This window comes from Citrobacter sp. wls717 (genome assembly GCF_005280955.1).
GTDB classification, from domain to species: Bacteria; Pseudomonadota; Gammaproteobacteria; order Enterobacterales; family Enterobacteriaceae; genus Citrobacter; species Citrobacter werkmanii.
Genome location: NZ_SZWW01000007.1, coordinates 173,014 through 288,356, shown reverse-complemented (window position 1 = coordinate 288,356; position 115,343 = coordinate 173,014). Strand labels below are relative to the sequence as shown.

Genomic DNA, 115,343 nt, shown 5'->3' with positions numbered 1-115,343 from the left:
ATTCAGGGTGAAGAGGCCATAACTGGTATGACCTCTATAGTCTGGCAAAATTTCAGCGCTCTGCAAGTTATTAAAGTGTTAAAACTGCCTGGTTACGCTCTACCAAAGAACTTCCCATCCCCGCCACCTGCTTTAAATCATCGACCGTTTTAAATGGCCCGTACTCTTCTCGATAGTTGACAATGGCCTGAGCCTTTTTCAGTCCGACCCCATTCATCACTCGCGCTAAATCCTCCGCAGAAGCGCTGTTGATGCTTACCCTGGTGCCTTCATCATCGCTTGCTTTAGCGGGTTGCGTAGCCTTGCTTTGCGCCACTGTGGAAGCATCCGCTTTGGTTTGAGTCGCCTGGTTTTTGGTAACGGGCTCTGCAGCCAATGCGCTTTGGGCCATAGCGCCGCAGGTCAATGAAAGGGTGATAAGCAGGGCTTTGATTCCATGTTTCATACTGTTTTCTCCGTGTTTGTTAACAGTGGAATCACGATAGCGAGGTGCGGAACAGCAGACAAACGGCAAATAACAGAAATGGAAAAGGCCGCGAAAGCGGCCTTTGGTTAATACAACTTTTTGCAATTTTTTGCGAGCAGCCTCGGTTATTGCTGTTGCTCCAGCGCGTCACCGATTTTAATTTTTGCGGCTTTACGCAGGTTGCTCATCAGCGCTTCGAACACAATCTGCGCGTTGTTCTGGGTGATCCCCTGAACCATCGCTTTCTTCTGCGCTTCAGGCATCGAACCCGCTTTCACTTCGTCCAGCGCCAGCAGAACAACGTTCCCCTGCATATCGTTCGCCACGCCGTAGCTCGGTTTGTCTTTCGCTGGCAGGCTCAGACCAAAGGCTGCCTGGCTCAGAGGATCCTGACCAGTGCGGCTCAGCGTTTTCGCCTCACCAAAGCTCAGACCCGCGGCTTTCATCGCTTCATCGCCTTTACCGGCTTTCAGGTCCGCCAGCAGTTTATCAGCATCCAGCTTAGCCTGTTGCTCTGCTTTATTGTGCTTAACAAGCGCAGTAACCTGCTCTTTCACTTCAGCCAGTGGCTTAACGGCTTCGGCTTTGTGCTCTGCAATACGCAGCACAAACGCGCGATCGCCATCCACGGTAATGATGTCAGAGTTACTGCCAGGCGTACCGTTCTCGCCAACCAGACCCCCATTAAAAATGACGTCAGCGACGGGTTTGAAATTCAGCTCTTCCGGCAGACTGTCACGGCTAAACCAGCCCGTTTCAACCGCTTTCATACCGGCAGCTTGCTCCGCACCCGCCAGGGATTCGTTATCGTTGCTGGCTGCATCGCTCACTTTCTGCTGCAGCGCATAGTACGCATCCAGCGCTTTTTCCTGCTTCACTTTCGCCGCAATATCGTCACGGGCTTCGCTCAGCGGTTTAACCTGCGCAGGCTGTACGTCATCAAGACGCGCAACGAGGAAACCAACGGAAGATTTAATCACACCGGACAGTTGGCCTTTGTCTTTCAGGCCGGCATTTTTCAGCTCATCCGGAGTGGTGGAATCTTCCAGCCATCCCATATCGCCACCTTTACGGGCAGAGATGATGTCGGCTGATTTTTCTTTCGCCAGCGCAGCGAAATCTGCGCCTTTGCTCAACTCATCCAGTACCGCTTTAGCTTCATCTTCCGTTTTCGTCTGAATAATGCTGTAGCGGTTACGCTGCGGCTGAGTGAACTGGTCCTGATGCTGGTCATAGTAAGACTGAATATCAGCATCGCTGGCCGTCTCCTGCAGTGCAGCAGCGTCCAGCTTGATGTAGCTCACGCGGAACTGTTCCGGCGTCATGAAGTTGTTTTTATTCTGCTCGTAGTAGCTGGCAACTTCCTGCTCGGTAACGGATTGCTTCGCGGCAAGCGCGTTAACGTCAATCGTCGCCTCACGCACGATACGCTGCTGTGCGACCAGCGCCGCCAGCTCATCGGTTTCGCCTTTCAGCATGAAGTCCGTACCGGCAACGCCGTTGATCAACTGCTGGGTAGTAAGCTGATTACGTAATGCCTCAGCGTACTGATCGGCGGTCATTCCCATTTGATTAACAATCGCATTGTAGCGGTTGTTATCAAATTTGCCGTCCACCTGGAAAGCAGGCGTGGCGAAAATAGCCTGTTTAACCTGATCGTCGCTGATATTGAGCTTCAGCTCGCGGGAGTATTGATCCAGCAGCGCTTCGTCTACAAGACGATTCAGCACCTGCTGACGCAGCGTTTTCATATAGCCTTCATTCGCCGCCAGCTCAGAGTATTGATCGCCCAACTGTTGCTGCATGCGGTTACGTTCGCTATTGAACGCATTCTCGAATTGCCCGCGGCTGATCTCCTGGCCATTCACTTTGGCGGCGTAATTGTTGCCCCCGCCAATCAGGTAACCACTCACGCCGGTCAAAATGAACGACACGATAATGATACCGAAAATAATCTTGAGCACGAGACTGTTAGCAGCCGTGCGTAAGCTGTCCATCATGGTGTAACCACACTCCGCTGTAGATGACTATACGCGTTATCCTTCAAGCCGCCTGCACGTTGTTACAACAACGGCGGCAAGGATTTTGAGTATATATGCTTCACGCAGCATAGCGTTTCCTGAACGCTGCGCACAAAGGCCTATTGTGACAAGAAACGGGGGCAATTGTCAGCCCACAACACGTAGAAAGTACCGGAATCAGAAATAAAAAAGGCACATCAGTTGATGCGCCCTTGTACTTCGTCACATCCCCAAAGGGGAAATCACTTAGTTTACCGCGTCTTTCAGTGCCTTACCTGCACGGAAGCCCGGTACTTTAGCCGCGGCGATGGTGATCTCTTTACCTGTTTGCGGGTTGCGACCAGTACGGGCAGCACGCTCTTTAACGGCAAAAGTACCAAAACCTACCAGCGCTACGTCATCGCCTTCCTTCAGGGATTCGGTAACAGAAGCAATAATTGCATCTAACGCACGTCCAGCCGCAGCTTTAGAGATATCAGCCCCTGCAGCAATTTTGTCGATCAGTTGAGATTTATTCACTCTTCTCTTCCTCTTTTATAATTTATATCGCACCTGAATCCTTCAAAGTGCGACCGCGCAGCAGTTATATCAGGCCTGCCATGCCCTTACAACACCCGTTAATGATGGCAAGCCTAATCCGTCATCTAAATTAGCTATACAAAAAAAGGCTGGCAAGTCCGAAATGGCCTGCCAGCCCTGTTTTTATTAGTGCTCTTTGCGCGAGGTCACTATTTTGCGGTCACAACCTGCATTCCAGAGGGTTCATTTTGCAGCGCAAGCGTCAAAACTTCCTCGATGCGTTTCACCGGATGGATGTCCAGATCGGCAATCACGTTGTCCGGAATCTCTTCCAGGTCACGTTTGTTTTCATCTGGAATTAAGACCGTCTTAATGCCGCCACGGTGCGCCGCCAGCAGTTTTTCTTTCAAACCACCGATTGGCAGCACCTGACCACGCAGAGTGATCTCGCCGGTCATCGCCACATCGGCGCGTACCGGGTTACCGGTCAGACAAGAAACCAGCGCGGTACACATGGCAATACCGGCACTTGGACCATCTTTCGGCGTCGCCCCTTCCGGTACGTGAACGTGGATGTCGCGTTTTTCGTAAAAGTCCGGATTAATACCCAGTTTTTCCGCGCGCGCGCGCACCACGGTCAGTGCAGCCTGAATAGACTCCTGCATTACCTCACCCAAAGAACCGGTGTAGGTCAGCTTGCCTTTACCCGGAACGCAGGCGGTTTCGATGGTCAGCAGATCGCCGCCCACTTCCGTCCACGCCAGACCGGTCACCTGACCGACGCGGTTTTCGTTGTCCGCGCGACCATAGTCAAAGCGCTGTACGCCCAGGTAGTCGTGCAGGTTGTCGCCATTGATCACAATATGTTTCAGCGATTTGTCGAGCAGCAACTGCTTCACGGCTTTGCGGCACAGTTTAGAGATTTCACGCTCCAGACTACGCACGCCCGCTTCACGGGTGTAGTAACGAATAATGCCCACAATGGCGCTATCGTCGACCGTAAGCTCGCCTTTTTTCAGCGCGTTACGCTCAATCTGTTTCGGCAACAGGTGACGTTTAGCAATGTTCAGCTTCTCGTCTTCGGTGTAGCCGGACAGACGGATCACTTCCATACGATCCAGCAACGGCGCCGGAATATTCATGGAGTTCGAAGTCGCAACGAACATCACGTCGCTGAGATCGTAGTCCACTTCCAGGTAGTGATCGCTGAACGCCACGTTCTGCTCTGGATCCAGCACCTCAAGCAGCGCGGAAGCCGGATCGCCACGCATGTCGGAAGACATTTTATCGATCTCATCGAGCAGGAACAGCGGGTTTTTAACGCCCACTTTGGCCATTTTCTGGATCAGTTTACCCGGCATCGAACCGATATAGGTCCGGCGGTGACCGCGAATTTCAGCCTCATCACGTACGCCGCCCAGTGCCATACGGATGTATTTACGCCCGGTCGCTTTCGCGATGGACTGGCCCAGAGAAGTTTTACCTACCCCCGGCGGCCCAACCAGACACAGGATCGGCCCCTTGATTTTGTTCACACGGCTTTGAACCGCGAGATACTCAAGGATACGGTCTTTGACGCGTTCCAGACCGTAATGGTCGGTATCGAGGATTTCCTGCGCCTGACGCAGGTCTTTTTTGACCTTGCTACGCGCATTCCACGGTACCTGTACCATCCAGTCGATGTAGCCACGGACCACGGTCGCTTCCGCCGACATCGGAGACATCATTTTCAGCTTCTGCAGCTCTGCTTCGGCTTTCTCTTTTGCCTCTTTCGGCATTTTCGCCGCGTCGATTTTGCGTTTCAGCGCTTCGTTTTCGTCCGGCGCATCATCCATCTCGCCGAGTTCTTTCTGAATAGCTTTCATCTGCTCGTTCAGATAGTACTCGCGCTGGGATTTTTCCATCTGCTTCTTCACGCGGTTGCGAATGCGTTTCTCAACCTGCAGCAGATCAATTTCAGATTCCATCATCGCCATCAGATATTCCAGACGTTCGTTAACGTCGGACATCTCCAGCACGGACTGCTTATCTGCCAGCTTCAGCGGCATGTGCGCAGCGATGGTGTCCGCCAGACGCGCGGGATCGTCAATGCTGTTCAGCGACGTCAGCACTTCTGGTGGAATTTTCTTGTTCAGCTTGATATAGCCTTCGAACTGGCTGATAGCGGTACGCACCAGCACTTCCTGTTCGCGCTCATCAATGGCAGGCGAGTCAAGGTACTCCGCTTTTGCAGAGAAATGCTCGCCGTTGTCAGACAGCGCAGAAATACGCGCGCGCTGTAACCCCTCGACCAGCACTTTTACGGTGCCGTCAGGCAATTTCAGCATCTGCAAAATAGAGGCCACGGTCCCGACGGTGAAAAGATCGTTTACACCCGGCTCATCCGTTGACGCTTCTTTCTGTGCGACCAGCATGATTTTTTTATCATGGTCCATAGCCGCTTCCAGACAACGGATAGATTTTTCCCGCCCTACAAATAAGGGTATGACCATGTGCGGATAAACCACCACATCGCGCAACGGCAATACGGGGATTTCAATGCGTTCAGAACGCTCAGGATTCATAGAGCTCTCTCTTAGTTTAGTGTCCGCCAGGTAATCAGGTGGTACGACTGTGCTTCACACCACCTTTAACATGTATGTCAGTATATGGGGATGTTTCCCACACATTCAACGCCATGTTTACGGAAAAATAAAAGGGGAGATAAAATCCCCCCTTTTAAATTAAATGTCTGTATGAATTGATGAATTATTCGCCAGATGCCTGCTGTGCTTCCGGCTTACCGTAAATCAGCAATGGCTTGCTCTGACCGCCAATCACCGACTCATCAATCACCACTTTTTCGACGTCTTCCATCGAAGGCAGATCGTACATGGTGTCAAGCAGCGCGGCTTCGACGATAGAACGCAGACCACGGGCACCGGTTTTGCGCGCCATCGCTTTCTTGGCGATCGCATCCAGCGCTTCCTCACGGAACTCCAGATCGACACCTTCAAGGTTGAACAGCGCCTGGTACTGCTTGGTCAGGGCGTTTTTCGGTTCTTTCAGGATCTGGATCAGCGCTTCTTCACTCAGTTCGCTCAGCGTTGCCACCACCGGCAGACGACCAATGAACTCAGGGATCAGACCAAATTTGATCAGATCTTCCGGTTCCACCTGCGACAACAGTTCACCTTCGCTGGCTTTATCAGACTGCGCTTTTACCGTTGCGCCAAAACCAATGCCGGAGCCGGTTTCAACACGGTTAGCGATCACTTTGTCCAGACCAGCGAACGCGCCACCGCAGATAAACAGGATCTTGGAGGTATCAACCTGCAGGAACTCCTGCTGCGGATGTTTACGTCCCCCCTGCGGCGGAACAGCGGCAACCGTACCTTCGATCAGTTTCAACAGCGCTTGCTGTACGCCTTCGCCAGAAACGTCACGGGTAATGGACGGGTTGTCAGACTTACGAGAAATCTTGTCGATTTCATCGATATAGACGATCCCGCGCTGCGCTTTCTGTACGTCGTAGTCGCACTTCTGCAGCAGTTTCTGAATAATATTTTCAACATCTTCACCCACATAACCGGCTTCGGTCAGCGTGGTGGCGTCAGCCATAGTAAACGGAACGTCCAGCAGGCGCGCCAGCGTTTCAGCCAGCAGCGTTTTACCGGACCCCGTCGGGCCAATCAGCAGGATGTTACTTTTGCCCAACTCGACGCCATTGCTGGTGTCGCCGTTGCGCAGACGTTTGTAATGGTTGTATACCGCGACCGCCAACACTTTCTTCGCCTGTTCCTGACCGATAACGTAATCGTCCAGGTGATTGCGAATTTCATGTGGCGTCGGCAGCGCACTGCGTTCACGGTGCGGTGCTACTTCCTTAATCTCTTCGCGAATGATGTCGTTACACAAATCGACACATTCGTCGCAGATATACACGGATGGACCGGCAATCAGCTTCCGCACTTCATGCTGGCTTTTGCCGCAAAAAGAGCAGTACAACAATTTGCCCGAGCCATCTTTGCGTTTATCTGTCATGGGTCAAAACCTCTTCTTTGTTCTTTGTGCCGCACACGACGACGCAAATGCCATTCTCAGGCGCAAGACGCTAGTCAGCGTTGTGCCGCTCCAGGTAATTATAGCGGCACACCTGCGCACTGGGCATTAATTACGATGGGTCAAAATCGAGTCGACCAGACCGTATTCTACCGCTTCAGAAGCGGAGAGGAAGCGATCGCGCTCGGTATCACGTTCAATCTGCTCAAGAGATTGACCCGTATGATGCGCCATAAGTTCGTTCATGCGCCCTTTTACCTTCAGGATTTCGCGGGCATGAATTTCAATATCCGTTGCCTGGCCCTGGTAACCGCCCAGAGGCTGGTGGATCATGACGCGAGAGTTAGGCAGGCAAAAACGTTTACCTTTCGCCCCGGCAGTCAGCAGGAACGCGCCCATTGAGGCCGCCTGGCCCATACAAATGGTGCTGACGTCCGGCTTAATAAACTGCATGGTGTCATAGATAGACATCCCGGCAGTAATTACCCCACCAGGGGAGTTGATGTACAGGTAGATATCTTTTTCCGGGTTTTCTGCTTCCAGGAACAGCATCTGCGCCACAATCAGGTTAGCCATATGGTCTTCGACCTGGCCAGTCATAAAAATGACGCGTTCCTTAAGTAGACGAGAATAGATATCAAAAGAGCGCTCACCACGTGAGGTCTGTTCAATGACCATCGGCACCAGCGCCATATGGGGTGCAAAGTTATCTCGTTCGCCGCTGTATGACATTTCCGTCTCCTGGATAAAATTTGAAAAAACCTGCTGTGCTGATTGTAACCTTATGGACGGATTATCAGCTAGTCCCTCAGTAATGGGTACGACATCGCCATAATTCAAGCATAACAATCTTTTGTTGTAACGCTAACACTGAAACGCTGTTTTCGCACTCTTCCCATGCAAAATGCGTGACAAAAAAAAACCCGCCACCAAAAGGTGACGGGCTTGCGTACGAAATTCGTGCTACAAAAGCGACGAATTACGCCTGCTGGTTCATCAGCTCGTTGAAGGAAGTGGCTTTTTCAGTCACTTTCGCTTTCGCCAGAACGGCTTCAACAGCTTGTTCTTCCAGAGCGACGTTACGCATGTTGTCCATCAGCTCTTTGTTTTTGCTGTAGAACTCAACAACTTCTTTCGGATCTTCGTAAGCAGAAGCCATCTCTTCGATCAGGCCTTTAACGCGATCTTCGTCAGCTTTCAGCTCGTTGGTGCGAATAACTTCGCCCAGCAGCAGGCCTACAACTACGCGACGCTTAGCCTGTTCTTCGAACAGTTCACGCGGCAGTTCCAGAGCTTGTTTCTCGTTACCGCCAAAACGCTGCGCAGCCTGACGACGCAGAACGTCGATTTCGCTGTCGATCAGAGCAGCCGGTACGTCGATGTCGTTAGCTTTTACCAGACCTTCGATCGCCTGAGACTTAACACGGTTACGCACAGCGCCTTTCAGCTCGCGTTCCATGTTTTTACGTACTTCAGCACGCAGACCGGCTACGGAACCGTCTTCAACGCCGAAACGTTTGATGAATTCTTCAGTCAGTTCCGGCAGTTCGCGTTCTTCAACTTTCTTCAGGTTGATAACGAACTTAGCGGCTTTACCTTTCAGGTTTTCAGCGTGGTACTCTTCCGGGAAGGTCACGTCGATAGTGAACTCTTCGCCAGCTTTGTGGCCTTTAACGCCTTCTTCAAAGCCTGGGATCATACGACCCTGGCCCATCGCCAGTACGAAGTCAGACGCTTTGCCGCCTTCGAACTCTTCGCCGTCTACAGAACCGGTGAAGTCGATGGTTACACGGTCTTCTGCATCAGCAGCGCCGTCTTTATCTTTCCAGGTAGCCTGCTGCTTACGCAGAGTGTCCAGCATTACATCAACGTCAGCGTCGGTGACTTCAACAACCGGTTTTTCAACTTCGATTGCTTCCAGGCCAGTCAGCTCAACTTCCGGGTACACTTCGAACTCTACCGCGTAAGTAAAATCTTCACCCAGCTTGTATTCACCCGGAACGTAGTTCGGTGCGCCAGCCGGATTGATTTTTTCTTTGATGATCGCGTCAACGAAGTTGCGGCTCATCAGGTCGCCCAGCACGTCCTGACGCACGGAAGCGCCATAACGCTGAGCAACAACATTCATCGGTACTTTTCCTTTGCGGAAACCGTCAATACGCACTTTCTTCGCTACGTTGACCAGCTCGCTTTTCACAGCGGTCTCGATGCTGTCAGCAGCGATAGTAATCGTTACACGGCGGCCAAGGCCTTGAGTGGTTTCAACTGAAACTTGCATCTTGTTACCTCAAAAAATCACAGTGCTCGGTCAACTCTTCTCCGCAAGCACAGGTTGTTGGCTTCGCGGAACTGGGATGTTCTCATAAGCAATCACATTCCCTGTCGTCAGAATCATCCCGAAGACATTCCGAAAAATAAGACGCGCATTATAGCGGCATCACTTTTATGAGTCGAGAACGGTTATCGCGCGTTGCTGCGGCTTTTTTCACAATTCCCGGCTAATTTTTGTCTGAATACTGTACGACTCCCCCAGAATTCAGACAAAACAAAACGGCCCGCAGGCCGTTTTCACATATTCTGTAGCAACATACTGGAAAAACATCGGTTGTTGCAAATCCGTTTTTCTACGCGATGCTCCCGGCTCCACGACAAGGGGGCGACGCAAAGATCGTGTCCTGCAACGCTTCCCACTCCTTAATGGTATAGGTATGCAGGGCTAACGCATGTACGGTTGTGGAGAGTTCCGCCGTTAACGTGCCGTAAATCATCCGATGACGATTAAGAAAACGTTCACCTGTAAAACGATCGCTAACCAGCACAACCTTAAAGTGGCTTTCAGAACCTGCCGGGACATTGTGACGATAGCTTTCATCCACAACTTCGAGGAATACGGGTTGGAACGCTGCCCTTAATTTTTCTTCTATTTGCTCACGAATCATCATGAAATTTTTCCTCCGACAACGCTGAGATGTCACCCATCCCTTTAAATACTAGCCGCTTTTACCGTTTTCATTACACCTTAGCAACAAAAAATTAGCGCTTGTCTGATTTTCTCAGCCAAACGAATGAAGTTCACTCATTTCATTCTTTGGTTTATTGCAAAAAGTCCATTTCTGGTCTCCACAAAGTCATAAAAAGGACAACACAATGAATTTACATGCGTTACCCACTTCCCCTCATCGTTGGCGATGTTATGATGGCGGGAATTTTCTCTAACCACACAATTTAGATTCGCTGAGAGCCCTGGCATGTTTAAAAAAATCCTCTTCCCGTTAGTTGCGATGTTTATGTTGGCAGGATGCGCAACGCCGCCTACCACCATTGAAGTCTCACCTAAAATTACCCTGCCGCAGCAGGATCCGAGCCTGATGGGCGTGACCGTGAGTATCAACGGCGCCGACCAGCGTCAGGATCAGGCGCTGGCAAAAGTCACCCGCGACAACCAGCTGGTTACCCTGACCGCTTCCCGCGATCTGCGTTTCCTGCTGCAAGAAGTGCTGGAAAAACAGATGACCGCGCGTGGTTATATGATTGGTCCGAACGGCGCAGTAAACCTGCAAATCATTGTTAGCCAGCTGTATGCTGACGTGTCTCAGGGTAGCGTGCGTTACAACATCGCCACCAAAGCAGACATCGCTATTATTGCGACCGCGGCGAACGGTAACAAGATGACCAAAAACTACCGCGCAAGCTACTCTGTTGAAGGCGCGCTGCAGGCCTCCAACAAAAATATTGCTGATGCCGTTAACAGCGTCCTGACCGACACCATCGCTGATATGTCTCAGGACACCAGCGTTCACGATTTCATCAAGCAGAACGCTCGTTAATTTCTGCCCTTATGGCCCGGCGTTCGTCGGGCCTATAGAAGCCCATGTCCAGTCATTACTTACGTATTTTTCAGCAACCACGTTCAGCTATCCTGCTCATTCTGGGGTTCGCCTCCGGATTACCGCTCGCACTGACATCCGGTACGCTCCAGGCGTGGATGACGGTCGAAAATATCGATCTTAAAACCATCGGTTTCTTTTCTCTGGTCGGCCAGGCCTACGTATTTAAGTTCCTCTGGTCTCCATTGATGGACCGCTATACGCCGCCGTTTTTGGGCCGACGTCGCGGTTGGCTACTGGCGACCCAGCTACTGCTATTGATTTCTATCGCCGCGATGGGCTTTCTGGAGCCGGGTACGCAGCTACGCTGGATGGCCGCGCTGGCGGTGGTGATCGCGTTTTGTTCGGCATCGCAGGATATCGTCTTTGACGCCTGGAAAACCGACGTATTGCCCACCGAAGAGCGTGGCGCAGGTGCGGCAATCAGCGTACTGGGTTACCGTTTAGGGATGCTGGTTTCCGGCGGACTGGCCCTGTGGATGGCCGACCGCTGGCTCGGCTGGCAGGGAATGTATTGGCTGATGGCGGCGCTGCTGATCCCTTGCATCATCGCCACCCTGTTAGCGCCAGAACCAACAGATGCTATTCCGGTGCCTAAATCGCTGGAACAGGCGGTTGCGGCTCCGCTGCGAGACTTTTTTGGCCGCAACAATGCCTGGCTGATTCTGCTCCTCATCGTGCTGTATAAACTCGGTGACGCCTTCGCCATGAGTCTGACCACCACCTTTTTAATCCGCGGTGTCGGATTTGATGCGGGTGAAGTCGGCGTGGTGAATAAGACATTGGGGCTACTGGCCACCATTGTTGGCGCACTGTACGGCGGGATCCTGATGCAGCGCCTCTCGCTGTTCCGCGCATTGTTGATTTTCGGTATTCTGCAAGGAGCATCAAACGCAGGTTACTGGCTGCTGTCCATCACTGACAAACACATGTTCAGTATGGCCGCCGCCGTCTTCTTTGAAAACCTGTGTGGCGGGATGGGCACCGCGGCGTTTGTCGCCTTATTAATGACGCTGTGCAATAAGTCCTTCTCAGCGACCCAGTTCGCCCTGCTCTCCGCGCTTTCAGCGGTTGGCCGCGTGTACGTAGGTCCGGTAGCGGGTTGGTTTGTCGAAGCGCACGGGTGGCCCACGTTTTATCTGTTCTCCGTGTTTGCCGCGCTGCCTGGACTCCTCCTGCTGCTGGTTTGTCGCCAGACGCTGGAACATAGCTGGCAAAATGAGAGCTTTATTCCGCGCACGGAATTTCGGGGCGCGTACGGTCTGGCATTAATGACGCTGGTCGCGGGGTGCTGTTTGCTGGCAGTTTGGCTATTGTTGCTGACCCTTAACGCACTGGACTACACCAACTTCTCCTTCCTGCCGGAACTGCTTGAAATCTCGGTGGTGGTCGCTGTCTGCGGAGTGGTATTCGGCGGATTGCTGGATTATCTTGCGTTGCGTAAAACCCGTCTGGCGTGATTTTTCACATTAATTAAGCCGTTGTAATCACCCTGCGTAATTATAACGGCTAAATAAACAACAACTGATAAAAAATATTATTTGTTATTTTGTGCGCCATAGAATTTGGAAATTATTGACGCCTTTTATACATGCTATTTTCCTTACTCGATTCAGCCATGAAAAATTTATTTTTTGTTTTGTAATTGTCTTTTTATTGATAATTAATTGTTAATTAATTGTTTTATTTTGGTATTGGTTATACCAATTGCCCTCCGCACGTCCCTCACCTGCCTGCTTTCGTTATAACGTGATGTTGCAACAGGTTCTTAAAGCCAACCCGACATATATTGCAACATATGTGACACGCTCGGCAGAACCCGGTAACACAGATCCAATGATGTTTACAGTAATGTAACCTTCCCGTAAAATGACCTCACACTTTAAACGCCACCCGGTCCCGTGGAATTGAGGTCGTTAAATGAGACTCAGGAAATACAATAAAAGTTTGGGATGGTTGTCATTAATTGCAGGCACTGCGTTGCTCAGTGGCTGTAATTCTGCGCTGCTTGACCCTAAAGGACAGATTGGACTGGAACAACGGTCATTGATACTGACGGCATTTGGCCTGATGTTGATCGTCGTTATTCCTGCCATCTTGATGGCTGTTGGTTTTGCCTGGAAGTATCGTGCAAGCAATAAAGATGCGAAGTACAGCCCGAACTGGTCACACTCCAATAAAGTGGAAGCTGTGGTCTGGACGGTGCCGATCTTAATCATCATTTTCCTTGCCGTGCTGACCTGGAAAACCACTCACGCTCTTGAGCCAAGCAAACCGCTGGCGCATGACGAGAAGCCCATTACCATCGAAGTGGTTTCCATGGACTGGAAATGGTTCTTCATCTATCCGGAACAGGGTATCGCTACCGTGAATGAAATCGCCTTCCCGGCGAATACTCCGGTCGAATTCAAAGTGACGTCCAACTCCGTGATGAACTCCTTCTTTATCCCGCGTCTGGGTAGCCAGATTTATGCCATGGCCGGTATGCAGACTCGACTGCATCTGATCGCCAATGAAGTCGGTACTTATGATGGTATCTCCGCAAGCTATAGCGGACCAGGCTTCTCCGGTATGAAATTCAAGGCTATTGCTACAAAGGACCGCGCCGAATTCGACCAATGGGTTGCTAAAGCTAAGCAGTCTCCGAACACCATGAGCGACATGGCTGCGTTCGAAAAAGTGGCTGTGCCAAGCGAATACAACCAGGTGGAATACTTCTCCAACGTGAAACCTGATTTGTTTAAAGATGTTATTAACAAATTTATGGCTCACGGTAAGAGCATGGACATGACCCAACCAGAAGGTGAGCACAGCGCACATGAAGGTATGGAAGGCATGGACATGAGCCACGCGGAATCCGCCAACTCAAGGGGTTGAGAAGAATACGATGTTCGGAAAATTGACACTTGATGCAGTTCCGTTCCATGAACCAATCGTCATGGTTACGATCGCTGCCATTATCATCGGTGGTGCGGCCTTACTCGGCCTTATCACTTACTTCGGTAAGTGGACCTACCTGTGGAAAGAGTGGCTAACTTCGGTTGACCACAAACGCCTTGGCATCATGTATGTCATCGTCGCAATCGTGATGTTGATTCGTGGCTTTGCCGATGCCGTCATGATGCGTAGTCAGCAAGCGCTGGCTTCTGCAGGTGAAGCGGGTTTCCTGCCACCTCATCACTACGACCAGATCTTCACGGCTCACGGCGTGATTATGATCTTCTTCGTGGCAATGCCATTTGTTATCGGTCTGATGAACCTGGTGGTTCCACTACAGATTGGCGCACGTGACGTTGCATTCCCGTTCCTGAACAACCTGAGCTTCTGGTTCACCGTTGTTGGCGTAATCCTGGTTAACCTGTCTCTGGGCGTCGGTGAATTCGCGCAGACCGGTTGGCTGGCGTATCCGCCTCTTTCGGGGATAGAGTACAGTCCAAGCGTCGGGGTCGATTATTGGATATGGGCCGTCCAGTTGTCCGGTATTGGTACAACCCTGACCGGTATCAACTTCTTTGTGACCATCATTAAGATGCGTGCGCCAGGAATGACCATGTTCAAGATGCCGGTATTTAGCTGGGCATCTCTGTGCGCGAACATCCTGATTATCGCTTCGTTCCCAATTCTGACGGTTACCGTCGCGTTGCTGACCCTGGATCGCTATCTGGGCACCCATTTCTTTACCAACGATATGGGCGGCAACATGATGATGTACATCAACCTGATTTGGGCCTGGGGCCATCCGGAAGTGTACATTCTGATCCTGCCAGTATTCGGGGTATTCTCCGAAGTCGCAGCAACCTTCTCGCGTAAGCGTCTGTTTGGTTACACCTCGCTGGTGTGGGCAACCGTGTGTATCACCGTTCTGTCGTTCATTGTTTGGCTGCACCACTTCTTCACCATGGGTGCCGGCGCAAACGTAAACGCCTTCTTCGGTATTACCACCATGATTATCGCCATCCCGACCGGGGTGAAGATCTTCAACTGGCTGTTCACCATGTATCAGGGCCGTATTGTATTCCACTCAGCAATGCTGTGGACGATTGGCTTTATCGTCACCTTCTCAGTCGGCGGCATGACCGGCGTACTGCTGGCGGTTCCGGGTGCGGACTTCGTACTGCACAACAGCCTGTTCCTGATTGCGCACTTCCATAACGTTATTATCGGCGGCGTGGTATTTGGTTGCTTCGCGGGTATGACCTACTGGTGGCCAAAAGCGTTTGGCTTCACGCTGAACGAAACCTGGGGTAAACGCGCATTCTGGTTCTGGATCATCGGCTTCTTCGTGGCATTTATGCCGCTGTACGTGCTGGGCTTTATGGGTATGACCCGTCGCCTCAGCCAGCAGATTGACCCGCAGTTCCATCCGATGCTGGTTGTTGCCGCCTGTGGCGCCGCGCTGATTGCACTGGGTATCCTGTGCCAGTTCATTCAGATGTACGTGTCTATTCGCGACCGCGAGCAGAACCGTGACCTGACCGGTGACCCATGGGGTGGTCGTACGCTGGAGTGGGCAACCTCTTCCCCGCCTCCATTCTATAACTTTGCCGTTGTGCCGCACGTTCACGAGCGTGATGCGTTCTGGGAAATGAAAGAAAAAGGTGAAGCGTACAAGCAGCCTACGCACTATGAAGAGATTCATATGCCGAAGAACAGCGGTGCCGGTATCGTCATTACCGCCTTCGCAACACTGTTTGGTTTCGCCATGATCTGGCATATCTGGTGGCTGGCGATTGCAAGCTTCGCAGGCATGATCATTAGCTGGATTGTGAAAAGCTTTGATGAAGACGTGGATTACTACGTGCCGGTCCCGGAAGTCGAAAAACTGGAAAACCAGCATTTCGATGAGATTACTAAGGCAGGGCTGAAAAATGGCAACTGATACTTTAACGCACGCGACTGCCCACGCGCACGAACACGGGCACCACGATGCAGGCCAGACCAAGATCTTCGGATTCTGGGTCTACCTGATGAGCGACTGCATTCTGTTCTCAATTCTGTTTGCAACCTATGCCGTTCTGGTGAACGGCACCGCAGGTGGCCCGACAGGTAAGGACATTTTTGAACTGCCGTTCGTTCTGGTTGAAACATTCCTGCTGTTATTTAGCTCCATTACTTACGGCATGGCGGCGATCGCCATGTATAAGAACAACAAGAGCCAGGTCATCTCCTGGCTGGCGTTGACTTTCTTGTTCGGTGCCGGATTCATCGGGATGGAACTCTATGAATTCCATCACCTGATTGTTAACGGTATGGGCCCGGATCGCAGCGGCTTCCTGTCTGCGTTCTTCGCGCTGGTCGGCACGCACGGTCTGCACGTCACCTCCGGTCTTATCTGGATGGCGGTGCTGATGGTGCAAGTTGCCCGTCGCGGCCTGACCAGTACTAACCGTACCCGCATCATGTGCCTGAGCCTGTTCTGGCACTTCCTGGATGTGGTGTGGATCTGTGTGTTCACTGTTGTTTATCTGATGGGGGCGATGTAATGAGTCATTCTAACGAGAGCGGCGGCGCATCCCATGGCAGCGTAAAAACCTACATGACAGGTTTTATCCTGTCGATCATCCTGACGGTCATTCCGTTCTGGATGGTGATGACAGGTTCTGCCTCTCCGGCCGTCATTCTGGGAACTATTCTGGCAATGGCCGTGGTACAGATTCTGGTGCACCTGGTGTGCTTCCTGCACATGAATAGCAAATCTGATGAAGGTTGGAACATGACGGCCTTTGTCTTTACTGTGCTAATCATCGCCATTCTGGTTGTGGGCTCCATCTGGATTATGTGGAACCTTAACTACAACATGATGATGCACTAAGAGCGGCGATTATGATGTTTAAGCAATACCTGCAAGTTACGAAACCAGGCATCATCTTTGGCAACCTGATCTCGGTGATTGGGGGGTTCCTGCTGGCCTCGAAAGGCAGCATCGACTATCCCCTGTTTATCTACACGCTGGTTGGGGTGTCACTGGTTGTGGCGTCGGGTTGTGTATTTAACAACTATATCGACAGGGATATCGACAGGAAGATGGAGAGGACCAAAAACCGCGTGCTGGTTAAAGGTCTGATTTCTCCTGCCGTCTCGCTGGTATACGCCACCTTGCTGGGTATTGCTGGCTTTATGCTGCTGTGGTTTGGCGCCAACCCTCTGGCCTGCTGGCTGGGGGTGATGGGCTTCGTGGTATACGTGGGCGTCTATAGCCTGTATATGAAGCGCCATTCCGTTTACGGTACGCTGATTGGCTCACTCTCCGGCGCTGCGCCGCCGGTGATTGGCTACTGCGCCGTAACCGGTGAGTTCGATAGCGGTGCGCTGATTCTGCTGGCTATCTTCAGCCTGTGGCAAATGCCGCACTCTTACGCGATTGCGATTTTCCGCTTCAAGGATTATCAGGCTGCCAACATCCCTGTACTGCCAGTGGTAAAAGGCATTTCGGTCGCGAAGAACCATATCACGCTGTATATCGTGGCATTTGCTATCGCCACGCTGATGCTAACCCTGGGCGGCTATGCAGGTTATAAATACCTGATTGTTGCGGCGGCGGTGAGCGTCTGGTGGTTGGGCATGGCGCTGCGCGGTTATAAAGTGGAAGATGACAGAGTCTGGGCGCGCAAGCTGTTCGGTTTCTCCATCATAGCCATTACCGCGCTCAGCGTGATGATGTCCGTCGACTTTATGGTGCCAAACTCGCAGAACCTACTGACTTACGTCTGGTAAGTTAATCGTCACATCTTCTATGCCGGATGGCGGCTGACGCCTTATCCGGCCTACAAAAAAGCACATGGCTTGTAGGCCGGATAAACGTAACCCCATCAGGCATCTTCCTGTTTATTATCCGTCCATATTTCAAACAACCATTTTCCCGCTTCAGCCGACTCGGCAAACATCCTTACGGTTAACGGTATGCGTGTTGCTTCGATTTCTTCCCGGTTAGCTTTGAACCATCTCGTGAAGAGTGGCAAATTGTGCCACGGATAATACGGTTTCCAGTTCACACATGATAAATCGACTTTAAACTCTTTCTCATATCGAGTCAGAGCACTGTGGAGGTCATCACCGGGGACATCAAATAGTTCTGAGTCGAGTTCTAAAGGAACCTCTTTCCAGTTTTCATCCAAATACCCGGGTATTTCTTCCCTGAAAAGCTTTAACACATCGTCTTGAATACTCATTAGAATGATGTCCATTGCATATAGTCATCATCCTGAATCAATTGGTCATATTTATCACGAAATACCATTTCCTTTTCCCTCTTTCCATTGGAACCAACCACAAAAACACTACACCTGTAATTATCGCAAGTAAATTAGTTACATAGGTAATTATTTCAGTTATACCGCTACACAATTCCACATATCGTAGAGGTTTACCCCACCCCTTCCCCGCTTTACACTAGGCGCGAAATTAATACAGAGGTGGGAATGAACGATTACAAAATGACGCCCGGTGAGTTGCGCGCCACCTGGGGTTTAGGGACCGTATTTTCGTTGCGCATGCTTGGCATGTTTATGGTCCTGCCGGTTCTGACCACGTACGGTATGGCGCTACAGGGTGCCAGCGAAGCCTTGATCGGACTTGCTATCGGTATTTATGGCCTGGCGCAAGCCATCTTCCAGATCCCCTTTGGTCTGCTGTCAGACCGCATCGGTCGTAAGCCGCTTATTGTCGGCGGACTGGCGGTATTCGTTTTCGGCAGCGTGATTGCCGCCCTCTCAGATTCAATCTGGGGAATTATTCTTGGTCGAGCTCTGCAAGGCTCTGGCGCGATTGCCGCCGCCGTAATGGCGCTATTGTCCGACTTAACTCGCGAGCAAAACCGAACCAAAGCAATGGCGTTTATCGGCGTCAGCTTTGGTATCACCTTCGCCATTGCGATGGTATTGGGGCCGATCGTTACCCACGCGCTAGGGCTACACGCGCTGTTCTGGATGATCGCGGGCCTTGCTACCACAGGTATCGTGCTGACCATTTGGGTCGTTCCCAATAGCACGACCCACGTACTGAACCGCGAATCAGGCATGGTAAAAGGTAGCTTCAGCAAAGTACTGGCGGAGCCAAAACTGCTGAAGCTCAACTTCGGCATCATGTGTCTGCACATTTTACTGATGTCCACTTTCGTCGCCTTGCCAGGTCAGTTGGCGAAAGCGGGTTTCCCCGCAGCCGAACACTGGAAAATTTATCTGGTGACGATGCTGCTGTCCTTCGTTTCCGTGGTGCCGTTCATCATTTACGCCGAAGTGAAACGCCGGATGAAACGCGTGTTCCTCGCCTGCGTGTTACTGATTCTTGTTGCCGAAATTGTATTGTGGAGCGCAAACATTCGTTTCTGGGGGCTGATTGCGGGCGTGCAGATATTCTTCCTCGCCTTCAACCTGATGGAAGCCCTCCTCCCCTCGCTTATCAGTAAAGAGTCTCCGGCTGGCTATAAAGGTACGGCGATGGGCGTTTACTCCACCAGCCAGTTTCTTGGCGTGGCGATTGGCGGTTCGCTGGGCGGTTGGGTTGTCGACATGTTTGATGGGCAGGCGGTATTCCTGGCCGGCGCGCTTCTGGCGGCAGTGTGGTTGTTGGTGGCCAGCACAATGAAAGAACCGCCGTACGTTAGCAGCCTGCGCGTGGAAATCCCACCGGAGATTGCCGCGGATGACACCCTGAAGCAGCGTCTGCTGGCTAAAGAAGGGATAAGCGAAGTGTTAATTGTGGCGCAAGAACATTCGGCCTACGTAAAAATCGACAGCAAAGTGACCAATCGATTTGAGGTTGAGCAGGTCATCAGCCAGGCGTGAAGATTGCAGGATGGCGACGTCTTATCCGGCCGACAAATAGCGTGTGCTACCTGTAGGCCGGATAAGCGGGCATTACGACTTAATCGCGGAAGTTCTTAAACTGGAACGGCTGGCCGAGGTCGCCGCCGCGAACCAACGCCATAACAGATTGTAGGTCGTCACGCGCCTTGCCGGTTACACGGATTTCTTCGCCCTGAATCTGCGCCTGCACTTTCAGCTTGCTGTCTTTAATCAGCTTAACGATTTTCTTTTGCACCGCGCTTTCAATACCCTGCTTCAGCTTCGCTTCCACAAACCAGGTTTTACCGCTGTGCACGAAGGTTTCCGGTACGTCCAGCGACGTGCCTTCAATCCCGCGTTTCAGCAGCTTGGCACGTAAAATATCCAGCAGTTGATTGACCTGGAAATCTGACTCGCTCAGCACCTTAATCGTCTTATTTGACTCATTCAGCTCAAAAGTCGCTTCAACACCACGAAAATCAAAGCGTGACTCTACTTCGCGGCTGGCGTTTTCTACCGCGTTACGGGCTTCCTGAAGATCAACTTCAGAGACAATATCGAAAGATGGCATCTTTTCCTCTCCCTTCATTTTTGATGCGAAGCATAATACCTGCAAAGTTACTCAACAGACAGCGCTATACTAGGCTGTATCCTTTAATTGTACGCAGAACTGATACCTGCGAACAATAAAGGGGTACGGCCGATATGGATTAACACCTGGTGCTGTTGCAGGTGAGGAGGAAGAATGAAAATTACCGTACTGGGATGTGGAGCGTTAGGACAGCTGTGGCTTACCACGCTGTGCAAACATGGACATGAGGTGCAAGGGTGGCTACGCGTGCCACAGCCCTACTGCAGCGTGAACCTGATCGACACGGATGGATCGGTTTTTAATGAATCCCTGACGGCAAACGACCCCGACTTTTTGGCAAAAAGCGACCTGTTGCTGGTTACACTTAAAGCCTGGCAGGTTTCCGATGCGGTAAAAGGTCTGGCCGCAATTCTGCCTGAAACTACCCCAATTTTGCTGATTCACAACGGTATGGGGACGATTGAAGAGCTGCAAAACATTAAACAGCCTCTGCTGATGGGCACCACCACCCACGCAGCACGTCGCGACGGAAATGTCATCATTCATGTCGCTCAGGGCACAACGCGCATCGGTCCGGCGCGTGAGCAGGACGGTGATTTCAGCTATCTGGCTGAAACACTGCAAGAAGTACTACCGGATGTCGCCTGGCACAATAATATTCGTGCCGAACTGTGGCGCAAACTGGCGGTGAACTGCGTCATTAATCCTCTGACGGCGCTCTGGGACTGCCCAAACGGCGAACTGCGTCAGCATCCGGAAAAAATAGCGCTAATCTGTGAGGAAGTAGCAGCGGTTATTGAACGCGAAGGCCACCACACATCAGCGGATGATTTACGCTATTATGTCGATCAAGTCATTGATAGTACGGCGGAAAATATCTCATCAATGCTGCAGGATATTCGTGCCATGCGCCATACAGAGATCGACTATATTACCGGTTACCTGTTAAAACGCGCCCGCGCGCACGGCATCGCCGTCCCGGAAAATGCCCACCTGTTTGAAATGGTAAAGAGAAAGGAAAGTGAGTATGAGCGCTCAAGCACTGGTTTGTCTCGCCCCTGGTAGTGAAGAGACCGAAGCGGTCACGACTATCGATCTGCTGGTTCGCGGCGGAATTAAGGTCACTACAGCAAGCGTCGCCAGCGATGGCGACCTGACGATTGTGTGCTCACGCGGAGTGAAGCTGCTGGCTGACGCACCGTTGGTTGAAGTGGCTGACGGCGATTTCGACATCATCGTATTGCCTGGCGGTATTAAAGGCGCGGAGTGTTTTCGCGATAGCCCTCTGCTTGTCGAAACCGTGAAGCAGTTTCATCGCTCCGGGCGTATTGTCGCAGCAATTTGCGCCGCTGCCGCCGCCGTACTTGTCCCGCACGATATCTTCCCCATCGGAAATATGACGGGTTTCCCGGCGTTGAAGGACAAAATTCCCGCAGAACAATGGCAAGACAAGCGTGTCGTCTGGGATCCGCGCGTTAACCTGTTAACCAGCCAGGGTCCGGGAACATCCATTGATTTTGGTTTAAAAATCATTGATCTACTGGTAAGCCGCGAAAAGGCTCATGAAGTGGCGTCACAACTGGTAATTGCTGCGGGAATTTATAACTACTACGAATAAGAATGATTGCCGGATGGCGGCGTAAACACCTTATCCGGCCTACAAAACGGTACAGTCTGTAGACCGGATAAGCGGCAGCGCCATCCGGCAAAGGAACTACGGGCGATACACCTTCACGTTTTCAAAGCCCTGCTCGCGCAGATACAGCGCCTGCAGGCGGCTCATCACGCCGCGTTCACACCACAGCAGCCAGGTTTTACTCTGGTCTAAATCGCCGAATTTGGTGCTCAGCTTGTAGAACGGCAGTGAAACCACGTCCACACCTTCCACCTTCAGCGGCTTGTCATCCTGTTCATCCACAGAACGGATATCCAGAATCACGTCGTTTGAGCCGAAACCACTCACGGTTTCCACTTCCACCACGGTCTGCTGAGTCTGCTGGGCGATATCGCGAATATCGATATTGTTCGCTTCTTCGACCACTTTATCGAGGATAGAGAAATCGAAGTTTTCTTCTTCGGCCTCAATCTTCGCTTTAATCGCCTTCACCGTTGGGCTTTTTGAAATTACGCCGCAGTATTCCGGCATGGTACGCGCAAAGTCCTCGGTACCAATTTCACGCGCCAGGTTGATGATGTGTTCTTTATCATGGGAGATAAGCGGGCGCAGGATCAGGGTATCCGAAACGTTATCAATCAGGCGCAGGTTGGTCAGCGTCTGGCTGGACACCTGGCCCAGCGCTTCACCGGTTACCAGTGCCTGTACGCCGTAGCGCTCAGCGACTTTCGATGCCGCTCGTACCATCATACGTTTAAGGACCACGCCCATCTGACCGTCGTCGACTTTCTCCAGGATCTCGCCCACCACCGGCTCAAAGTTGATCGCGACAAAACGTACGCGATGCGAGCTACCGTAGCGGTTCCACAGATAATGCGCCACCTGACGAACGCCAATTTCATGCGCAGCGCCGCCGAGGTTAAAGAAGCAATAGTGTACGCGGCAGCCACGACGCATCAGCATGTAACTCGATACGCCGGAGTCGAAACCACCGGAGATCAGCGACAGGACGTCTTCCTGCGTACCAATCGGGAAACCGCCAATACCTTCATAGCGGCCTTTAACCAGCAGCAGACGGTCATTTTCGATTTCAAGATTCACCGTCACGTCCGGTTTCGTCAGCTTCACGCGCGCGGATTCAATATGCTGGTTCAACCCGCCGCCAACATAACGTTCCACCTCAATGGAGCTAAACTCATGCTTACCGCGACGCTTAACGCGTACACAGAAGGTTTTTCCTTCCAGTTGATCGCGATACTGCACCAGCGCTTTCTCGAAAATATCGTGCATGTCGGTAAACGGCACGTCTTCTACTTCGAGAATATGGTGGATACCCGGAATACGGGTCAGCGCGTCGCGAATATCCAGACGCTGGCTTTCATCTTTAGCGCGAACCTCAACGTGATCCCAGTGACGGACAACGGCAAGGTCTTCATCGTAGTGCTTTAAAACGTTACGAATGTTCCCTGTCAGAATTTTTATAAAGCGCAAACGCACAGATTGGCTTTTGATGGTGATTTCTGGGAACAATTTAATGATAAACTTCATGGCGGCAATGGTTCTTTGGCAAGTCTGAATGACTTGTAATGGAAAAAAATACAGCAGCCCATACCCTGCGGCTGCATCCAGGCGCGCAAGTATACCACTATCATGGTCATCCTGTGCACATCGCCTTACCATTGCGCGTTATTTGCTTATCAGTGCGAGTCCGTTACCATAGTCTTGTGCTGCCAATACAGAGAGTCAGACATTCATTATGCCGAAGAAAAATGAAGCGCCAGCCAGTTTTGAAACAGCGCTGAGCGAGCTGGAACAGATTGTTACCCGCCTGGAAAGCGGCGACCTGCCGCTGGAAGAAGCGCTGAACGAATTCGAACGTGGCGTACAACTGGCGCGTCAGGGACAGGTCAAATTGCAACAGGCTGAACAGCGCGTACAAATCCTGCTGTCAGACACCGAAGACGCCGCCCTTACGCCTTTTACACCGGATAATGAGTAAATGGATTTTACGCAGCAGCTACAGGCTTGCGTTGAGCAGGCCAATCAGGCACTGAGCCGTTTTATCACGCCACTGCCCTTTCAGAACACTCCCGTGGTCGAAACCATGCAATATGGCGCATTATTAGGCGGTAAACGTCTGCGCCCATTCCTGGTGTATGCGACCGGTCAGATGTTTGGCGTCAGCCTGAGTACGCTTGATGCTCCCGCTGCCGCCGTCGAGTGCATCCATGCCTATTCGCTGATGCATGATGATTTACCCGCGATGGACGACGACGACCTGCGCCGCGGTCTGCCAACCTGCCATGTAAAATTTGGCGAGGCAAACGCGATCCTGGCCGGAGATGCGCTGCAAACGCTGGCGTTTTCCATTATCAGCGACGCCCCGATGCCGGAAGTATCTGACCGTGACCGCATCGCGATGATCTCTGAACTGGCGCAGGCCAGCGGTATCGCCGGCATGTGCGGCGGCCAGGCGCTGGATCTGGAAGCGGAAGGCCATCAGGTTGCGCTGGATGCGCTGGAGCGTATTCACCGCCATAAAACCGGGGCATTGATTCGCGCCGCCGTGCGTCTGGGTGCATTAAGCGCAGGCGATAAAGGGCGGGAATGCCTGGCAATACTCGACAAATACGCAGAAAGCATCGGTCTGGCCTTCCAGGTTCAGGATGACATACTGGATGTGGTAGGCGATACTGCAACATTGGGTAAACGTCAGGGTGCTGACCAGCAGCTTGGCAAAAGTACCTATCCTGCACTTCTGGGTCTTGAGCAAGCCCGGAATAAAGCCCGGGATTTAATCGAGGATGCCCGCCAGTCGCTAAGTTTACTGGCCGCGCAGTCACTCGATACCTCGGCACTGGAAGCGCTAGCGGACTATATAATCCAGCGTGATAAATAAACCAACATATCCCATGAGCTTGCGATGAGTTTTGATATAGCCAAATACCCGACCCTGGCGCTGGTCGACTCCACCCAGGAGTTACGCCTGCTGCCAAAAGAGAGCCTGCCAAAGCTTTGCGACGAACTGCGCCGCTATTTGCTCGACAGCGTGAGCCGTTCCAGCGGGCACTTCGCCTCTGGTCTGGGCACGGTGGAACTTACCGTCGCGCTGCACTACGTCTATAACACCCCGTTTGACCAGTTAATCTGGGATGTGGGACATCAGGCTTATCCGCACAAAATTCTGACCGGCCGCCGCGATAAAATCGGCACCATTCGTCAGAAAGGCGGTTTGCATCCGTTCCCGTGGCGCGGTGAGAGTGAGTATGACGTACTGAGCGTTGGGCACTCCTCAACGTCCATTAGCGCTGGCATTGGTATTGCGGTTGCCGCCGAGAAAGAAGGCAAAGATCGCCGTACCGTTTGTGTGATTGGCGACGGCGCTATCACCGCCGGGATGGCGTTTGAAGCGATGAACCATGCGGGTGATATTAAGCCCGATATGCTGGTTATCCTCAACGACAACGAAATGTCGATTTCAGAGAACGTCGGCGCGCTGAACAATCACCTGGCGCAATTACTCTCAGGCAAACTCTACTCTTCGCTGCGCGAAGGCGGGAAGAAAGTGTTCTCCGGCGTACCGCCGATTAAAGAGCTGCTCAAACGTACCGAAGAACACATCAAAGGCATGGTCGTGCCGGGCACGCTGTTTGAAGAGCTGGGCTTTAACTATATCGGCCCGGTGGACGGGCACGACGTGCTGGGACTTATCACCACGCTGAAGAACATGCGCGATCTGAAAGGCCCGCAGTTCCTGCACATCATGACCAAAAAAGGTCGTGGCTATGAGCCAGCGGAAAAAGACCCGATCACGTTCCACGCCGTACCCAAATTCGATCCATCCAGCGGCTGTCTGCCGAAAAGCAGCGGCGGCCTGCCAAGCTATTCAAAAATCTTCGGGGACTGGTTATGTGAGACCGCAGCGAAAGACAATAAGCTGATGGCGATTACCCCGGCGATGCGCGAAGGCTCCGGTATGGTGGAATTCTCACGTAAGTTCCCGGACCGCTACTTCGATGTGGCGATTGCCGAGCAGCATGCAGTGACCTTTGCAGCAGGTCTGGCGATTGGCGGCTACAAGCCGGTCGTGGCTATTTACTCTACCTTCCTGCAACGCGCCTACGATCAGGTGCTGCATGATGTGGCCATCCAGAAACTGCCGGTCCTGTTCGCCGTTGACCGGGCTGGTATCGTTGGCGCAGATGGGCAAACCCACCAGGGGGCGTTCGATCTCTCCTTCCTGCGCTGCATCCCGGAAATGGTCATTATGACCCCGAGCGATGAGAATGAATGCCGCCAGATGCTGTTTACCGGCTATCACTACAACAACGGGCCATCGGTCGTGCGCTATCCACGCGGTAATGCGGTGGGCGTTGAGCTGACGCCGCTGGAACACCTGCCAATAGGTAAAGGCATCGTGAAGCGTCACGGGGAGAAAGTGGCGATTCTTAACTTTGGCACCCTGATGCCGGAAGCTGCTCAGGTCGCAGAGTCGTTGAACGCCACGCTGGTTGACATGCGCTTTGTGAAACCGCTGGATGAAACGTTGATCCTCGAAATGGCGGCCCGACACGACGTGCTGGTTACTATTGAAGAGAACGCCATTATGGGCGGCGCAGGCAGTGGCGTAAACGAAGTGTTGATGGCCCATCGCAAGCCCGTTCCGGTGCTGAACATCGGCCTGCCTGACTTCTTCATCCCACAGGGCACTCAGGATGAGGCTCGCGCCGATCTGGGTCTTAATGCCGCAGGCATTGAGGCCAAAATCAAGGCCTGGCTGGCATAATCCCCTCCCCGCTCCTGCTATGCTTAATGAATAACACGCTAAGCAGGAGCGAATGAATGCAATACAACACCTTAGGAAAAACCGACCTCCGGGTCTCCCGCCTTTGCCTGGGCTGCATGACGTTTGGCGAGCCCAATCGCGGTAATCACGCCTGGACGCTGCCTGAAGAGAGCAGCCGCCCGATAATCAAACACGCCCTTGAGGGCGGCATTAACTTTTTCGATACCGCCAACAGCTACTCCGCTGGCAGCAGCGAAGAGATTGTCGGCCGCGCGCTGCGTGATTTCGCCCGCCGCGAAGATGTCGTGGTCGCGACCAAAGTTTTTCACCAGGTGGATGATTTAGCAGAAGGATTATCCCGCGCACAAATCCTGCGCTCAATCGACGACAGCCTCAGACGCCTGGGCATGGACTATGTAGACATCCTGCAAATTCACCGCTGGGATTACAACACGCCAATCGAGGAAACGCTGGAAGCCCTTAACGATGTAGTCAAAGCCGGTAAAGCTCGCTATATCGGCGCCTCATCCATGCATGCTTCGCAGTTTGCTCAGGCGCTGGCCTTGCAGAAGCAACACGGCTGGGCGCAGTTCGTCAGCATGCAGGATCACTACAACTTGATCTACCGCGAAGAAGAACGCGAAATGTTGCCGCTCTGCTATCAGGAAGGTGTCGCGGTGATCCCGTGGAGTCCGCTGGCGCGTGGTCGCCTGACCCGCCCGTGGGGAGAAACGACCGCACGTCTGGTTTCCGATGAAGTCGGTAAAAATTTATATAACGAGAGCGATGAAAACGACGCGCAAATTGCCGCCCGGCTGGCTGGCATCAGTGAGGAGCTGGGCGTTACGCGGGCGCAGGTCGCGCTGGCATGGCTGCTGAGCAAACCAGGCGTGGCTGCGCCCATTATCGGTACATCGCGTGAAGAACAACTGGATGAATTGCTCAATGCGGTGGATTTAACGCTGAAGCCGGAGCAAATTGCCGAGCTGGAGACGCCGTATAAACAGCACCCGGTAGTGGGATTTAAATAAGCGCGATTGTAGATTGTAAGCCGGATAAGGCGTTTACGCCGCTATCCGGCAACCCCGTTAAATGATACCGATCGGCCAGTGATGGCCGATAAAATACAAAATACCTGCAGAGAGTATCCCGGCGACAATATCGTCGATCATGATCCCCGTCCCGCCATGCACATTGCGATCGAACCAACGAATCGGCCACGGCTTCCACATATCCAGAATACGGAAAATCACAAATCCGGCGGCAACCCATTGCCAGTCGAGGGTCGGTAGCGCCATCAGGGTTATCCACATACCGACAAATTCGTCCCAGACAATGCTGCCGTGATCGTGCACGCCCATGTCTTTCGCCGTTTGATGACACAGATAAACGCCGATACAGATAGACAGCATGACCACCAGCGAATACAGCTGCCATGGCAGAAATGTCATTAAATACCAAAAAGGGATCGCCGCCAGCGATCCCATGGTGCCAGGAATAATTGGACTCAGCCCGCTACCAAAACCGGTGGCTAACAGATGCCACGGATTACGCATATTCAGGCGGCTTTTGGCGACATCTTTTTTAAGGCGCGGCAAAATGGTCATATCCTTTCCAGTCGAACGTGACGGGTTTTCCATCGCGCGTAAAGTGAACGCCTTCAACATCCGCACTCATCTGACCGATGCAGGTAAACGAGGTCCCGAGATGTGCCAGCGCGACGTCCAGCGCGCCACGGTTGATTTCCGGTACGGTAAAGCATAACTCATAATCTTCCCCCCCCGAGAGCGCCCAGCGCAGCGCCTGTTCAGGCTCAACGTGTTGGGCGAATGCCGTGGAATATGGCAGCGCGTCAACGTTAACCCGCGCGCCGCAGCCGCTGGCATTGACGATATGCCCCAGATCGGAAATCAGGCCGTCGGAGAGATCGATAGCCGCACTGGCCAGATCGCGCAGGGCTTGTCCCTGTAAAATACGCGGAGTTGGGCGCAGGTGGCGTTGCAGCAGATACTCCGCATCTTTTGGTTCTGTCACCTGCAGTCGGTCCTGCAAAATCGCCAGTCCCGCCGCACTGTCGCCCGGCGTGCCGGTCACATAAATCCAGTCGCCCGGTTTTGCCCCGGAACGTTTTAAGGCTCGCCCAACGGGAACGTAGCCATGAATACCCAACGTCATCGACAGCGGCCCACGCGTGGTATCACCGCCAATCAGCTGCATATCGTAGTAATTAAGGAGTTCAAACAGGCCATCGCTGAAAGCTTCAAGCCAGGCTTCATCAACGTCGGGTAACGTCAGTGCCAGCGTCAACCACGCAGGATCGGCCCCCATCGCCGCCAGATCGCTTAAATTCACCGCCAGGGCTTTCCAGGCCAGATCGGTAGGATCAATGTCGGGGAGGAAGTGGTTGCCTGCCACCAGCGTATCGGTACTGATCGCCAATGTCTGTTTTTCAGGGATGTTCAGGAGTGCGCAATCGTCGCCAATACCGGTTTCGACATCAAGACGAGACGTTCTTACGCGATCAAAATAACGGGCAATCAGGGAAAATTCGCCGCATGCCATACGTTATGCCTCAGCAGAAAAAAAGAAAAAGCCGGGGATAGCGGAAACAAGTTCCACTCTCCGCCGGCCTCGGGATTACTTTTTGTTGGGGCGAATCACAGGTGCTGCTTTATCCAGTACGCCGTTAACGAATTTATGGCTGTCTTCGGCGCCGAAGGTTTTCGCCAGTTCAATCGCTTCGTTGATAGCCACTTTGTACGGCACATCACTACGTTTAGACAGTTCAAACAGCGCAATACGCAGTACGGCTTTTTCTACCTGACCCAGCTCTTCCAGCAGACGAGACAGGTAAGGCTTCATTAATCCATCCAGGTACGCGCTGTTAGTCGCCACCCCGGACAGCAGCTCACGGAAATACAGAACGTCGACATCTTTAACGTCCTGTTCCGCCAGGAACTGGTATTCAACATCAGCGATGTCGTTCTGGGACAACTGCCAGGAGTAGAGCGCCTGGACGGCACACTCACGGGCGCGGCGACGAGCAGCAGGTTTCACGGATTTCCCCTTACAAAAATCAGGCCTTGATGGCTTTCAATACATTAATCATTTCAAGCGCAGTCAGTGCAGCTTCTGCGCCTTTGTTGCCGGCTTTCGTGCCAGCACGTTCGATGGCTTGTTCAATACTTTCGGTGGTCAGTACACCGAAGGCTACCGGAATGCCACTGTCCTGCGCGACATGCGCCAGGCCATTGCTTGCACCGCCAGCCACATATTCGAAGTGCGCGGTACCGCCACGGATCACCGTACCTAACGCAATCACCGCATCGTATTTACCGGTTTTCGCCAGCGCGTCAGCCGCCAGCGGCAGCTCATACGCGCCTGGAACCCAAACGACGGTAATGTTTTCATCTTTAACCTGGCCAATACGTTTCAGGGCGTCGATCGCACCTTCCAGCAGGCTGTCATTGATAAAGTTGTTGAAACGCGCAATGGTGATGGCGACGCGAGCGTCCGGAGTAGCAACGTTAGCTTCAATAATGTTCATATTCTTCCTTCGGGTTCGATTTATGGCCCCGTAAGGGGGGCGGATTTTATCATAATATTCTGGGCGCTGCTTCCTCTAATTCAGAAAGCCTCACGCAGTGGTTAAATGCAGGCAAACGTCCGGGCCCACCTGGCGTATCTCGTTGAATTTGAAATGGGGGGCGTCGGCCAGTTTCTCAAGCCCAGGCAGCACACATAATCCTCGCGCATCGCTGCCTAACAGTTTAGGCGCAACATACACGATTAGCTCATCCACCAAACCGGCCTGTAATAACGCGCCCGCAAGCGTTGGGCCAGCTTCCACCCAAATACTGTTAATTTGCTGTTTACCCAGTTGCATCATCAGCACGACCAAATCCACATGCCCGTTATGTTCCGGCACCTTGATACTGCGAACCGACTCCGGCCAACTGCGGGTATCGTCTTTCGTTCGGACAATCCAGGTTTCTCCCGGCTGGTGCACAATTCGGTGCTCCGGCGTGACCTGATTCTGGCTATCAAGGACAATGCGGATCGGCTGGCGCAGATTTTCCTGCGGGTAACTCGCCTGAGTTGACTCCCCAAGCTCCGACCAGCGCACGGTAAGCTGAGGATCGTCGGCCAGTACCGTCGCGCTGCTGGTTAAAATGGCATGGCTTTGCGCGCGCAGCCGTTGCACATCGCGGCGCGCCTGCGGCGAGGTGATCCACTGGCTTTCCCCGCTGGCCATCGCCGTACGGCCATCGAGCGATGCGCCAAGCTTAAGCTGCAGATACGGGAATCCTGTACGCATGCGCTTGAGAAAGCCCTTATTAAGCAGCTCAACCTCGCTCATCATCAGCCCGTGGCTGACGTCAATGCCCGCCTGCTGCAAACGGTAGAGGCCACGACCTGCTACCTGTGGATTGGGATCCTGCATCGCGGCAACGACGCGTGCTACGCCCGCCGCAATCAATGCATCGCAGCACGGCGGCGTACGGCCATGATGACTACAGGGCTCAAGCGTCACATAGGCGGTTGCCCCTTGCGCTTTTTCTCCGGCCATGCGCAGGGCATGGACTTCGGCATGCGGCTCGCCCGCGCGGTGATGATATCCTTCACCGACGATCTCCCCGTCCTTAACAATCACGCAGCCGACGTTGGGATTTGGGTGAGTAGTGAAACGTCCGCGCGCAGCAAGCTTCAGCGCGCGCGCCATGTACAATTCATCCTGCATGGCTTAGTCCTGTAGGCGAGCAATCTCTTCGCCAAATTCTTTGATATCTTCGAAACTGCGGTAAACCGAAGCAAAGCGGATGTAAGCGACTTTATCGAGCTTTTTCAACTGCTCCATCACCAGGTTGCCGATCATCTTACTCGGCACCTCACGCTCGCCAGTCGCACGCAGTTGTGATTTGATATGGTTTAACGCCATTTCGACGTCATCTGAGCTGACCGGGCGTTTCTCCAGCGCTCTGAGCATGCCGCTGCGCAGCTTATCTTCATTAAAGGGTTCACGCACATCGTTGCTCTTCACAACGCGCGGCATGACAAGTTCAGCCACTTCAAAAGTGGTGAAACGTTCGTTACAGACCAGACACTGCCGACGGCGGCGTACTGAGGAGCCCTCGCCTACAAGACGAGAGTCAATTACCTTAGTGTCTACGGCGAAACAGAATGGGCAATGCATACGGCGTCCTGTACCTCAGTGGTTCACAGAAATCTATTTTACCCTGAACTGGCGTGACAACAAAGGCGCAGCGCTTTTGAGACAAAGGATCGATGCCTTCGTGCTCTGTGCACACTACCATTATGCTATCGCGACAATGAAGGAAGTAATCACAATGACAAGACGTTACCTAAGAATTCTCCTGGTGGGAAGCCTCTTTAGTCTTAGCGCCTGCGCGCAGCAAAGCGAAGTACGCCAAATGCATCAAAGCGTAAGCACGCTAAATAAAGAGATGACGCAGCTTAATCAGGAAACCGTAAAAATTACGCAACAAAATATGTTGAATGCCAAATCGACCAGTGGCGCCTATCTGTTGCCGGGCTCCAAAACGCCTGCCCGGCTGGAAAGCCAGATCGGCACGCTACGTATGTCGCTGGTGAATATTGCGCCAAACGCCGATGGCACACGGTTAACGCTACGCATTCAGGGCGAGTCCAATACGCCCTTGCCCGCCTTCAGCGCCACCGTAGAGTACGGGCAAATTCAGGGTACTACAGAGAATTACCAGGAAGTGAATGTTCAAAACCAACTGGTCAACGCCCCGGCAAGTATTCTTGCCCCCAGCGACGTAGACATTCCGTTGCAGATAAATGGTCTCTCCCCCGACCAGTTGGGATTTGTTCGCATTCACGACGTACAGCCTGTTAGCCAATAAACTTTTTTGCGGAACGTTTTGTGCGTTCCGCAACATCAATTCGCCCCCTTTTGTTACTCCCCTGACATAACCGATATTTCTGGCAAAACTTGGCAACATTCATCAGAGCCAGTACAATTCGCCGCCTAAAGTACGCAAACGTGAACGCAATCGATTACGTAAATGATAGAACTGTGAAACAAGACATATTTTTGTGAACAATGATTTTTATAATAGGCTCCGAAGAATTACGAAATATTTAGAAACGCAATTTGCGCATTTTTCACTCCCGAAAGGGATTTCAAACAGTGGCATACATATGAAAAAAACATTACTTGCAGCCGGTGCAGTGCTGGCGCTCTCCTCGTCTTTTACTGCCAACGCAGCAGAAAATGACAAACCGCAATATCTGTCCGACTGGTGGCACCAAAGCGTCAACGTGGTGGGCAGCTACCACACCCGTTTCTCTCCGAAACTGAACAACGACGTGTATCTGGAATACGAAGCGTTTGCCAAAAAAGACTGGTTTGATTTCTATGGCTACATCGATATCCCGAAAACCTTCGACTGGGGTAACGGTAACGACAAAGGCATCTGGTCTGACGGTTCTCCGCTGTTTATGGAAATCGAACCGCGTTTCTCCATCGACAAGCTGACCGGTGCTGACCTGAGCTTTGGACCATTCAAAGAATGGTACTTCGCCAACAACTACATCTACGATATGGGTGATAACAAAGCCAGCCGCCAGAGCACCTGGTATATGGGTCTGGGTACCGATATCGACACCGGTCTGCCGATGGGTCTGTCCCTGAACGTGTATGCTAAATACCAGTGGCAGAACTATGGCGCATCCAACGAAAACGAGTGGGATGGTTACCGTTTCAAAGTGAAATACTTTGTGCCGATCACCCAGGTTTGGGGCGGTCAGTTGACCTATATTGGCTTCACCAACTTCGACTGGGGTTCAGATTTGGGTGATGATCCTAACCGTACCAGCAACTCTATCGCTTCCAGCCACGTGCTGGCGCTGAACTACGATCACTGGCACTACTCCGTAGTCGCGCGTTATTTCCATAACGGCGGCCAGTGGAAAGGTGGGGATACCCTGAACTGGGGCGAAGGCGACTTCAGCGCGAAATCAACCGGTTGGGGTGGTTATCTGGTCGTAGGTTACAACTTCTAATCCAGACAATTTATGCAGACAAGCCAGCTTAACCGCTGGCTTTTTTACGGCTGGTCTTCACAACGTACTTTACGTAAAAAGTCACTTAGCGAGCGATCAGACGATTCACGAAAATGCCTGTCGAGCAGCGTGATCTTCAGACAGCGATCAACGCGAAAGCAGCGATAATCGTCACGCTTCTCGCACCAGGCAACCAGAAGCCAGTGCTCGCCCCAGAAAAATAATCCTAGCGGCTGAACGTCGCGCCAGGAGAGGTTCCCGGACTCATCTCGATAATGCAGCGCCAGCGTCTGCTGCGCCGAAACCGCGCGATGTATGAGATCGAAGGCACTGCGTGAATGCGGCTGATTACCAAAATCTGGCGCAAAAATCCGCGTTTGCTCGGCCCTGCGGCGACTTTCTGGCGGCAATATCGCCAGCACTTTTTCCTGCGCGGACTCCAGTGCCTGTGAAAGTGAATCCCCGCCCCATGTTTTCAGCAACCGAATCGCGACCATCAATGCTTCTGATTCGTGATGCGTTAACATCAACGGTGGCAGATCAAACCCGGCCATTAAGCGGTATCCGCTGCCCACTTCGCCTTCAATGGGCACGCCGGATAAAGAGAGATCGCGGATATCGCGATAAATCGTCCGTTCAGAAACGTCAAGACGTTCTGCCAGCAGCGCCGCCGTTGTCACTCGCCTGCCACGCAGGATTTGTACAATCTGAAACAAACGGTCGGCGCGTCTACTCATTTTAATCCTCTGGCCTGAAAATATTACGCGGGTTGATGTAAACCAACACGATTGCCTTCACTGTCAGTAAATAGCGCAATCGTACCAATGTCCTGCCCCAGTTCGAGCGGGCCAAACACGCATTGACCGCCAGCGGTGGCGACGCGTTCAAGCGTGGCAGCCAAATTGTCCGTATGCAGATAAATAATAGCGCCCTGCGCTGAAGGCGAAATACCGTCAAATTTAGCCAACGCCCCGCCAGGAGCGGGATCCTGATGCGGGAATACGGCCAGCTCGGCGCAGTCCATATTCTCCCGACGCAAAGAAACCTGCATCACTGGCTCATAAAAAGCGATGGCGCGCTCCATTTGTGCCACGGGGATTTCAAACCAGTTAATTACGTTGTTCATACTTCCTCCTGCCTGTGTGGGTAATCTCAGAAGGACTATAAGACAGGGCTACTGACAGCATACTGTCAGTAGTGTGGCGACAGAAAAAGATAATGCTCAGCCGCTAAAGCACAAGCAAAAAAAAATCCCGACCTTGCGATCGGGATTCCAGTTCTTACGCTTCACACGCTCTGCGTCGCTTAAGGCAGAATCGACGGTTGATCCGCCCCTTCTTTCTCGACCTTCTGCTGCAGCATATGCTCACGCTTCATACCCAGCTTCAGCGCCAGCGCCGATGCCACGTAGATAGAAGACGCGGTACCGATGGAAACACCGATAAGCATGGTCAGCGAGAAGCCTTCCAGTACCGGACCACCGAACAGGAAAAGCATCAGAATAACCATCAACGTCGTACCGGACGTAATCAACGTACGGTGCAGCGTCTGCGTCAATGACACGTTAAAGATTTCGTAAGGCGTACCGCGACGAATTTTGCGGAAGTTTTCACGAATACGGTCAGAGACGACGATACTGTCGTTCAGCGAGTAACCGATTACCGACATCAGCGATGCGACGATAGTCAGGTCAATCTCGATATGGAACAACGACAGGATCCCAAGTGTGATGATTACGTCGTGCGCCAGCGCGATAACTACCCCTGCAGCCAATCGCCACTCAAAGCGGAAACCGACGTACACCAGGATTGAGATCAGCGCCGCCATCAGCGCCATCGCACCCGTTTGCGCCAGGTCTGCACCCACGCTCGGCCCCACGAATTCAATTCGTTTCACCGCGGCGTTTTGGTTGGTGGATTCATTAATCACACTCAACACTTTGCTACCCAGCACCTGACCGCCGTCTGCGCCTTCAGTTGGCGGCATACGCACCATAATGTCGTGGCTGCTGCCGAAGTTTTGCAGAAGCGGATCAACAAAGCCCGCTTTCTCCAGCGCATCGCGCATCACGTCCATTTCAGCTGGTTTTTCCAGCGTGATTTCAATGACCGTACCACCGGTGAAATCGAGACCCCAGTTAAAGCCGCGCACGCCCATAATCACGATGGCCGCGATCAGCAGAAAACCTGAAATGCCGAAAGCCCAGTAGTCCCAGCGCATAAAGTCCCAGACTTTACGGCCGTGGTTCAATTGTTCAACAGTATATTCCTGTGCCACTTCGCACTCCTCAGATTGACAGCTTTTTGACGCGCTTGCCGCCATACAACAGGTTTACGATGGCACGTGTACCGACAATTGCGGTAAACATCGACGTCGCTACCCCAATACCGGTAGTAATCGCGAACCCTTTAATTGCCCCGGTGCCGACTGCGTACAGGATAATGACCTTAATCAGCGTCGTAATGTTCGCATCGAAGATGGAGCTAAATGCGCCCGCATAACCTTCATTGATGGCCTGCTGCACCGAACGACCGTTACTCAACTCTTCTTTGATACGTTCGTTGATCAGTACGTTAGCATCGACCGCGACGGCAAGGGTTAAGACGATCCCCGCAATCCCCGGCATACTCAGCGTAGCTCCCGGCAACAGCGACATAATGCCGACAATCAGCACCAGGTTAGCGATCAGCGCGCTGGTCGCAATCAGGCCGAACTTCTTATAGAAGAAGATCATGAACAGGATAGACACCACCAGACCGGCCAGACAGGCTTCCAGACCCTGTTTGATGTTCTGCATACCCAGGGTTGGGCCGATGGTACGTTCTTCAACAATCTGAATCGGCGCGATCAACGCACCGGCACGTAACAGCAGAGAAAGCTGACGCGCTTCGTTCGGGTTGTTGATACCGGTGATACGGAAGCTGTTACCCAGGCGAGACTGGATGTTGGCGATGTTAATCACCTCTTCCTGTTTCACCAGCACGGCGCGACCGTTGGCATCTTTCTTACCGCTGTCTTTGTACTCCACAAACAGGGTCGCCATCGGCTTACCGATGTTGTCCTTGGTGAAGTTGGACATGATGTTACCACCCGCGCTATCCAGCGAGATGTTAACCTGCGGCTGATTGTATTCGTCCTGGCTGGAAGTGGAATCGGTGATATGGTCACCAGTCAGGATCACGCGTTTGTACAGCACAACCGGCTGACCTTCACGAGACTGTTTCACTTCCGAATCACCCGGCACGCGCCCGGATGCCGCAGCAGACTGGTCAACGTTGGTGTTTACCAGACGGAATTCCAGCGTCGCGGTTGCGCCCAGAATTTCTTTCGCGCGCGCGGTATCCTGGATACCCGGCAGTTCGACGACAATACGGTCAGCACCCTGACGTTGTACAACCGGCTCAGCAACACCCAACTGGTTCACACGATTACGCAGAATATTGATGTTCTGCTGTACCGCGTATTCACGGGCTTCACTCAGTCGCGCATCGGTCATCACCGCACGCAGAGCATTGCTGCCCTGGCTGGAAATAACCAGATCCTGGTGACGCTTGCTCAGATAAGAGATAGCTTCATCACGGGCGCTGCTGTCACGGAAGGTGATGCTCAGGCCGTAGTTATCTTCTTTACGAACGGTAGTATAAGGAATGCCTTTTTCACGCAGATCGCTGCGCAGGCTATCGATATTTTGTTCCTGCAACTTACTCAGCGCGGTGTCCATATCCACTTCCATCAGGAAGTGAACGCCACCACGCAGGTCAAGACCGAGTTTCATCGGTTCTGCGTGAATGGCTGCCAGCCAGCGCGGGGTTGCCGGAGCAAGGTTAAGCGCCACGACGTATTGATCGCCCAGCACGCCCATCAGCACTTCACGTGCGCGCAGTTGGGTATCAGTGGAGTCGAAGCGCGCAAGAATAGCACCCTCTTCCAGAGCCACAGACTTAGGTGTGATTTTATCTTCTTGTAACGTTTTCTGGACCTGGATCAGCGTTTGCTCACTGGCGGCGGCACCGCGCACGCCAGTGATTTGAACAGCCGGATCCTCACCATACAGGTTGGGAAGTGCGTAAAGCAGGCCGACGACAATCACGACGACCAGCATAATGTACTTCCACAAAGGATAACGGTTTAACACGGCAGTTCCCTTTGGGAAAACAATAAATTACAGCGCCTTCATGGTGCCTTTCGGCAGAACGGCAGCTACGAAATCACGTTTAATAACCACTTCAGTGGTATCGTTCAGCGCAATAGCGATGTAGCCAGATTCTGCTACTTTGGTCACGCGACCCACCAGACCACCGTTAGTCAGCACTTCATCGCCTTTCGCAATGGAGTTCATCAGATTTTTGTGTTCTTTGGTACGCTTTTGTTGCGGACGCAGGATCATAAAGTAGAAAATCAGACCAAACACCACCAGCATCAGAATCAGAGACATCGGGCTGCCCTGCGCCGGAGCACCTGTTGCCGCTACCGCATCAGAAATAAAAAAGCTCATTCAAATTCCCTCATTATTAAAATTAATCAACGTTCACAGGTGGAACTGGTCGACCCTGACGTTGGTAAAAATCGGTCACGAAGCTCTCTAATTTACCCTCTTCAATAGCCTTGCGTAAACCCGCCATCAAACGCTGGTAGTAGCGAAGGTTATGAATCGTGTTGAGACGCGCGCCCAATATTTCGTTGCAACGGTCGAGATGATGCAAGTAAGCGCGCGAATAATTGCGACAGGTGTAGCAATCACACTCAGCATCGAGCGGACTGGTGTCGCTTTTATGTTTCGCGTTACGAATTTTTACCACGCCGTCAGTCACAAACAAATGACCATTACGGGCATTTCGCGTTGGCATCACGCAGTCAAACATATCGATACCGCGACGTACGCCTTCAACCAGATCTTCTGGTTTGCCGACGCCCATCAGGTAACGCGGTTTATCTGCCGGAATCTGTGGGCAAACATGCTCCAGAATGCGGTGCATATCTTCCTTCGGCTCACCGACAGCCAAACCGCCGACAGCGTAGCCATCAAAGCCGATATCTACCAGACCTTTGACAGAGATATCACGTAAATCTTCGTAAACGCTGCCCTGAATGATGCCAAAAAGCGCATTTTTGTTGCCGAGACTGTCAAAACGGTCGCGACTGCGCTTCGCCCAACGCAGAGACATCTCCATTGAGCGTTTAGCATAGTCCCAGTCGGCCGGGTACGGTGTACATTCGTCGAAGATCATCACGATATCGGAACCGAGATCGTATTGAATCTCCATTGACTTCTCAGGATCGAGGAAAATCGGATCGCCGTTGATCGGGTTGCGGAAATGCACGCCCTGCTCGGTGATCTTGCGGATATCGCCCAGACTGAAAACCTGGAAGCCGCCGGAATCGGTAAGGATTGGCCCTTTCCACTGCATGAAATCGTGCAGATCGCCGTGCAGTTTCATGATTTCCTGACCCGGGCGTAGCCACAGGTGGAAAGTGTTGCCGAGAATGATCTGCGCGCCGGTGGCTTCAACTTCTTCCGGCGTCATGCCTTTTACGGTGCCGTAAGTACCGACCGGCATAAATGCAGGCGTTTCCACTACGCCACGATCAAAAACCAGGCGGCCGCGACGCGCGCGACCGTCTGTGGTGTCCAGTTCAAATTTCATCTTAACTCCTGCGTCAGAAAAACAGTCCGACGTTAAATACTCATGCCGGAAATTTATTCCCCGACACGCTCAGAAATAGCCTGCGGATTGTACGTGATAAACATCGCATCTCCGTAACTAAAAAAGCGATATTCCGCTTTTACCGCTTCGTGGTAGGCGTGCATGGTGTTTTTATAACCAGCAAACGCAGAAACCAGCATGATCAGCGTCGATTCCGGCAGGTGGAAGTTGGTGACCAGGGCATCAATCACCTGGTATTTATAGCCTGGATAAATAAATATCTGCGTATCACCGAAGAACGGCGCAATGAGATCGTTTTTTGCAGCCTGCGCCGCGCTTTCCAGTGAGCGAACGGACGTTGTTCCCACGGCTATCACGCGGTTGCCACGCGCCTTCGCCGCCAGCACCGCGTCAACCACATCCTGCGGCACCTCCGCATATTCGGAGTGCATAATGTGGTCTTCGATAGTGTCTACGCGCACCGGCTGGAAGGTACCCGCGCCGACGTGCAACGTAACGAACGCCATTTCAATGCCTTTATCGCGCAGTTTCGCCAGCAGCGGCTCGTCAAAGTGCAGCCCCGCGGTCGGCGCAGCGACGGCACCCGGTTTTTCGCTATACACGGTCTGGTACAGCTCGCGGTCGGCGTCTTCGTCCGGGCGGTCAATATACGGCGGCAACGGCATATGGCCGATGGCATTGAGGATATCAAGCACGCTGCGTTCATCGTCAAACGCCACTTCAAACAGCGCGTCGTGACGGGCAACCATCGTCGCTTTAATACTTTCATCGTCGCCCAATAGCAGCTCGGCACCCGGCTTCGGCGCTTTCGAGGCGCGAATGTGTGCCAAAATACGCTTGTCATCCAGCATGCGTTCGACCAGCACTTCAATCTTACCGCCGCTGGCTTTACGGCCAAACAGACGCGCTGGAATGACGCGGGTGTTGTTAAAGACCAGCAAATCGCCAGGGTTGAGCTTATCGAGCAAATCGGTGAAAGTACCGTGCGTCAGCGCGCCCGTCGGCCCGTCCAAAGACAGCAAGCGGCAGCTACTGCGCTCAGCTTGCGGATAGTGGGCAATCAGGGATTCGGGTAGTTCAAAGGTGAAATCGGTAACGCGCATGACACTGACTCAGACTAAAATAAGAGGCGGGTAGTCTAGTGCCGGGGCGTTCTCCCTGCAACCTTTACCCCTCTGGATAAACGTTTAACTATGAATTTTCTTGCACATTTGCATCTCGCTCATCTTGCCGACAGCTCGCTTTCCGGCAATCTGCTGGCCGATTTTGTCCGGGGTAATCCGGAAACGCATTTTTCGCCTGAGGTGGTGGAAGGCATCTTCATGCACCGTCGTATCGACGTGATGACCGATAACCTGCCGCAGGTGCGTGAAGCCAAAGAGTGGTTTCGTAGCGAAACGCGCCGCGTCGCGCCAATTACGCTGGACGTGATGTGGGATCACTTTCTGTCGCGCCACTGGGCGGAAATCTCCCCTGACTTCCCGCTGGTAGACTTTGTGCGCTATGCCCGCACCCAGGTGACCACAATTTTGCCGGAATCGCCGCCGCGCTTTATTAACTTAAACAACTATATATGGTCAGAAAAATGGCTTGAGCGCTATCGTGACATGGATTTTATCCAGAACGTCCTGAACGGCATGGCCAGCCGCCGTCCGCGTCTCGATGCCCTGCGCGCCTCATGGTATGACCTGGATAGGCATTATGATGCGTTAGAAGAACGTTTCTGGCAGTTTTATCCGCAGATGATGGAACAGGCGCAGCGTAAAACCCTTTGATTGCAGCCCGCATAACGCGCCGGATAAGCCTTAGCCACCATCCGGTAAAAGATTGATAGACAAAACCTGTCTCATTGATTGCCAGCGCCTCTTTGTCTTATTCACGAACACTCTCTATACTGGCCCGCGTTGCGTTCCAAAAACCCCTTAACATTGCAGGAGAATTATATGGTACTGGTAACTCGTCAGGCTCCGGATTTCACAGCAGCTGCGGTACTGGGTAGCGGTGAGATCGTTGAAAACTTCAACTTCAAACAGCATACCAACGGTAAAACCACCGTTCTGTTCTTCTGGCCGATGGACTTCACTTTCGTTTGCCCGTCTGAACTGATCGCATTCGACAAACGTTACGAAGAATTCCAGAAGCGCGGCGTTGAAGTTGTTGGCGTTTCTTTCGACTCTGAATTTGTCCACAACGCATGGCGTAACACCCCTGTCGACAAAGGCGGCATCGGTGCGGTGAAATACGCAATGGTTGCTGACATCAAACGCGAAATCCAGAAAGCCTACGGCATCGAGCACCCGGAAGCGGGCGTTGCTCTGCGTGGTTCTTTCCTGATCGACGCTAACGGCGTTGTTCGTCACCAGGTGGTTAACGATCTGCCGCTGGGTCGTAACATCGATGAAATGCTGCGCATGGTTGACGCGCTGCAGTTCCACGAAGAGCACGGCGACGTTTGCCCGGCGCAGTGGGAAAAAGGTAAAGAAGGTATGAACGCGTCTCCGGACGGCGTGGCAAAATACCTGACCGAGAACGTTTCCAGCCTGTAATTGGCATGAATCGACAAAAGGCCCGCAATGCGGGCCTTTTTTATGGGTTTATGTCGGATTACCCTTTTTCACTTCACGCCAGATTCGCCACGCCATCAGCGCCAGTACGGCGACGCCAAGGATTAACGCCCCCCACACCAACAGCGTTTTCCACTGGCTTTGTTGCTCAGCGACTGACGTTGCCGTCAGCCGATCCTCACCGCCCAGAGTAACCCGTTCATCCTCCCATGCCTGCGGCATTTTGTCAGGATCGTTGTGCTTACGTAACGCCTCCGGGATCAGCATCGCCAGACTGATGCTCGCGGGTTCCGCCGCTTTGTTACCCCATGCCAGGATAAACGGGCTTTGGCCTTGCGCGTTAAAAATCACTTTATAGCTGTCGCGCTCCCCTCTCAGTACGGGTAAGGTGGCGGGTAAACGCGCCTGAAGCGTCGTCATCCGGACCGCCTCGACTAACTCACCGGAGAGTAGAATATCATCCGAATGCTGATTTTCCAGATTGTAGAGAACCGTTCGGGTTAAAGGCTGCCAGGCGTCTTTTTCTCCCTTGCGCCATTCAAGTTCAACCGGCAATACGCCTTCGTAATCCAGTGAAATCTTTAATGAGGTCAACGGTTGCGGCCTGGACCAGCGCCAAATCGCCTGGTTTTCGGCAATTCTCTCCGCTTCAGCATCCATCGAAACAGGCCGGGTAAGCGGAGGCTCCTCACGGGTTATCGCACTCACGCCGGTCAGATTTAACGCAGGGCTTTGCGAATCAAGAATCAGCAACAGCCAGGGGACGCCACCAGCGGACATGCGCAAATCATCGACACCTAAGGTGTCCATTTTCAACCGGTCGTCGCTATGCGTCAGATCCATCAGCGGCGCATTTCCTGTAATCAACCTCCAGTCACGTAAATCTCGGCTGTAATAAAGCGATGCCGTTCCCTGCCAGTTTTTCGCTGGCGCATCCCAGTTCAAACGCAACTGGGACAGCGATGGCGTCTCTTTGACATCGTCTGGCAAGGCGATTAAATAACTCTGCCCGATGGATTGCAGGTTTTCACTTTCGAAGCGAATTTCGATGCCATTTTTAGCACGAAGCAGGACCGCGGGGCTTTCATCATCTTGCTTTGGCGTCACCTGTTGCACCGTAGAATCAAACGGAAAAAGGCGCAGAGGAATCGTTCTCGGGGACGTTGCCTGCGTTTTTTCAGCCAGCAGAGTGAAAGGCACTACCTCGCCCTGACGGTTGAACACCCGGATATCACGTAAATCCGGCCAGACTGCCTCATGGTACACCGCTAAAGGCAGAGGCAGGCTATACCATTGCTCTGAACCCGGCGTTAAGAGCTTCACGCCCTTCGCGTAGTCTACTGGCGCATCCGTAACCGTATTACTGCCCCACGCCGCGCCGGTTGCTCCTAACAGAGCACTCCAGAGAACCGCTTTAATCCATTTCATTTTTCTTCTCCAGCTTTGGGCGGTAAGGGTGAAAAATACCCGATAATCAGCACCAGAATGGCGACGCCAATAAACGCGACCGCGCGCGCCAGACCGCCGCCTCCCGCGCTGTCCACCAGCATCAGTTTAATAATGACTATCCCCAGCAAAACGGCTCCACACAGCCATTCCTGCCGCGAGCGACGCCGTGTTGCCTGCAGCATCACCACCAATGCCGTTAGCATCCAGAACAGAGCAAAACAGGTTTGAATCAACCGCGAATCCCACAGGGCGTGTACATTCCACGCAACTTCACCATACCAGGACAACGCGCGCAGCAACAAACCATTAAGCCACCAAAAGCCGAGCGCCATCAGCGCCACAACCGGCCATGGGCGGCACACCGAAAGCTGCATCGGGAAATAGCGTTCAGACGCGCGATAAAACACGATCAACCCTAGCAGGGCAAAAGCTGCGCCCTCTTCCAGCGGGTTGAGCAACGGCAGATACGTCTGACGATAAACCACGCCATCCTGTAAATTCGTCAACACGAGCAGACCGACCAGCACCAGCGCAACGGGAACCATCGCCTGCACAGAATATAAGGCTGGCCAGATACGAAATGGCCAGAGCTTGCGCTGAACAGCTTGATAAACCAGGAAAATCAGCAACCCACCAGCCGCCATCATCAGGCCGCTTCCCCACGCGGCCCTCCCCCACGGTAGCGCCTGTGCGAACCAGAACAGCTCAACCGCCAGCGCCAGTACAATCATCCAGAAGAATGACAAATGCGCCAGCCGGGAAAGCGTTGGCGGTAATATCTGTGCGTCACGCCAGAGCAGCGCCACTGCAACAATTAGCGCCGCGCACCAGGCCAGATTCGGCCAGCCCGCAGCAAAAATCTGCTGCCAGGAGATCTGATACATCAGCATCACCAGCATCGTCGGCCATAACAGCCATTTACTGGCATCAAGCTCCCGCCATGCCAGGCGACCAGCAATCGTACGCCAGCCCCAGACCGATACCGCCATTAATGCCAACACGCCAGACAGCACCCACCGCTCCTGCTTCAGGACGAGCTGCGATACCGCAACGAGGGCAGTAATCCAGAAAAGCAAACCGCCAGCGAGTAGCCCCCAACTGCCCTGCATCCGAATGCTGCGCCATAGCCATGCGGCAGCCAGCCAACTGAGGCTAAGCACGGCAAATATCAGCATCACTGAGAGCGCAGTTGTGCCGTTCGCCAGCGCCCATAGCGCGCTGCCCACGGCCAGCACGAGCAGCGCCGTACCGCTATAACTCATGCGTCGCTGCTGCTGTTGGATACCCAGCCAGAGGATCCCAAGTCCCTCCAGCGACCAGGCCATCGCCGTCCAACGGGCTGAAAGCGCCAACGGGATAGCCAGGGTAGTAAATGCGCCGCCAAGCGCCAGGGCAGCCAATACCAGCGGTCTCCCCAGCGAAGACGAACGCCGCAACGCCAGCGTCGCCAACACCAGATAGAAACCACCGTAGCCTAGCGCGCTCAGCGCCGGACCATATGCCATATGCCGCGTAATGGCGTACTGCATGCCAAAACCTACCAGCGGAGGGGCAAACAGCAGCACGCCATCAATAATCTGCTTGCCTTTTTCCTGCGCACGAAGCGACAGCGCCACGCTCAGCACGCCAAAAATAATGGTGTTGGCGATCAGGAACAGTTGGCAGCTCAGGTAATACTCAGGTCGATAGTCCTCCAGCCCCCACAAACCGCCAACGCCAAAGGTAAACAGCAGGCCGAGCAAATTCAGCTCCCGCCAGTGCTGCCAGATGCTAATGGCGAGAATGCCGACCGAGAGCAGAAGATAGAAAGAGAAAAGCGCGACATGACTGCCGCCGCCGGAGGAAAGCAGCAGCGGCGCGAGATAGCCGCCAAGGCTTGCCAGCATCGCCAGGCTGAGTGCCTTTTGCAAAATAGCCAGACCCACGCTCGCCGCGCAAATCGCCACCAGCAGCGCAAATGCCAGCGTCATTGGCAGCATTTGCCACAGCCGGAACGCGCCAAAGACGGTGAGATAGAGTGCTCCCGTGGCCCCGCCCTGTAAGATCAGCGCATAGACCGGTTGCTTATGCCGCAACCGCCAGCCCAGCGCCAACAGGACAATAGCAAACAGCGCGGCCGCCACCAGGCGCAGCTCAAGCGGAAACAGAGAATGTTCGACGGTGTAACGCAGCAGGAAAGAAAGTCCCAGGAACAGGAGCAATATACCGAGCTTTGCCAACGGGTTGCCCTGCATAAACCAGCGCACCAGCGATGATATCACCCCGCCAAAAGCAGAAGGCCGCTGGGCGTTGGGCGTGGAGACCGCCGCTTTATCCGGTTTTTGCTGTGAAGACCACGGGTTAACGGGTTCAGGCGTCGGCTCAGCGTCAGGTTCCGGCGCCACGCTGCTCATCGCAGGCGTTGGCGCATCGGCGGCAGCCTGTGCCACAGACTCTGACGCTACACCGCGCAGCTCAAGTTCCTCTACCCGACGGCGCAAGGCCGCCAGCTCAGAACGTACCGCCGCACTGCGTCTGTATGCCACGATCGCGAGACCAGGAACCACGACCAACGCGAAGAATAAAACAATGCAGCCAAGGGTTAGCAGCTCATCCATGTTTCCACCTTCACTGTGTAAAGACAGACCAGAATGACACAAATTGTTGCAGCTGTGCCATATCTGTTAACACTATGACCCGCTTTTCAGAAAATCCAATCAGCCCCTGCGTTTGGCCAGGGGCTGTGATGAGAGATTAAAACGCGAAGCAGGAACAACCCAGCGCGCCCCAGAAAGCCCTGTCATCTGACACCGGAATCCCCGACTTACGCGCGATGTCATGCTGATGACCGTGTACGCCGCAGCTACCACAGCACTGGTGCATCTGTACCATTGCGCCAATTTTCGCCGCAGCAGGCGGCGCTGAGCGATAGTGCCCCGGCACCTTCACCACCGGCGACCAGTCCGGCACAACCGGAATGGCTGGCGGTGCCAGCGGAGTGAAATGCCCGGCTGCGTACACGACTTTACCATCGACAATAGTCATCACCGACTCGATGCCTTTGATCTCTTCTTCCGGCACGCTGAAATAATCTTTAGACAGCACCACCAGGTCGGCCAGTTGATCTTTCTCGATACGCCCTTTCTTACCCTGTTCGCTGGAGAACCAGGCGCTACCGGCCGTCCACAGTTCCAGCGCCACATCGCGCGGCAGGCGATTGTTATCATCATACATCGCCATACCACCAACGGTACGGCCCGAAACCAGCCAGTACAGCGCGGTCCACGGGTTATAGCTGGCCACGCGGGTGGCGTCAGTCCCCAGCCCTACCGGAACATCAGCCGCCAGCATTTTCGCCACCGGCGGCGTATGCTTGACCGCGTCTTTGCCATAGCGATCGACAAAATACTCCCCCTGGAACGCCATTCGGTGCTGAACCGCTATCCCGCCGCCCAACGCTTTGACGCGCTCGATATTGCGTTCGGTAATCGTTTCGGCGTGATCGAAGAACCAGTGCAGGCCATTGAACGGGATATCGCGATTCACCTTCTCGAACACATCCAGCATGCGGCTGATGGATTCATCATAGGTGGCATGCAGACGGAACGGCCAGCGATGCTCCACCAGGTGGCGAACCACGCGTTCCAGTTCTTCTTCCATACCTTCCGGCAGATCCGGACGTGGTTGCAGGAAATCTTCAAAATCAGCGGCCGAGAAGACCAACATTTCCCCTGCGCCATTAGCACGGTAGAAATCGGTGCCCTGTCCGGGCTTGAGCATATCGGTCCAGCGTTCAAAGTCCTCCAGTTCCTGCTTAGGACGCTGAGTAAACAAGTTGTAGGCGATGCGCACCGTCATCTGCTTGTTGGCGTGCAACTGCTCAATGATCTCGTAATCTTCCGGGTAGTTCTGAAAGCCGCCGCCCGCATCGATGGCGCTGGTCAGTCCCAGACGGTTCAGCTCGCGCATAAACTGGCGGGTCGAATTGACCTGCATTTCCAGCGGCAGCTTTGGCCCTTTTGCCAGCGTCGAATAAAGGATCATGGCGTTGGGTTTGGCGATCAGCATTCCGGTCGGGTTGCCGTTGCTATCACGCACAATCTCACCGCCTGCCGGATCCGGCGTCGCTTTGGTGTAGCCCACGGCTTTCAGCGCCGCGCGATTCAGCAACGCTCTGTCGTACAGATGCAGAACAAATACCGGGGTATCTGGCGCGGCTTCATTCAGTTCTTCCAGAGTCGGCATGCGCCGTTCGGCAAACTGGAATTCGCTCCAGCCGCCTACCACGCGCACCCATTGCGGCGACGGTGTTCTGTCAGCCTGCTCTTTGAGCATGCGTAGTGCATCCGCCAGCGACGGTACGCCTTCCCAACGCAGTTCCAGGTTGTAATTCAGACCACCGCGAATCAGGTGCAGGTGTGAATCATTTAAGCCGGGGATCACCGTATGTCCTTGCAGATCGACAATCTGCGTCCCTTCGGCGGCAAAGCTCATGATCCGGTCGTGGTTACCGGTCGCCAGGATCTTCCCGTTGGCGATCGCGACCGCCTCGACCTGTGGGCTTTGTCTGTCGAGAGTATGAATTTTTCCGTGAGTCAGAATCAGTGTGGCAGTTTGCGACATAACAATCTCCTGAGAAACCGGTCAGGCTTTTTTCAGCCATCCGGCAAACAGACGGGTTACGATGGGCATCCAGAACCAGACCACCAGCGCAACCACACACGCATCATTGATAAGATGCAGGAGTAACGAGCCCTTCATTGCAGGCAGCACAATGCCGGTCAACCACGGCACCAGGTTAGTGCTGGGAAAAATCACCAGCAGAGTTATCAGGAACTGTTTCCAGCGCCTGGGCTGGCGTACATGGGGCGCGGGCGGCGTAAACCAGAACGCCGCTTCGGTACGAATTTCGGTTTTGTCACCTTCTGCCAGCAGCGGAGCTATCTCTTCCACCAGCACACGGCGCGTATCGGACTGGGTCCAGTTGTACAGATGCTCCAGCGTGTCGAAGCGGATAATAATGTTCCACAGATTCTCGCCCTCCGCAGGGCGAATCACATTCGCCCCGAGATGACCGGGAAACTCGGCCGCCACCGGCATGATTTTCCCCAGCCACTGCTCATACCGCCGCGCCTGCTCAGGCTGCAGGGTATGGGTAATCACCAACGTCACATGTTTGTTCTGCGCCATGAAGGGTTCCTTGTTGAGAGGAAACAGACCGCTTAGGCCAGGAAAGCAATACACAAAATCATTCATGGTGCATCGAGGCGGCAAGGTTGTGGATCCCCGGGAGCTTACATCAGTAAGTGACCGGGGTACGCAAGCGAAGCCAACAAAGAGGCAGCATGAAGGATGAAGTGTATTTAGGCTTTACGTTCCGGCGCGCCATGCACCATGGTATAGGCGTAATCCACGCCCATACCGTAGGCGCCGCTATGCTCGCGCACCAAATCCATTACGGCGTCGTAGGTTTCTTTGCGGGACCAGTCACGCTGGTACTCAAGAAGAACTTGTTGCCAGGTTACGGGGACTGCGCCCGCCTGCACCATCCGGTCAATAGAACGCTCGTGGGCATCCACAGACGTGCCGCCGGACGTGTCGGTCACCACATACACTTCATAACCCGCTTCCAGCGCCATCAGCGCCGGGAAGGTCAGGCAGACTTCGGTCCACAGCGCGGAGATAATCAATTTTTTGCGCCCGGTCGCTTCCACGGCTTTCACAAACGCCGCATCTTCCCAGGAGTTCATAGACGTGCGTTCAATAGGCTTCACATCGGGGTGAACCGCTAACAATTCCGGCCAGATATAGCCGCTAAAACTTTTTGTTTCCACAGAGGTATAAATCACTGGAACATTAAATATCTTGCCGGCTTTCGCTAATGCCACGGTATTATTTTTCAAAGTCTGGCGATCAATATTTGCCACACCAAATGACATTTGCGGCTGATGATCAATAAAAATCAGCGTAGAGTTTTGAGGGTCAATCAGTTCCCGAATAGACATAACACACCTTCTTAATCAATAAGTTAAAAGGCAACGGTCTGTATCTGCCGTCAGCAGCAGGATCCTGAATCAGAAAGCTTGTTGAGTATAGCGGGAAATTTCTAACGAGTTATTAAAAAAAACTAACCATCCTGTGAAACTATTAATTCTGTGTTGCGATATATCCTAAACAACATCAAAAAAATGCGCATGACTCATCTAATTTATTCACTGGCATTGTTTTTCTTCATTCGGTACAACAGAGGAGTTTATTTTTCAGGATATTTTCTGCTTATGCGCATCAATCTGGATGTTTTGCTAATCCTCGACGCACTCGACAAACAGGGTTCATTTGCCGCAGCAGCCGAATCGCTGTTTAAAACCCCTGCGGCACTCAGCTATATGATTCAGAAGCTGGAAAGCGATTTGAATATTGAGCTGCTTGACCGCTCCGGGCACCGGGCGAAATTTACCGACACCGGGCTGATGATGCTGGAAAAGGGACGTTTGCTGCTGAGTGCGGCCAAAGATCTCGAAAAGCAGGCGGTACAGCTGAGTTCAGGCTGGGAAAAAGAGCTGGCAATCGCGCTGGATGACTCTTTCCCTTTCGCCACGCTGCTGCCCATTATTGATGAATTTCACGCGCTGAATAAGCAAACCCGGCTGAGTTTTACCCACCATACGCTGGCAGGCTCCTGGGAGGAACTGACCCATAATGGCGCAGACATCATTCTGGGGGCGATTAATGAACCGCCAACGTCAGCCGCCTGGTCCTACAAAATGCTCGGCACGCTGGATAATGTATTTGTCGTGGCACCCGAACATCCGCTGGCCGCCGCGCCGGATGGCCTGACAAACGAACAGCTGTGCCTGCATCGGGCCATTGTTATCAGCGACAGCGCCCGCTTTTGCCATCCGCTGCAAACCAATCTGATGGACGAGCAGGCGCAGATTCGCGTCGATGACTTCCACAGTAAGGTGATGTTACTGCGAGCCGGCATGGGCTGCGGATTTCTTCCCCGCCACATTGCCAGCCCGTGGCTTGCCACAGGCGAACTGGTGGAAAAAACGGTCATCTCATTTCGCCAAAAAGATGTGGCCTATATGGCATGGCGTAACAGCCGCGACGGGCTGGCGCAGCGCTGGTGGCGAGAAACGCTGCTGGCGAGCCCGGAGATTGCGCGCTTGTATCAATGACCGATCCACACCGTGGCGGAGATCGCCGGCAGCGTCAGGATATCGTCAGCGAGCAGGCCGTTACCCTCTTTGTGCTGCCATTGAGCGACACGCAGTAGTGGCGAGGCTGGCAGGACTACTTCACAGGCCTGACCACGGTTAATCGCCACCAGCACGCGCTGGCGGTTGAGCACCCGCACAAACACGACCACGTTATCTTCGGCGTAAATCACCTGACAACCGCCATGGCGTAACGCCTGGCTTTGATGGCGTAATTTTGCCAGCCGCTGATACAGCTCAAGCAAATGAGTGTCCTGTTTTTCAGGTTGCCACGGGAACGGCTTACGACAGAACGGGTCGTTATTACCGTCCTGCCCCACCTCGTCACCGTAATAAATACAAGGCACGCCAGGCCAGGTAAACAGCCATACCACCGCCAACGGTAAACGCGCCACGTCTTTGCCAAGCAAGGATTTAAAACGGGCGGTATCGTGGCTGTCGAGCTGATTGAACATCCGCAGTTGCTGCTGATGCGACAGACCCGCGCGGTAGTTATCCATCCACGCCATACAGGTTTGGGCATCAATAGATTGCGGGTCGTAGGAGATATCCGTATTAGCCAGAAATCCCCAGATGGGGAAAGTAAAACCGCGATAGTTCATGGCGGCATCTTCTGCATCCGCCTGCAACCACTGGCGCGCATCACCAAAATGTTCACCCACAACATACGCTTCAGGCTGGGTTTCTTTTGCCGCCTGCGTAATCCCCGCCACATGGTGCAGGTTGTTGCGCGCCCCGCCGCCCTCTCCCAGCATATGCACGACATCAAGACGCCAGCCGTCCATACTCCACGGCGCTTTCAGCCAGTGACGAACGATACTGTCTTCCCCACGATAAATCTCATTGACCAGGCTTTGCGAACAAAAATCCAGCTTGGGTAGGCTGGCATAGCCCAGCCAGTCAAGCGCCACACCGTCGGCAGAGAAATGATACCAGTCACGCCAGGGGGAGTGCGGGTTGTAACACGCCCCATCCGTCCCACGGTTATGCCGATCAAACCAGGGGTGTGAATCGCCGCTGTGGTTAAAGACACCGTCCAGAATCAGACGCATGCCCTGCTGTTGCGTGTTGTGACGCAAGCGCAGCAGCGCGTTGTCGCCGCCAAACTGTGGATCAACATGACGGTAATCTTCAGTATCGTATTTATGCACGCTCGGCGCGGTAAATACCGGGTTCAGATACAGCGCCGTAACCCCTAACGTTTTCAGATATGGCAGCTTTTCGCTGATGCCGTCTAAATCACCGCCATAAAATGTCGATCCTCCGGCCTGAGCGGTCAGCGGTTCATCCCACTCGCGACGCACGATGTCATGCCCGGCTGCGTGGTGGTAATAGACGTTTGGAGCCGGCTCACGCGACTGGCTGCGGGCAAAGCGATCCGGGAAAATCTGATAGAAAATCTGGTCAGCTACCCACTGCGGACCGTTATCCGGCACATCAACAGCAAACTGCTCCAGACGCGCAGGCGGAAAACGGCTGAATCCCTGCGGTGTAAACCACAGCTGACGATCGGGCCACAATAATTTAAAGCTATAGCGCCGACGAGGTTGGCCGCTGGCAAGATCGATCGCCGCTCGCCACGCGGTTACGCCCGGCTGCGGCTGGCTGCGCAGCTTGTGCATGGAGAGCGAAATCTCTTCGTTATCGTTTTCTGCGCGTAGCGTCACCCGCTGAGGTGGATTTTCCCCGGCCAGCCACAGCGTAATTGTCAGTTGATCTTTGTTTTGCTTAACAAATGGGGCAACCGGAAGGTGCCAGGCGTTCAACATCACGTATCCCCTTTGATGAAAATGAAGCCACCTTGCCATAGCAAAGAGCAGGATCACTCATCATCTTAACGTTTATTAGGGGAGGAGTTCGGGGGAGGAGAAAATTGCCGGGCGACGCGACGCGTTACCCGGCAAAAAATTACTGTGCTTCAGCCAGTTGACGCTCGCGGCGGCGTTTAAATACCCACCCCACCAGCAGCAAGGCAATCCACGCGAAACCAACATACAGTGAAATGCGGGTATCCGGATGGTAGCCGATAAGCGCGATGATAAAGACGAGGAAAATCAGGCCAACAACGGTGGTTGTTACCCCACCAGGTACTTTAAATTTCAGCGCCTTGACCTCTTCCGGCGGCAGACGGCGGCGGAAGGCAATCTGCGACAGCAGGATCATAATCCACACCCACACCGTGGCGAAGGTCGCCAGTGAGGCGATCACCAGGAAGACGTTTTCCGGCATGATGTAGTTAAGATAAACCGCAAACAGCAGCGCGATAGTCATCACCATCACCGTGACCCATGGCACACCGCGACGCGACGTCTTGGCGAACATTTTTGGCGCGCTGCCCTGCTCCGCCATACCGTGCAGCATACGCCCCACGCCGAAGACGTCAGAGTTGATAGCCGACAGCGATGCAGTGAGAACCACAAAGTTGAGGATCCCGGCGGCAAAGGTAATGCCCATATGCTGGAACGTCAGGACGAACGGACTCCCGTCGGTGCCAACCTGGTTCCACGGGTAAATAGACATAATGACGAACAGCGTCCCCACGTAAAATACCAGGATACGCATCGGTACGGAATTGATAGCACGCGGAATAGATTTTTCCGGGTCTTTCGCTTCACCTGCGGTAATACCGATAATCTCTATCCCGCCGTAAGCGAACATCACCATTTGTAGCGACATCACCATGCCGAGCCAGCCGTTGCTAAAGAAGCCGCCGTTACTCCACAGGTTATGGATACCGGTAGGTTGACCGCCGTTGCCAATGCCCCAAATGATGATGCCGAACCCGGCGACAATCATGATGATAATAGTGGCGACTTTAAAGAACGAGAACCAGAACTCCAGCTCGCCAAACACCTTCACGCTCATCAGGTTGATGGCGCAAATAATCAGCACCACGCTGAGTACCCATATCCAGTGCGGTACCGCCGGGAACCAGACCCCCATGTAAATGCCGAAGGCAGTAACGTCGGCAATAGCGACAATCAGGATTTCAAAACAGTAGGTCCAGCCGGTAATGTAACCCGCCAACGGCCCGAGGTTTTCCTGCGCATAGCGCGAGAAAGAGCTGGCTGCAGGATTATGCACAGACATTTCGCCCAGCGCGCGCATGATGATATATGCCGCAGCGCCACCGATAATATAGGCAAGCAACACGCTCGGCCCCGCCATTTTGATCGCGTCGGCAGAGCCGTAAAACAGCCCGGTGCCAATTGCCGAACCTAATGCCATAAAGCGAATGTGCCGGGTGCTCAGCCCACGCTTTAGCTTGTTATTACTTTCCATCGATTCCTAACCTGTTAACACAATAAAAAAACCACGGGGCCATATTAATAGCCCCGTGGTTAAAACTTATTGTCAGTGATTAGTGCGCGCTGGAGGTCACTTGTCGACCCGCGGCGCGATCCCAGATAATTGCCAGGATCACCATCACGACTGTTGGCATCAACCACGCCAGCCCTTGTTCCGCCAGCGGTAAACGCTGGGTCCAGGCTGGTAACACGTCGCCAATTGCAGAAGCTTTAATGCCATCAAGGATACCAAAAATCAGGCTGATAAACATCGCAGGTGCAATGACGCGGGAAGAATTATGCCACCATGAGCGGGTAAAACTTAATACAACCAGTGCGATACATGGCGGATAGATAGCCGTCAGCACCGGAATAGAGATCTGAATCAGATGGCTCAGCCCCAGGTTAGAGACCACCATTGAGAAGCCGCCGAGGATAAATACCAGCGTACGATAAGACAGTGGAACGTACTGGGCAAAGAACTCTGCGCACGCGCAGGTCAGGCCAACCGCAGTCACCAGACAGGCGATGAAAATCAGCGCCGCCAGCAGGAAGCTTCCTGCGCCGCCAAAGGTGTGCTGAACATACGCATGCAGAATCGCCGCGCCGTTAGCTGACTGATCGACCAGAATTGCGCTATCGGAGCCCAGACGGAACAACGCAAGGTACAGCAGCGTTAAGCCCACACCCGCCATCAAACCAGCCCAAACGGTGTAACGGGTCAGCAGACGCGACTCGGTAACGCCACGCGAGCGGGCGGCGTTAACAATAACAATACCAAATACCATCGCGCCCAGCGTATCCATGGTCAGATAACCATTTACGAAACCATTCGAAAATGCTGCGGTTTGATAGGCTTCCATCGCATTGCTGATCGGGCCTGCCGGCCAGACAATCGCGGCGACAGACAGTACCACCAGCGCAAGGATTTTCAGCGGAGCAAGGAAGTTGCCGACGGTATCCAGCAGTTTGCCTGGATACAGCGACACCAAAATAACAATCGCAAAATAGACCACGCTGTAGATGAACAGCGGCAGCGCAGAGTCACCGGTCAGCGGCGCAATCCCGACTTCGAAAGAGACCGTTGCGGTACGCGGCGTCGCGAACAATGGACCAACCGCCAGATAGCAGACGGTAGCCAGCAGTAATCCAGCAACCTTACCGATAGGCGTACTCAGGCTGTCCACACCGCCACCGACTTTCGCCAGCGCGACAACGGTAAGTACCGGCAAACCAACGGCGGTAATCAAAAAGCCAAAAGCCGCAGTCCAGACGTGTTCGCCTGCCTGCAAACCAACCATTGGGGGGAAGATGATGTTACCTGCACCAACGAACAGTGCAAATGTCATAAATCCCAAAGCGATAATATCGCGCGATTTTAACTGATGGGTCATAAAGTCTTACTGCCTGTGGATGTGGTGTTGAAAATAATAAATTTTTGCCTTTCCCTGGGGGACAATACAGCGGCATTTTTGCTCAATTCCAGCGGGAAACACTCCCGACCTGGCGCGGCGAAGAATAGTTTTTCGATTTACCGCGTAAATGCAGTCGGTATGACAGCATCTGGAGCGCAATTTAAACGCTTATAACGTTTTAAAGCAAGGTGGGATCCAAAAACCAGAACAATATAGCGATATGAAAAATGCAGTTAGCACAAAAAACCATTCCATGGAAAAAGGTATGGGTAATAGTTCGAACAAAAAACAATCAAACGTCGCAAAATTCAGGATGTAACTATTGACCACATAAAAAAACCAGCTCGCGCTGGCTTTTGGAAAGATTATCTTACGAATACGGGTTAATCGTTACTTTTGGCCATTAAACGTTCCGGGATGACGAAACTAAATCGCGTCCCTTTGCCTGGCGTACTTTCGATATTCAGGCGGCTATCGTGATGTTGCAGAGCATGTTTCACGATGGCCAGACCCAGTCCACTCCCGCCCGTTTGTCGGGATCGCGCTTTGTCCACGCGATAGAAGCGTTCGGTCAAACGAGGAATATGCTCCGCAGCAATACCAGGCCCATTGTCCTCGACGCTAAATTCCGCCCCGGAGGCAACATGCTGCCAGCGCACGGTGATGTGCGTACCCGCGGGGGTATGGTTCACCGCGTTATACACAAGATTCGAAATCGCGCTACGCAGTTGCTCCTCATTTCCCCGCACGCTCAGGTGGCTATCAATATCAAAAGTAAACGTATGATTATTCTGACTCAGCGTGTGCGCCTCGTGTTCAACCACGCGCAGCATCATCGGCACGTCCACCTTCTCATTAAGCAGTAGCGCTGGCGCGGCCTCTATTTTCGACAACGTCAGCAACTGCTTCACCAGCCCTTCCATGCGGTACGTTTGCTCACGCATGGTATGCAGCGCTTTTTCACGCGTCGTTCCTTCCAGCGGATGCTCCTGCATCATTTCCAGGTAACCTTGTAGCACCGTCAGCGGCGTACGCAACTCATGGCTGGCGTTGGCGAAAAAGTTACGCCGCGAACCTTCCAGTTGGTGCATCTGGGTGACATCGCGCGCAACCATCAGCAATTGCTTATCGGTATAGGGCATCACGCGAATCTCCAGATGCCGTCCGGTATTGAGCACCAGATTGATTGGCCGACTAAAATCACGCGTTTTCAGATATTGCGTGAATTCCGGGTAGCGCAGCAGGTTAAGTATATTTTGCCCGCTATCGTCCGGCCAGCGCAGTCCCAGAACCTGCTGGGCCAGGCCGTTACACCAGAAAATGCCGCCCTCTTCAGTCGTCAACACCACCGCGTCGGGTAGCGATTCCGCCCCACTGCGAAAACGTTTAATCAGATTACCCAGTTCCCGACGGCGCTTTTTGTTGCGCAGCTGCATTTGATGCAGCCCATACAGCAACGGCTCCCAACTTCCGCGCCCCGGCGGCGGGGTCATGCTTCTGTCGACCCATAACCACCAGGACAAGCGTAATAAATTCCAGAAATGCCAGACAAGCAGGCCGGTTACCGACGCCAGCAAAAACCAGGGCAGGTAACCAAAAAAAGCGCTAAGGATAAACGCCGGTATGCAGCAGAGGATCAGCTCCAGTACCAGCCTTTTCCATGACAATCGTTCTAGCAAACGTCTTACTCCATTAACAGCCTAATCCGTCAGGCCCCTATTCATGTCAGTCAGAAGCGGGTCGAAAAACGATATCCCGTCCCACGAACCGTCTGCACCATACGATCGTGTCCACTGTGCTCCAGCGCTTTACGCAAGCGGCGGATATGCACATCCACTGTCCTGTCTTCCACGTACACATTGGTACCCCAGACATGATTGAGTAATTGCTCACGGCTATAGACGCGTTCAGGGTGGGTCATAAAGAAGTGCAACAGTTTGAATTCTGTCGGCCCCATATCCAATGGATCCTCGCCGGTCATCACGCGATGCGAGGTTGGGTCAAGGCTCAGCCCCTGCATCTCAATAACCTCTTCCACCGCCATGGGGGAAATACGACGCAGAACAGCTTTAATACGCGCCACCAGCTCCTTGGGAGAAAACGGCTTGGTAATATAATCATCCGCGCCAGTTTCCAGACCCCGGACGCGATCTTCCTCTTCTCCCCTCGCCGTCAGCATCATCACGGGAATATCCCGCGTCATCGCTTCGCGCTTGAGATGTTTAATAAACTGTAGGCCCGAGCCGCCAGGTAGCATCCAGTCAAGCAAGACGAGATCCGGCCAGGGTTCATTGAGTTGGTTCACAGCACTGTCATAGTCTTCGGCTTCTACGGGTTGAAAACCGTTTTGCTCGAGCACGAAGCAGACCATTTCACGAATTGGAGCTTCATCTTCTACGACCAGAATACGTCTCGCCATGATTTGCCCTGTTTATAATTAAATCGTTTGCCATCAATACGGTGCCATTATGCGTCAGTTTTATGACAGATTTATGAAAAGATAGTCCAGGTTTAACGCAGCCCCGCGAATTATGACAGCCCTTAAACAAGATATTACCGTCCTTGCAGGGTTATAATCCCCGCCACTGTTTTATCGTCATGGAACTCTTATGCGCATCCTTCACACGTCTGACTGGCATCTGGGCCAAAATTTCTACAGCAAGAGCCGCGCCGCTGAACATCAGGCCTTTCTCGACTGGCTGCTGGAAACGGCACAATCCCAGCAGGTGGATGCCATTATTGTGGCGGGCGATATTTTCGATACCGGCTCACCGCCAAGCTATGCCCGTGAGCTGTATAACCGTTTTGTCGTAAATCTGCAGCAAACCGGCTGTCATCTGGTGGTGTTGGCAGGTAACCACGACTCCGTCGCCACGCTCAACGAATCCCGCGATATTCTGGCGTTTCTCAATACCACAGTGATCGCCAGCGCTGGCCATGCGCCGCAGGTGCTGTCTCAACGCGACGGCACGCCGGGTGCGATCCTGTGCCCGGTTCCTTTTTTACGCCCGCGTGACATCATTACCAGCCAGGCCGGGCTAACGGGACAAGAGAAACAGCAGCATTTGCTATCGGCTATCACCGACTATTACCAACAGCAATATCATGACGCCTGTACGCTGCGCGGCGACCAGAATCTACCCATCATTGCGACCGGGCATCTGACCACCGTTGGCGCCAGTAAAAGTGACGCTGTACGTGACATTTATATTGGTACGCTGGACGCCTTTCCGGCGCAAAACTTTCCACCCGCCGATTACATCGCGCTGGGACATATTCACCGGGCGCAGGTTATCGGCGGAACAGAGCATATTCGCTACTGCGGCTCGCCAATTGCGCTCAGTTTTGACGAGTGCGGCAAAAGCAAGTGCGTCCATCTGGTGAGCTTCGAAAACGGCAAGCTGAGCGCTGTTGAACACCTCACCGTACCGGTCACCCAGCCGTTGGCGGTGCTGAAAGGTGATTTAGCCGCGATTACCGCCCAACTAGAGCAGTGGCGCGGTGTGCAGCAGGAACCGCCAGTCTGGTTAGATATCGAAATCACCACCGATGACTATCTGCACGACATGCAGCGTAAGATTCAGGCATTAACCGAAGATTTACCGGTAGAGGTGTTATTGGTGCGCCGTAGCCGGGAACAGCGCGAACGTATTATGGCGAATGAACGACGTGAAACGCTAAGCGAGCTGAGCGTGACGGACGTTTTTGCCCGTCGCCTGGCGCTGGAAGAACTCGAAGAATCGCAACGCGAGCGCCTGAATCAACTGTTTAGCACCACCTTACACACGCTTGCCGGGGAGACCGAAGCATGAAAATTCTCAGCCTGCGTTTGAAAAACCTCAATTCTCTGAAAGGAGAATGGAAAGTCGATTTCACGGCAGAGCCCTTTGCCAGCAATGGGCTGTTCGCCATCACGGGTCCAACGGGCGCGGGAAAAACCACCCTGCTGGACGCCATTTGTCTCGCGCTGTATCACGAAACGCCGCGGCTCAATACCGTGTCTCAGTCGCAAAACGATCTGATGACCCGCGACACCGCCGAGTGTCTGGCCGAGGTCGAGTTCGAAGTCCGGGGCGAAGCCTATCGCGCATTCTGGAGCCAGAACCGCGCGCGCAATCAGCCTGAAGGCAACCTACAGGCTCCGCGCGTAGAACTTGCCCGCTGCGCCGACGGTAAAATCCTCGCCGATAAAGTCAAAGACAAGTTGGAAATGACCGCCGAACTTACCGGCCTGGATTATGGTCGTTTCACCCGTTCGATGCTGCTGTCTCAGGGGCAATTTGCCGCATTTCTCAATGCCAAACCGAAAGAGCGTGCCGAACTGCTGGAAGAGCTGACGGGGACTGAGATCTACGGCCAAATTTCCGCCATGGTGTTTGAAAAGCATAAAGCAGCGCGTACAGAGCTGGAAAAACTGCAGGCGCAGGCCAACGGCGTGGCTCTGCTCGCTGCGGAGCAGGTGCAGTCCTTGACAGAGAGTTTGCAGGTACTTACTGACGAGGAAAAACAATACCTTGCAAGCCAGCAGACTCAGCAACAGCATCTCAACTGGCTCATTCGGCAAAATGAGCTACAGGCAGAAATCAACCGTCACCAACAGGCGTTACGGGCCGCTAAACAGGTGCAAGAAGACGCGCAGCCACAGCTGGCGGCGCTGAGTCTGGCACAACCGGCCAGAGCGTTACGCCCGCACTGGGAGCGAATCCAGGAACAAACGGCTACGATAGCGCGTACGCGGCAGAATATTCAGGAAGTGAATACTCGCTTACGAAGCAGCTTAGCGCTGCGCGAGCGCATCCGTCAGCAGGCGCACACGCAGTCGACCGCCTTGCTCGCTGGACAGCAGACGTTAATCGACTGGCTGAACGAACACGATCGCTTCCGCTTGTGGGGCAGCGAACTGGCTGGGTGGAAGGCCCTGCTGGCGCAACACTCCGACGCCAGCGCCCAGCTACACCAGTGGCAGCAGTTACGGGAAAACGACACGCGTAAACTGGATGCGCTGGCGCTTCCCACGCTGACTCTTTCACCGCAGGAGGTCACGGCGGCGCTGGCGCAACATGTGCAGCTCCGTCCGTTACGCCAGCGTCTGAGCAATCTGCATGGGCAAATCGCCCCGAAGCAAAAGCAGCTGGCGCAGTTACGCGCGACGCTGGTGCAACGTCAGCAAGAGCTAACGCAGCGCAACGCGGTGCTTGCCGAAAAACGTCAGCGCTATAAAGATAAAAATCAGCAGCTTGCCGATGTGAGGATCATTTGCGAGCAGGAAGCCCGCATCAAAGATTTGGAAAGCCAGCGGGCATTATTGCAATCCGGCATGCCTTGTCCGCTGTGCGGCTCCACCACACATCCGGCGATTGAGCGCTATCAAACGCTCGAACTGAGTGTTAATCAGGCACGACGTGAAGCACTGGAAAAAGAGGTTAAAACCCTGGCTGATGAGGGCTCAACGTTACGCGGTCAGCTTGAGGCCATAACCCAGCAACTCCAACGGGATGAACGTGAAGCACAGACGCTTTCTCAAGAGGAGCAAGCGCTTACTCAAGAGTGGCAGACAGTCACTACCAGCCTTAACGTGACGCTGCAACCGCAGGATGATATCGCACCGTGGCTTGCCGCCCAGGAAGAATACGAACAACAACTTCACCAGTTGAGCCTGCGTCATACCCTGCAGGCGCAAATCACGGCGCATACCGAGCAGATTACCCAGCTCCAGCAGCAAATTGACCAGCGCCAGGCGACGTTAACCGCCGAGCTGGCCCGCCATGGACTGTCCCTTCCTGCTGCAGATGACGCTAATTCGTGGCTGAGTGAGCGGGCGAGAGAAGCGCAAATGTGGCAGCAGCGCCAGAACGAACTCACCGAGTTACAGGCGCGAATAGCTCAGCTCACGCCGTTGCTGGAAACGCTGCCTGAGAGCGATACGCTGTCTGCAAGTACTGAGAATCTGTCGCTGGAAAACTGGCGACAGGTGCATGACGATTGCCTGTCTTTACAAGGCCAGTGGCAAACCTTGCAACAGCAGGAGGCGCAGGACCTACAGCGCGCCGCAGAAATTCAGGCACAGTTTGATGCCGCACTGCAGGCCAGCATCTTTGCCGATCGTGACGCCTTTGTTACCGCCCTGCTGGATGAAGAAACCTTTAGCCGTCTGGAGCAGTTAAAGCAATCGCTGGAAAAGCAGCAGCAGCAGGCACAAACGCTGCTTAATCAGGCTCAGCAGGCGCTGGCGAGCCATCACCAGCAGTTGCCAACCGGGGCGGATCTCACGCTCTCGGCACAACAGCTTCGCGACGCGCTGGCGCAGCTCACCCAGCAGCTACGGGAAAATACCACGCGTCAGGGCGAAATTCGCCAGCAGCTCAGGCAGGATGCAGAAAACCGCCAGCAGCAGCAGGCGCTAATGCAGGAGATTGAACAAGTCACGCAGCAGGTCGAAGACTGGGGCTATCTGAATGCGCTGATCGGCTCGAAAGAGGGGGATAAATTCCGCAAGTTTGCCCAGGGGCTGACGCTGGATAACCTGGTGTGGCTTGCCAACAACCAGTTGACCCGTCTGCACGGCCGCTATCTGTTGCAGCGCAAGGCCAGCGAAGCGCTGGAACTGGAAGTGGTAGATACCTGGCAGGCCGATGCCGTGCGTGACACGCGTACGCTTTCCGGCGGCGAGAGCTTCCTCGTGAGTCTGGCGCTGGCGCTGGCGTTGTCCGATCTGGTCAGCCACAAAACGCGAATTGACTCCCTGTTCCTCGACGAAGGCTTCGGCACGCTGGACAGCGAAACGCTGGATACCGCGCTGGACGCGCTGGATGCGCTGAACGCCACCGGCAAAACCATTGGAGTTATAAGCCACGTTGAAGCGATGAAAGAACGCATTCCGGTGCAGATCAAGGTTAAAAAAATCAACGGGCTGGGCTACAGCAAACTCGACAAGCTGTTTGCGGTGGGATCAGCATAAATCTCCAGGCCGGAGCCATCCGGCACAATATGTAGCACAATATTGCATACTCAAAGACGGATATGAAATGGCATTCCACTTCGCTTATCCGCAAGCTATCTCTGTTGGCGGCGAACGTTCGCCGCTATGACGCACATCCGGCGTCTTTCTTGTTGGCAGGTGGTATGAAAAAAGTCGTTTTCTCTTTAGCGCTGGGGACATTTGGGCTGGGCATGGCCGAGTTCGGCATCATGGGGGTACTCACCGAGCTGGCGCGGGACGTGGGCATTTCTATCCCGGCCGCTGGCCATATGATTTCGTTTTACGCCTTTGGCGTAGTGCTGGGCGCGCCGATTATTGCGCTCTTTTCCAGCCGCTTTTCGCTTAAGCATATTCTGCTGTTTCTGGTCACGCTGTGCGTGATTGGCAACGCCATCTTCACCCTTTCCTCCTCGTATTTTATGCTGGCGGTGGGCAGGCTGGTTTCCGGCTTCCCGCACGGCGCATTTTTTGGCGTTGGAGCTATTATTCTGTCGAAGCTGGCGCGCCCAGGAAAAGTCACCGCCGCCGTCGCGGGCATGGTTTCAGGGATGACCGTTGCCAATCTGATTGGCATTCCCGTCGGTACCTGGCTGAGCCAGGAATTTAGCTGGCGCTATACGTTCCTGCTGATTGCCGTCTTTAATATCGCCGTTATTGTCTCGATAGCTTTTTGGGTGCCCAACATCAGCGATGAAGCGAAAGGGAATCTGCGCGAGCAATTTCACTTTTTGAAAAACCCCGCCCCGTGGCTGATCTTTTCCGCCACCATGTTTGGCAACGCCGGGGTTTTCGCCTGGTTCAGCTACGTCAAACCGTACATGATGTACATCTCCGGCTTTTCCGAAGCGCTGATGACCTTCATCATGATGCTGGTGGGATTGGGGATGGTATTAGGGAATCTGTTGAGCGGTCGGCTTTCTGGCCGCTATACGCCGCTGCGCATTGCGGTAATAACCGACTTCATCATTGTGCTGGTTCTGCTGCTGCTTTTTGTTTTTGGCGGTATCAAAGCCGCATCGCTGACCTTCGCCTTTATTTGCTGCGCGGGCCTGTTCGCCCTGTCGGCGCCGCTGCAAATTTTGCTGCTGCAAAATGCCAAAGGAGGTGAACTACTGGGCGCGGCAGGCGGGCAAATTGCCTTTAACCTCGGTAGCGCAATTGGCGCCTGGTGCGGCGGTATGATGCTGACGCTGGGCTTTGCCTACAACTATGTAACGCTACCGGCTGCGTTGCTGTCGTTCTCCGCCATGTCATCGCTGCTGATTTACGGCTACCTGAAGCGCGGCGTGCAACAAGTTGCAGCCGCGACGTAAAACAGGTTACGCCTGCGGCCACAGCCAGGCCGCACCGCGTACGCCGCTGGAGTCACCATGCAGCGCCTTGCGTAGGGGCGTTTCACACTCGCCGCCAAAGACAAATTGCTTCATCAACGTGGGAACGTTTTGATATAGCCTGTCGACATTACTCATTCCCCCACCCAGTACAATGACGTCCGGATCGAGAATATTCACCACATGCGCCAGCGATTTTGCCAGACGCAACTCATAGCGGCTCAATGCCTGCTCCGCCACAGCATCCCGCACGTTAACCAGATCGATAATGTCGCTGCCCTTGAGCGACTTACCGCTCAGACGCTGGTAGTCGGTGGCAAAACCGGTCCCGGAAATAAAGGTTTCAATGCAGCCTTGCTTGCCGCAATAGCAGGGTACTTCCTGGCGATAACGCAGCTCATCTTCGTCCATCCACGGCAGCGGATTATGCCCCCACTCACCCGCGGTACCGTTGCCACCCGTGTGCGCCCGACCATTCAACGCCACACCCGCGCCGCATCCGGTGCCAATAATTACCGCAAATACGGTTTGCGCCCCTGCCGCCGCGCCATCCACCGCTTCAGAAACCGCCAGGCAATTGGCATCATTCGCCAGGCGCACTTCACGGTTCAAACGCATACTTAAGTCTTTATCAAAGGGTTGCCCGTTAAGCCAGGTTGAGTTGGCATTCTTGACTACCCCAGTGTAAGGCGAAATTGAACCAGGGATCCCCATCCCCACGGTTCCCGTTTGCCCGGTAGCCTGCTCCGCCATCACCACCAGCGCAGCAATGGTTTCTATCGTTTGCTGATAATCCTCACGCGGTGTAGGCAGGCGATGGCGAAAAAGCTGCTCGCCTGCATCGCCAAGCGCAATAACTTCCGTTTTTGTACCGCCCAAATCGATACCTATACGCACTGTTTGCTCCTCTTCCCGATTAACAATGCAAGCATAGCGACAATTCGCTATCATGCCCGCTGGATTTAACGACAAGGCCGTGGAAATTATCATGCTGTGGTTCAAAAATTTAATGGTTTACCGTCTTAGCCGCGATGTTTCTTTGCGTGCCGAAGAGATGGAAAAACAGCTGGCATCAATGACGTTCACCCCTTGCGGTAGCCAGGATATGGCAAAAATGGGCTGGGTTCCGCCGATGGGATCGCACAGCGATGCATTAACGCATACCGCCAATGGCCAAATTATTATCTGCGCCCGCAAAGAAGAAAAAATTCTGCCGTCGCCGGTTATCAAACAGGCGCTGGAAGCCAAAATATTCAAACTGGAAGCTGAGCAAGGTCGCAAGCTTAAGAAGACCGAAAAAGACTCGCTGAAAGATGAAGTTCTGCACTCATTGCTGCCGCGCGCCTTTAGCCGCTTCAGCCAAACGATGATGTGGATTGACACCGTTAACGATCTGATCATGGTTGATTGTGCGAGCGCGAAGAAAGCGGAAGATACGCTGGCGCTGCTGCGTAAGAGCCTCGGCTCGCTGCCGGTCGTTCCGCTGACGATGGAAAACCCTATTGAGCTGACGCTAACCGAATGGGTTCGCTCCGGCACAACGGCGCAGGGATTCCAGTTGCTGGATGAAGCAGAACTGAAAGCGATCCTTGAAGACGGCGGCGTGATCCGCGCGAAAAAACAGGATCTGGTCTGCGACGAAATCGCCGTACATATCGAAGCGGGCAAACTGGTCACCAAGCTGGCGCTCGACTGGCAGCAGCGCATTCAGTTCGTTATGTGTGACGACGGCTCGATTAAGCGTCTGAAGTTTAGCGACGAATTGCGCGATCAGAACGAAGATATTGACCGCGAGGACTACGCTCAGCGTTTTGATGCCGATTTCATCCTGATGACGGGCGAACTGGCGGCGCTGATTAAAAGTCTGGTAGAAGGATTAGGCGGCGAAGCGCAACGTTAAGACGTGTTTATCGAATGGCGGCTCAATGTCGCCATTCGTCATTTTTACGCTTACAGGTAGCGGCAAAGATAGGATGTTGGCTCTGCCACCTGCAGATGAAACTCGCTGCTGCCTGGTACGTTAAACACGTCCCCTGCGGCATAGACTTTCCACTCAGTTTCCCCCGGCAGCAGCACGTTCAGTGCGCCGCTGACGACCGTCATCTCTTCAGGCGCCGCAGTACCAAAGGTGTATTCGCCTTCAGCCATCACGCCAACACTGGCACGGCCAGTACTGCTGCTGGTAAAACCGATGGATTTTACTTTGCCGGAAAAGTATTCATTACTTTGAAGCATACAACTGGCCCTATCTTGTGATTAAGTTAATAACCAATATAGGGGGCTGGCGTTCCACCTGTCACGCAAAATTACGCAAGCAATTCCGAAGCCAGCCGGGCGATCAGCACATTGGACAGCAGAACCGGGACATCCAGCGATTTTTGCAGTAAATCGCGATGACGTTGATTAAAACCCAGACAATCCAGCATGATCACATCCGCGCCTTGCTCAAGCAATTCTTTACCGGCATCAATCAGTTGTTGTTCGGAACCGTGAATCGGATTCGCCACGGCATACACTGGCGGCGTTTGCAACACCTGCCATTTTTGCGTCTGGGCTTTAAGCAATTCCGTGACGGGGACAAGAACCCCGACCTGATGCCCTTCCACAATCGAGGCGACCAGTGGAGGAATTATACGTAAAGGTTCCAGTAACATACTCTTGCGGGCGGTCAGGCGGGCAATTGAGGCCGTACTCATCAGCAGGATCACGTCAAAGCCCTGATTATCGAGTACTTCTACGATACCTTGGAGTGATCGTTCCACTTTCTGGCGCGAAACATGGGCAAGCTGATGGTCGCTGAGCAGCGTTAAAAGCGGCTCGTCACCGGGAGAGACGCCGTACTCGGCCATCACATCCTCTCGCCGCATCTGCCCCAGCAGACTGTGGTGAGTGATGTGCTGCTCATCAATATATTCCGTCAGGAGCGGTAACACCTCACGCATCGGCACCACGCCAATCGTGAGGATAGCCAACGACGTACCCATTTTTTGCTCCACCGTCTTCTTACTTTGCTGTGAATTCCCGAATAATTGCCGGGCGCTGACCTGTGCTACAAACGCTCAAAAGCGTAGCAGCAGATCGGCGGTCTATTTTGTAAAGATTCCAAATCATTCCAGTACTGTATTGTTATTGTTTAATTTTCAATTTTTACTGTATACGGCGATATTTAAAAAAATGTGATGTACGCCCGTCCTGGCACTTTTCAGACTCGTGCCAGGACGGTGCTTAATATCAGTCTTTATCGGGATCTTCGTAGCGTTTTTTAGCATCCATGGCTTCCTGAGCGGAAGGATGCTCACTGATCAGCGAATTCGGTTCCGGGTGATCGGCGCGAAGTTGATACCAGGTTACCGTCTGGCCTGGCGTCCCCTTTTCAACGGTAACAATGGTTGCTTGACGCGGATAAGGTGGTTTTGTCGGCATAGCTCTTCCTTTTGTCTGAATGAGCTTTAAGTATAGACACCACCCTGTAAGCGTGGCGCTGCCTGCGACAGTATCCCAAGAATGTCGTCCACCACCTGCGAAGGCGGATTGGTCGCATCAACAATATAATGCGCCGCTGCACGGTACAGAACATCACGCTGGGCAAGCACTTCCTCTACTTCTTCAGTCAGCGGCTTGCCGGTTAAGGTTGGGCGCAACCCCTCTTCAGGCGTAGCCTCCAGACGATCAACCAGTACCGATACCGGCGCGCTTAAATAGATAACCACACCGTGGCTACGCATATAATGACGATTAAATTCGGTCAGAATGATGCCGCCACCGGTCGCAACAACCGTTGTCGGAGCCGTGACGGCCTGCAGAGCGGTCGTTTCCTGGGCACGAAACCCTTCCCATCCTTCTCTTTCGACGATTTCCGCTACGGTCATCTGCACGTGCGACTGCAACCAGCGATCGGTATCAACGAACTGGTAATCGACAGCCTTCGCCAGCGCCATACCGATTGTCGTTTTACCACACCCCCGGGGGCCCACAAGAAAAAGAGGTTGCGTCATCACAGAATTTCCCCAGAGAACCGCCGACGAGCGGGATCTGATGCAATTAAAGATATAATCATATCATCAAACTAGTACACCACCAAATCGTAAAGAAAAAATTACACAAACAGTGATGGTGTCAATTAAACCCTACTATAACAAGAATTCACATGGATTAAAGTGTAAAAAATAAATTACAGGTACTATTTTCTGCGCTGAACTTCCAGCCACCACTTATCCAGCTCAGCCGCAAAATGCTGTCGGTCACGGGGAGAAAGGCTATCCGGTCCCCCGGTCTGGATGCCGCTGGCGCGTAGCGTATCCATAAAATCACGCATCATCAGACGTTCGCGGATCGTCGCTTCGGTATAACGTTCGCCGCGTGGATTAAGCGCAGCCGCCCCTTTTTCAATGGCTTCAGCAGCCAGCGGAATATCCGCCGTGATCACTAAATCACCGGCGCTACATTGTCGTACAATCTCGTTATCAGCAACGTCAAACCCGGCGGGAACGCGTAATGTACGGATAAAACGCGAAGACGGGACGCGCAAATTCTGGTTCGCCACCAGAATAAGCGGCATCTGCATGCGCTCAGAGGCGCGGTATAAAATTTCTTTAATCACGTTCGGACACGCGTCGGCATCCACCCATATTGTCATAATCTCTCCCCAATCGTGTGTAATCGCGCATTGTCTCGTGCTTTTACTTGCAGGCAAAGTGCTGTTTCTCCTTCTGCACATATTCATTCCGCGCTAAGCTTAGCTTTCCCAGATTTACCCTAAATAATTCGGGTTGCAGGCAGGCGGCAAGAGAGTGAGTCCCGATGAGCTTACTCTGGTAAGTGATTCGGGTGAGCGAACGCAGCCAACGCACATGCAACTTGAAGTATGACGGGTATAAAACAATGAATATCATCCATAGGGAGTGACAAGATGGACAAAAAAATTGGTTTTATCGGCTGCGGTAATATGGGCAAAGCAATTCTTGGCGGCATGATCGCCAGCGGCCAGGTTCTCCCGGGACAAATCTGGGTCTATACCCCTTCCCCCGATAAAGTCGCTGCGTTGCACGACCAGTATGGCATTAATGCAGCGCAGTCTGCGCAAGAAGTCGCGCAAATCGCCGACATTGTTTTTGGGGCCGTAAAACCAGGCATCATGATTAAGGTACTGAGTGAAATCACCTCCAGCCTGAACAAAGACTCTCTGGTTGTCTCGATTGCCGCTGGTGTTACCCTCGATCAGCTCGCCCGTGCGCTGGGTCATGATCGCAAAATCATTCGCGCAATGCCTAATACCCCGTCACTGGTTAATGCCGGAATGACCTCCGTCACGCCGAACGCCTTAGTAACGCCGGAAGATACGGCCGACGTACTGAATATCTTCCGCTGCTTTGGCGAAGCCGAAGTGATTGCAGAATCGATGATTCACCCGGTTGTCGGCGTCAGCGGTTCTGCGCCGGCCTATGTCTTTATGTTTATCGAAGCGATGGCGGACGCCGCCGTGCAAGGCGGTATGCCCCGTGCGCAGGCTTATAAATTCGCAGCGCAAGCGGTAATGGGCTCGGCAAAAATGGTGTTGGAAACGGGTAAACATCCTGGGGAACTGAAGGATATGGTGTGCTCGCCAGGCGGCACCACTATCGAAGCGGTACGCGTCCTGGAAGAACGCGGTTTTCGTTCATCAGTGATTGAAGCGATGGTTAAATGCATGGAACAGTCAGAAAAACTCAGCCGATCCTGAGTTAATATTACCGGACGTCAGGCCGCCGCTTCGGTGCGGTTACGTCCGGAATTCTTTGCTTTATAAAGCGCCATATCCGCCGATTTTAACCATTCCCGATAATGCTCAGTTTCAGAAGTCAGCGGCGCTACGCCAACGCTAATACGTAAGGCGACCTGCGGAGCGCAGGATAAACGCAACTGACTAAGTCGTTCATGCACGCGCGACATGGCCGCAATTGCGCTGGTTGCGGGCGTACCGCACATAATCACCGCAAATTCATCACCACCAAAACGGCCAATCACATCGCTACCGCGTAAAGTCATCTGCAACTGGCGGGTCAGCGCGACAATGGCCTGATCCCCGACGTCATGACCCCAGGTATCATTGATGCTCTTGAAATGGTCGATATCAATAATAAGCAACGTGGCATCACGCTGATAGCGGCGGCAATTATCAAATTCATTACGTAGCAATAACTCCCAATGACGTCGGTTATAAACGCCGGTCATCCCATCTCGCGTACTCATCACCTGTAAGCGGCGTTTATGTTCCGCCAGCTTGATGATCGTCTGATAGCTGACCCAGGCAAACAGCAGCGGGTACATCACCAGTACCGGCAGTGATAACATCACGCTCAGTTGACTGCTGCTAACAGCGACGGGAATATCGGTTAACTGTAACGTCACCAGGCATGACACCGCCATCAACACGACGCCCGCGAGGAATACTCGCATTCCCCCTGCGCCCATCAGGTTGATGCAAGTAATCATGAGCAGCGCCGTGGACGGCAACAGGTTTGCCCCCATAATGCCCAGCCACATACCGGCGAGGATGGCATCGGCTTTTAAATTGGTAAATTCACTATGCAGAGGATCGTCTGCTTTACTTGCCAACTGCCAGGCCAGATGTGGCCAGACAAATGCCCATCCCACCAGTAACAGCCACCAGCCGCCAGTAATAGGCTGGGAAACTAATACCGACGCGATAGGGAAAAACATCCCCCCCAATCCCACCGCTCGCGGCAGCCTGATCCGTCGGGCAAATCGCAGACCGGAACGTTGGTGGTCGTTTTGATGAAGTGATATAAACGCTTCATCCGCGACGACCTTCTTTTGGAAAAAGTTTTCATCATTCATCGTATTTGGGAACATTCTGAAACAAATTTCCCAAATTATAGGTAGGGGTCTGCTGGCGGGAGTATGAAATTTCGGGTGAGCGTTTTTACCTGCTCACCCGTAAGTGCTACGCCGCTTTTTTCAGGCAAGCGCTCATAAACTTGTTACGATCGTCGCCTTTCAGTGACTGCTCCGTCGCCTTGACGTTGCATTCACGCATCTTCTGCTGCTGTGGGGTTAAACTCTTTTCCTCAGGCGCAGATTTGCTGTTTTTCAGGCAATCACTCATATACGTCTTGCGCGCATCCCCTTTTAAGGCCTGCGCCGTTGCCTGCTGATTGCAGGTGGTCATACGCTGTTGTTGCGGGGTTAACGTCTTCTCGGCAGCACCGACGGTAGTTAAAAAAACCAGTCCAAAGAGCAGCGTCATTAATAATGTAATTTTCATAGCACCATCCTTTTCTGAACGACGACACACAGCTAAGTTTGGCTGCTAACGATAAAAATACCACCCGGCGGCAAAACTATTGTCACCGGGGGGTAGAGTTACTTCAGCCCTAACGCCGCTTTCATGGTGTAAAACAGATCAGTTTGATCGGTCAGACCGACCACATTCGCCGCATGTGGGCCATAAGCGGCGATGCGCAACTGGCTACCGGTGTGCTCCTGAGATTCCTCTTCAGAATTGCCGTAGCTGATGACCATCACCGCGCCATCTTTGGTGTTCAGTGCCTGAGTCAGACCAGGCGCTTTAGTATCAGGCGCGACAATCTGGCTGGCATGCGCGTGGTCAGCGGTTACCACCACCAGGGTGTTGCCGTCTTGCTTCGCAAAGGCAAGCGCGCGCTGTACCGCTTCGTCCAGATCAACCGTTTCACCAATCTGTCCGCACGGGTTGGCGGCGTGATCCTGTTTATCGATGGATGCCCCTTCAACTTGCAGGAAGAAACCTTTCTCATTTTTGCTTAACAGTTCAATCGCTTTATCCGTCATCTGCGCCAGCGTCGGTACGGTGTCATCACGCTTTGGATTTGGCGTACAGGTCACCGCTGGTTTATCCAGATTCCCATGATAGGACGCTTTCGGACCTTCCCAGCGTACCGGCATGTTGCCGTCGGAGAACAAGCCCAGCAACGGCTTATCCTGGTTAGCTTCGGTAATCGCAGCCAGCGTCGCGGCATCACTTACCATCTGATAACCGCGCGCCATGGCTTGTTCACGCAACGTTTTGCCCTGCCACTCCCCTGCCGCAGCGGTTTCGGCAAACGTTTTTGCCCCACCGCCCAACGTGACGTCAGCCCGGGCATTCAGCAATTGTTCTGTAATTGACCCTTTGCCGCCTTTTTCCAGCGCATTGGTTGGGCATTTTTCACGGGTCACGTCAGGGCCATAGCACTTACGTGAAGTCACATGAGCAACCAGTGCCGCTGGGGTTGCATCCTGCAATTCAGCGGTAGAAACGTTGCCCGTCGCCAGACCTGCCGCTTTTGCCATTTCCAAAATTGTTGCGTGATCTTTTTCATGTATATCAACGCCCAGCGCGCCATTGTAAGTTTTAACCCCGGTGGTCCACGCCGTCGCTGAGGCCGCTGAGTCCGTCACATAATCCGGCTTGCCCGTTTTCTTATCTAACGCATAGTGCGTGTATTGTCCGGTCAACGGTAAAGCATCAATACCTTTAAAAAAACCGCCCGCGCCTTCGGCATAATTTCGCGCTGCCGTTATTTCAGAATCGCCCATCCCATCGCCAATAAGTAAAATGATATTTTTGGCAGGTTTATCGTTCAGAGATTCGCGTAAAGCCGCCGTTTGATCGGCTGACAATCGGCGGGCGCCGCCTGGCGTGGTGATATCACCCTGAGCGGCACGATTATCCATAACCGCTACGGTAGATGTTTCTGCATTAATAATCGGGGTAAACAGCAAAGGTAACAGGGCAATAGCGAGTGCGCTTTGTTTCACTTTATTTTCTCCATGTATAAATACGGTAAAATTAAAACAAAGCGACTATAAGTATTTGATGTGACACTTTTATGATAATTTGTGGGGACGTCCCACAGATTAATCAAAACGTTTTGACACGCTTTCGCCAGCGTTATGCAGGGTCGTCATAAACGCTGGCACGGGGTTGACACCTGCCAGAGCCCCTTCAATTTGACGCAGCAATATTTGCCGATCGCTCCACGCCATATTGCGCAGCATTTCGGTGATTACCTGCTCTAACATTTCAACCTGCGCGGCCAGGTTTTGTGACTCTTCTTCTTTTTGGGCGAGCTTAAGCAACAACTCAGTGACGAGATTTTTCATTTGCGTATTCCCTTAACAAAATATAAGCCACGTTAACATTAAGGCTCATAACTGCCTAGGTGATAAAAGTTTTATTTTTAGAAGAAATTAAACTATTTGCGAAAACAATCACATCACAAAATAAGGGAGAGACGAGACGTACAGCAGAATCATTCAATATCAAAAGGTAAGATTATGAATAATCACATAGAGATATAATGCAGAATTATCGATAAACAACGCCGACTGGCAGCGTTGTTTATCAGGAAGTCAGCGCGCGTGACGCCGACGTCGCAACGCGATGGTCAACTGCCAGATGTTAATCAGTACAATACTCGCCGTAGCAATAAACACCCAGCGGAATCCCGCCATGGCTGATACTGTTGCTCCCATCAATGGCCCGGCGACATTGCCCAGGTACATAAATGACTGGTTATAACCAAAGATACGCCCGGTTATCTGGTCGCTGGAGTATTTCACCAGTAGCGTCTGTACCGCTGGCAACATCGCGCCGTCGGCAAAGCCGAGCAGAAAACGTAATACCCCCAACTGTAATGGCGTGGTGACCCACGACATGGCAAAAAACAGCACGACAGCGAACATCAACGTCGCCATTAAAATCCGCTCAGTACCAATACGGTCGCCTAATTTGCCAAGCCGGGGCGCGGAAATCAGGGCCGAGATGCCAGGTACTGAGGCGATCAGCCCGCTGAGAAAGGCAATATTCGAACTGTCTGGCACCATTGATTTGATAAACAGCGCCAGAATTGGCCCGATAGAGCCGTTACACAGCTGAATCACCATCGTCGTAAAAAACAGGCTGATCACCAGCGCCGGATAAGGCAGCGAGGCAAAGACGGCCTTCCCGCTCAGGCGTTCGCTTTTTTTGGTCGTCGGGCGCACACCCTCTTTGATCAAAAACAGCGTGACAAGGAAACTGACCACCAACAAAGCAGCAGTAATACAGAACACCGCCCGTAAGCCAATATGGTCGGCAATAAAACCGCCCATTAACGGACCGCCAATAACGCCGCTGATTTGCGCTGTAGAAAGCGTGCTCAATGCCCATCCGCTGCGTTCACGCGGAACCTGTGATGCTACCAGCGCCATTGCGTTCGGAATATAGCCTGAGGTTAACCCCATCACCCCGCGCAGCAGAAAAAGCTGCCAGACGTTAGTGGCAAATGCCTGCAGTAAAATCGCAATCGCCATCCCCAGCGAAGCTCGTAACAACATCAGCTTGCGCCCTTTACGGTCGGCTAAACTGCCCCACATTGGTGAAACAATGGCTGAAATAAGGAAGGTGACGCTGAACGTTAATCCGGACCACATAGAGAGCGCTTCGTGAGAGGTGACGCCCAATTGGGAGATATAGAGCGGTAAAAAAGGCAGGATTTGGCTAATCGCCAGTCCGGTAAAAAAGCATCCGAACCAGACGGAAATAAGGTTTACTCTCCAGGATTCCATAAGGGCTCATAACGATAAGTAGCTGAAAACTGCGAGCAGCTTAACAAATTACTTAGCCAAATAAGGATCCACAGGTGCGATATATCACAGTTTAGAATTTTATCTTCCCGCTCATCATATTTGTGATACGCCTCACATCAAACCCACAATACAAGCAGGGAATTATGCTTGATGCGAGATCAACGCGTTTGCGCGTATCTATTCCCCTGTTGCCCAGACAAACAATCTGCCAGAAGCCGAGGAAACCTGCGTTTTGTCGTGGTAATGTATGTGCTTTGCATTCATGGAATGGGTTTTTAAGATGGCAAAGTTGCGGGTAGGAATCGTATTTGGTGGTAAATCAGCGGAACATGAAGTGTCATTGCAATCGGCAAAAAATATTGTCGATGCCATCGACAAGACTCGCTTTGACGTTGTGCTGTTAGGTATTGATAAACAAGGGCAATGGCACGTTAGCGATGCCAGTAACTATCTGCTCAATTCAGACGATCCGGCGCACATTGCGCTGCGTCCTTCCGCGACCAGCCTGGCTCAGGTTCCGGGTAAACAAGAGCACCAGTTGATCGATGCGCAAAACGGTCAGCCGCTGCCGACGGTCGATGTTATTTTCCCGATCGTCCACGGTACGCTGGGTGAAGATGGCTCTTTGCAGGGTATGCTGCGCGTAGCGAATCTGCCGTTCGTCGGTTCTGATGTCCTGGGTTCCGCAGCCTGTATGGATAAAGACGTAACCAAACGTCTGCTGCGCGATGCCGGATTAAATATCGCGCCATTTATTACACTCACTCGCGCGAACCGCAACAATATTAGCTTTGCTGAGGTGCAATCCCGCCTGGGTCTGCCGTTGTTCGTGAAACCCGCCAACCAGGGATCGTCCGTTGGCGTTAGCAAAGTGACCAGTGAAGCGCAATACAACCAGGCTGTCGCGCTGGCATTTGAGTTCGATCATAAAGTCGTGGTAGAGCAAGGGATCAAAGGCCGTGAGATCGAATGCGCGGTACTGGGCAACGATCATCCGCAGGCCAGCACCTGTGGTGAGATCGTGCTGAACAGTGATTTTTACGCTTACGACACCAAATACATTGACGATAATGGCGCCAAAGTAGTTGTTCCGGCAGCGATCGCGCCAGAGATTAACGACAAGATCCGCCAGATCGCCATTCAGGCGTACCAAACACTGGGATGTGCCGGCATGGCGCGTGTAGATGTATTCTTAACCGCAGACAACGACGTTGTGATCAATGAGATCAACACCCTGCCGGGCTTCACCAACATCAGTATGTATCCAAAACTGTGGCAGGCGAGCGGCTTAGGCTATACCGATTTAATCACGCGTCTGATCGAACTGGCGCTGGAGCGCCACGCTGCGGATAGCGCGCTGAAAACCAGTATGTAAACCCGCCAGGATGCCTGATAACTATTGGGCATCCTTCGCTTCATCATCTTCATTTTCCACGCGGCGACGGATAATTAATCCGGCCAGCCAAAAGCTGATTATCCAGGTAACCAGCCCCACCGCATAGGTTTGCCATCCCTGCGCTTCAAAACCTAATAACCCGACCACGCCATTCAGAATAAAGATAAGCCCAATAGCGAAGGCATAGTAGTGCCAGTCTCGGCGGATTTTTACAGGCAGGTTCATAACGGCTCCGGTGGATATACAACATGGGAAAACATCCTCGCACATTTCCCCATGGGCGTCTGTGGCATAGGCGTAATTTCTGAAATGTAACTAAATTTAACTTAAGGTTAAATAATTGTGACACACCACATAAAACCGAAATCCAGGAATAATCTCCACCTGAAATTACCAACATTCTGATATTGACATTCCTGATCACCTGTCAGACTCACACTCAGTTACAGGCATTACGCCAAAAAAAGCAGGTTATTTCCGGAGGTCTTTATGGCTGATTTTACGCTCTCAAAATCCCTGTTTAAGGGCAAGCATCGGGATACCTCCTCCCTGCCCGGCAACATTGCGTATGCCGTATTTGTGCTGTTTTGCTTTTGGGCAGGCGCGCAGATTTTAAATCTGCTGGCCCACGCCCCCGGCATCTATGAGCAGCTGATGCAGTTGCAAATGCAAGAGACAGGACGCCCGCGCGTTGAAATTGGTTTAGGCGTCGGTACCCTGTTTGGGCTGATCCCTTTCCTGGTCGGTAGCCTGATTCTTGGCGCCGTCGCGACAATTATCCGCTGGCGCCGCCGTCATCATAACGATGACTGAGCCATACACTTCGCCCGACGATCGTCCACGCGTTTAGCAAACCACGCGGTCGTCAGATTACGCGTGATCTTCGGGCTTTCCAACTGAATGCCAGGCAGCATTTCACGAGGTAGCGATTTACCGCTCTTCGCTTCCGCCAGCTTATAGACCTTCTCGTACAGCGCAGTCTCTTCAAAGGCCAGGCTATCGCCCTTTTGCAGTTGCCGGTGGATCTCACTCTCGCTCATCCCCAGCTTCCCGGCCAGCTTGCGTACCGCCAGCTCCGTTTTCCCCGGTTCGCTGCTGCCGTAGAGAATCAAATCCCCGTCCAGCGCCAGCTTCACTCCGCTGGCTTTACTGACTGCATTCTGGAAAGCCGCATTGCGGCTGGCGTACCAGCCGGCATTAAAATCTGCAAAGCGGAAGATGGGCGCACTGTAATTCGCCGGATAATTGAGCAGATGATAAGTGCCAAACCACAGTCCGCCGCGTCGGCTGAACACTTCCTGACGGACCGTCCCTGCCATTTTCCATGGATAGCCGCTGGCGTGCTGCTCGGCAAACGCAATGCTGACCTGCATCGGTCCGCCGGTATGCACCGGATTCAGTGAACCAAACAGCGTCTGCCCCATCGGTACCATATTGATGAAATCATCAAAGATGGCGCTAAGCTGTTTTTCCGTCTTCACCGTATCCAGACGCTCACTGTAGCTTTTCCCCGTTGGCGAGTTAATCTTCAGCGCAGTGTGCACCACAAACAGCGGAATATGCATGCGCTCGGCGCGACGGTCGATCTCTTTCCAGGCGATTTTACTTAAGCCAGGAACCGCCGGGTCAGCCTGGTAGTTTGACTCCTGTTGCGCGACCGCCAGCACCGAACAGATGTTTTCAACCGTTGGCGCCAGCTTCTGACTTTCAAACGTCTTCGCCAGATCCTGCGCCCAGGCATCCCGGTCTTTCACGCTGGCGGGCATTTTCTGGCGCACCACGCTCGCCACATCGACGGCTTTCTCCCCTTTTTTTAACGGCTGCGCGGGTTGGCTACTACATCCCACCAGCACCAATGCTGCCAGTCCGGACCAGGGGTAAAGACGGGAAACCGTCGACATAACATCTCCTTTTGTTAGCTAAGCGTATGGGTAACTTCCTGAATATTCTGGCCATCAAGCTCACGTTCAAAGCTGCGCAGACGCTTATAGATAGACATCAGTTCAACTAAGGTTGTCCAGGAGTTAATCAGATACTGGAACGAGCCGCGCACCTGGCCAAACACGTTGGTAATTTGCGTCATCAAACCGAGCGTAATCGTACCGGCAACAATTGACGGAAACAGCAGGAACAAACCGAAAACGTTATCAACCTGCAGGTACAGAATACGGGCGATATTAAAATACATGTAGTGAAAATAGAGACGGAAATAGTTTTGCCGCACCGCATGGAACAGTTCACGCACCGTCGGCGGCGTTGCACGACTGGCATCATCTTCACCGTATACCAGTTCTTTACGGTAAGCCGCTTCCACACGCTGGTTTTTAAACTCCAGACCCGGAAGTTTGATCCCGACTACCGCCAGCAAGCCGGTTCCCATCAGCGACCAGACAATCGCAGCAATCACCAGCCCATAAGGAACATGTCCAATAATCGGCAGATCAGGAACATGCGCCGACAGCGTAACCAGTACCGGCAAGAAGGCAATCAGCGTCATAATGGCGTTGATAAAGCTGACGCCCATATTTTCCAGCGTGGAGGCAAAACGCATGGTGTCTTCCTGCACACGCTGTGCTGCGCCTTCGATATGACGCAGATGCTGCCAGTGCGCCATATAGTGTTCGTTCATCGCGGTACGCCAGCGGAACACATAGTGACTGACGAAGAAATTGTTCATCACGCCAATGACCACGGCAATCAGCGCAATGCCGAGAAAGATCCCCACTTCATTATAGAACTGCTCAATTTTCACCTTATGCGGTGCGCTGAGCGCGGTTTGAATGAGATCGTAGAATGGCGCATACCAGGCGTTGACGGCGACGCCGACCTCAACCAGAAACCAGGTCACAAAAATTATCAGCGAGGTACCGAGAATGGACCAATACTGCCAGCGGTGCGGGCTGTAGAGAAACCAGAACAGCGCGAACACCCCAACGCAAAGAATGTAGTAAGCATAAAAAATCAGGTAATCCAGCGACCAGAAACGCGCCGCGCTAATCGGTACATCCCCCGACGCGCCGGTAATGCGCGCCACCCAGGCTCCCCCACCTGCTTGCCAGAATACAACAGCGACCAGTGCCCAAATAAATGCCGAAATAAAGAACGGTCCCGGCTTTGGGAAAAAAGACTTAAACATAGTGCTCTCCTGCTAACTTCTTATCGTTATGACGACTGCTGTGCGTTTGCCACCGGGAAATGCGGCGGCGAGACGGCTTACGCCAAAAAACACAAGCTGAAACCGACAATTGTGACCAAAACCGTGGCACATAGTTCGCCCCACGGCGATGAAGAATTGTTTCTGTGGTTTTCACACTCGACAACGTTCCAGCATGTGCAGATTATCACAGCGTGAGATCACAAAAGCGAACATCCACAATCCGGGAAACACTCACGTTTACTCATCGTTACGTTTTTCACACTATTATTGGCTGATAAGCGCTTTGCAATACGCCGTTGAGTAGTATAAATACGCATACGCACGACATCCTTTTTCACTTTTTCTAACTCATGGACACCACCGTTGAAACGTAGTCTGCTTTTTTCTGCCGCGCTGTGTGCGGCGTCATTGACATCTGTCCAGGCGGCACAGCCTATAACCGAACCGGTCTTCGCCTCAGATATCGTCGATCGTTATGCCGACCATATATTTTACGGCAGTGGTGCTACGGGGATGGCGCTCGTGGTGATTGATGGTAATCAACGCGTATTTCGTAGCTTCGGCGAAACGCGCCCCGGCAATAATGTTCATCCACAACTGGATTCCGTGATTCGCATTGCCTCTATCACTAAATTAATGACCAGCGAAGTGCTGGTGAAATTACTCGATCAGGGCACGGTTAAACTCAACGATCCCTTGAGTAAATATGCACCACCTGGCGCACGCGTGCCGACTTATCAGGGAACGCCAATCACGTTGGTGAATCTGGCGACGCATACCAGCGCGCTGCCGCGCGAACAGCCTGGCGGCGCAGCACATCGCCCGGTGTTTGTCTGGCCAACCCGCGAACAACGCTGGAGCTATCTCTTAACCGCCACGCTTAAAGCCGCGCCAGGATCGCAGGCTTCTTATTCAAATCTGGCATTCGACCTGTTGGCCGACGCGCTGGGAACTGCTGCCGGTAAGCCTTATCCTCAGGTGTTTGAAGAAAAAATCACCCGACCGCTGGGAATGAAAGACACCACCTTTACCCCATCCCCGGATCAATGCAGACGTCTGATGGTCGCGGAAAAAGGCGCCAGCCCTTGTAACAATACCCTGGCGGCAATGGGTAGCGGCGGTGTCTATTCAACGCCCGGCGATATGATGCGCTGGATGCAACAGTATCTCTCTTCTGATTTTTATCATCGCAGCCAGCAAGCCGACCGTATGCAGACGCTGATTTATCAGCGTACGCAGTTAACCAAAGTGATAGGGATGGACGTTCCGGGCAAAGCCGATGCGCTTGGTTTGGGCTGGGTGTATATGGCACCGAAGAATGGCCGCCCGGGAATTATTCAAAAAACCGGTGGTGGCGGTGGTTTTATTACCTATATGGCAATGATCCCGCAGAAAAACGTTGGGGCATTTGTCGTGGTGACCCGTTCTCCGCTGACGCGCTTTACCAATATGAGTGACGGTATTAACGATCTGGTCACAGAGTTGAGCGGAAACAAACCGCAGGTTATTCCCGCATCCTGATTCAATACTCAAAAGGCAAACGTTTAACGCTCACCAGTTTGCCTTTATTCATTTCAATGTAACCACCCTTACGCAATGCCGCGAGGACCTCAGCGACAACTGAGCGTGAAATTCGTGTGCGTTGGTGAATATAGTTCATAACGCCAATACGCGAACGCAGACCTTCGTCCCATTTCGTCATGGATATCAACGTCGCGCGGATCTGATCGTAGGAGTTATTACCAATCAGCTGCAGATCACGCATTTCAAGCATGCGGTTCTGCCAGGCCAACCAGCAGAATGCTTCGCGCCAAAGCTGGCATTGTTCAATTATATTAATCGTTTGTAAGGCAGGAAGATGATATCCCGTACAATAACTTTCGGTCATTAATCTGTATTGTACATCGGTTTTCATCACACCATCTGAAAGCCCCATAATAAATGGTGCCTGCGCAATGCCGACGAGTACATTCTCCCCGCGTCTCAGGGAAACGACACCGCTTAAAATAATAACGGTATCATCGTTATTTACCTCACTGGAATATATAGTTTCTTTATCGTTATCACATTCAAAGTGCTTGCCATATTTCGATAAACATTTATCAAGCTTACTAAATTCAGGAAGAGGTTTATTCGTAGATAACATTGCTCGTTCCTTGCAATAAATGCCCGTCAAATCCGTGACGGGCATTTTCCAGATTAAATTATTTTTTCGCTGCGATAGATTTCTTACCAGGTATATTTAACACCAACATTGGCAGACCAGTCTTGATCGACATCGCCACCACCGAGATAATTAGCATCGGTATACGCGCTAAAGTTTTTGGTAAAGCTGAACTGCGTACCCAGTCCGACACGTACCGCAGAACCTTCTACCCCATTGTCGATGGAGTCGCCGTTTATGTCAGAATCGTTGTTCGAGTCATCGTAAACATAGGCCAGTTTGAAGAACGGGGTCAGCGCCTGGTCATCGCTGTACGCGAAGGTATAACCTGTATCAACCCCCAGTTCATAGCGCATGCTGTCATACGACTGACCGTCAACTTTCATGTCATTGCTCAGCTTATAGTCATCACCAGACTGGAACAGGCCGGATACACTACCATAAGGCGTTACGTAGCCAGCGTCACCCAGCGTCAGGTCATAACCCAGTTTCAAGCCAAAGCCCCAGGCATCAGAAGAAGTGCTACCATCAACGTACTGACCGTTGCTCATGCTGGCAGACAAATCGTTGTTGAAGTGAGAGTAGCTTAAGTTACCGTCAACAAAGAGGTTGTTGGCAAAACGAGCAGAAGAGTAGATATAGGCAGTCTGGCTGTCCTGATCCACTTGACCGGTACGGTCGCTCATATCTCCTTTGGCAAAGCCTGCCGCGGCACCGACAATCCACTTCGCGTTGTTACCATCAATTTTGGAATCAACACCGACCATGATGCCGTTAACATCCTGATCGTAGTTAATGGTGCCGTTATCCGCGTCGAAGCTACCACCGAAGTAACTGACCCATGCGCCACCGTTATCGACCAGACCATGACGTGCGTTGGTCAGACGAGTACCCACGGTATCTTGTTCCAGGTTCCAGATATTGGTGTTGGCAGAGGGGATGCTCAGCGCCATGTTAGCGTAGTCCGTCAGCTCCATCTGCTGCAGAACAACGGTGTTCCCCTGCTGCTGTGCCTGATAGGTGTAAGCGCCCAGGTCAGCTTTATTGGCTGCAGAGAAGGTGGCGTTGGTGTTTACGTCATCAACGTAAATCAGCCCTTTGCCTTTATAATCAGCAACAGAACCTGCACCCGTTGCGTTATCAATGCGAACTTTGTAGTTACCGGTTGCAGCAACAACGTTATCGCTGGTGCTGCTGGCATCAGCTTCGTCGCCGCTATTGATATCACCATTCCCGTTGACGGTCAGGTGACCATCAGAATTCATCGCGATGATACCGTAACCATAATTAGCCTGAGTGGTGTCCCAGGTACGATCGTTGACGAGATCTGAATTCAGTACGTAGTTGTTGCTGTTAATATTGAATACACCGGCGTACACGTTGCCGTTGTTATCAGCCACATTTCCGCTGGTCAGTTCCAGCGTACCGGCGGTAAACAGACTGGAAGCGCCATTATTGCTGGTTTCGACATTCAGCATACCGCCGTTGGTTGCGGTAATGGTGTTGGCATACAAAGCAGCCCCTGACCATGCAGAGCTAACGTCATCAGACAACGTCACGGTACTGTTAGTGTCAATCGTCAGGTGATCGGTATCAACCGCGCCGTCTTCGCCGATATTCATCGTAGAAGCACCGTTCAGGGTAATGGAATCAGACGTTACGCTGGAACCGTCGGCAACATTAACCTGAGAACCGCTGTTGATAGCCAGGGTATCAATCAGAGACGTTTTCGTGGTATTCCATACAGATCCATTATTCAGTGCGATATCAAATATACCGCTCTGGAAGGAGTTTGCACTGTTAACACGGTTCCAGTTATCAGAACTTGTCGCATTTGGATCTAAGCTGTTAGCTGCAATATCATAGAACTGTGAAGGGGTCACGGTGTCATAGTCAATATTGGCTGCCCCCGTCCAACTGGTATTATTCAGCGTCAGAGTCAGGTGATCGACGTTTTGATCGTCATCATCCCAGCCGCCGTGGGTATAATCTGAAGTAGAACCATCAACCAGATGGCCAGCGGAATCAAAATTGCTGTTCCAGGTACTCGTAAACATAACATCGCCTAACAACTGAGAATTATTCAGCGTGACGGTGTTTACCATACGATTAGCAGAAGCGCTGTTATCTGTGAACGATAGTGCAACATCATCCTGAGTTGAAGAATTACTGTAATCACTCGGCTCTGCAGAGTTACCAAAGTGCCCCGTTGATTCATCAGCAGTATAAGAACCCGACGTGACGGTTGAGTCATTTACCGTAATGGTGTTATCCCACTGAGTTGCGCCAGTGGTATACGCCGCATTGGTGGTATCACCCTGCTCCAGGCTAATACCTGCAACATGTGAATTATTACTAATATTGATAGCGCTTTCGACATCCAGCGTTACCGCCGTTCCCAGTCCAGCTACAGAATATGTTTCGTAGACTGACTTCGATGTTGTGCCATCCAGATAGGTATCGGTGTAATAAAATGCTTCATAGTCATCATCAATCGTCGAGTTATTGATATTTAATGTGAAGATATCACCGTCAACCCAGTCATGCGCAATCGCATCATTAAAGCCAGATACCTGCTTAGAGGTAATCATACCGTGAATCGTGGAATTGGTTACATTCACGGTATTTGCCGTATCGTCTGCATAATCGCGGTTCAGATAATACGTCGAAACAACGCCATTCACCGTATCGCCAGAGAATGAGGTGTCGAAATAGCTGCTATCGGTTGCTGCGTTGTTATAAACATAACCACTGTAGGTCATGTAGTCAGCATCTGACGTGTTATATGTGGTCGCATCGTCGTGAAAACCAAAGGTATCGTAAGTGGTAGCATTTGCCTGAGAAGTGATTGCCAAAGTGCAGGCTAATGCTAATTGTGAGACTACGAGTTTCTTTTTCCAGGTGTGCATTTGTCATCCCTCCTCAGGGACGTAATATTGTTGATCCATCAATTATCAATGCAAAGAAAACATTTTATGTTTCGCAGGAAGGATTATGCGGCGTCATGGATGAAAGGTTCAATTATTCTTTGCCTTAAGTCCGAAAGCAGACCATAAATAAGACAATTAAGAAAATTCTATAAGAAGAATTAAAACACTTTTAAATTCAGAGCATTAAAATAATAAAAACCTCCAACACATACACTTACCCTATCATTTAAAAAGAAATAAAAAACACAAGCAATAAATACTACCCAACCCCTCGCAACTTAATTAAACATTAAACAAAGCTGAACCAGGATTAAAACCAATCGATATCTAAAATAATTAACATCGCAAAAATATAAATAGTATATATGTAAAAGAGGTTATTAAGAGTGGAACCTCACTCGCATAACGCCAACTTTCGTAAACCACCCGCCCTCAGGTTCAGGTATACTGCGACCTTCGATTCCACAAACATCAGGCATACCATGACAGACCTAATCCATCGCCCTCGCCGCCTGCGCAAATCTCCTGCGCTACGCGCTATGTTTGAAGAGACAACACTCAGCTTAAATGACCTGGTGTTGCCGATCTTTGTTGAAGAAGAACTCGACGATTACAAAGCCATCGACGCCATGCCGGGCGTGATGCGCATTCCAGAGAAACACCTGGCGCGCGAAATTGAACGCATTGCCACTGCAGGTATCCGTTCGGTCATGACCTTCGGCATTTCCCACCACACCGACGACACCGGCAGCGATGCCTGGAAAGAAGATGGTCTGGTGGCGCGCATGTCGCGTATCTGTAAGCAGACCGTACCGGAAATGATCGTCATGTCCGACACCTGCTTCTGTGAGTACACCTCGCATGGTCACTGCGGCGTGTTGTGCGATCACGGCGTCGATAATGATTTAACCCTTGCCAACCTCGGCAAACAGGCAGTCGTTGCTGCCGCTGCGGGTGCAGATTTCATCGCCCCTTCCGCCGCAATGGACGGTCAGGTGCAGGCGATTCGCCAGGCGCTGGATGCTGCGGGCTTCACCGATACCGCGATCATGTCCTACTCCACTAAGTTTGCCTCTTCTTTCTATGGCCCGTTCCGTGAAGCGGCAGGTACAGCGCTGAAGGGAGATCGTAAAACCTATCAGATGAACCCGATGAACCGCCGCGAGGCGATTCGCGAATCACTGCTGGATGAAGCCCAGGGTGCAGACTGCCTGATGGTGAAACCGGCCGGCGCGTACCTCGATATTCTGCGCGATATCCGCGAACGCACCGAATTGCCAATTGGCGCTTATCAGGTCAGCGGTGAATACGCGATGATCAAGTTCGCGGCGATGGCGGGTGCTATCGATGAAGAGAAAGTGGTGCTGGAAAGCTTAGGTTCGATCAAACGCGCGGGCGCGGATCTAATCTTCAGCTACTTTGCGCTGGATCTGGCTGAGAAAAAAATCCTGCGTTAATTGACCTTGTGCCGGATGGCGGCTTCGCCTTATCCGGCCTGTTATCGCCAGGTCCGGTCAGCGAAGCGCCAGCGGTTATTCACCCGGCCCGATAAAACGGCTTGTCTCCAAGAATTGTCGCCCGGTGCATAATGCGCCGCTGCGGCAGATAATCCGCGTTGGCATAGTGCTGCGTCACGCGATTATCCCAAATCGCCACATCGTTAGGCTGCCAGCGCCAGCGCACCTGGAACTCCGGTTTGGTGATATGCGCGAACAAAAAGCCCAGCAGCGCCTCGCTCTCTTTTTCCGTCACATCGACAATTCGCGTAGTAAACCCTTCATTCACAAACAGCGCTTGCTTGCCACTCACAGGATGGGTACGCACCACCGGATGCAATAACGGTGGATGTTTGGCGACCGCCTCCAGCCAGCGCTGATGCTCCTCTGGCGTCTGGCGATATTTATATTCCTGAAATGATTTACGAAAATCATGCTCTGCCCGCAGGCCGCTCAGCAACTGGCGAAACGGCTGTGAAAGAGCATCATAAGCGGCAATCCCGCTGGTCCACAGGGTGTCTCCGCCTGTCGATGGCAGCTCTTTCGCCGCCAGAATCGCTCCGGCGGGCGGCGTGTCGATAAACGTCACATCAGTGTGCCAGTTGTCGTTATCGGGCGGATTATCGTTGTGGGTATCCAGCACGATTATTTCGTCCACCCCTTCGGCATGTGGATAGACCGGGTGAATATGCAGGTCGCCAAAACGTAGCGCCAGCGCGCGCTGCTGCTGTGGTGTAATCACCTGCTCGCGCAGGAACACCACCTGATGGCGCAATACAGCATGATAAAGCTGTTCAAACTGGTTATCGCTTAATGGGCGCGTTAAATCCGCGCCGGTAATTTGTGCGCCAATATATGGCCCCAGCGGGGTAATGCTCAGACGTTCACTCATTGTACTTCTCCATGCCAGGGCGTCAGACGGCGCTGAAGCGCGCGCAGACCCAGCTCTAAAATAAACGCGATAACGGCAATTACCGCGATCCCCGCCAGCACAACATCCGTTGCCAGAAACTCACCGGCTGATTGCACCATAAATCCTAAACCTCGCGTCGCGGCAATCAGCTCCGCCGCCACCAGGGTCGACCACCCCACGCCCAGTCCAATGCGCAGTCCGGTCAAAATCTCCGGCAAGGCACCTGGTAAAATCACAAACCACAGCACCTGCGCACGGCTGGCCCCCAGCGACTGCGCGGCCCGGATTCTCACCTGCTGCGCACTTTTTACACCCGCCAGCGCCGACATCGCCACAGGGGCGAAAATCGCCAGGTAAATCAGCAGGATCTTGGAGGTTTCACCAATACCAAACCAGATAACCATCAGCGGCAAATAGGCCAATGGCGGAACCGGACGATACAATTCAATGATTGGATCGAGAATGCCGCGAATCGTCGGACTCAGCCCCATGGCGATACCGACCGGAATCCCCAACAGCACCGCCGCCAGCAGCGCGATAACAATACGCGTCAAACTGGCCGCCAGATGCTGCCACAGCGTGGCATCCATAAACCCCTGCGGCCCGGCAATACTGATGAGTTTTTGCAAAACCTGGCCCGGCGGCGGCAGAAACAACGGGCTGATTAACTGCAGCGCCGCCACCGTCCACCACAGCGCCAAAATGACGGCCAGCGTACCGAGGCTTAAAGTCATCTGGCGCGAGAACGGCCAGCGCCAGTTCAGCGCCCGCGGGCGGCGGGGTTTGTCATTAATCACCACGCTCATGAGAAGGCCTCCCGTTGTTCAAAGACACGACTTAACACATACTCGCGCATGGCGATAAACTGCGGATCGGACTTAATGCTGCGACTCGCCTCTCCGGCCACAAAACGCCGGGCGAAATTAAGCGGCAGTCGTTCCAGCACCCGGCCAGGGCCTGGCGACAGCAATACCAGTTCCGTGGCCATAAACACCGCTTCTTCGATATCATGGGTAATCAACAGCACCTGTTTCCCCGTTTCATGCCAAAGTTTCAGCAGCAGGGTTTGCATCTGCTCGCGGGTAAAGGCGTCGAGCGCGCCAAACGGCTCATCCAGCAGCAACAGCTGCGGGTTGGCCGCCAGCGCCCGCGCAATGCCGACACGCTGACGTTGCCCACCGGAAAGCTGCCAGATAAAGCGTTTTTCCGCGCCCTCCAGCCCCACTTTTTGCAACATTTCCTGAGCAATACGCTGACGCTGCGGCTTCTCCAAGCCCATCAGTTGCAGACCGAAGGTGACGTTGTCCTGCACGTTGCGCCAGGGCAACAGACCTTCATTCTGAAACACCACTCCACGTTCTGCGCCAGGTCCTTCGACCTTAGTGCCCGCCAGCATAATGCTGCCGTGTTGATACGGTACAAATCCGGCAATCAGATTTAACAATGTGGTTTTCCCACAACCGGAAGGTCCCAGCACCACCAGCAGTTCACCGCTATCGAGCGTCAGGTTGATATCCTCAAGCACCGGCTTGCCACCGTAACTGGCATTAAGATGAGAGATTTGCAGCATCAGCGTCCCCTTTATTGCACGAAACGATCGGTCACGTACTGGCTATAATCCGTCGCTACGGCGGGCACTTTGCCCTGCTCTTTAAGGAACTGCGCGGTGTCGATAATCGCTTTATTTACCGGTCCGGTAAGCTCGGCGGTTTGCTGCTGCGGAGTCAGATAGGTGTTACCTTTCACCAGCCCCGGCACATCCGCCTCTGGCACACCGCTTAAGCGCGCCAACTTGCTGATATTCTCCGATTGTTTGAGCCAGGCATCCGGGTTGGCGATATAGGGCTGCTGCGCATCGATGGCGCTTTTCGCAAATGCTTTCACTACCTCAGGGTATTTCTCGGCAAAATCTTTGCGTACCACCCATACGTCCAGCGTTGGCGCCCCCCATTCACCGACTTTTTCCGAGTCAGTCAGTACCTTGCCGTCTTTTTCCAGCGCATTGACTGCAGGCGCCCAGACGTACGCGCCGTCAATATCTCCGCGCTGCCAGGCGGCAATAATCGCCGGTGGCTGAAGGTTCACAATCTCTACCTGGCCTGGTTTAATCCCCCAATGTTTCAGCGCTGCCAGCAGGCTGTAATGGGTGGTGGAAATAAACGGCACGGCAATGCGCTTACCAATCAAATCTTCCGGTTTACTGATGTTTTTCTTCACCACCAGCGCTTCAGAATTGCCGAGCTTTGATGCCAGCAGGAAAACCTCAATCGGCACCTGCTGACTGGCCGCTACCGCCAGCGGGCTGGAGCCGAGGTTACCGATCTGTACGTCGCCGGATGCCAACGCGCGGACAATACTCGCGCCGCTGTCAAACTTGCGCCAGTCAACGGTGGCTCCGCTCTCTTTAGCAAAAGTGTTATCCGCCTGCGCCACTTTGGCGGGTTCGGCGGAAGTTTGATACGCGACGGTGACGTTCACCGCCTGCGCCTGAAATGCGATGAATGCCAGTGCGGCAAGAAGTGCGTTACGCGATGAATTAGCCATGATTGTCTGCTCCCCTGTCTTGTTATAGGAGGCAGTATTTCGTTGCGGCCCACTTTGATAAAGGAATTAAAAATTCTGGCTAAGAACAAAGCGTTTTTAGAAAAAAACCGGCAATAGTTAGCTCAAAAATGCATGTAATCGTAGGCCGGATAAGGTGCTTGCGCCGCCATCCGGCAATGAATGCCTGATGCGCTACGCTTATCAGGCCTACTCTCGCTGCACAGCCTGTAAATTATTGCGATTTTGTTACATTCGTTACATAACTGCGCCTGGATGATTGCCAGCGCTGCGCTGGCAGGCATCATAGACGCTATTGTCAGGCAAGAGAGCAATATCATGATTCATGTTGTGCTGGTGGATGACCATGTGGTGGTGCGTTCCGGCTTTGCGCAATTACTCAGTCTCGAAGACGATCTCAACGTCACCGGTCAGTTCAGTAGCGCGGCGGAGGCCTGGCCTGCATTACTGCATGATGACGTCAACGTCGCGGTGATGGACATCGCCATGCCGGATGAAAATGGCCTGAGCCTGTTAAAACGACTGCGGGCGCAGAAGCCCGGTTTTCGCGCCATTATTCTCAGCATTTATGACTCGCCGACGTTTGTACAAAGTGCACTGGATGCTGGCGCCAGCGGCTATCTGACCAAACGCTGTGGACCCGAAGAACTGGTGCAGGCGGTACGATCGGTGGGTATGGGCGGGCATTATCTGTGCGCCGATGCGCTGCGGGCGTTACGCGGCGGCGAGCAGCCCGCGCAGGTCCTGGAGGTACTGACCCCGCGCGAGCGCGAAGTGTTTGATCTATTGGTCAAAGGCGACAGCGTGAAAGAAATTGCCTTTAAGCTCGACCTTAGCCACAAAACGGTTCATGTCCACCGCGCGAACGTGCTGGGCAAACTGCAATGCCACAGCACTATTGAGCTGGTGCATTTTGCCCTCGACCACCAGCTACTGACGGGGCATTAATGTCGCGTAACCTTCGTCATTGGGTAATCTCCCTGTTTATTCTGCTGGCCTGGGGATCGGGCTGGTTGATGCTGTGGACGCTGGGGTTTTACCTGACCCACAACGGTCAGCAGGCGGCATTATTCCTGCCACACGGGGTCTATCTTGCACTGTTGATTCTGCTTTCTCGCCGCTACTGGCCCGCGCTGGTGCTGCCGCCGGTACTGATGCTGTTCTGGCTGCACAGCGAGCAATTATTGAATGGCTATATTTTGCTGGTAGCCCCATTAATTAGCCTTCTTCCGGCAAGCATCGGTCAGTCATACTGGCACCGCTTCCCCCTGTACTGGCAGCGCTTAACGCTGCTGCTGGCCGCGGTAACAATTACCTCATTGCTTAATACCGGACTGCTGTCACCGTTTATCGAAAGCCCGGCAACGTTAATTGGCCTGGCGTCGTTTACCGGCGGCGTGCTGCTGACGCCGTTTGTCTATCTGATCTATGAATTTCTGCGCCAGCAGCACCGTTATCATTTGCTCGGGTTGGATACCACCAATCCCCCGCTGCGCACCTCGCTTATCATCTGGTGCAGCCTGTTTTTTATTATTGGCATTGGCACGCAGATGGTACTGTCGCCGGATATCGAGCGCCTGCTGCTGATCGTGGTGTTTTTACCAAACGTGGTGATGGCATGGAAATTTGGCTGGCAGGGCGGCGTGTTGTCCGGATTGCTCGGCAGCATGATGATCACCATCGCCCGGCAGATAGGCGTGGGGTTCAGTAATCTTCTTGAACTGGAGATTTTTCTCGCGACGCAGGCGTTGCTGGGTATTGGTCTTGGCATCGCCATCAGCCGCCAGCAGCATCTGGCGCAAAACTTGCACCATTATCGCCAGCGTCTGGAAGCCGAACTGGCGGCACGCCGTGCGCTGACCGAACAACTGATTCGTACCGAGGAAGACACGCGAAAAAGTTTAGCGCGTGAACTGCATGACGAAATAGGCCAGAACATCACCGCCATCCAGATTCAGACGCAACTGGTCAAACGCGCGCCGGGTCGCGAGCAAACGCTTGAGGCGGCGAATCAGATCAACGATCTTGCCCGGCGCATTCACCACTCCACCCGCCAGCTTCTGCGCCAGTTGCGCCCGCCCGCGCTTGATGAACTGTCTTTCAAAGATGCGCTGTATCATCTGGTGAATGAATTTGCCTTTGCCGAGCGGGGCATCCGCTGCCGATTTAATTACCATCTGGAAAATACGCCAGAAAATGAAACGGTGCGCTTCACGCTGTATCGCCTGATGCAGGAACTGCTCAATAACATCTGTAAGCATGCCGATGCCAGTGAGGTATCGATTACGCTACGCCAGCGGGAACACCGCCTGTCACTGGAAGTCGATGACAACGGCGTGGGTATCCTCCCGGAAAAAATCCCCGGTTTCGGTATCCAGGGGATGCGTGAGCGGGTAAGCGCCCTCGGTGGCGAACTCACGCTGGAATCGAACCACGGCACGCGGGTAATTGTTAACCTGCCCACAAATTTGCAACAAACCAGCCGCTAACCAGGAAAAAGTCTTAGTCACTGCGGACTTTCTCTCATCCCCTTTTGCTTTCACTTTCCTATAGTCAGCACAAACGGAGACCGCCATGCACGCACGCGAAACAGACCAACAATACCGGACGCTACGTCCACAATTGCTGATGTGCATGGTGATTGGCTACGCCGCGTTTTATCTGACGCGCAAAAGCGTCAACTATGTACTCCCGGCGCTGCAAACGGATCTGGGGCTGGATAAAGGCGATATCGGTCTGCTGGGATCGCTGTTTTATCTGACCTACGGCCTGTCGAAATTCGCCGCCGGATTGTGGCACGACAGCCATGGGCAGCGCGCATTCATGGGAATCGGCCTGTTCGCCACTGGTGTTTTGAACGTGGTGTTCGCCTTTGGTGAATCGCTGACGCTGCTGCTGGCGGTCTGGACGTTGAACGGATTTTTCCAGGGCTGGGGCTGGCCGCCCTGCGCCCGCCTGCTGACCCACTGGTACTCGCGCAACGAACGCGGCTTCTGGTGGGGGTGCTGGAATATGTCGATCAACATCGGCGGGGCCATCATCCCGCTGATTAGCGCCTTTGCCGCCCTCTGGTGGGGCTGGCAGGCAGCGATGCTGGCACCAGGGATAATCAGCATGGCGTTAGGTATCTGGCTCACCCTGCAACTGAAAGGCACGCCCCAGGAAGAGGGATTACCGACGGTTGGAGAGTGGCGGCACGATCCGCTGGAGCTACGTCAGGAGCAGCAGAGCCCGCCGATGGGGCTGTGGCAAATGTTACGCACCACCATGCTGAAAAATCCGATGATCTGGCTGCTTGGCGTGTCGTATGTACTGGTCTATTTGATCCGCATTGCACTCAACGACTGGGGCAACATCTGGCTGACGGAAAGCCACGGCGTGAATCTACTCAGCGCCAATGCCACGGTGATGTTGTTTGAAGTCGGCGGCTTGCTCGGCGCGCTATTTGCCGGATGGGGATCGGATCTGCTGTTCAGCGGTCAGCGCGCGCCGATGATCTTGCTGTTCACGCTGGGGCTGATGGTCTCCGTCGCCGCCCTGTGGCTGGCCCCGGTGCACCACTATGCGCTGCTGGCAGTGTGTTTCTTTACCGTGGGCTTTTTTGTGTTTGGCCCGCAGATGTTGATTGGTCTGGCTGCTGTCGAATGCGGACACAAAGCGGCGGCAGGTTCAATCACCGGTTTTCTCGGGCTGTTCGCCTATCTGGGGGCCGCGCTGGCGGGTTGGCCGCTGTCGCTGGTCATAGAACACTACGGCTGGTCGGGAATGTTCAGTTTGCTCTCGGTTGCCGCTGTTTTTATGGGTTTATTGCTGATGCCATTGCTCATTGCGGGCATTACCCCTTCTCTCAGTCAAAGGATAAAACAATGAAACTGACGCTTACCTCTACCCTGATTGCCTCCGCTCTGACGCTGGCGGCCTTCAGCAGTGCGGCACAAGCTCAAGGACGTCTGGTGGTGTATTGCAGCGCCACCAACGAGATGTGCGAAACCGAAACCAAAGCCTTCGGCGACAAATATGATGTGAAAACCTCATTTATTCGTAACGGCTCCGGCAGCACGCTGGCGAAGGTCGATGCCGAGAAGAAAAACCCGCAGGCGGATGTGTGGTACGGCGGTACGCTGGATCCACAATCCCAGGCCGGTGAAATGGGCCTGCTGCAGCCGTACAAATCGCCTAACCTCGCGCAGATCATGGAGAAGTTCCGCGATCCGGCGAAAGTAAAGGGTAACCTCTCCTCGGCGGTGTATGTCGGTATTCTGGGCTTTGGCGTTAATACTCAACGCCTGAAAGAGAAAAACCTGCCGGTACCGAAATGCTGGAAGGATCTGACCAAACCAGAATACAAAGGGGAAATCCAGATTGCTGACCCACAGAGTTCAGGCACCGCCTACACCGCGCTGGCGACCTTCGCTCAGCTTTGGGGTGAGGATCAGGCTTTTGATTACCTGAAACAGCTCAACGCCAACGTCTCCCAGTACACCAAATCCGGCATTGCTCCGGCGCGTAATGCCGCCCGTGGCGAAACGGCGATCGGCATTGGCTTCCTGCACGACTACTCGCTGGAAAAAGAACAGGGCGCCCCGCTGGAGCTGATCTCCCCGTGCGAAGGCACCGGCTATGAAATTGGCGGCGTCAGCATCCTGAAAGGCGCGCGTAACCTCGACAACGCCAAACTGTTCGTTGACTGGGTGCTGTCGAAAGACGCTCAGGAGTTGGCATGGAAGAAAGGTAAATCCTATCAGATCCTGACCAACACCACCGCCGAGACCTCGCCGAACTCGCTGAAGCTCGACGACCTGAAGCTTATCAACTACGACATGGATAAGTACGGCTCGACCGACGTACGTAAAGCCCTGATCAATAAGTGGGTTAGCGAAGTGAAGATGGGTAAATAAGCCCACGTTGCGTTCATTTGCCGGGTGCGGCGTAAGCGCCCGCCCGGCCTGAAATACCGGAACCGCTATGTCACACACACTTGCACTCCATCCCGTGAAAAAACGGGATGCGATATTTCTTTGGGTTTTGCTCGGCTGGCTGGCGTTTGCCCTGCTGCCAAGCTGGAGCCTGGACTACGGTCTGCTGGAGTCGACGAGCGAAGAAATACTCGCCGCCTACGGCTGGTCACAATTCAATATCAGTTGGTTATGGTATCTGCTACCGAGCCTGCTGCTGGTACGCCCGTTCCATGAAGCCAGACGCGAACAGCGCGGCCGCCATTATCTTGACGCAGGCTGGGCATTCTTCTGCATGGCCTTTATCGTCGCCAGCGCCACGCTTGAAGGTCGTGGCTTAGGCTATGCCACCATCGTGCTGTTTGTGGCGCTGGGCGCAATTATGACCCTGGCGCTTACCCGTCTTGAATGGCTGGGCGGCGACCGTTTCGTCATCGGCTCGCTGACCGCCATTGTCGCGCTGATCGGTATTTTTATCGTCTGGCCAAGCATCGCTATTTTCATTCCGATGTTCACCAACGACGCCGGGGAATTTGCGCCACTGGCGTTTATGAATGTGCTGTCGCAGGCGCATATCATTCAGGTGATCCTCAACTCGATTATGCTGTCGATTGCCGTCGGCGTCGGTTGTACCTTCTTTGGCCTGGTGCTGGCTATCTACACGACCCGTATCGCCAGACGTAGCGCCATCATCGGACGTATCTTCTCGATTCTGCCGATCGTTACCCCGCCGTTTGTCGTCGGTTTAGGTGTTACGCTGATGATGGGTCGCTCTGGTTACATCACCGAATTTATGGTCGACTGGTTCGGCTTAACCAACACCAACTGGCTGTACGGTTTTACCGGCATCTGGCTGGCGCAGGTGCTGGCCTTTACGCCGATGGCGTTTATGATCCTCGACGGGGCCATCAAGACCATTCATCCGTCGCTGGAAGAAGCGTCATACACCCTGCGTGCCAGCCGCTGGCAGACCTTTAACGGCGTGTTTGTCCCGCTACTGAAACCGGCGCTGGCGAACGCCTTTTTAATTGTGGTGGTACAGTCGCTGGCCGACTTCAGTAACCCGCTGGTGCTCGGCGGTAACTTCGACGTGCTGGCAACGCAAATTTACTTCTACATCACCGGCTCGCAGCTCGATTATCAGGCCGCCAGTACGCTGGGCGCGTTCCTGCTGCTGTTCTCGCTGCTGGTATTCTGTGTGCAGTACATGTGGATCGGCAAGCGCTCCTACGTGACGGTCTCCGGTAAATCCTACCGGGGCGACGTCCAGCCGCTGCCAGTGACGCTGGTGTGGAGCGTGGTTGCGCTGCTGGCGGTGTGGATTGCCTTTAACGCCCTGCTCTATGGCAGCATTTTCTACGGCAGTTTCACCGTTAACTGGGGCGTGGACTACACCCTGACGCTGGCGAACTTTACCAAACTGTTCGGTCAGGGGATGAGCGACGGCGCGTGGCCTTCACTGCTCGACACTCTGCTCTACGCCGGGATTGCCGCGCCGATCACCGCAATCTTTGGTCTGCTGATCGCGTGGATTGTGGTGCGCCAGCAGTTTAAAGGTAAAAAAACCATCGAGTTCACCACCATGCTGTGCTTTGCCGTTCCTGGCACCGTAGCGGGCGTGTCGTACATTCTGGCCTTTAACAGCGCCCCGGTGTACCTCACCGGCACCGCCGCCATCGTGATTATCTCAATGGTGATGCGTAACGTGCCGGTCGGAATTCGGGCGGGCATCGCGGGCTTAGGCCAAATCGATAAATCGCTGGATGAAGCCTCGCTTAGCCTGCGTGCCGGTTCCCTGCGGACTATTACGCATATCCTGCTGCCGCTGCTGCGCCCGGCGATCCTCTCGGCGCTGATCTACAGCTTTGTGCGCGCCATTACCACCGTCAGCGCCATTGTGTTCCTTGTGACGCCGGATACCCGCGTGGCGACGGCCTACATCCTCAACCGCGTGGAAGACGGCGAGTACGGGGTGGCGATTGCCTACGGTTCGATTCTGATCGTGGTGATGCTGGCGATTATTTTCATCTTTGACTGGCTGATCGGCGAATCACGTACCTCCCGTTCAAAAGCTAAAAACCAGGCGTAATGGAGCGCACTATGACTCAGAAAAATTTCGTTGAACTGCGCAACGTCACTAAACGATTTGGCAGCAACACGGTTATCGACAACATCAACCTCACCATTCCTCAGGGGCAAATGGTGACGCTGCTCGGCCCCTCCGGCTGTGGCAAAACCACCATTTTGCGCCTTGTCGCCGGGCTGGAAAAACCGAGTGAAGGCCAGATTTTTATTGATGGCGAAGACGTCACCCATCGTTCCATTCAGCAACGCGATATCTGCATGGTGTTTCAGTCGTATGCTCTGTTTCCGCACATGTCGCTGGGAGAGAACGTCGGCTATGGCCTGAAGATGCTTGGCGTGTCGCGCAGCGAAGTGAAGACGCGGGTGAAAGAAGCGCTGGCGATGGTCGATCTGGAGGGGTTCGAAGAGCGCTATGTCGATCAGATCTCCGGCGGTCAGCAGCAGCGCGTGGCACTGGCCCGCGCGTTGATCCTCAAACCGAAGGTGCTGCTGTTTGATGAGCCGCTGAGCAACCTGGATGCCAACCTGCGTCGCAGCATGCGCGACAAGATCCGCGAGCTACAAAAGCAGTTTGATATCACCTCGCTGTACGTTACTCACGATCAGAGCGAAGCCTTTGCGGTTTCCGATACCGTACTGGTGATGAATAAAGGACACATCATGCAGATCGGTACGCCGCAGGATCTTTATCGTCAGCCGGCCTCACGTTTTATGGCGAGCTTTATGGGCGATGCCAACCTGTTTCCGGCCACCTTTAGCGCAGGATACGTTGATATCTACGGCTATCGTTTGCCGCGACCGCCGCACTTTAACGATCACGGAGAAGGGATGGTCGGCGTGCGCCCGGAAGCGATCACGCTCAGCGATCGCGGCGAGGAGAGCCAGCGCTGCGCGATCCGCCATGTCGCCTATATGGGCCCTCAATATGAAGTCACGGTGGAGTGGCATGGACAGGAGATCTTGTTACAGGTCAACGCCACGCGCCTGCAGCCGGACGTCGGCGAGCAGTACTACCTTGAAATCCACCCGTACGGCATGTTTGTGCTGGCAGATGCGGCATAAGATTTTGTTGCTTTGTAGGTCGGATAAGGCGCTTATGCCGCCATCCGGCAATGCCTGATGCGCTGCGCTTATCAGGCCTACAGTGAACGATGTAGGCCTGATAAATTCTCAGCTTCACGCTTTAAGCGCGGCAATATCCTTCGGCGTGGTGCGACAACACCCGCCGATCAACCGTGCGCCAGCGGCCTGCCACTGCGGCAAATAATCCGCCAACTGCGCACAATGCTCACTGTGATGATGCCAGGTTTTGCTTGCCGCATCATAATGCTCGCCTGAGTTTGGATACACCACCAGCGGCAGCGCCGTTAAGCCGTGCAGATGCTGCAATGCGGCGGTGGTCTTTTCCAGCGCAATACAGTTGATGCCTAACGCCACCACCTGCGGATAACCCGCCAGCAACGACACCACGTCACGCAGCGGCGTACCGTCGCTCAGGTGCTCGCTGTCGCGCAGAGTAAACGAGAACCACGCCCTGGCACGCGGATACGCGGTCAACAGCTCAGCCAGCGCGCCAATCTCGGTAAAATTCGGCAGGGTTTCACAGGCCAGCAGGTCGGCCCCGGCATCCAGCAACGCTTCCACGCGCGGACGGTGAAACGCCTGAAATTCCTCAGCGCTACGTTGGTAATCGCCACGATACTCTGATCCATCCGCCAGATACGCGCCATAAGGCCCAACGGAGCCTGCCACCAGCAGCGTACCCGCCTGCGGGTTCTCAGCCAGCCAGGCTTCACGCGCTTTACGCGCCAGCTCCACGCTTTTGCCAATCAGCGCTTTCGACTGCGCTTCATTCAGGCCGCGCGCGGCAAAACCTGCCGGCGTGGCCTGATAGCTGGCGGTGATCGCGCATTGCGCCCCCGCCCGGAAATAATCAAGATGCACTTCGCGGATAAGCTGCGGATTTTCGACCAGCACTTTGGCTGACCACAGGCTGTCTGCTAAATCACAACCGCGCGCTTCCAGCTCCGTCGCCATCGCACCATCCAGTAACAGGAAATCCTGTTTGTCGAGGATGGCGCTTAACGGATTATTCTGCGACATGTTCTGGCTCCTGTTTTGATGGAAATAAGCCCTCACACTATCACAGCCATACCCGCAAGGCTCCGCGCTCACCCGCAATTATGGCGATGCGTCAACCCTGCACCAGACGATCGCTTAAGCACCGTTAGCCGGGATCGACATCTGCGATTTACGGCTCATCAGAATAAATACCGCCAGGCCCGCCAGCAAAATCCCCGGCGCAGACGCCGCCATCACACCCACCGTTCCAGTGCCCAGCGCTAACATTTTCCCGGCCAGCAGCGGGCCGCTCATCGCGCCCAAACGTCCGACAGCGACGGCGGTGCCCACGCCTGTGGCGCGAATCTGCGTGTGGTAAAATAACGGCGCCAGCGCATACAACACGCTTTGCCCACCAGTGGCAAACATCCCCGCCACAAATCCCGCCATCAACATGCCGCTGAATGTCGACACCGTCCCCAGCGCCAGCAGCGAAGCCAACATCCCGGTGTAGATCAGCAGCGACATCACCACCGGACGCAGTTTGTCCATCAACGCCCCGAGAATTAACGTCCCGCTGGCTGCACCGATTTGCAGAGCAAACATCACGCCTGCCGCCTGCGAGGGTTGAAATCCCTGCTCCACCAGCAGCATCGGCAGCCAGTTGATCAGCATATACACCACCAGCAGGGTGAAGAAATAGCACAGCCACAGCAGCAGCGTAGCGCTCGCTGCTGCTGGCGCAAACAGGGCGCGCAACGGCGCGGCAGCTACCTGCGTTTGTTGGGTATAAACCTGCGATTCCGGCAACCAGCGCATCAACAGCGGAACCAGCAGCAGCGGGATCACCCCGCCAACCCAGAACACCGTTTGCCAGGCGGAGGCGAGACCGCTAAACCCAAGCGCCGCCGCTAACGCCGCGCCAATCGGCACGCCGCAGTACATCAGGCTCACCGCCGTGCCGCGAAAACGTGGCCCCGCCGCTTCGGAGGTCAGCGCGATCAGATTCGGCAATGCCGCGCCCAGCCCGACGCCGGTCATCAGACGGGCAAATACCAGCGACGAGAAATCCCAGGAAATCGCCGTCGCCAGCGAGAACAGGCCGAACAGCGCCACGGAGGCAATGAGAATGCGCTTGCGGCCATAGCGATCGGCCAGCATACCGCCCGCCAACGCGCCGGGCAGCAGCCCGAGAATACCGGCGCTGAAGATCCAGCCCATCTGCATTTTATCCAGCGCAAACGCCTGAGCGATACCGACGGCAGCAATCCCGGCGGCCTGGAGATCCAGCCCTTCCATCAGGGCGACTAAAAAACACAGCCCGACGGTCAACGTCAGGCGCCAGGATGCGGGGGTACGGGTAGTCATAAGATGTACCTCTGAGGTCACGATGCAGGTGAATCGCGGCTGATACGTTGCCAGCCGCGTAATCATTTTTATTTGCTGTGGCGCAGATCCAGCGCCACGTCGACGATCATATCTTCCTGGCCACCCACCATTCGGCGCTTGCCCAGTTCAACCAGAATATCAACCGCGCTCAGGCCATAACGCGCCGCCGCCACTTCACAATGACGCAGGAAGCTGGAGTACACCCCGGCATAGCCCAGCGCCAGCGTTTCGCGATCCACCCGCACCGGGCGGTCCTGCAGCGGACGCACCAGATCGTCGGCAGCATCCATCAGCGCATACAGATCGGTGCCATGCTGCCAGCCGAGCTTATCCGCTGCAGCGATAAACACTTCCAGCGGCGCATTGCCCGCGCCTGCGCCCATCCCCGCCAGGCTGGCGTCGATACGATCGCAGCCCTCTTCCACCGCAGCAATCGAGTTCGCCACACCGAGACTGAGGTTGTGATGCGCATGCATTCCGGTTTCCGTCTCCGGCTTCAGTACCGCTTTCAGGGCGCGGAAGCGGGCGCGAATATCACTCATGTTCATCGCCCCGCCGGAATCGACCACGTAGATACAAGTCGCGCCGTAGGTTTCCATCAGCTTCGCCTGCTGCGCCAGATTTTCCGGCGTGGTCATGTGGCTCATCATCAGAAAGCCGACGGTATCCATACCCAGCTCGCGCGCATACTGAATATGCTGGGCCGACACGTCCGCTTCGGTGCAGTGGGTCGCCACGCGAACCACCCGCGCCCCGGCCTGATACGCATTTTTCAGGTCGTGAATAGTACCGATCCCCGGCAGTAACAGCGTGGCGATCTTAGCGTGCTGCACCACGTCTGCAGCCGCTTCAATCCACTCGAGATCGCTGTGCGCGCCAAAGCCGTAGTTAAAGCTGGAACCTTGTAAACCGTCGCCATGCGCCACTTCAATAGAATCGACCCGCGCATCGTCCAGCGCTTTCGCAATCTGGCGCACGTTTTCCAGCGAATACTGGTGACGAATGGCGTGCATACCGTCACGCAGGGTCACGTCAGAGATATAGAGTTTTTTACCGTTCATGCTGCTTCTCCTGACTGACGGGTGAGTGACTGCGCCATCTTCTCAGCGGTCGCCAGCGCGCTGGAGGTCATTATGTCGAGGTTGCCCGCATAGGCAGGTAAATAGTGCGCCGCGCCTTCCACTTCCAGATATACCGCGGTTTTGAGCCCGGAAAACTGGCCGATACCCGGCAGATTCACCGGTTTATCCTGCGGGATAACTTCAAACTGTACGCGCTGTTTCAGGCGATAACCCGGCACATAGGCCTGTACCGCCGCCGCCATCTCGTTGATAGACGCTTCAACTTCAATCTCGGAGGCCGCTTCACTCAGTACATACACCGTGTCGCGCATCATCAGCGGCGGTTCGGCCGGGTTAAGTACAATGATGGCTTTACCTTTTTCGGCGCCGCCGACCACTTCAATCGCCTTTGAGGTGGTTTCGGTGAACTCATCAATATTGGCGCGAGTGCCCGGTCCCGCAGATTTACTGGCGATAGAGGCAATAATTTCGGCGTAATGGACTTTTGCCACGCGAGAGACAGCCGCCACCATCGGGATGGTCGCCTGCCCTCCGCAAGTCACCATATTGACGTTCTGCTGATCAACGTTAGCCTCCAGATTCACCACCGGCACGCAGTATGGACCGATCGCCGCGGGCGTCAGGTCGATCAGGCGGATCCCCGGTTTAATGGCGCGCAGCGCGGCGTCGTTCTTCACATGTGCGCCCGCGCTGGTGGCATCAAACACGATGTCGATATCGGCAAATTCCGGCATGGCGATAAGCCCTGTCACCCCTTCATGGGTGGTGGCAACGCCCATACGTCTGGCGCGTGCCAGACCATCGGATTGCGGGTCAATACCGACCATCACCGCCATCTCCAGATGCACGCCGTGGCGCAGAATTTTAATCATCAAATCGGTACCGATGTTGCCGGAGCCGATAATGGCGACTTTACGCTTACTCATGACTGACTTCCTTTTGTAACCGCCGCTGAAAAAGTGGCGGCAACTGAACCAATACCGTCGATATGGGCTTCAAAACGATCGCCCGCATTCACTGATACCATCGGGCCTAACGCCCCGGTGAGAATGATGTCCCCCGCACGCAGCGGCTCGCCGAGGCTGGCCATTTTGCGCGCCAGCCAGACGGCGGCGTTGATCGGATGTCCCAGACATTCGCTGCCGCGCCCACTGGAGACCTCTTCGTTATTGCGCGTCATTTTCATTGCGCAATTTTTCAGATCTAACCCGGCCGGACGCTGCGCCGGCCCGCCGACCACATACACGCCGCAGGAGGCATTATCCGCCACGGTATCAACAAACTTTATTGACCAGTCGCGGATACGACTGCCGACTACTTCGAGCGCGGGCAGCACCCACTCTATGGCGTTATATAGCTCATCAAAAGTGGTGTCGGCATTGGGTAGATCGCGGTTCAGCACCAGCGCAATTTCCGCTTCAATACGCGGTTGCAGTACACGTGAAAACGGAATGGTGTCGTTATCGCCGTAGCACATGTCGGCAAACAGCGTGCCGAAATCCGGCTGATCGACCCCCAATTGCTGTTGCACTTTCGGGTGCGTCAGCCCCACTTTGCGCCCAACCACGCGCCGCCCGCGCGCCACGTTGTCCTGCACGTTGATGCGCTGAATGGCATAGGCCGCTTCGGCATTGTCCATGCCAATCAGTTCACGCAGCGGGGCGATAGCTTCTCCTTTTTCCTCTGCCAGGCGTAAATCGGCGGCTAACTGCTCAAGATTAAGATTCGTCATGTCCGTTCCTTAAGGGCGTGCGAGGAAGTTCAGCACCAGTTGGTTAAAGGCATCCGCATGTTCCCACTGCGCCCAGTGCCCGCAGTCGCGGTAGATGTGCAGTTCAGAACCGGCAATCCCGGAGAGCAGGCGCAGACCGGCGTCCATCGGCACGAACCGGTCGTTGCGGCCCCAGACAATCAGGGTCTGGGCCTTGATTTCACCCAGACGCGGGCTGAAGTCCGGGAACTGTTTCGGGTTGGCTTCCAGACTCTGGACAAAGTTGTCCAGGTGATCGCGGCGCGACAGCATGTTATTCAGGCGCGCCTCAAACAGCGCTTCAGTCAGGTCACTGGTGTCGAAGACAAAAATCTCCATCATCAGCTTCAGATTTTCGATGGTCGGCTCACGATATAGCTGATTCAGACGCTTGATGCCTTCGGTCGGCATCGGGGTAAACAGGCTCATGCCGCCCGTTCCACCGCCCATCAGCACCAGCTTGCCCACGCGCTCCGGCCAGCTCAAAGTAAACGCCACTGCACTGTGGCCACCCATTGAGTTGCCCAGCAAGTGGATTTTCTGAATATCCAGTTGATCGACCACGCTTTTCAGAATGCGAGCGTTGAGATCGGATCGTGACCCGCGGTTAACGATCCCATCGCTTTTCCCCCAGCCAGGACAATCCAGCAGGATCACCCGGTATCCGGCCTCAACCAGCGGATCGATGTTGCGGCTGAAGTTCGCCCAGCCCGTCGCGCCAGGACCTGAGCCGTGCAGTAGCACCACGGTCTCTTCACCCTGCCCACAGTCATTGAAATGCACGCGTAAGGTTTCGCCTGCTTCCTGCACCTCCAGAAAACGGCTGGTGGCGGCTTCGGTTTGCGGTTGGTAAGTCATGCTCTTCTCCTGCATATTCAGTTCTGTTTCAGTTCTGTGTGGTGGCGCTCAGGGAGCCGAATCCGGCGATCCACTCCGGGATCGGGCGATAATAACGACCTTCGCTGCGCCAGTTGCCAAAGGCAGAAATGGCGGCGAAGGCGGCAACCCAGGTTTTCACTTCGTGCGTTGATTTGCCCGCCATCGCGGATAGCTCTTCATTGCTGACCGCGTCCAGCTCCAGCAAACGCCCCTGCTCAAGCAGGGTCATAAAGCGGTTATCCCAGACGGGGTTAAGCGGGTGCAGCGTGTGCTGGTCTTGCACAAATTTCTCGGCGGCGCTGATCACTCGCTGCTGGCGCAATTCACGCTCGTTTTCGGGTAACTGTTTGCCGCTGCCGAGCAGGCGGTCGCGCATATGGGCATCGGCCTTTGCCAGCTCCGGCACCGGTGGCTGATGCGACAGGCCGCCGGAACCTAAAAACAACACGCGTTTATTCAGCGAACTGGCGAAACGACCAATGGCTTCACCGAGCATGCGGGTACGCTGAAAGCCCGGCAGCGGCGTGGCGACGCCGTTAATAAACACCGGTAACACCGGGACCTTATCCAGACCGCCGAGCAAAAACTCCAGCGGCTGCGCAAAGCCGTGATCGACCTGCATGTTGTAGGAAACGGCAAGATCGATACCGCTTTTCATCACCGCATGGGCGCAGGCCTCAGCGAGATCGGTGGGCACCGGCAGTTCCCCGGCGGCGCTGCCGAAATCGCCGATTGCGGTGGCTCCTACGCCTAAACAAAACGGCGGCATCACATCGTAGAAAAAACCGTTGTAGTGATCGGGGGCAAACAGCACCACCAGCTCAGGATCGAACGCCGCAATACGTGCGCGGGCGCAGGCGATCACGCCGTCAACTTCATCGAGCACGGCCTGCGCCGGGTCGACATAGCCCACCAGCGGCGAGTGGGAAAGACAGTGAAGATAAGCGTGCATATCAGGCTACCTTTTCAACAGGAAGATCGGTATTTACGCGGGTGAGCGTCATCACCGACGCCAGTTTATTCAGGGTGTTGCCCAGGGTTTGCGGAATAGCGATGGCAGCGACAAAGCGGTCCGGGCGCATCACCACCAGCGCGGCATTGTGTTGGGCAAACCACGCGCGCAGACGGTTTTGCGTATCGCCAATGCGGGTAACGCCGTCATGGTTATCCTGATCGGTATGTATCTGCGTATCCGGCACCACCTGGATAAACCGCGTCCCCAGCGCCTGCCACTGCTGGATCTGCGCTTCACTCATGCCCCATAGCGGATTACAGCCCCAGCCAATCACCGCGAAATTCGGGCCAATGACGTTATCGAGCAACGTCACTTCGCCGGTTTCCAGCGTGACCTTCGGCTGGATAAACATCTTGCCGACTGGCGAGGTTTTCGCGTCACCTTCACGCACCAACGCCCCGATGTGGTACTGCGGCATCGGCTTAAAGCGCATTTCAAGGAAGTAACGTTTGACCGGCGGAATGTAGTTCAACAGCCAGGAAACTCCGTCGCGCACCGCGCCGTGCCAGCGTTTTGGCGGCGCCAGCACGTTGCCTGCGGTAACCGACAAATCGATCATCGCTTTGGCATGATCGCGGCGCTCCTGCTGGTAGGTATCCAGCAGCGCATCACCGGCTTTGCCATTGATCACCAGCGCCAGTTTCCACGCCAGATTGAAGGCATCGCGCATACCGCTGTTGTACCCCTGCCCCTGCCAGACCGGCATAATGTGCGCCGCGTCGCCCGCCAGCAGCACACGGTCAATACGAAAGCGTTCGGCCAGCCGGGCGTTATGGGTGTACACGCGCTGGCGGATCAGCTCGACGTTATCCGGGTTCGGCAGCACTTTGCTCAAGAGTTGGCGCATATTCTGCGGCTCGCTAAGCTGGGCTTCGGTTTCCCCCGGCATCACCATAAATTCAAAGCGGCGCACCGCATGCGGCAGCGCGGCAGAAACATACGGGCGCACCGGATCGCAGCACAGGTACACATGCGGCGTACTCAGCGGATCGTTGGCGATATCCACTACAATCCACTGATTCGGCGCGGTTTTACCTTCAAATGGCACATTCAGCGAGCGCCTGACGTTGCTGGCGCCACCGTCGCAGGCCACCAGCCACTGGGCCTTCACCGTTTCCCGCTGGCCGTCCGGCGCTTTCAGGTTCAGCGTCACTTCACCATTTTGCTGGCTGAAGGCTTCCAGTTCGCGAGAAAACAGGCAACGCACGTTGGGGAAACGCGACAGCCCTTCCAGCATCACCGCATCCACCTGCGGCTGAATGAACGCATTGCGGCGCGACCAGCCAAATTCGTCGGTCATCGGCTGGATATCGGCAAAGCAGCGGCCTTTCGGGGTAAGAAAGCGCATCGCGTGCCACGGCGTGGTATGTGGCAAAACGTTCTCGACCAGACCAACGGACTGCATGGTGCGCAGCGCTTCATCGTCAATACCGATGGCGCGGGGATAGTCGATCAGCGTGTCGAGCTTCTCTACCACCAGCACCTCAATGCCCATCTGGCCAAGATAGTTCGCCATCATCAGCCCTACCGGGCCGGCTCCAGCAATCGCTACCTGCGCGGTGTGCTGCACTGCGGGTTGGATATCAGGATTTATAGTTGTCATTTCAGAACCTCACTACTCGGACAAAACGCAATTGCAGGCCCTGGTGAGGCGCAATTTGTTTTGTTAAAAATATGTGAATAGTTTTTATTGTGCGGTCAGTATAGAAGTGAGTTTTTGCGCTACAATCAAAACATGCCTGGATGTGCACTAAGTGCACAACGTTGTTTTACCTATATATTTGTCAATGAATATGAAAAGTGACGACGGTACCGAATACAAAACCGTGCGCGGGTTAACGCGCGGGTTAATGTTATTAAATATGTTAAATCGGCTTGACGGCGGGGCCAGCGTTGGCCTGCTGGCAGAGCTGAGCGGCCTGCACCGCACCACGGTCAGACGTCTGCTGGAAACGTTGCAGGATGAGGGTTACGTCCGGCGCAGCCTGTCCGATGACAGCTTTCGCTTAACCATTAAAGTCCGTCAGCTCAGCGAGGGATTTCGTGACGAGCAGTGGATTTCTGCGCTCGCCGCCCCGCTGTTGGGGGATTTGCTGCGCGAAGTCATCTGGCCGACCGACGTGTCCACGCTGGACGTTGACGCGATGGTAGTGCGTGAAACCACCCACCGCTTCAGCCGCCTGTCGTTTCACCGGGCAATGGTCGGACGTCGTTTACCGCTATTAAAAACCGCATCCGGCCTGACCTGGCTGGCATTTTGCCCGGAGAATGAACGTCAGCAACTGATTGAAATGCTGGCCTCAAGACCAGGAGAAGAGTTCCAGTTAGCCCGCGAACCGCTGAAGCTCGACGCTATTCTGGCCCGCGCACGTAAAGACGGCTTTGGACAGAACTATCGCGGGTGGGATCAGGAAGAAAAAATCGCCTCCATCGCCGTTCCCATCCGCAGCGAACAGCGGGTTATTGGTTGCCTGAACCTGGTGTATATGGCCAGCGCTATGACCATCGAGCAGGCAGCGGAAAAGCATCTTCCGGCCTTACAAAAAGTGGCGAAACAGATAGAGGACGGCGTGGAGTCACAAGAGATTTTGGTTGCCGGGAGGTGAAGTAGATCACATTTGTTGGCGGATTATCCAAAGCTTAAATAACCTTCCGCATTCCCGGTCTCCTTTAACGAGACCGGGATACAGAACAAAAAAAATCGCCAGATTCGCTAGTTAAAGCTACATTGAATTCAGAACCAACTGGTATGACCACACAGATAAGGCTCAATGAATGAATTCAATAATAATACCCGTAAATGAAGGCGGATTTCTGTCCGCCACGATTTGGGAAAGAAGCGATGCCAAAGCGATCGTTATTCTTCATCCAGCCACGGCGGTTGTACAGGCGTTTTATAAGGGGTTCGCAGAGTACCTTTTTAACCAGGGATTCAGTGTCGTCACTTACGATTATCGGGGAACGGGCCGCTCGAAATCCGGGAAGCTCCGTAGCTACAGCATCTCAATGTCAGACTGGATCGAGCAGGACGTGGGCTGCATTACTGCCTGGGCTAAAACGCGTTTTCCCGGACTTAACCTGCTGGCGGTAGGACACAGTGTCGGCGGGCATGCGGTTCTGCTTTCCACGGCCACTTCCGCCCTGCACGCGGCCGTCATTGTGGCCTCCCATGCCGGGGTAACGAGCACAATAAAACAAACGGCAGAGAAAGTGCGGGTCTGGTGCCTGCTGCGTGTTCTGGCCCCGGTTCTTTGCCGAATCTTCGGGTATATGCCTGCCAGGCGCCTTGGGCTGGGCGAAGATTTGCCAGCTCCAGTGATGCTTCAGTGGGGACGCTGGAGCGCAATGCCGGGTTATTTCTACGACGATCCCGACTGGGATGCACGCCAACGGGCAAGTGAGATAACCTTGCCTTTACTGGTGATGGGTTTTGATGACGACCCGTGGGCTAACCCTGAAGCCATTGCATCCCTGATGGAGCCAGTGCAAAACGCAAAAATCGAACATCGCGAAATTCGGCACGCAGATTATGGTCTTTCTTCAGTTGGACACATGGGCTTTTTTCGAACGCGGAGTGCGGATAAATTATGGCCTATCGTCGGTCAGTGGCTGGCGAGACAGAGCCAGAATTGAGCCAGCAGATATTTAATTTTATTTTCTGCCGTACTGTCAGGCCAGATATACTTTTTATAACAAATCTAATCGTTAAAAAAATCTGCCACAATGACAGATTTCTTTAATTTAGAATTAGAGATTTGCAACGTTATGATATACTTTTTGAACATCGTCGTCATCTTCAAGAGCATCAACAAGCCCTGCAAAGATTTCTAAATCTTCTGGCGACAGTTCAATTTCTGATTGAGCAATCATTTCTAATTCTGTTGTTGAAAACTCTGTAATTCCCGCTGCTTTTAACGCTGCAATGCCTTTGTGAAGGTCGGTAGACTCAGTATAAATAATGATATTTCCTTCGTCTTCGGTGACATCACGAACATCAACTTCAGCTTCAAGCAAAATTTCAAAAACATGGTCAGGGTCAGTGCCTTTAAATACGATTACACCAGTATTGTCAAACATGTAGCTGACAGAACCTGCCGCCCCGATATTCCCGCCTTTTTTATTGAAGATTGAGCGAATATTAGCAATCGTGCGGTTAACGTTTGATGTCAGGGTTTCAGCGATAATCATGGAACCGCTTGGGCCAAAACCTTCATAACGCCCTTGCATGAACGTTTCGTCGCTGCCACCTTTGGCTTTATCAATAGCTTTATCAATAACGTGCTTGGGAACCTGGGCTTGTTTCGCACGTTCAATAACGAATTTTAAAGCTGTGTTTAATTCTGGGTCTGGATCACCTTGTTTAGCGGCAGCATAGATTTCCACACCGAATTTTGAATATACTTTAGACGTTGCACCGTCTTTAGCCGTTTTTTTACCAACAATATTGGCCCATTTACGTCCCACTGGAATACACTCCCCGAAAATTTATTTACATTACGCGCAGATTAATAAACCGCGAGTTTTCTCCACCATATTATATCATGATGTGTAAATTCTCGTCTATGAGAAATGAAAATATCAAAACTTCATGAGCTGCTACTTTTATTTAATTAATAATTAACATTATGAATAGGTTATTACCAGACTCCCTGCTGGTTCTTTTGTTTTTATCCTAACTAATTGGACCACAGTAATAATAAGGACGCGAAGCCAGCGGCGGCTTCAGCAATTACATAAAGTGTTCTGCTCTGGGCGAGCGGTTTCTTGCATCCTCAGCGCTCAGAGCAACACTATCCGCATGGGGCAATGAATAACAGAGTTGCGGCACTTATCAGTCTGAAGAGCTTCAGACCTTAAGCAATTTTACTGTCGCATCGATGTCGATTTCATCTTCGGAGAAGATCAGCGTCGTGCCCTGGAAAGTGGTGATAGCCAGTTTTTTCAGCTTACGCATTTCGCCTAGCTTCACCTCTGATTTCGGCCGGATGCTGTTCATCAGCACGCCGACAGACAGCACCGCGTTTTCTTTATCAATACGGGTTTCGACAGGAACTTCTTCACTGTATACCAGGTACGACTTGATCGCCGTGAGCTTCAGACGCTCGCCCGCGATATAGATGTATTTGCTGTCTGGTATGACTTTCACCGCATAGGCAGACAGACCTTTGTTGTTGGTGGTCGGTTCAAAGGTTACCGCCGCGTCTTTCTTGATCAGCTCAGGATTAGCAACCTTAATCACATGAAAATAGCGGTTATCGCCATTTTCATCTTTGATAAATCCAAAGCCTTTATCTTTAAACCACGTTGTGATTGTTCCGTTCATTGCTGTTTCCACCTGATTAAATCTAATACTCGCAGAGTATATCTACTGAATTTGCGCGCAGTGTAAAACACAGACCACGTCTTTGGCTACTCGTTACCCCAGCGATTGAGGAACTCCGCGATATCGTCGATACGCTGCGCGTCGACACCGGCCACGGTTGCCATCTCCTGCTGCGCTTCTTCGCTGATCTCTTCGTTGTTCATTAAACGGGTGATCAGTTGCTGGAAGTAGTGCGCCAGCGCATCGCGTTCGGCATCGTTTACCGGCTTTGCGGCTTCGGTCGCGTACTCGTCGGCGATATCATAATATTTTAGCGGAATGTCGTTATTCATGAGGTGCTCCGGGGTGAATGCGTGTGCCAGCAGTTGTCTGCCGCGTCTGATGTGAATGATAGCATTCTTATTTCATAGTTCGCGATCTGTTTTATTGGCGGTTAACATTACATATATCAACACTATTTTCTGGAGCCGCTTCGCATTTAATAAATATGCTATTTTTAAATGACGACAGTTTTATTAAGTACGGTGTGATAGCCATAGGTTAAATAGTGTAGTAGCAAAGGGGCACAAACACCTTTATTCCGCTTAATACATGACAACTTACAAGAAGCTGATTATCGCTGACACAAATTTTATGCCAGAACCCGCCGTTGCCCAGGCATATTCAGGTGTTTCACCAGATGCCCCGTAAAACCACGAGTTACTACGCAAAAAACCGCTTTCCCCCGGCACAGTATGCTGACAGGTACGGCAAGTAGTCACCTGCGAACGTAATCAGCGCAGGGCAGTTCCGCCTTCACCCAGCTTTTCCCTGACCTGATTTTTCAGGGATTCAGCAGCCCGTTTCGCCGCTTCTCGGGCCTTATCACCGCTGAGTGAGTTATTCTCAACAACAACTCTTTCCGATGCAGGTTGCTGCGATAGACTCGGTTTTTTCCTGTTATTTCAATTTGTTGATAACAATTTTTGTCTATTGTACTTTCTCCCCAGGATTTTTTTGCGCTGTTAAGCGTTTTCGGGGTCACAGGCGCTACCGCCCCTCTGCAACAGAGTTGAACGAGCATGGCTGAACGGCAAGTCCAGCACACAACAGCACGCCACCACAACCGCCGCCTTAGAGCCGTAGGCGCATTATTACAGGGTTAGTTATCGACTCCGCTGCCGCAGTTTACCCTCAAGGGCCGCTGGCTGAAGACGCTAACCTTCTATACCGGACTGACAGTAGTGGTCACTGCCGAGAAGGGGGAGCTGGCTATTGAGCCGCAGCAGAAGGTCTAAAAATCCCGGCTTTTGATGGCCGGGATTTGCTTAACCAACTAATTTTTTTAAATATTTAAACGGTGGTTCACTTATATCTAACTTCATCTCTTCGATAAGTTGAGTTATTAACTCATACTCATTTTCAGTTATGGTGATGTCATACTCGCTTATATGGTCGCAAAGAATCTCAAAAGCAAGAGGCTCCTCGTCATATTGAATATAATCTAAAGCGCCATCAATTAAATCCGGATCTAATCGATCTTCAAGCAACTTTCCTAATTGACTGATTTTTAAACCAAACATTTAATAAATCCCTTCCTATTTTTTTATTGGTTTCGATGCCGGAGGTACAGGTTTATTATCGGGAAAGGCTGTAACAATTTTCCCTGTAGCCGGTTGATAAACAACACGAATACGGACACCATCTCTGACTTCATATGCGACCCATTTGGCAGGATCGCCCTTAGCGGTATACATACCACCGGTTCCTGTCTGAGCAAACCATTTGGTATCAGGCGACGTTGCTATATCACCTATCTCATGTACAACTTTGTCAGCTGACCAGTCTTTTGGATAAACCGTTTTCCCAGGGTTTCCGGGATAGAGATGACCACCACTAGTTGGACTATCGCCAAACAAAATATGTTGTTTAGCTTCTGGAGACAAAATGTCAACATACTTTTGATTGGAAGCAGATAAACCAAGATCGGTGCTTTTCGCGACGGTAAAAAATGCTTTAGCCGCCACATATTGCATTAATTTTGCTTCGCTGGTTGGAACTCCACTGGATATTATCTCAGCAGCTTTTTGAGGCGTCATTTGCTCATTTGAGAGAACAATATCTAACGGAACCCCGAAGAAGTTCCCCCATGCAGACAGTAAGCCTTTAACAGGATCTTGTCCTTCCGGCGTCTGTCCTTGGGCATTTTTCACTAAGGCCGCCGTAATTTCATCAGGAGAAGCTCCAGCCCGAATCATTGACCCTCCCAGCGATCCCTGAGAGTTGATAACATCCGTCAACCCTTTTGGCAGATTCTCCCAGCCACTGAGCGAGTTATTCTCAACTGCATTTTTCCCGGCCTGCGCACCTGCTGCGGCTGATGACGTACTGTCTCCTGCCAGACCACCGGCCATCCCTGCTGATATCGTTGCCAGCGCGCTGATGGTCTGCTTCTGATCCTCACGCAGTTGCGACAGGTCCTTCACATCAGGATACAGCATACCTGCAATCGCCCGGGCCGCAAGTTCACCCGTTGCCGCACCCGCTGCACCCGCTGCCGCGCTGTTACCCTGCATCGCAGCCGCTGCGCCGCCCAGTATCGCGTGGGCAATGACATTTACCGCAGTATTGCCCTCTGTCGATTTAAGCAGATTCGCCAGCTCTGGTGCCGATGCCCCCGCCAGCGCGGCCCCCACATCACCGCCAGCCAGCCCCTGAAGCGCCGCCGTTGCCGCCTGAATTCCCCGCTGAATATCGCTGCCCGTGCCATACTTCGCCAGTTCTTCCTTGTACTTCGGTGTATCTTTCAGCTTATCCGCTGGCAGATTTGGATTGTCCCTCCGCGCCTCTTTGAGCGCAATAATCTCTCCCTGGGTCCTGGCGATATCGGCTGCCTGACCGCCAATGTCGCTGATGAGTCCCACCGCTTTCAGCCGGTTCTGCTCTTTCTCCTTGTCGAAAATCGGGCTGATGCTGCCGTTGGCGTGTTCCGTATCACGGCTCAGATTCGCCACGTCCTGCTTCTGACCGGCTTTATCACGGATAGTTATGGTGCCGTCTGCCACCGCCGCCTGCGTCGTGCCTTCCGCGTGGCCACTGTTGCCAGCGGCTGAAATCATTCCACCCGGCATGTTACCTTTAAACTGATCGCCGCCAAAAGCCCCGCCGCCGCTCAGGCTGGCTCCTGAATGACTGACCTTAAAGTCTGCTTCGTTGTGAATGTCCCTGAACCCCAGCGTTCCGGTATCAAGGCTGTTTTTATCCCCTGGCGCCGTCGAGGCGATTACCGTACCGTCCAGTTGTGTGTGACGTCCCACCACCACATCAAATCCGCCATCGCCAGCAAAAAGCCCGGTCTGCTCCTGCACCGAGTCATAAGTGCTTTTCATCTTGTCCTGGCTGGCACTGATATAGCCCGAACCGGTCATGCTGCCGAAGGTAAAACTGCCGCCTGCTGCTACGCTGTTCTGTTTCGATTTATAGTCGTTGCTGTCCTGCTGGCTACTCATCCACAGGTCGCGACCAATATTCGCCACCACTTTATCGCCGCTGACCTGCGCGCCATTCAGAATGGCATCACGACCACTGGCCATCGATACCGTGCCACCGCTATCAAGCGTGGTCTCAGCCCATGATGTACCGTTACCCTTCTCATGCCCTTTCGCCGCATTCACATTAGCGAAGACGCCAATACCATAGCCATTAGCCCCCCCGCCAATACTGACGCCCACACCACCACCGCTGCTACTGTTTTTCCCGGCCGTCTGCTGGGTGTTTGCCACTCCGCTCAGTACGATATCGTTCGCTGCCGCCAGCGTGGTACCCCCACCCGCCTTCAACTGGCTTGCGCCAATCAGAATATCGCCGCTGTTTCCGCTCTGACCTTTACCCGTCGCCACAATAGCCAGGTCGTTACCTGCATTCAGGGTGCTGCCTGCCACAGTATCACTCCAGGCATGCTGCTCAGATTTTGATTTCTGGGAAGTCAGGGAAATGCTAACGCCTATACCGTTATTCGGATCGCCACCGGCCTGAGCAACTGCAACACCCTGCGCCGCCTGCACGCCGGAAAGCGCCGCCTTCGTAGCCTTCAGCGCTGCAAGCCGGTCATCACTCTCATCTTTCACATCCTGCGCGGTTTGTACTGCACTGTTTATCGCAGCACCAGCAGCCCCCGACAGCGCCACCGTCAGTCCACTGGTTTTCTGCTCAAACTTCTCATCACGGGTGCGTTTATCATGACCCGGTTCAATAAGTACGCTGTCGCCGCGAACAGCAATATCTTTCTGGGCGATGATATCCGCGCCGCCGAGATGTGCCTGCTGGCCCGCGGTGATACTGACGTTGCCCCCCGTTGAGCCGACAGTACTGAAGCTCTCGCTTTGGGTGGTGCCTTGTTCACGCAGATCATGCGTCGTTTTACTGCTACCGATAGTGAAACCGATCCCGCCCGACCCCATCAGACCGCTCTTTTTAGTCTCTTTAAAGCGCCATGAAGTATCGGTATTGGTGGCAGCAACGATATCCACATTGTTGCCAGCTCCCAGCGCCACATTGCCGTCACCGGCAACGGCTGAGCCCTGTACCAGAATGTTATTCCCGGCGGCGACCGTCACATTGTTCCCACTCAGCAGCGCGCCTTTTTCCCGCGTAGCGCTGTCTTCTTCAATCGTATGGGTAGTCTTTTTACTGAGGAATCCTTTTTTGGTTTTCGTGGTTTCCTGGTAGTGATAATCGCTCTCTGTGGCGGTCGTGAGATTCACATCCCGGCCTGCCGTTACGCCGATATCGCCCTGCGCCGTAACATCCGCTGCCTGTGCGTTTACATCACGCCCGGCAATAATGACGGCGTCGCCGCCGCTGGCAATTTCCGTTCCCTGCTGGCGTACGGCGTCATTGACCACGGTTTTCTTCTTCGCACGATAACTGTCGCCGTCTGTCGTTGCTTCAGCCAGCAGGTTGACATCTCGCCCGGCCAGCAGACCGACATCATTCTCCGCAGCCAGCCCGGCCGCATGGGAATTAATATCCTGACCCGCTTTCAACAGCAGATTGTCACCCGCCGAAACGGTGGTACGGGAAAGCCCGGTGCTGTGCGATTCACTGCCGCCGTTACGGCTACTTTGCTGAGTGGTGCCCGCATTCAGATTAAGATCGTTACCCGCTGTAAGCTGAGCATTCCCCCCCGCGTTAACATCGCTGGCGGTGACGTTGAGGTTATTTCCGGCATTGATACCGAGCTTACCGCCCGAACTGATGGTGCTACCCTGCCAGTCCACTGACGAACGCCCCGTCTCTGTTATCCAGCGTCCGGAGTGGCTCCGGGCATCGTTAATCTGGTTGGCATTTACCGCAATATCTCCCCACGCATCCATCAGCAATGAACCGCCTGCAGAGAGATTCGCGCCAGTAACGGTGATATCTTTACCTGCCGAGAGCGACAATCCATCCTGCGCGGTAATGGATGCCACAGACCCCAGCAACGTATCTTTAAAGCTCACATTGCGGTATTTATCCCTGGCACTCACATCAATCTGTTCCGCCAGCGTCAGGTTATTGATGTTGCCGCCCAGACTTTCCAGCGCCACCGTTTTTCCGCTGATGGCGGAGCTGACGTTATTGATATCACCCATCGCGCTCAGGTCGAGATTGCCCCCGGCCTGCATCAGACTATTGTTAAGGTTATTAATACTGTTTTGGCTGTCGAGGGTGAGATCGTTTCTCGCCAACAGCGTACTGCCGGAGTTGGTGATATTCCCGCTGGTCAACTGAACATTATTCCCGGCAATGACGCTACCGTTGTTTACGGTGATATCTTTCGGCGAGAGATACAGCTTCGGTATCATTACCGTTTCACCGTTGACGGTCGCGGCTTCCCACCACAGCATGCTGTGCTCAAGGGACGCGATTTGATCGGCCGTCAGCGCCACCCCAAATGTCAGTCCCAGCGACTGCTGGGTACTGGCA

The 115,343-nt window shown here is 53.4% G+C and carries 104 protein-coding genes (1 of these 104 running past the window's edge); 37 read left to right on the top strand and 67 right to left on the bottom strand.

All coding sequences use genetic code 11. The features are described from left to right. Window positions 1-70: 70 nt before the first annotated feature. The 8 genes from FDX09_RS06080 to bolA all read right to left on the bottom strand — a co-directional run bounded on the left by FDX09_RS06080 (window position 71) and on the right by bolA (window position 9,989). A complete protein-coding gene (locus tag FDX09_RS06080) occupies window positions 71-445 on the bottom strand; it encodes a helix-hairpin-helix domain-containing protein (protein ID WP_137346924.1) in 375 nt (124 codons plus the stop codon). 146 nt (window positions 446-591) lie between these two features. Continuing rightward, complete coding sequence (gene ppiD, locus FDX09_RS06075; protein WP_085047635.1) at window positions 592-2,466, bottom strand: peptidylprolyl isomerase; 1,875 nt, start codon at window positions 2,464-2,466, stop codon at window positions 592-594. Between the two features lie 267 nt (window positions 2,467-2,733). Continuing rightward, window positions 2,734-3,006 carry a nucleoid-associated protein HU-beta gene (gene hupB, locus FDX09_RS06070; RefSeq protein WP_003021629.1) on the bottom strand — a complete coding sequence of 91 codons (273 nt, stop codon included), beginning with the start codon at window positions 3,004-3,006 and terminating at the stop codon, window positions 2,734-2,736. A gap of 209 nt (window positions 3,007-3,215) precedes the next feature. Further along, window positions 3,216-5,570, bottom strand: a complete 2,355-nt coding sequence (gene lon, locus FDX09_RS06065; RefSeq protein ID WP_038638272.1) for an endopeptidase La — start codon at window positions 5,568-5,570, stop codon at window positions 3,216-3,218. Between the two features lie 184 nt (window positions 5,571-5,754). Next, window positions 5,755-7,029 carry an ATP-dependent protease ATP-binding subunit ClpX gene (gene clpX, locus FDX09_RS06060; RefSeq protein WP_003831013.1) on the bottom strand — a complete coding sequence of 425 codons (1,275 nt, stop codon included), beginning with the start codon at window positions 7,027-7,029 and terminating at the stop codon, window positions 5,755-5,757. 126 nt (window positions 7,030-7,155) lie between these two features. Further along, complete coding sequence (gene clpP, locus FDX09_RS06055) at window positions 7,156-7,779, bottom strand: ATP-dependent Clp endopeptidase proteolytic subunit ClpP (RefSeq protein WP_032939995.1); 624 nt, start codon at window positions 7,777-7,779, stop codon at window positions 7,156-7,158. Window positions 7,780-8,026: 247 nt separating this feature from the next. Then, on the bottom strand, window positions 8,027-9,325 hold the full coding sequence (tig, locus tag FDX09_RS06050; protein WP_003021622.1) for a trigger factor: 1,299 nt from the start codon (window positions 9,323-9,325) through the stop codon (window positions 8,027-8,029). A 346-nt stretch (window positions 9,326-9,671) separates the two neighbouring features. Beyond that, entirely contained in the window at window positions 9,672-9,989 is a 318-nt protein-coding gene (gene bolA / locus FDX09_RS06040; protein WP_038638264.1) for a transcriptional regulator BolA, read from the bottom strand. 306 nt (window positions 9,990-10,295) lie between these two features. Between bolA and FDX09_RS06035 the strand changes: the two genes are divergently transcribed. The 7 genes from FDX09_RS06035 (at window position 10,296) to cyoE (ending at window position 17,648) form a co-directional block, all read left to right on the top strand. After that, the gene (locus FDX09_RS06035; RefSeq protein WP_003021617.1) at window positions 10,296-10,874 is read left to right on the top strand and encodes a lipoprotein; all 579 of its coding nucleotides are present in this window, start codon (window positions 10,296-10,298) and stop codon (window positions 10,872-10,874) included. Window positions 10,875-10,918: 44 nt separating this feature from the next. Beyond that, window positions 10,919-12,394, top strand: coding sequence for a muropeptide MFS transporter AmpG (gene ampG, locus FDX09_RS06030; RefSeq protein ID WP_069323958.1), 1,476 nt, complete (start codon window positions 10,919-10,921; stop codon window positions 12,392-12,394). A gap of 460 nt (window positions 12,395-12,854) precedes the next feature. Further along, the gene (gene cyoA, locus FDX09_RS06025) at window positions 12,855-13,811 is read left to right on the top strand and encodes a cytochrome o ubiquinol oxidase subunit II (RefSeq protein WP_085047638.1); all 957 of its coding nucleotides are present in this window, start codon (window positions 12,855-12,857) and stop codon (window positions 13,809-13,811) included. 10 nt (window positions 13,812-13,821) lie between these two features. Next, window positions 13,822-15,813 (top strand): cytochrome o ubiquinol oxidase subunit I, encoded by a 1,992-nt coding sequence (gene cyoB / locus FDX09_RS06020; protein WP_038638255.1) that lies wholly within the window; start codon window positions 13,822-13,824, stop codon window positions 15,811-15,813. Further along, on the top strand, window positions 15,803-16,417 hold the full coding sequence (locus FDX09_RS06015) for a cytochrome o ubiquinol oxidase subunit III (RefSeq protein ID WP_003831007.1): 615 nt from the start codon (window positions 15,803-15,805) through the stop codon (window positions 16,415-16,417). The genes cyoB and FDX09_RS06015 overlap by 11 nt, the downstream gene beginning before the upstream one ends. After that, window positions 16,417-16,746, top strand: coding sequence for a cytochrome o ubiquinol oxidase subunit IV (locus tag FDX09_RS06010; protein WP_003831006.1), 330 nt, complete (start codon window positions 16,417-16,419; stop codon window positions 16,744-16,746). The genes FDX09_RS06015 and FDX09_RS06010 overlap by 1 nt, the downstream gene beginning before the upstream one ends. An 11-nt stretch (window positions 16,747-16,757) precedes the next feature. After that, the gene (cyoE, locus tag FDX09_RS06005) at window positions 16,758-17,648 is read left to right on the top strand and encodes a heme o synthase (protein WP_003831005.1); all 891 of its coding nucleotides are present in this window, start codon (window positions 16,758-16,760) and stop codon (window positions 17,646-17,648) included. A 95-nt stretch (window positions 17,649-17,743) separates the two neighbouring features. Here cyoE and FDX09_RS06000 read toward each other — a convergent pair whose 3' ends face one another. Then, entirely contained in the window at window positions 17,744-18,118 is a 375-nt protein-coding gene (locus tag FDX09_RS06000) for a DUF1493 family protein (protein WP_069323957.1), read from the bottom strand. 234 nt (window positions 18,119-18,352) lie between these two features. Here FDX09_RS06000 and FDX09_RS05990 point away from each other — a divergent pair, with 234 nt between their 5' ends. Beyond that, the gene (locus tag FDX09_RS05990; RefSeq protein ID WP_137346923.1) at window positions 18,353-19,717 is read left to right on the top strand and encodes an MFS transporter; all 1,365 of its coding nucleotides are present in this window, start codon (window positions 18,353-18,355) and stop codon (window positions 19,715-19,717) included. 79 nt (window positions 19,718-19,796) lie between these two features. Here the strand turns inward: FDX09_RS05990 and FDX09_RS05985 are convergent, their stop codons facing one another. Next, on the bottom strand, window positions 19,797-20,288 hold the full coding sequence (locus tag FDX09_RS05985) for a YajQ family cyclic di-GMP-binding protein (protein ID WP_038638234.1): 492 nt from the start codon (window positions 20,286-20,288) through the stop codon (window positions 19,797-19,799). A 174-nt stretch (window positions 20,289-20,462) separates the two neighbouring features. On the opposite strand from FDX09_RS05985, the gene panE reads away from it, so the two are divergent. Next, window positions 20,463-21,374: a 2-dehydropantoate 2-reductase gene (gene panE / locus FDX09_RS05980; protein ID WP_121528680.1), complete on the top strand. Its 912-nt coding sequence runs from the start codon at window positions 20,463-20,465 to the stop codon at window positions 21,372-21,374. After that, complete coding sequence (gene yajL, locus FDX09_RS05975) at window positions 21,337-21,927, top strand: protein deglycase YajL (protein WP_121528679.1); 591 nt, start codon at window positions 21,337-21,339, stop codon at window positions 21,925-21,927. The genes panE and yajL overlap by 38 nt, the downstream gene beginning before the upstream one ends. Window positions 21,928-22,023: 96 nt before the next feature. Here yajL and thiI read toward each other — a convergent pair whose 3' ends face one another. After that, on the bottom strand, window positions 22,024-23,472 hold the full coding sequence (gene thiI, locus FDX09_RS05965; RefSeq protein ID WP_038638226.1) for a tRNA uracil 4-sulfurtransferase ThiI: 1,449 nt from the start codon (window positions 23,470-23,472) through the stop codon (window positions 22,024-22,026). Window positions 23,473-23,680: 208 nt separating this feature from the next. Here thiI and xseB point away from each other — a divergent pair, with 208 nt between their 5' ends. Genes xseB through yajO form a run of 4 tightly spaced genes read left to right on the top strand, consistent with a single transcriptional unit; the run spans window position 23,681 to window position 27,741 of the window. Further along, window positions 23,681-23,923 carry an exodeoxyribonuclease VII small subunit gene (gene xseB, locus FDX09_RS05960; RefSeq protein ID WP_038638224.1) on the top strand — a complete coding sequence of 81 codons (243 nt, stop codon included), beginning with the start codon at window positions 23,681-23,683 and terminating at the stop codon, window positions 23,921-23,923. Next, the gene (gene ispA, locus FDX09_RS05955; RefSeq protein WP_038638213.1) at window positions 23,924-24,823 is read left to right on the top strand and encodes a (2E,6E)-farnesyl diphosphate synthase; all 900 of its coding nucleotides are present in this window, start codon (window positions 23,924-23,926) and stop codon (window positions 24,821-24,823) included. 24 nt (window positions 24,824-24,847) lie between these two features. Beyond that, a complete protein-coding gene (dxs, locus tag FDX09_RS05950; RefSeq protein ID WP_038638211.1) occupies window positions 24,848-26,710 on the top strand; it encodes a 1-deoxy-D-xylulose-5-phosphate synthase in 1,863 nt (620 codons plus the stop codon). Between the two features lie 56 nt (window positions 26,711-26,766). Beyond that, window positions 26,767-27,741: a 1-deoxyxylulose-5-phosphate synthase YajO gene (yajO, locus tag FDX09_RS05945; RefSeq protein ID WP_042310115.1), complete on the top strand. Its 975-nt coding sequence runs from the start codon at window positions 26,767-26,769 to the stop codon at window positions 27,739-27,741. A 57-nt stretch (window positions 27,742-27,798) separates the two neighbouring features. On the opposite strand, the gene pgpA is transcribed toward yajO, so the two are convergent. The 6 genes from pgpA to nrdR all read right to left on the bottom strand — a co-directional run bounded on the left by pgpA (window position 27,799) and on the right by nrdR (window position 31,904). Further along, entirely contained in the window at window positions 27,799-28,317 is a 519-nt protein-coding gene (gene pgpA / locus FDX09_RS05940; protein ID WP_038638206.1) for a phosphatidylglycerophosphatase A, read from the bottom strand. Then, window positions 28,295-29,272, bottom strand: a complete 978-nt coding sequence (gene thiL / locus FDX09_RS05935) for a thiamine-phosphate kinase (RefSeq protein ID WP_038638205.1) — start codon at window positions 29,270-29,272, stop codon at window positions 28,295-28,297. Before thiL ends, pgpA begins: the two co-directional genes overlap by 23 nt. A 75-nt stretch (window positions 29,273-29,347) precedes the next feature. Continuing rightward, the gene (gene nusB / locus FDX09_RS05930; protein WP_000801129.1) at window positions 29,348-29,767 is read right to left on the bottom strand and encodes a transcription antitermination factor NusB; all 420 of its coding nucleotides are present in this window, start codon (window positions 29,765-29,767) and stop codon (window positions 29,348-29,350) included. A 19-nt stretch (window positions 29,768-29,786) separates the two neighbouring features. Then, a complete protein-coding gene (gene ribE / locus FDX09_RS05925; RefSeq protein ID WP_003021575.1) occupies window positions 29,787-30,257 on the bottom strand; it encodes a 6,7-dimethyl-8-ribityllumazine synthase in 471 nt (156 codons plus the stop codon). Window positions 30,258-30,347: 90 nt separating this feature from the next. Next, on the bottom strand, window positions 30,348-31,451 hold the full coding sequence (gene ribD / locus FDX09_RS05920) for a bifunctional diaminohydroxyphosphoribosylaminopyrimidine deaminase/5-amino-6-(5-phosphoribosylamino)uracil reductase RibD (protein WP_038638204.1): 1,104 nt from the start codon (window positions 31,449-31,451) through the stop codon (window positions 30,348-30,350). A gap of 3 nt (window positions 31,452-31,454) precedes the next feature. Then, the gene (nrdR, locus tag FDX09_RS05915) at window positions 31,455-31,904 is read right to left on the bottom strand and encodes a transcriptional regulator NrdR (protein ID WP_016152032.1); all 450 of its coding nucleotides are present in this window, start codon (window positions 31,902-31,904) and stop codon (window positions 31,455-31,457) included. A gap of 154 nt (window positions 31,905-32,058) precedes the next feature. Here nrdR and FDX09_RS05910 point away from each other — a divergent pair, with 154 nt between their 5' ends. Next, window positions 32,059-32,598 (top strand): DUF3251 domain-containing protein, encoded by a 540-nt coding sequence (locus FDX09_RS05910; protein ID WP_069323953.1) that lies wholly within the window; start codon window positions 32,059-32,061, stop codon window positions 32,596-32,598. A gap of 298 nt (window positions 32,599-32,896) precedes the next feature. Next, window positions 32,897-33,760 carry a nucleoside-specific channel-forming protein Tsx gene (locus tag FDX09_RS05905; RefSeq protein WP_003021561.1) on the top strand — a complete coding sequence of 288 codons (864 nt, stop codon included), beginning with the start codon at window positions 32,897-32,899 and terminating at the stop codon, window positions 33,758-33,760. A gap of 44 nt (window positions 33,761-33,804) precedes the next feature. Here the strand turns inward: FDX09_RS05905 and FDX09_RS05900 are convergent, their stop codons facing one another. From FDX09_RS05900 to queA, 7 genes are all read right to left on the bottom strand, one after another. Further along, window positions 33,805-34,497, bottom strand: coding sequence for a YafY family protein (locus tag FDX09_RS05900; RefSeq protein WP_137346921.1), 693 nt, complete (start codon window positions 34,495-34,497; stop codon window positions 33,805-33,807). Window positions 34,498-34,520: 23 nt separating this feature from the next. Next, window positions 34,521-34,886 carry a VOC family protein gene (locus FDX09_RS05895; RefSeq protein ID WP_069323951.1) on the bottom strand — a complete coding sequence of 122 codons (366 nt, stop codon included), beginning with the start codon at window positions 34,884-34,886 and terminating at the stop codon, window positions 34,521-34,523. Between the two features lie 179 nt (window positions 34,887-35,065). After that, on the bottom strand, window positions 35,066-36,037 hold the full coding sequence (gene secF, locus FDX09_RS05890) for a protein translocase subunit SecF (RefSeq protein ID WP_038638190.1): 972 nt from the start codon (window positions 36,035-36,037) through the stop codon (window positions 35,066-35,068). Window positions 36,038-36,047: 10 nt separating this feature from the next. Further along, on the bottom strand, window positions 36,048-37,895 hold the full coding sequence (secD, locus tag FDX09_RS05885) for a protein translocase subunit SecD (RefSeq protein WP_071888113.1): 1,848 nt from the start codon (window positions 37,893-37,895) through the stop codon (window positions 36,048-36,050). 27 nt (window positions 37,896-37,922) lie between these two features. After that, window positions 37,923-38,255, bottom strand: a complete 333-nt coding sequence (yajC, locus tag FDX09_RS05880) for a preprotein translocase subunit YajC (protein ID WP_003021544.1) — start codon at window positions 38,253-38,255, stop codon at window positions 37,923-37,925. Between the two features lie 22 nt (window positions 38,256-38,277). After that, entirely contained in the window at window positions 38,278-39,405 is a 1,128-nt protein-coding gene (gene tgt / locus FDX09_RS05875; protein ID WP_003021535.1) for a tRNA guanosine(34) transglycosylase Tgt, read from the bottom strand. Window positions 39,406-39,458: 53 nt separating this feature from the next. Next, a complete protein-coding gene (gene queA, locus FDX09_RS05870; protein WP_038638182.1) occupies window positions 39,459-40,529 on the bottom strand; it encodes a tRNA preQ1(34) S-adenosylmethionine ribosyltransferase-isomerase QueA in 1,071 nt (356 codons plus the stop codon). Between the two features lie 90 nt (window positions 40,530-40,619). Here queA and acpH point away from each other — a divergent pair, with 90 nt between their 5' ends. Together acpH and FDX09_RS05860 are read left to right on the top strand one after the other, a co-directional pair. Then, window positions 40,620-41,201 (top strand): ACP phosphodiesterase, encoded by a 582-nt coding sequence (acpH, locus tag FDX09_RS05865; protein WP_137346920.1) that lies wholly within the window; start codon window positions 40,620-40,622, stop codon window positions 41,199-41,201. Window positions 41,202-41,369: 168 nt separating this feature from the next. Beyond that, window positions 41,370-41,972: a peroxiredoxin gene (locus tag FDX09_RS05860; RefSeq protein ID WP_003021524.1), complete on the top strand. Its 603-nt coding sequence runs from the start codon at window positions 41,370-41,372 to the stop codon at window positions 41,970-41,972. A 48-nt stretch (window positions 41,973-42,020) separates the two neighbouring features. Here the strand turns inward: FDX09_RS05860 and FDX09_RS05855 are convergent, their stop codons facing one another. From FDX09_RS05855 to FDX09_RS05835, 5 genes are all read right to left on the bottom strand, one after another. Then, window positions 42,021-43,418, bottom strand: coding sequence for a DUF3999 domain-containing protein (locus FDX09_RS05855; RefSeq protein WP_137346919.1), 1,398 nt, complete (start codon window positions 43,416-43,418; stop codon window positions 42,021-42,023). Next, window positions 43,415-46,036 carry a DUF2339 domain-containing protein gene (locus tag FDX09_RS05850; RefSeq protein WP_137346918.1) on the bottom strand — a complete coding sequence of 874 codons (2,622 nt, stop codon included), beginning with the start codon at window positions 46,034-46,036 and terminating at the stop codon, window positions 43,415-43,417. Before FDX09_RS05850 ends, FDX09_RS05855 begins: the two co-directional genes overlap by 4 nt. 136 nt (window positions 46,037-46,172) lie before the next feature. After that, a complete protein-coding gene (locus tag FDX09_RS05845; protein WP_137346917.1) occupies window positions 46,173-48,041 on the bottom strand; it encodes an amidohydrolase in 1,869 nt (622 codons plus the stop codon). A gap of 21 nt (window positions 48,042-48,062) precedes the next feature. Beyond that, the gene (locus FDX09_RS05840) at window positions 48,063-48,608 is read right to left on the bottom strand and encodes an antibiotic biosynthesis monooxygenase (protein ID WP_038638169.1); all 546 of its coding nucleotides are present in this window, start codon (window positions 48,606-48,608) and stop codon (window positions 48,063-48,065) included. A gap of 173 nt (window positions 48,609-48,781) precedes the next feature. Then, window positions 48,782-49,423, bottom strand: coding sequence for a hydrolase (locus FDX09_RS05835; RefSeq protein ID WP_003021513.1), 642 nt, complete (start codon window positions 49,421-49,423; stop codon window positions 48,782-48,784). A gap of 273 nt (window positions 49,424-49,696) precedes the next feature. On the opposite strand from FDX09_RS05835, the gene FDX09_RS05830 reads away from it, so the two are divergent. Continuing rightward, on the top strand, window positions 49,697-50,599 hold the full coding sequence (locus FDX09_RS05830; RefSeq protein WP_085047650.1) for a LysR family transcriptional regulator: 903 nt from the start codon (window positions 49,697-49,699) through the stop codon (window positions 50,597-50,599). Here FDX09_RS05830 and malZ read toward each other — a convergent pair. The 5 genes from malZ to phoB form a co-directional block, all read right to left on the bottom strand. Beyond that, the gene (gene malZ, locus FDX09_RS05825; RefSeq protein ID WP_137346916.1) at window positions 50,593-52,407 is read right to left on the bottom strand and encodes a maltodextrin glucosidase; all 1,815 of its coding nucleotides are present in this window, start codon (window positions 52,405-52,407) and stop codon (window positions 50,593-50,595) included. The two genes, FDX09_RS05830 and malZ, sit on opposite strands and share 7 nt — an antisense overlap. Before the next feature lie 139 nt (window positions 52,408-52,546). Beyond that, on the bottom strand, window positions 52,547-53,920 hold the full coding sequence (gene proY / locus FDX09_RS05820; RefSeq protein ID WP_038638156.1) for a proline-specific permease ProY: 1,374 nt from the start codon (window positions 53,918-53,920) through the stop codon (window positions 52,547-52,549). Between the two features lie 79 nt (window positions 53,921-53,999). Further along, window positions 54,000-55,319 carry a branched-chain amino acid transporter carrier protein BrnQ gene (gene brnQ, locus FDX09_RS05815; RefSeq protein WP_038638153.1) on the bottom strand — a complete coding sequence of 440 codons (1,320 nt, stop codon included), beginning with the start codon at window positions 55,317-55,319 and terminating at the stop codon, window positions 54,000-54,002. A 404-nt stretch (window positions 55,320-55,723) separates the two neighbouring features. Next, the gene (gene phoR, locus FDX09_RS05805) at window positions 55,724-57,019 is read right to left on the bottom strand and encodes a phosphate regulon sensor histidine kinase PhoR (protein WP_069323942.1); all 1,296 of its coding nucleotides are present in this window, start codon (window positions 57,017-57,019) and stop codon (window positions 55,724-55,726) included. A 50-nt stretch (window positions 57,020-57,069) separates the two neighbouring features. After that, entirely contained in the window at window positions 57,070-57,759 is a 690-nt protein-coding gene (phoB, locus tag FDX09_RS05800; RefSeq protein WP_003021496.1) for a phosphate response regulator transcription factor PhoB, read from the bottom strand. 190 nt (window positions 57,760-57,949) lie between these two features. On the opposite strand from phoB, the gene sbcD reads away from it, so the two are divergent. The 3 genes from sbcD to araJ all read left to right on the top strand — a co-directional run bounded on the left by sbcD (window position 57,950) and on the right by araJ (window position 63,632). Then, entirely contained in the window at window positions 57,950-59,152 is a 1,203-nt protein-coding gene (gene sbcD / locus FDX09_RS05795) for an exonuclease subunit SbcD (protein WP_069323940.1), read from the top strand. After that, entirely contained in the window at window positions 59,149-62,298 is a 3,150-nt protein-coding gene (sbcC, locus tag FDX09_RS05790) for an exonuclease subunit SbcC (RefSeq protein ID WP_137346915.1), read from the top strand. The genes sbcD and sbcC overlap by 4 nt, the downstream gene beginning before the upstream one ends. Before the next feature lie 164 nt (window positions 62,299-62,462). Further along, a complete protein-coding gene (gene araJ / locus FDX09_RS05785; protein WP_137347008.1) occupies window positions 62,463-63,632 on the top strand; it encodes an MFS transporter AraJ in 1,170 nt (389 codons plus the stop codon). Window positions 63,633-63,638: 6 nt separating this feature from the next. On the opposite strand, the gene mak is transcribed toward araJ, so the two are convergent. After that, on the bottom strand, window positions 63,639-64,547 hold the full coding sequence (gene mak, locus FDX09_RS05780; RefSeq protein WP_110498648.1) for a fructokinase: 909 nt from the start codon (window positions 64,545-64,547) through the stop codon (window positions 63,639-63,641). Window positions 64,548-64,638: 91 nt separating this feature from the next. On the opposite strand from mak, the gene rdgC reads away from it, so the two are divergent. Beyond that, on the top strand, window positions 64,639-65,550 hold the full coding sequence (gene rdgC, locus FDX09_RS05775; RefSeq protein ID WP_003021479.1) for a recombination-associated protein RdgC: 912 nt from the start codon (window positions 64,639-64,641) through the stop codon (window positions 65,548-65,550). A gap of 50 nt (window positions 65,551-65,600) precedes the next feature. On the opposite strand, the gene ppnP is transcribed toward rdgC, so the two are convergent. The 5 genes from ppnP to FDX09_RS05750 form a co-directional block, all read right to left on the bottom strand. Further along, a complete protein-coding gene (ppnP, locus tag FDX09_RS05770) occupies window positions 65,601-65,885 on the bottom strand; it encodes a pyrimidine/purine nucleoside phosphorylase (RefSeq protein WP_038638136.1) in 285 nt (94 codons plus the stop codon). 71 nt (window positions 65,886-65,956) lie between these two features. Next, window positions 65,957-66,634 carry an AroM family protein gene (locus FDX09_RS05765; protein WP_038638130.1) on the bottom strand — a complete coding sequence of 226 codons (678 nt, stop codon included), beginning with the start codon at window positions 66,632-66,634 and terminating at the stop codon, window positions 65,957-65,959. A 247-nt stretch (window positions 66,635-66,881) separates the two neighbouring features. After that, window positions 66,882-67,073 carry a protein YaiA gene (yaiA, locus tag FDX09_RS05760; RefSeq protein ID WP_038638127.1) on the bottom strand — a complete coding sequence of 64 codons (192 nt, stop codon included), beginning with the start codon at window positions 67,071-67,073 and terminating at the stop codon, window positions 66,882-66,884. Between the two features lie 26 nt (window positions 67,074-67,099). After that, window positions 67,100-67,645 carry a shikimate kinase AroL gene (gene aroL / locus FDX09_RS05755; protein WP_085047654.1) on the bottom strand — a complete coding sequence of 182 codons (546 nt, stop codon included), beginning with the start codon at window positions 67,643-67,645 and terminating at the stop codon, window positions 67,100-67,102. Between the two features lie 185 nt (window positions 67,646-67,830). Beyond that, window positions 67,831-68,286, bottom strand: coding sequence for a YaiI/YqxD family protein (locus tag FDX09_RS05750; protein WP_038638120.1), 456 nt, complete (start codon window positions 68,284-68,286; stop codon window positions 67,831-67,833). A 273-nt stretch (window positions 68,287-68,559) separates the two neighbouring features. Here FDX09_RS05750 and proC point away from each other — a divergent pair, with 273 nt between their 5' ends. Continuing rightward, window positions 68,560-69,369: a pyrroline-5-carboxylate reductase gene (proC, locus tag FDX09_RS05745; protein WP_038638118.1), complete on the top strand. Its 810-nt coding sequence runs from the start codon at window positions 68,560-68,562 to the stop codon at window positions 69,367-69,369. A gap of 17 nt (window positions 69,370-69,386) precedes the next feature. Here proC and adrA read toward each other — a convergent pair whose 3' ends face one another. The 5 genes from adrA to FDX09_RS05720 form a co-directional block, all read right to left on the bottom strand. Next, window positions 69,387-70,502 carry a diguanylate cyclase AdrA gene (adrA, locus tag FDX09_RS05740; RefSeq protein ID WP_087857028.1) on the bottom strand — a complete coding sequence of 372 codons (1,116 nt, stop codon included), beginning with the start codon at window positions 70,500-70,502 and terminating at the stop codon, window positions 69,387-69,389. 91 nt (window positions 70,503-70,593) lie between these two features. Further along, window positions 70,594-70,914, bottom strand: coding sequence for a phosphate starvation-inducible protein PsiF (gene psiF / locus FDX09_RS05735; RefSeq protein WP_038638114.1), 321 nt, complete (start codon window positions 70,912-70,914; stop codon window positions 70,594-70,596). 98 nt (window positions 70,915-71,012) lie between these two features. Then, window positions 71,013-72,428, bottom strand: a complete 1,416-nt coding sequence (gene phoA, locus FDX09_RS05730) for an alkaline phosphatase (protein ID WP_137346914.1) — start codon at window positions 72,426-72,428, stop codon at window positions 71,013-71,015. 99 nt (window positions 72,429-72,527) lie between these two features. Continuing rightward, window positions 72,528-72,773, bottom strand: coding sequence for a sigma-S stabilization anti-adapter protein IraP (locus FDX09_RS05725; protein WP_038638107.1), 246 nt, complete (start codon window positions 72,771-72,773; stop codon window positions 72,528-72,530). A gap of 249 nt (window positions 72,774-73,022) precedes the next feature. Next, the gene (locus FDX09_RS05720) at window positions 73,023-74,219 is read right to left on the bottom strand and encodes a multidrug efflux MFS transporter (protein WP_038638105.1); all 1,197 of its coding nucleotides are present in this window, start codon (window positions 74,217-74,219) and stop codon (window positions 73,023-73,025) included. A 301-nt stretch (window positions 74,220-74,520) separates the two neighbouring features. Between FDX09_RS05720 and ddlA the strand changes: the two genes are divergently transcribed. Beyond that, window positions 74,521-75,615, top strand: coding sequence for a D-alanine--D-alanine ligase (ddlA, locus tag FDX09_RS05715; protein WP_038643049.1), 1,095 nt, complete (start codon window positions 74,521-74,523; stop codon window positions 75,613-75,615). Between the two features lie 21 nt (window positions 75,616-75,636). Here the strand turns inward: ddlA and FDX09_RS05710 are convergent, their stop codons facing one another. Further along, entirely contained in the window at window positions 75,637-75,861 is a 225-nt protein-coding gene (locus FDX09_RS05710; RefSeq protein ID WP_038638102.1) for a DUF2754 domain-containing protein, read from the bottom strand. A gap of 264 nt (window positions 75,862-76,125) precedes the next feature. On the opposite strand from FDX09_RS05710, the gene FDX09_RS05705 reads away from it, so the two are divergent. Further along, window positions 76,126-76,449, top strand: a complete 324-nt coding sequence (locus tag FDX09_RS05705) for a YaiY family protein (protein ID WP_038638099.1) — start codon at window positions 76,126-76,128, stop codon at window positions 76,447-76,449. On the opposite strand, the gene FDX09_RS05700 is transcribed toward FDX09_RS05705, so the two are convergent. Together FDX09_RS05700 and sbmA are read right to left on the bottom strand one after the other, a co-directional pair. Further along, complete coding sequence (locus FDX09_RS05700; RefSeq protein ID WP_069323930.1) at window positions 76,434-77,537, bottom strand: DUF1615 domain-containing protein; 1,104 nt, start codon at window positions 77,535-77,537, stop codon at window positions 76,434-76,436. The genes FDX09_RS05705 and FDX09_RS05700 overlap by 16 nt on opposite strands. 14 nt (window positions 77,538-77,551) lie before the next feature. Continuing rightward, window positions 77,552-78,772 carry a peptide antibiotic transporter SbmA gene (sbmA, locus tag FDX09_RS05695; protein ID WP_137346913.1) on the bottom strand — a complete coding sequence of 407 codons (1,221 nt, stop codon included), beginning with the start codon at window positions 78,770-78,772 and terminating at the stop codon, window positions 77,552-77,554. 384 nt (window positions 78,773-79,156) lie between these two features. On the opposite strand from sbmA, the gene ampH reads away from it, so the two are divergent. After that, window positions 79,157-80,314, top strand: a complete 1,158-nt coding sequence (ampH, locus tag FDX09_RS05690; protein ID WP_137346912.1) for a D-alanyl-D-alanine-carboxypeptidase/endopeptidase AmpH — start codon at window positions 79,157-79,159, stop codon at window positions 80,312-80,314. A 1-nt stretch (window position 80,315) separates the two neighbouring features. Here the strand turns inward: ampH and iprA are convergent, their stop codons facing one another. Then, the gene (gene iprA / locus FDX09_RS05685) at window positions 80,316-80,939 is read right to left on the bottom strand and encodes a hydrogen peroxide resistance inhibitor IprA (protein ID WP_085047658.1); all 624 of its coding nucleotides are present in this window, start codon (window positions 80,937-80,939) and stop codon (window positions 80,316-80,318) included. A gap of 83 nt (window positions 80,940-81,022) precedes the next feature. Beyond that, entirely contained in the window at window positions 81,023-83,866 is a 2,844-nt protein-coding gene (locus FDX09_RS05680) for an autotransporter outer membrane beta-barrel domain-containing protein (RefSeq protein WP_137346911.1), read from the bottom strand. 503 nt (window positions 83,867-84,369) lie between these two features. On the opposite strand from FDX09_RS05680, the gene hemB reads away from it, so the two are divergent. Beyond that, window positions 84,370-85,344 carry a porphobilinogen synthase gene (gene hemB, locus FDX09_RS05675; protein WP_087857024.1) on the top strand — a complete coding sequence of 325 codons (975 nt, stop codon included), beginning with the start codon at window positions 84,370-84,372 and terminating at the stop codon, window positions 85,342-85,344. Between the two features lie 79 nt (window positions 85,345-85,423). On the opposite strand, the gene tauD is transcribed toward hemB, so the two are convergent. From tauD to tauA, 4 genes are read right to left on the bottom strand one after another with little or no spacing between them, the layout of a single operon-like run. Continuing rightward, complete coding sequence (gene tauD, locus FDX09_RS05670) at window positions 85,424-86,275, bottom strand: taurine dioxygenase (RefSeq protein WP_038638080.1); 852 nt, start codon at window positions 86,273-86,275, stop codon at window positions 85,424-85,426. Further along, a complete protein-coding gene (tauC, locus tag FDX09_RS05665; RefSeq protein WP_079225266.1) occupies window positions 86,272-87,102 on the bottom strand; it encodes a taurine ABC transporter permease TauC in 831 nt (276 codons plus the stop codon). The genes tauD and tauC overlap by 4 nt, the downstream gene beginning before the upstream one ends. After that, window positions 87,099-87,866: a taurine ABC transporter ATP-binding subunit gene (tauB, locus tag FDX09_RS05660; protein ID WP_137346910.1), complete on the bottom strand. Its 768-nt coding sequence runs from the start codon at window positions 87,864-87,866 to the stop codon at window positions 87,099-87,101. The genes tauC and tauB overlap by 4 nt, the downstream gene beginning before the upstream one ends. A gap of 11 nt (window positions 87,867-87,877) precedes the next feature. Continuing rightward, window positions 87,878-88,840: a taurine ABC transporter substrate-binding protein gene (gene tauA / locus FDX09_RS05655; RefSeq protein ID WP_137346909.1), complete on the bottom strand. Its 963-nt coding sequence runs from the start codon at window positions 88,838-88,840 to the stop codon at window positions 87,878-87,880. A 336-nt stretch (window positions 88,841-89,176) separates the two neighbouring features. Here tauA and FDX09_RS05650 point away from each other — a divergent pair, with 336 nt between their 5' ends. The 6 genes from FDX09_RS05650 (at window position 89,177) to fbpC (ending at window position 96,960) form a co-directional block, all read left to right on the top strand. Further along, a complete protein-coding gene (locus FDX09_RS05650; protein WP_038638064.1) occupies window positions 89,177-89,806 on the top strand; it encodes a response regulator transcription factor in 630 nt (209 codons plus the stop codon). After that, window positions 89,806-91,347 carry an MASE1 domain-containing protein gene (locus FDX09_RS05645; RefSeq protein ID WP_137346908.1) on the top strand — a complete coding sequence of 514 codons (1,542 nt, stop codon included), beginning with the start codon at window positions 89,806-89,808 and terminating at the stop codon, window positions 91,345-91,347. Before FDX09_RS05650 ends, FDX09_RS05645 begins: the two co-directional genes overlap by 1 nt. Window positions 91,348-91,432: 85 nt before the next feature. After that, entirely contained in the window at window positions 91,433-92,728 is a 1,296-nt protein-coding gene (gene uhpC / locus FDX09_RS05640) for an MFS transporter family glucose-6-phosphate receptor UhpC (protein WP_038638059.1), read from the top strand. After that, window positions 92,725-93,756, top strand: coding sequence for an ABC transporter substrate-binding protein (locus tag FDX09_RS05635; protein ID WP_069323924.1), 1,032 nt, complete (start codon window positions 92,725-92,727; stop codon window positions 93,754-93,756). The genes uhpC and FDX09_RS05635 overlap by 4 nt, the downstream gene beginning before the upstream one ends. Before the next feature lie 67 nt (window positions 93,757-93,823). Beyond that, the gene (locus tag FDX09_RS05630; RefSeq protein WP_085047663.1) at window positions 93,824-95,902 is read left to right on the top strand and encodes an iron ABC transporter permease; all 2,079 of its coding nucleotides are present in this window, start codon (window positions 93,824-93,826) and stop codon (window positions 95,900-95,902) included. An 11-nt stretch (window positions 95,903-95,913) separates the two neighbouring features. Then, the gene (gene fbpC / locus FDX09_RS05625) at window positions 95,914-96,960 is read left to right on the top strand and encodes a ferric ABC transporter ATP-binding protein (protein ID WP_137346907.1); all 1,047 of its coding nucleotides are present in this window, start codon (window positions 95,914-95,916) and stop codon (window positions 96,958-96,960) included. Between the two features lie 114 nt (window positions 96,961-97,074). Here fbpC and mmuM read toward each other — a convergent pair whose 3' ends face one another. The 8 genes from mmuM to FDX09_RS05585 form a co-directional block, all read right to left on the bottom strand. After that, window positions 97,075-98,001, bottom strand: coding sequence for a homocysteine S-methyltransferase (mmuM, locus tag FDX09_RS05620; protein WP_087857020.1), 927 nt, complete (start codon window positions 97,999-98,001; stop codon window positions 97,075-97,077). A gap of 114 nt (window positions 98,002-98,115) precedes the next feature. Further along, complete coding sequence (mhpT, locus tag FDX09_RS05615) at window positions 98,116-99,327, bottom strand: 3-(3-hydroxy-phenyl)propionate transporter MhpT (RefSeq protein WP_137346906.1); 1,212 nt, start codon at window positions 99,325-99,327, stop codon at window positions 98,116-98,118. A gap of 68 nt (window positions 99,328-99,395) precedes the next feature. After that, complete coding sequence (gene mhpE, locus FDX09_RS05610; RefSeq protein WP_069323921.1) at window positions 99,396-100,409, bottom strand: 4-hydroxy-2-oxovalerate aldolase; 1,014 nt, start codon at window positions 100,407-100,409, stop codon at window positions 99,396-99,398. Further along, the gene (gene mhpF, locus FDX09_RS05605; RefSeq protein WP_038638040.1) at window positions 100,406-101,356 is read right to left on the bottom strand and encodes an acetaldehyde dehydrogenase; all 951 of its coding nucleotides are present in this window, start codon (window positions 101,354-101,356) and stop codon (window positions 100,406-100,408) included. The genes mhpE and mhpF overlap by 4 nt, the downstream gene beginning before the upstream one ends. Next, window positions 101,353-102,162: a 2-keto-4-pentenoate hydratase gene (gene mhpD / locus FDX09_RS05600; RefSeq protein WP_087857019.1), complete on the bottom strand. Its 810-nt coding sequence runs from the start codon at window positions 102,160-102,162 to the stop codon at window positions 101,353-101,355. The genes mhpF and mhpD overlap by 4 nt, the downstream gene beginning before the upstream one ends. 9 nt (window positions 102,163-102,171) lie before the next feature. Next, the gene (gene mhpC, locus FDX09_RS05595) at window positions 102,172-103,038 is read right to left on the bottom strand and encodes a 2-hydroxy-6-oxonona-2,4-dienedioate hydrolase (RefSeq protein WP_069323918.1); all 867 of its coding nucleotides are present in this window, start codon (window positions 103,036-103,038) and stop codon (window positions 102,172-102,174) included. Between the two features lie 28 nt (window positions 103,039-103,066). Further along, window positions 103,067-104,011 (bottom strand): 2,3-dihydroxyphenylpropionate/2,3-dihydroxicinnamic acid 1,2-dioxygenase, encoded by a 945-nt coding sequence (gene mhpB, locus FDX09_RS05590; RefSeq protein ID WP_137346905.1) that lies wholly within the window; start codon window positions 104,009-104,011, stop codon window positions 103,067-103,069. A gap of 1 nt (window position 104,012) precedes the next feature. After that, complete coding sequence (locus FDX09_RS05585) at window positions 104,013-105,677, bottom strand: bifunctional 3-(3-hydroxy-phenyl)propionate/3-hydroxycinnamic acid hydroxylase (RefSeq protein ID WP_038638028.1); 1,665 nt, start codon at window positions 105,675-105,677, stop codon at window positions 104,013-104,015. Window positions 105,678-105,867: 190 nt separating this feature from the next. On the opposite strand from FDX09_RS05585, the gene FDX09_RS05580 reads away from it, so the two are divergent. Together FDX09_RS05580 and FDX09_RS05575 are read left to right on the top strand one after the other, a co-directional pair. After that, complete coding sequence (locus tag FDX09_RS05580; RefSeq protein ID WP_051594508.1) at window positions 105,868-106,680, top strand: DNA-binding transcriptional regulator; 813 nt, start codon at window positions 105,868-105,870, stop codon at window positions 106,678-106,680. 169 nt (window positions 106,681-106,849) lie between these two features. Beyond that, complete coding sequence (locus tag FDX09_RS05575; RefSeq protein ID WP_069323915.1) at window positions 106,850-107,707, top strand: alpha/beta fold hydrolase; 858 nt, start codon at window positions 106,850-106,852, stop codon at window positions 107,705-107,707. A gap of 114 nt (window positions 107,708-107,821) precedes the next feature. Here the strand turns inward: FDX09_RS05575 and FDX09_RS05570 are convergent, their stop codons facing one another. The 3 genes from FDX09_RS05570 to FDX09_RS05560 all read right to left on the bottom strand — a co-directional run bounded on the left by FDX09_RS05570 (window position 107,822) and on the right by FDX09_RS05560 (window position 109,729). Then, window positions 107,822-108,538 (bottom strand): YebC/PmpR family DNA-binding transcriptional regulator, encoded by a 717-nt coding sequence (locus FDX09_RS05570; RefSeq protein ID WP_038638023.1) that lies wholly within the window; start codon window positions 108,536-108,538, stop codon window positions 107,822-107,824. Window positions 108,539-108,920: 382 nt separating this feature from the next. Then, entirely contained in the window at window positions 108,921-109,397 is a 477-nt protein-coding gene (locus FDX09_RS05565) for a cold shock domain-containing protein (protein ID WP_137346904.1), read from the bottom strand. Window positions 109,398-109,483: 86 nt separating this feature from the next. After that, on the bottom strand, window positions 109,484-109,729 hold the full coding sequence (locus tag FDX09_RS05560; protein ID WP_069323914.1) for a YmjA family protein: 246 nt from the start codon (window positions 109,727-109,729) through the stop codon (window positions 109,484-109,486). Window positions 109,730-110,554: 825 nt separating this feature from the next. Here FDX09_RS05560 and FDX09_RS24035 point away from each other — a divergent pair. Beyond that, window positions 110,555-110,674, top strand: a complete 120-nt coding sequence (locus tag FDX09_RS24035) for a SymE family type I addiction module toxin (protein WP_121529994.1) — start codon at window positions 110,555-110,557, stop codon at window positions 110,672-110,674. Between the two features lie 30 nt (window positions 110,675-110,704). On the opposite strand, the gene FDX09_RS05550 is transcribed toward FDX09_RS24035, so the two are convergent. Next, on the bottom strand, window positions 110,705-110,959 hold the full coding sequence (locus FDX09_RS05550) for a MafI family immunity protein (RefSeq protein ID WP_085047669.1): 255 nt from the start codon (window positions 110,957-110,959) through the stop codon (window positions 110,705-110,707). Window positions 110,960-110,974: 15 nt separating this feature from the next. After that, on the bottom strand, window positions 110,975-115,343 hold the end of the coding sequence (locus tag FDX09_RS05545; protein WP_249359982.1) for a hemagglutinin repeat-containing protein. It continues 7,421 nt past the right edge of the window; the window shows 4,369 of its 11,790 coding nt (coding positions 7,422-11,790); its start codon lies beyond the right edge, outside the window; its stop codon occupies window positions 110,975-110,977.

Excerpts from the sequence above, each read along its gene's own strand:
- FDX09_RS06080 (WP_137346924.1), bottom strand. The coding sequence starts at position 445 with ATGAAACATGGAATCAAAGCCCTGCTTATCACCCTTTCATTGACCTGC.
- ppiD (WP_085047635.1), bottom strand. The coding sequence starts at position 2,466 with ATGATGGACAGCTTACGCACGGCTGCTAACAGTCTCGTGCTCAAGATT.
- lon (WP_038638272.1), bottom strand. The coding sequence starts at position 5,570 with ATGAATCCTGAGCGTTCTGAACGCATTGAAATCCCCGTATTGCCGTTG.
- clpX (WP_003831013.1), bottom strand. The coding sequence starts at position 7,029 with ATGACAGATAAACGCAAAGATGGCTCGGGCAAATTGTTGTACTGCTCT.
- clpP (WP_032939995.1), bottom strand. The coding sequence starts at position 7,779 with ATGTCATACAGCGGCGAACGAGATAACTTTGCACCCCATATGGCGCTG.
- tig (WP_003021622.1), bottom strand. The coding sequence starts at position 9,325 with ATGCAAGTTTCAGTTGAAACCACTCAAGGCCTTGGCCGCCGTGTAACG.
- bolA (WP_038638264.1), bottom strand. The coding sequence starts at position 9,989 with ATGATGATTCGTGAGCAAATAGAAGAAAAATTAAGGGCAGCGTTCCAA.
- FDX09_RS06035 (WP_003021617.1), top strand. The coding sequence starts at position 10,296 with ATGTTTAAAAAAATCCTCTTCCCGTTAGTTGCGATGTTTATGTTGGCA.
- ampG (WP_069323958.1), top strand. The coding sequence starts at position 10,919 with ATGTCCAGTCATTACTTACGTATTTTTCAGCAACCACGTTCAGCTATC.
- cyoA (WP_085047638.1), top strand. The coding sequence starts at position 12,855 with ATGAGACTCAGGAAATACAATAAAAGTTTGGGATGGTTGTCATTAATT.
- cyoB (WP_038638255.1), top strand. The coding sequence starts at position 13,822 with ATGTTCGGAAAATTGACACTTGATGCAGTTCCGTTCCATGAACCAATC.
- FDX09_RS06015 (WP_003831007.1), top strand. The coding sequence starts at position 15,803 with ATGGCAACTGATACTTTAACGCACGCGACTGCCCACGCGCACGAACAC.
- FDX09_RS06010 (WP_003831006.1), top strand. The coding sequence starts at position 16,417 with ATGAGTCATTCTAACGAGAGCGGCGGCGCATCCCATGGCAGCGTAAAA.
- cyoE (WP_003831005.1), top strand. The coding sequence starts at position 16,758 with ATGATGTTTAAGCAATACCTGCAAGTTACGAAACCAGGCATCATCTTT.
- FDX09_RS06000 (WP_069323957.1), bottom strand. The coding sequence starts at position 18,118 with ATGGACATCATTCTAATGAGTATTCAAGACGATGTGTTAAAGCTTTTC.
- FDX09_RS05990 (WP_137346923.1), top strand. The coding sequence starts at position 18,353 with ATGAACGATTACAAAATGACGCCCGGTGAGTTGCGCGCCACCTGGGGT.
- FDX09_RS05985 (WP_038638234.1), bottom strand. The coding sequence starts at position 20,288 with ATGCCATCTTTCGATATTGTCTCTGAAGTTGATCTTCAGGAAGCCCGT.
- panE (WP_121528680.1), top strand. The coding sequence starts at position 20,463 with ATGAAAATTACCGTACTGGGATGTGGAGCGTTAGGACAGCTGTGGCTT.
- yajL (WP_121528679.1), top strand. The coding sequence starts at position 21,337 with ATGAGCGCTCAAGCACTGGTTTGTCTCGCCCCTGGTAGTGAAGAGACC.
- thiI (WP_038638226.1), bottom strand. The coding sequence starts at position 23,472 with ATGAAGTTTATCATTAAATTGTTCCCAGAAATCACCATCAAAAGCCAA.
- xseB (WP_038638224.1), top strand. The coding sequence starts at position 23,681 with ATGCCGAAGAAAAATGAAGCGCCAGCCAGTTTTGAAACAGCGCTGAGC.
- ispA (WP_038638213.1), top strand. The coding sequence starts at position 23,924 with ATGGATTTTACGCAGCAGCTACAGGCTTGCGTTGAGCAGGCCAATCAG.
- dxs (WP_038638211.1), top strand. The coding sequence starts at position 24,848 with ATGAGTTTTGATATAGCCAAATACCCGACCCTGGCGCTGGTCGACTCC.
- yajO (WP_042310115.1), top strand. The coding sequence starts at position 26,767 with ATGCAATACAACACCTTAGGAAAAACCGACCTCCGGGTCTCCCGCCTT.
- pgpA (WP_038638206.1), bottom strand. The coding sequence starts at position 28,317 with ATGACCATTTTGCCGCGCCTTAAAAAAGATGTCGCCAAAAGCCGCCTG.
- thiL (WP_038638205.1), bottom strand. The coding sequence starts at position 29,272 with ATGGCATGCGGCGAATTTTCCCTGATTGCCCGTTATTTTGATCGCGTA.
- ribE (WP_003021575.1), bottom strand. The coding sequence starts at position 30,257 with ATGAACATTATTGAAGCTAACGTTGCTACTCCGGACGCTCGCGTCGCC.
- ribD (WP_038638204.1), bottom strand. The coding sequence starts at position 31,451 with ATGCAGGATGAATTGTACATGGCGCGCGCGCTGAAGCTTGCTGCGCGC.
- nrdR (WP_016152032.1), bottom strand. The coding sequence starts at position 31,904 with ATGCATTGCCCATTCTGTTTCGCCGTAGACACTAAGGTAATTGACTCT.
- FDX09_RS05910 (WP_069323953.1), top strand. The coding sequence starts at position 32,059 with ATGACAAGACGTTACCTAAGAATTCTCCTGGTGGGAAGCCTCTTTAGT.
- FDX09_RS05905 (WP_003021561.1), top strand. The coding sequence starts at position 32,897 with ATGAAAAAAACATTACTTGCAGCCGGTGCAGTGCTGGCGCTCTCCTCG.
- FDX09_RS05900 (WP_137346921.1), bottom strand. The coding sequence starts at position 34,497 with ATGAGTAGACGCGCCGACCGTTTGTTTCAGATTGTACAAATCCTGCGT.
- FDX09_RS05895 (WP_069323951.1), bottom strand. The coding sequence starts at position 34,886 with ATGAACAACGTAATTAACTGGTTTGAAATCCCCGTGGCACAAATGGAG.
- yajC (WP_003021544.1), bottom strand. The coding sequence starts at position 38,255 with ATGAGCTTTTTTATTTCTGATGCGGTAGCGGCAACAGGTGCTCCGGCG.
- tgt (WP_003021535.1), bottom strand. The coding sequence starts at position 39,405 with ATGAAATTTGAACTGGACACCACAGACGGTCGCGCGCGTCGCGGCCGC.
- queA (WP_038638182.1), bottom strand. The coding sequence starts at position 40,529 with ATGCGCGTTACCGATTTCACCTTTGAACTACCCGAATCCCTGATTGCC.
- acpH (WP_137346920.1), top strand. The coding sequence starts at position 40,620 with ATGAATTTTCTTGCACATTTGCATCTCGCTCATCTTGCCGACAGCTCG.
- FDX09_RS05860 (WP_003021524.1), top strand. The coding sequence starts at position 41,370 with ATGGTACTGGTAACTCGTCAGGCTCCGGATTTCACAGCAGCTGCGGTA.
- FDX09_RS05855 (WP_137346919.1), bottom strand. The coding sequence starts at position 43,418 with ATGAAATGGATTAAAGCGGTTCTCTGGAGTGCTCTGTTAGGAGCAACC.
- FDX09_RS05850 (WP_137346918.1), bottom strand. The coding sequence starts at position 46,036 with ATGGATGAGCTGCTAACCCTTGGCTGCATTGTTTTATTCTTCGCGTTG.
- FDX09_RS05845 (WP_137346917.1), bottom strand. The coding sequence starts at position 48,041 with ATGTCGCAAACTGCCACACTGATTCTGACTCACGGAAAAATTCATACT.
- FDX09_RS05840 (WP_038638169.1), bottom strand. The coding sequence starts at position 48,608 with ATGGCGCAGAACAAACATGTGACGTTGGTGATTACCCATACCCTGCAG.
- FDX09_RS05835 (WP_003021513.1), bottom strand. The coding sequence starts at position 49,423 with ATGTCTATTCGGGAACTGATTGACCCTCAAAACTCTACGCTGATTTTT.
- FDX09_RS05830 (WP_085047650.1), top strand. The coding sequence starts at position 49,697 with ATGCGCATCAATCTGGATGTTTTGCTAATCCTCGACGCACTCGACAAA.
- malZ (WP_137346916.1), bottom strand. The coding sequence starts at position 52,407 with ATGTTGAACGCCTGGCACCTTCCGGTTGCCCCATTTGTTAAGCAAAAC.
- proY (WP_038638156.1), bottom strand. The coding sequence starts at position 53,920 with ATGGAAAGTAATAACAAGCTAAAGCGTGGGCTGAGCACCCGGCACATT.
- brnQ (WP_038638153.1), bottom strand. The coding sequence starts at position 55,319 with ATGACCCATCAGTTAAAATCGCGCGATATTATCGCTTTGGGATTTATG.
- phoB (WP_003021496.1), bottom strand. The coding sequence starts at position 57,759 with ATGGCGAGACGTATTCTGGTCGTAGAAGATGAAGCTCCAATTCGTGAA.
- sbcD (WP_069323940.1), top strand. The coding sequence starts at position 57,950 with ATGCGCATCCTTCACACGTCTGACTGGCATCTGGGCCAAAATTTCTAC.
- sbcC (WP_137346915.1), top strand. The coding sequence starts at position 59,149 with ATGAAAATTCTCAGCCTGCGTTTGAAAAACCTCAATTCTCTGAAAGGA.
- araJ (WP_137347008.1), top strand. The coding sequence starts at position 62,463 with ATGAAAAAAGTCGTTTTCTCTTTAGCGCTGGGGACATTTGGGCTGGGC.
- rdgC (WP_003021479.1), top strand. The coding sequence starts at position 64,639 with ATGCTGTGGTTCAAAAATTTAATGGTTTACCGTCTTAGCCGCGATGTT.
- ppnP (WP_038638136.1), bottom strand. The coding sequence starts at position 65,885 with ATGCTTCAAAGTAATGAATACTTTTCCGGCAAAGTAAAATCCATCGGT.
- FDX09_RS05765 (WP_038638130.1), bottom strand. The coding sequence starts at position 66,634 with ATGGGTACGTCGTTGGCTATCCTCACGATTGGCGTGGTGCCGATGCGT.
- yaiA (WP_038638127.1), bottom strand. The coding sequence starts at position 67,073 with ATGCCGACAAAACCACCTTATCCGCGTCAAGCAACCATTGTTACCGTT.
- aroL (WP_085047654.1), bottom strand. The coding sequence starts at position 67,645 with ATGACGCAACCTCTTTTTCTTGTGGGCCCCCGGGGGTGTGGTAAAACG.
- FDX09_RS05750 (WP_038638120.1), bottom strand. The coding sequence starts at position 68,286 with ATGACAATATGGGTGGATGCCGACGCGTGTCCGAACGTGATTAAAGAA.
- proC (WP_038638118.1), top strand. The coding sequence starts at position 68,560 with ATGGACAAAAAAATTGGTTTTATCGGCTGCGGTAATATGGGCAAAGCA.
- adrA (WP_087857028.1), bottom strand. The coding sequence starts at position 70,502 with ATGTTCCCAAATACGATGAATGATGAAAACTTTTTCCAAAAGAAGGTC.
- psiF (WP_038638114.1), bottom strand. The coding sequence starts at position 70,914 with ATGAAAATTACATTATTAATGACGCTGCTCTTTGGACTGGTTTTTTTA.
- FDX09_RS05725 (WP_038638107.1), bottom strand. The coding sequence starts at position 72,773 with ATGAAAAATCTCGTCACTGAGTTGTTGCTTAAGCTCGCCCAAAAAGAA.
- FDX09_RS05720 (WP_038638105.1), bottom strand. The coding sequence starts at position 74,219 with ATGGAATCCTGGAGAGTAAACCTTATTTCCGTCTGGTTCGGATGCTTT.
- ddlA (WP_038643049.1), top strand. The coding sequence starts at position 74,521 with ATGGCAAAGTTGCGGGTAGGAATCGTATTTGGTGGTAAATCAGCGGAA.
- FDX09_RS05710 (WP_038638102.1), bottom strand. The coding sequence starts at position 75,861 with ATGAACCTGCCTGTAAAAATCCGCCGAGACTGGCACTACTATGCCTTC.
- FDX09_RS05705 (WP_038638099.1), top strand. The coding sequence starts at position 76,126 with ATGGCTGATTTTACGCTCTCAAAATCCCTGTTTAAGGGCAAGCATCGG.
- FDX09_RS05700 (WP_069323930.1), bottom strand. The coding sequence starts at position 77,537 with ATGTCGACGGTTTCCCGTCTTTACCCCTGGTCCGGACTGGCAGCATTG.
- sbmA (WP_137346913.1), bottom strand. The coding sequence starts at position 78,772 with ATGTTTAAGTCTTTTTTCCCAAAGCCGGGACCGTTCTTTATTTCGGCA.
- iprA (WP_085047658.1), bottom strand. The coding sequence starts at position 80,939 with ATGTTATCTACGAATAAACCTCTTCCTGAATTTAGTAAGCTTGATAAA.
- FDX09_RS05680 (WP_137346911.1), bottom strand. The coding sequence starts at position 83,866 with ATGCACACCTGGAAAAAGAAACTCGTAGTCTCACAATTAGCATTAGCC.
- hemB (WP_087857024.1), top strand. The coding sequence starts at position 84,370 with ATGACAGACCTAATCCATCGCCCTCGCCGCCTGCGCAAATCTCCTGCG.
- tauD (WP_038638080.1), bottom strand. The coding sequence starts at position 86,275 with ATGAGTGAACGTCTGAGCATTACCCCGCTGGGGCCATATATTGGCGCA.
- tauC (WP_079225266.1), bottom strand. The coding sequence starts at position 87,102 with ATGAGCGTGGTGATTAATGACAAACCCCGCCGCCCGCGGGCGCTGAAC.
- tauB (WP_137346910.1), bottom strand. The coding sequence starts at position 87,866 with ATGCTGCAAATCTCTCATCTTAATGCCAGTTACGGTGGCAAGCCGGTG.
- tauA (WP_137346909.1), bottom strand. The coding sequence starts at position 88,840 with ATGGCTAATTCATCGCGTAACGCACTTCTTGCCGCACTGGCATTCATC.
- FDX09_RS05650 (WP_038638064.1), top strand. The coding sequence starts at position 89,177 with ATGATTCATGTTGTGCTGGTGGATGACCATGTGGTGGTGCGTTCCGGC.
- FDX09_RS05645 (WP_137346908.1), top strand. The coding sequence starts at position 89,806 with ATGTCGCGTAACCTTCGTCATTGGGTAATCTCCCTGTTTATTCTGCTG.
- uhpC (WP_038638059.1), top strand. The coding sequence starts at position 91,433 with ATGCACGCACGCGAAACAGACCAACAATACCGGACGCTACGTCCACAA.
- FDX09_RS05635 (WP_069323924.1), top strand. The coding sequence starts at position 92,725 with ATGAAACTGACGCTTACCTCTACCCTGATTGCCTCCGCTCTGACGCTG.
- FDX09_RS05630 (WP_085047663.1), top strand. The coding sequence starts at position 93,824 with ATGTCACACACACTTGCACTCCATCCCGTGAAAAAACGGGATGCGATA.
- fbpC (WP_137346907.1), top strand. The coding sequence starts at position 95,914 with ATGACTCAGAAAAATTTCGTTGAACTGCGCAACGTCACTAAACGATTT.
- mmuM (WP_087857020.1), bottom strand. The coding sequence starts at position 98,001 with ATGTCGCAGAATAATCCGTTAAGCGCCATCCTCGACAAACAGGATTTC.
- mhpT (WP_137346906.1), bottom strand. The coding sequence starts at position 99,327 with ATGACTACCCGTACCCCCGCATCCTGGCGCCTGACGTTGACCGTCGGG.
- mhpE (WP_069323921.1), bottom strand. The coding sequence starts at position 100,409 with ATGAACGGTAAAAAACTCTATATCTCTGACGTGACCCTGCGTGACGGT.
- mhpF (WP_038638040.1), bottom strand. The coding sequence starts at position 101,356 with ATGAGTAAGCGTAAAGTCGCCATTATCGGCTCCGGCAACATCGGTACC.
- mhpD (WP_087857019.1), bottom strand. The coding sequence starts at position 102,162 with ATGACGAATCTTAATCTTGAGCAGTTAGCCGCCGATTTACGCCTGGCA.
- mhpC (WP_069323918.1), bottom strand. The coding sequence starts at position 103,038 with ATGACTTACCAACCGCAAACCGAAGCCGCCACCAGCCGTTTTCTGGAG.
- mhpB (WP_137346905.1), bottom strand. The coding sequence starts at position 104,011 with ATGCACGCTTATCTTCACTGTCTTTCCCACTCGCCGCTGGTGGGCTAT.
- FDX09_RS05585 (WP_038638028.1), bottom strand. The coding sequence starts at position 105,677 with ATGACAACTATAAATCCTGATATCCAACCCGCAGTGCAGCACACCGCG.
- FDX09_RS05580 (WP_051594508.1), top strand. The coding sequence starts at position 105,868 with ATGAAAAGTGACGACGGTACCGAATACAAAACCGTGCGCGGGTTAACG.
- FDX09_RS05575 (WP_069323915.1), top strand. The coding sequence starts at position 106,850 with ATGAATTCAATAATAATACCCGTAAATGAAGGCGGATTTCTGTCCGCC.
- FDX09_RS05565 (WP_137346904.1), bottom strand. The coding sequence starts at position 109,397 with ATGAACGGAACAATCACAACGTGGTTTAAAGATAAAGGCTTTGGATTT.
- FDX09_RS05560 (WP_069323914.1), bottom strand. The coding sequence starts at position 109,729 with ATGAATAACGACATTCCGCTAAAATATTATGATATCGCCGACGAGTAC.
- FDX09_RS05550 (WP_085047669.1), bottom strand. The coding sequence starts at position 110,959 with ATGTTTGGTTTAAAAATCAGTCAATTAGGAAAGTTGCTTGAAGATCGA.